The 113,991-nt window shown below is 60.9% G+C and carries 100 protein-coding genes (1 of these 100 only partly in view); 48 read left to right on the forward strand and 52 right to left on the reverse strand.

Annotation, left to right across the window (positions count from 1 at the left end; all coding sequences use genetic code 11):
* Window positions 1-109: 109 nt before the first annotated feature.
* The 12 genes from ACP7CZ_RS04005 to yaaA all read right to left on the reverse strand — a co-directional run bounded on the left by ACP7CZ_RS04005 (window position 110) and on the right by yaaA (window position 16,624).
* Window positions 110-766 carry an alginate O-acetyltransferase AlgF gene (locus ACP7CZ_RS04005; protein WP_032893493.1) on the reverse strand — a complete coding sequence of 219 codons (657 nt, stop codon included), beginning with the start codon at window positions 764-766 and terminating at the stop codon, window positions 110-112.
* A 17-nt stretch (window positions 767-783) separates the two neighbouring features.
* Complete coding sequence (locus tag ACP7CZ_RS04010) at window positions 784-1,956, reverse strand: alginate O-acetyltransferase (protein WP_054921024.1); 1,173 nt, start codon at window positions 1,954-1,956, stop codon at window positions 784-786.
* Between the two features lie 11 nt (window positions 1,957-1,967).
* Entirely contained in the window at window positions 1,968-3,500 is a 1,533-nt protein-coding gene (locus ACP7CZ_RS04015) for an MBOAT family O-acyltransferase (RefSeq protein WP_003188730.1), read from the reverse strand.
* A gap of 189 nt (window positions 3,501-3,689) precedes the next feature.
* The gene (locus tag ACP7CZ_RS04020; RefSeq protein WP_054898941.1) at window positions 3,690-4,799 is read right to left on the reverse strand and encodes a mannuronate-specific alginate lyase; all 1,110 of its coding nucleotides are present in this window, start codon (window positions 4,797-4,799) and stop codon (window positions 3,690-3,692) included.
* A gap of 8 nt (window positions 4,800-4,807) precedes the next feature.
* The gene (locus tag ACP7CZ_RS04025) at window positions 4,808-6,256 is read right to left on the reverse strand and encodes an alginate O-acetyltransferase (RefSeq protein WP_198791258.1); all 1,449 of its coding nucleotides are present in this window, start codon (window positions 6,254-6,256) and stop codon (window positions 4,808-4,810) included.
* Window positions 6,257-6,267: 11 nt separating this feature from the next.
* Window positions 6,268-7,836, reverse strand: coding sequence for a mannuronan 5-epimerase AlgG (gene algG / locus ACP7CZ_RS04030; protein WP_072434204.1), 1,569 nt, complete (start codon window positions 7,834-7,836; stop codon window positions 6,268-6,270).
* A complete protein-coding gene (locus ACP7CZ_RS04035; protein ID WP_054921029.1) occupies window positions 7,836-9,326 on the reverse strand; it encodes an alginate export family protein in 1,491 nt (496 codons plus the stop codon). Before ACP7CZ_RS04035 ends, algG begins: the two co-directional genes overlap by 1 nt.
* Entirely contained in the window at window positions 9,323-10,702 is a 1,380-nt protein-coding gene (gene algK / locus ACP7CZ_RS04040; RefSeq protein WP_198861703.1) for an alginate biosynthesis TPR repeat lipoprotein AlgK, read from the reverse strand. The genes ACP7CZ_RS04035 and algK overlap by 4 nt, the downstream gene beginning before the upstream one ends.
* A gap of 170 nt (window positions 10,703-10,872) precedes the next feature.
* Window positions 10,873-12,039, reverse strand: coding sequence for an alginate biosynthesis protein Alg44 (locus ACP7CZ_RS04045; protein ID WP_034128707.1), 1,167 nt, complete (start codon window positions 12,037-12,039; stop codon window positions 10,873-10,875).
* Window positions 12,040-12,076: 37 nt separating this feature from the next.
* Complete coding sequence (gene alg8, locus ACP7CZ_RS04050) at window positions 12,077-13,546, reverse strand: mannuronan synthase (RefSeq protein WP_034128706.1); 1,470 nt, start codon at window positions 13,544-13,546, stop codon at window positions 12,077-12,079.
* A gap of 103 nt (window positions 13,547-13,649) precedes the next feature.
* A complete protein-coding gene (locus tag ACP7CZ_RS04055) occupies window positions 13,650-14,966 on the reverse strand; it encodes a nucleotide sugar dehydrogenase (RefSeq protein ID WP_034128705.1) in 1,317 nt (438 codons plus the stop codon).
* An 878-nt stretch (window positions 14,967-15,844) separates the two neighbouring features.
* A complete protein-coding gene (yaaA, locus tag ACP7CZ_RS04060; RefSeq protein WP_294163836.1) occupies window positions 15,845-16,624 on the reverse strand; it encodes a peroxide stress protein YaaA in 780 nt (259 codons plus the stop codon).
* Between the two features lie 241 nt (window positions 16,625-16,865).
* Between yaaA and ACP7CZ_RS04065 the strand changes: the two genes are divergently transcribed.
* The 6 genes from ACP7CZ_RS04065 to moaE all read left to right on the forward strand — a co-directional run bounded on the left by ACP7CZ_RS04065 (window position 16,866) and on the right by moaE (window position 25,093).
* Window positions 16,866-17,990 carry a polysaccharide deacetylase family protein gene (locus ACP7CZ_RS04065; RefSeq protein WP_181123771.1) on the forward strand — a complete coding sequence of 375 codons (1,125 nt, stop codon included), beginning with the start codon at window positions 16,866-16,868 and terminating at the stop codon, window positions 17,988-17,990.
* Window positions 17,991-18,329: 339 nt separating this feature from the next.
* Window positions 18,330-19,724, forward strand: coding sequence for a PhoH family protein (locus tag ACP7CZ_RS04070; RefSeq protein ID WP_005785025.1), 1,395 nt, complete (start codon window positions 18,330-18,332; stop codon window positions 19,722-19,724).
* Window positions 19,725-20,018: 294 nt separating this feature from the next.
* Complete coding sequence (locus tag ACP7CZ_RS04075; RefSeq protein ID WP_294163850.1) at window positions 20,019-23,747, forward strand: autotransporter domain-containing protein; 3,729 nt, start codon at window positions 20,019-20,021, stop codon at window positions 23,745-23,747.
* Window positions 23,748-23,928: 181 nt separating this feature from the next.
* On the forward strand, window positions 23,929-24,402 hold the full coding sequence (gene moaC, locus ACP7CZ_RS04080; RefSeq protein WP_034128701.1) for a cyclic pyranopterin monophosphate synthase MoaC: 474 nt from the start codon (window positions 23,929-23,931) through the stop codon (window positions 24,400-24,402).
* Window positions 24,399-24,641 carry a molybdopterin converting factor subunit 1 gene (gene moaD / locus ACP7CZ_RS04085; protein WP_073524183.1) on the forward strand — a complete coding sequence of 81 codons (243 nt, stop codon included), beginning with the start codon at window positions 24,399-24,401 and terminating at the stop codon, window positions 24,639-24,641. The genes moaC and moaD overlap by 4 nt, the downstream gene beginning before the upstream one ends.
* A 2-nt stretch (window positions 24,642-24,643) precedes the next feature.
* Window positions 24,644-25,093 carry a molybdopterin synthase catalytic subunit MoaE gene (gene moaE / locus ACP7CZ_RS04090; protein ID WP_294163864.1) on the forward strand — a complete coding sequence of 150 codons (450 nt, stop codon included), beginning with the start codon at window positions 24,644-24,646 and terminating at the stop codon, window positions 25,091-25,093.
* Window positions 25,094-25,236: 143 nt separating this feature from the next.
* Here moaE and rhlB read toward each other — a convergent pair whose 3' ends face one another.
* On the reverse strand, window positions 25,237-26,703 hold the full coding sequence (gene rhlB / locus ACP7CZ_RS04095; RefSeq protein WP_034128699.1) for an ATP-dependent RNA helicase RhlB: 1,467 nt from the start codon (window positions 26,701-26,703) through the stop codon (window positions 25,237-25,239).
* A 95-nt stretch (window positions 26,704-26,798) separates the two neighbouring features.
* On the reverse strand, window positions 26,799-27,455 hold the full coding sequence (locus tag ACP7CZ_RS04100) for an alpha/beta hydrolase (RefSeq protein WP_034128698.1): 657 nt from the start codon (window positions 27,453-27,455) through the stop codon (window positions 26,799-26,801).
* 346 nt (window positions 27,456-27,801) lie between these two features.
* Between ACP7CZ_RS04100 and ACP7CZ_RS04105 the strand changes: the two genes are divergently transcribed.
* From ACP7CZ_RS04105 to ACP7CZ_RS04120, 4 genes are all read left to right on the forward strand, one after another.
* On the forward strand, window positions 27,802-28,833 hold the full coding sequence (locus tag ACP7CZ_RS04105; RefSeq protein ID WP_034128697.1) for an amino acid ABC transporter substrate-binding protein: 1,032 nt from the start codon (window positions 27,802-27,804) through the stop codon (window positions 28,831-28,833).
* Between the two features lie 72 nt (window positions 28,834-28,905).
* Window positions 28,906-30,087 carry an amino acid ABC transporter permease gene (locus ACP7CZ_RS04110; RefSeq protein WP_054898976.1) on the forward strand — a complete coding sequence of 394 codons (1,182 nt, stop codon included), beginning with the start codon at window positions 28,906-28,908 and terminating at the stop codon, window positions 30,085-30,087.
* Between the two features lie 10 nt (window positions 30,088-30,097).
* The gene (locus ACP7CZ_RS04115) at window positions 30,098-31,195 is read left to right on the forward strand and encodes an amino acid ABC transporter permease (protein WP_014717022.1); all 1,098 of its coding nucleotides are present in this window, start codon (window positions 30,098-30,100) and stop codon (window positions 31,193-31,195) included.
* A gap of 10 nt (window positions 31,196-31,205) precedes the next feature.
* Window positions 31,206-31,970 carry an amino acid ABC transporter ATP-binding protein gene (locus ACP7CZ_RS04120; RefSeq protein WP_010444394.1) on the forward strand — a complete coding sequence of 255 codons (765 nt, stop codon included), beginning with the start codon at window positions 31,206-31,208 and terminating at the stop codon, window positions 31,968-31,970.
* A gap of 236 nt (window positions 31,971-32,206) precedes the next feature.
* On the opposite strand, the gene ACP7CZ_RS04125 is transcribed toward ACP7CZ_RS04120, so the two are convergent.
* The gene (locus ACP7CZ_RS04125) at window positions 32,207-32,695 is read right to left on the reverse strand and encodes a type II toxin-antitoxin system MqsA family antitoxin (protein ID WP_034128695.1); all 489 of its coding nucleotides are present in this window, start codon (window positions 32,693-32,695) and stop codon (window positions 32,207-32,209) included.
* Window positions 32,696-32,952: 257 nt separating this feature from the next.
* Here ACP7CZ_RS04125 and ACP7CZ_RS04130 point away from each other — a divergent pair, with 257 nt between their 5' ends.
* Window positions 32,953-33,612, forward strand: coding sequence for a FadR/GntR family transcriptional regulator (locus ACP7CZ_RS04130; protein WP_034128694.1), 660 nt, complete (start codon window positions 32,953-32,955; stop codon window positions 33,610-33,612).
* Window positions 33,602-34,867 carry a CynX/NimT family MFS transporter gene (locus tag ACP7CZ_RS04135; protein WP_057976154.1) on the forward strand — a complete coding sequence of 422 codons (1,266 nt, stop codon included), beginning with the start codon at window positions 33,602-33,604 and terminating at the stop codon, window positions 34,865-34,867. The genes ACP7CZ_RS04130 and ACP7CZ_RS04135 overlap by 11 nt, the downstream gene beginning before the upstream one ends.
* Here the strand turns inward: ACP7CZ_RS04135 and ACP7CZ_RS04140 are convergent.
* The 8 genes from ACP7CZ_RS04140 to ACP7CZ_RS04175 all read right to left on the reverse strand — a co-directional run bounded on the left by ACP7CZ_RS04140 (window position 34,864) and on the right by ACP7CZ_RS04175 (window position 42,710).
* Window positions 34,864-35,508 carry a DUF1120 domain-containing protein gene (locus tag ACP7CZ_RS04140; RefSeq protein ID WP_034128692.1) on the reverse strand — a complete coding sequence of 215 codons (645 nt, stop codon included), beginning with the start codon at window positions 35,506-35,508 and terminating at the stop codon, window positions 34,864-34,866. The genes ACP7CZ_RS04135 and ACP7CZ_RS04140 overlap by 4 nt on opposite strands.
* 11 nt (window positions 35,509-35,519) lie before the next feature.
* A complete protein-coding gene (locus tag ACP7CZ_RS04145) occupies window positions 35,520-36,659 on the reverse strand; it encodes a DUF1120 domain-containing protein (RefSeq protein WP_054897723.1) in 1,140 nt (379 codons plus the stop codon).
* Window positions 36,660-36,670: 11 nt separating this feature from the next.
* Window positions 36,671-39,085, reverse strand: a complete 2,415-nt coding sequence (locus ACP7CZ_RS04150; RefSeq protein WP_426173996.1) for a fimbria/pilus outer membrane usher protein — start codon at window positions 39,083-39,085, stop codon at window positions 36,671-36,673.
* A gap of 138 nt (window positions 39,086-39,223) precedes the next feature.
* Window positions 39,224-39,928: a fimbria/pilus chaperone family protein gene (locus ACP7CZ_RS04155; protein ID WP_197901194.1), complete on the reverse strand. Its 705-nt coding sequence runs from the start codon at window positions 39,926-39,928 to the stop codon at window positions 39,224-39,226.
* A gap of 31 nt (window positions 39,929-39,959) precedes the next feature.
* Window positions 39,960-40,589: a DUF1120 domain-containing protein gene (locus ACP7CZ_RS04160; protein WP_365692009.1), complete on the reverse strand. Its 630-nt coding sequence runs from the start codon at window positions 40,587-40,589 to the stop codon at window positions 39,960-39,962.
* Window positions 40,590-40,669: 80 nt separating this feature from the next.
* Window positions 40,670-41,293 (reverse strand): DUF1120 domain-containing protein, encoded by a 624-nt coding sequence (locus ACP7CZ_RS04165; protein WP_054897725.1) that lies wholly within the window; start codon window positions 41,291-41,293, stop codon window positions 40,670-40,672.
* A 12-nt stretch (window positions 41,294-41,305) separates the two neighbouring features.
* Window positions 41,306-41,920, reverse strand: a complete 615-nt coding sequence (locus tag ACP7CZ_RS04170) for a DUF1120 domain-containing protein (RefSeq protein ID WP_197901195.1) — start codon at window positions 41,918-41,920, stop codon at window positions 41,306-41,308.
* Window positions 41,921-41,954: 34 nt separating this feature from the next.
* On the reverse strand, window positions 41,955-42,710 hold the full coding sequence (locus ACP7CZ_RS04175) for a DUF1120 domain-containing protein (protein WP_314547868.1): 756 nt from the start codon (window positions 42,708-42,710) through the stop codon (window positions 41,955-41,957).
* Window positions 42,711-42,980: 270 nt separating this feature from the next.
* Between ACP7CZ_RS04175 and ACP7CZ_RS04180 the strand changes: the two genes are divergently transcribed.
* The 6 genes from ACP7CZ_RS04180 to dacB all read left to right on the forward strand — a co-directional run bounded on the left by ACP7CZ_RS04180 (window position 42,981) and on the right by dacB (window position 49,992).
* A complete protein-coding gene (locus tag ACP7CZ_RS04180; protein ID WP_034128687.1) occupies window positions 42,981-43,799 on the forward strand; it encodes a response regulator in 819 nt (272 codons plus the stop codon).
* A gap of 196 nt (window positions 43,800-43,995) precedes the next feature.
* Window positions 43,996-44,631, forward strand: a complete 636-nt coding sequence (locus ACP7CZ_RS04185; protein ID WP_034128686.1) for a response regulator transcription factor — start codon at window positions 43,996-43,998, stop codon at window positions 44,629-44,631.
* Between the two features lie 422 nt (window positions 44,632-45,053).
* Entirely contained in the window at window positions 45,054-45,524 is a 471-nt protein-coding gene (locus ACP7CZ_RS04190) for a nuclear transport factor 2 family protein (protein ID WP_054897730.1), read from the forward strand.
* 37 nt (window positions 45,525-45,561) lie between these two features.
* On the forward strand, window positions 45,562-45,867 hold the full coding sequence (locus ACP7CZ_RS04195; RefSeq protein WP_060763558.1) for a GIY-YIG nuclease family protein: 306 nt from the start codon (window positions 45,562-45,564) through the stop codon (window positions 45,865-45,867).
* A gap of 83 nt (window positions 45,868-45,950) precedes the next feature.
* Window positions 45,951-48,365, forward strand: a complete 2,415-nt coding sequence (locus ACP7CZ_RS04200; protein WP_197901197.1) for a TonB-dependent siderophore receptor — start codon at window positions 45,951-45,953, stop codon at window positions 48,363-48,365.
* 169 nt (window positions 48,366-48,534) lie between these two features.
* Window positions 48,535-49,992: a D-alanyl-D-alanine carboxypeptidase/D-alanyl-D-alanine endopeptidase gene (gene dacB, locus ACP7CZ_RS04205; protein ID WP_294163906.1), complete on the forward strand. Its 1,458-nt coding sequence runs from the start codon at window positions 48,535-48,537 to the stop codon at window positions 49,990-49,992.
* Window position 49,993: 1 nt separating this feature from the next.
* Here the strand turns inward: dacB and ACP7CZ_RS04210 are convergent, their stop codons facing one another.
* Window positions 49,994-50,773: an IclR family transcriptional regulator gene (locus ACP7CZ_RS04210; RefSeq protein WP_054897733.1), complete on the reverse strand. Its 780-nt coding sequence runs from the start codon at window positions 50,771-50,773 to the stop codon at window positions 49,994-49,996.
* A 120-nt stretch (window positions 50,774-50,893) separates the two neighbouring features.
* Here ACP7CZ_RS04210 and hmgA point away from each other — a divergent pair, with 120 nt between their 5' ends.
* From hmgA to ACP7CZ_RS04230, 4 genes are all read left to right on the forward strand, one after another.
* Complete coding sequence (gene hmgA, locus ACP7CZ_RS04215) at window positions 50,894-52,177, forward strand: homogentisate 1,2-dioxygenase (RefSeq protein WP_294163910.1); 1,284 nt, start codon at window positions 50,894-50,896, stop codon at window positions 52,175-52,177.
* A gap of 3 nt (window positions 52,178-52,180) precedes the next feature.
* Window positions 52,181-53,467 (forward strand): fumarylacetoacetase, encoded by a 1,287-nt coding sequence (fahA, locus tag ACP7CZ_RS04220; protein ID WP_294163912.1) that lies wholly within the window; start codon window positions 52,181-52,183, stop codon window positions 53,465-53,467.
* A 12-nt stretch (window positions 53,468-53,479) separates the two neighbouring features.
* Complete coding sequence (gene maiA, locus ACP7CZ_RS04225) at window positions 53,480-54,115, forward strand: maleylacetoacetate isomerase (protein ID WP_032903326.1); 636 nt, start codon at window positions 53,480-53,482, stop codon at window positions 54,113-54,115.
* A gap of 147 nt (window positions 54,116-54,262) precedes the next feature.
* Complete coding sequence (locus ACP7CZ_RS04230) at window positions 54,263-55,579, forward strand: MFS transporter (RefSeq protein WP_072447555.1); 1,317 nt, start codon at window positions 54,263-54,265, stop codon at window positions 55,577-55,579.
* A gap of 99 nt (window positions 55,580-55,678) precedes the next feature.
* On the opposite strand, the gene ACP7CZ_RS04235 is transcribed toward ACP7CZ_RS04230, so the two are convergent.
* On the reverse strand, window positions 55,679-56,482 hold the full coding sequence (locus ACP7CZ_RS04235) for a SirB1 family protein (RefSeq protein WP_294163922.1): 804 nt from the start codon (window positions 56,480-56,482) through the stop codon (window positions 55,679-55,681).
* Window positions 56,483-56,669: 187 nt separating this feature from the next.
* Between ACP7CZ_RS04235 and ACP7CZ_RS04240 the strand changes: the two genes are divergently transcribed.
* Window positions 56,670-57,689 carry a Glu/Leu/Phe/Val dehydrogenase family protein gene (locus ACP7CZ_RS04240; RefSeq protein ID WP_294163924.1) on the forward strand — a complete coding sequence of 340 codons (1,020 nt, stop codon included), beginning with the start codon at window positions 56,670-56,672 and terminating at the stop codon, window positions 57,687-57,689.
* A gap of 55 nt (window positions 57,690-57,744) precedes the next feature.
* Here ACP7CZ_RS04240 and ACP7CZ_RS04245 read toward each other — a convergent pair whose 3' ends face one another.
* Window positions 57,745-58,005 carry a YebG family protein gene (locus ACP7CZ_RS04245; protein WP_003188807.1) on the reverse strand — a complete coding sequence of 87 codons (261 nt, stop codon included), beginning with the start codon at window positions 58,003-58,005 and terminating at the stop codon, window positions 57,745-57,747.
* A 417-nt stretch (window positions 58,006-58,422) separates the two neighbouring features.
* On the opposite strand from ACP7CZ_RS04245, the gene ACP7CZ_RS04250 reads away from it, so the two are divergent.
* Window positions 58,423-58,911 carry a phosphate-starvation-inducible protein PsiE gene (locus ACP7CZ_RS04250; protein ID WP_003188808.1) on the forward strand — a complete coding sequence of 163 codons (489 nt, stop codon included), beginning with the start codon at window positions 58,423-58,425 and terminating at the stop codon, window positions 58,909-58,911.
* Here the strand turns inward: ACP7CZ_RS04250 and ACP7CZ_RS04255 are convergent.
* The 3 genes from ACP7CZ_RS04255 to ACP7CZ_RS04265 all read right to left on the reverse strand — a co-directional run bounded on the left by ACP7CZ_RS04255 (window position 58,908) and on the right by ACP7CZ_RS04265 (window position 62,230).
* On the reverse strand, window positions 58,908-59,225 hold the full coding sequence (locus ACP7CZ_RS04255) for a DUF3509 domain-containing protein (RefSeq protein WP_034128674.1): 318 nt from the start codon (window positions 59,223-59,225) through the stop codon (window positions 58,908-58,910). The genes ACP7CZ_RS04250 and ACP7CZ_RS04255 overlap by 4 nt on opposite strands.
* Window positions 59,226-59,502: 277 nt before the next feature.
* Window positions 59,503-60,792, reverse strand: coding sequence for a serine/threonine transporter (locus ACP7CZ_RS04260; RefSeq protein ID WP_098949493.1), 1,290 nt, complete (start codon window positions 60,790-60,792; stop codon window positions 59,503-59,505).
* A gap of 61 nt (window positions 60,793-60,853) precedes the next feature.
* Entirely contained in the window at window positions 60,854-62,230 is a 1,377-nt protein-coding gene (locus ACP7CZ_RS04265) for an L-serine ammonia-lyase (protein ID WP_054897739.1), read from the reverse strand.
* Window positions 62,231-62,367: 137 nt separating this feature from the next.
* On the opposite strand from ACP7CZ_RS04265, the gene ACP7CZ_RS04270 reads away from it, so the two are divergent.
* Complete coding sequence (locus ACP7CZ_RS04270; RefSeq protein WP_034128671.1) at window positions 62,368-63,315, forward strand: LysR substrate-binding domain-containing protein; 948 nt, start codon at window positions 62,368-62,370, stop codon at window positions 63,313-63,315.
* Window positions 63,316-63,528: 213 nt separating this feature from the next.
* Window positions 63,529-63,939, forward strand: coding sequence for an HPF/RaiA family ribosome-associated protein (locus ACP7CZ_RS04275; RefSeq protein WP_003188815.1), 411 nt, complete (start codon window positions 63,529-63,531; stop codon window positions 63,937-63,939).
* A gap of 56 nt (window positions 63,940-63,995) precedes the next feature.
* Here the strand turns inward: ACP7CZ_RS04275 and ACP7CZ_RS04280 are convergent, their stop codons facing one another.
* Complete coding sequence (locus tag ACP7CZ_RS04280) at window positions 63,996-65,507, reverse strand: MFS transporter (protein WP_294163945.1); 1,512 nt, start codon at window positions 65,505-65,507, stop codon at window positions 63,996-63,998.
* Between the two features lie 104 nt (window positions 65,508-65,611).
* On the opposite strand from ACP7CZ_RS04280, the gene ACP7CZ_RS04285 reads away from it, so the two are divergent.
* Window positions 65,612-66,484, forward strand: a complete 873-nt coding sequence (locus ACP7CZ_RS04285) for a LysR family transcriptional regulator (RefSeq protein ID WP_294163947.1) — start codon at window positions 65,612-65,614, stop codon at window positions 66,482-66,484.
* Between the two features lie 132 nt (window positions 66,485-66,616).
* On the opposite strand, the gene fecA is transcribed toward ACP7CZ_RS04285, so the two are convergent.
* The 3 genes from fecA to ACP7CZ_RS04300 form a co-directional block, all read right to left on the reverse strand.
* A complete protein-coding gene (gene fecA, locus ACP7CZ_RS04290) occupies window positions 66,617-68,953 on the reverse strand; it encodes a TonB-dependent Fe(3+) dicitrate receptor FecA (protein ID WP_426173775.1) in 2,337 nt (778 codons plus the stop codon).
* A gap of 221 nt (window positions 68,954-69,174) precedes the next feature.
* Window positions 69,175-70,113: a FecR domain-containing protein gene (locus tag ACP7CZ_RS04295; protein ID WP_294163951.1), complete on the reverse strand. Its 939-nt coding sequence runs from the start codon at window positions 70,111-70,113 to the stop codon at window positions 69,175-69,177.
* Window positions 70,110-70,598, reverse strand: coding sequence for a sigma-70 family RNA polymerase sigma factor (locus ACP7CZ_RS04300; protein WP_014717061.1), 489 nt, complete (start codon window positions 70,596-70,598; stop codon window positions 70,110-70,112). Before ACP7CZ_RS04300 ends, ACP7CZ_RS04295 begins: the two co-directional genes overlap by 4 nt.
* Before the next feature lie 171 nt (window positions 70,599-70,769).
* On the opposite strand from ACP7CZ_RS04300, the gene ACP7CZ_RS04305 reads away from it, so the two are divergent.
* The 5 genes from ACP7CZ_RS04305 to ACP7CZ_RS04325 are packed head-to-tail and all read left to right on the forward strand — an operon-like array spanning window position 70,770 to window position 74,529.
* Window positions 70,770-71,072, forward strand: coding sequence for a DUF3649 domain-containing protein (locus tag ACP7CZ_RS04305; RefSeq protein WP_014717062.1), 303 nt, complete (start codon window positions 70,770-70,772; stop codon window positions 71,070-71,072).
* Window positions 71,069-72,643, forward strand: coding sequence for a PepSY-associated TM helix domain-containing protein (locus tag ACP7CZ_RS04310; RefSeq protein WP_054897745.1), 1,575 nt, complete (start codon window positions 71,069-71,071; stop codon window positions 72,641-72,643). Before ACP7CZ_RS04305 ends, ACP7CZ_RS04310 begins: the two co-directional genes overlap by 4 nt.
* Window positions 72,643-72,969, forward strand: coding sequence for a DUF3325 domain-containing protein (locus ACP7CZ_RS04315; protein ID WP_034128665.1), 327 nt, complete (start codon window positions 72,643-72,645; stop codon window positions 72,967-72,969). Before ACP7CZ_RS04310 ends, ACP7CZ_RS04315 begins: the two co-directional genes overlap by 1 nt.
* Before the next feature lie 7 nt (window positions 72,970-72,976).
* Complete coding sequence (locus ACP7CZ_RS04320) at window positions 72,977-73,555, forward strand: RNA polymerase sigma factor (protein ID WP_054897746.1); 579 nt, start codon at window positions 72,977-72,979, stop codon at window positions 73,553-73,555.
* Window positions 73,552-74,529: a FecR family protein gene (locus ACP7CZ_RS04325; RefSeq protein ID WP_294163954.1), complete on the forward strand. Its 978-nt coding sequence runs from the start codon at window positions 73,552-73,554 to the stop codon at window positions 74,527-74,529. Before ACP7CZ_RS04320 ends, ACP7CZ_RS04325 begins: the two co-directional genes overlap by 4 nt.
* A gap of 230 nt (window positions 74,530-74,759) precedes the next feature.
* On the opposite strand, the gene ACP7CZ_RS04330 is transcribed toward ACP7CZ_RS04325, so the two are convergent.
* A complete protein-coding gene (locus tag ACP7CZ_RS04330) occupies window positions 74,760-75,110 on the reverse strand; it encodes a glutaredoxin family protein (protein ID WP_054897748.1) in 351 nt (116 codons plus the stop codon).
* Complete coding sequence (gene yejK, locus ACP7CZ_RS04335) at window positions 75,110-76,114, reverse strand: nucleoid-associated protein YejK (RefSeq protein WP_294163957.1); 1,005 nt, start codon at window positions 76,112-76,114, stop codon at window positions 75,110-75,112. The genes ACP7CZ_RS04330 and yejK overlap by 1 nt, the downstream gene beginning before the upstream one ends.
* Window positions 76,115-76,510: 396 nt before the next feature.
* Between yejK and ACP7CZ_RS04340 the strand changes: the two genes are divergently transcribed.
* Entirely contained in the window at window positions 76,511-76,792 is a 282-nt protein-coding gene (locus ACP7CZ_RS04340; RefSeq protein ID WP_003188840.1) for an HU family DNA-binding protein, read from the forward strand.
* Window positions 76,793-76,974: 182 nt separating this feature from the next.
* Here the strand turns inward: ACP7CZ_RS04340 and rlmF are convergent, their stop codons facing one another.
* The 5 genes from rlmF to ACP7CZ_RS04365 all read right to left on the reverse strand — a co-directional run bounded on the left by rlmF (window position 76,975) and on the right by ACP7CZ_RS04365 (window position 83,765).
* Entirely contained in the window at window positions 76,975-77,991 is a 1,017-nt protein-coding gene (gene rlmF, locus ACP7CZ_RS04345) for a 23S rRNA (adenine(1618)-N(6))-methyltransferase RlmF (RefSeq protein WP_034128662.1), read from the reverse strand.
* A gap of 239 nt (window positions 77,992-78,230) precedes the next feature.
* On the reverse strand, window positions 78,231-81,077 hold the full coding sequence (locus ACP7CZ_RS04350) for a valine--tRNA ligase (RefSeq protein ID WP_294164069.1): 2,847 nt from the start codon (window positions 81,075-81,077) through the stop codon (window positions 78,231-78,233).
* Between the two features lie 210 nt (window positions 81,078-81,287).
* Window positions 81,288-81,662 carry a hypothetical protein gene (locus ACP7CZ_RS04355; RefSeq protein ID WP_057976113.1) on the reverse strand — a complete coding sequence of 125 codons (375 nt, stop codon included), beginning with the start codon at window positions 81,660-81,662 and terminating at the stop codon, window positions 81,288-81,290.
* A gap of 7 nt (window positions 81,663-81,669) precedes the next feature.
* A complete protein-coding gene (locus ACP7CZ_RS04360; protein ID WP_034128659.1) occupies window positions 81,670-82,098 on the reverse strand; it encodes a DNA polymerase III subunit chi in 429 nt (142 codons plus the stop codon).
* A 176-nt stretch (window positions 82,099-82,274) separates the two neighbouring features.
* The gene (locus ACP7CZ_RS04365; protein ID WP_034128658.1) at window positions 82,275-83,765 is read right to left on the reverse strand and encodes a leucyl aminopeptidase; all 1,491 of its coding nucleotides are present in this window, start codon (window positions 83,763-83,765) and stop codon (window positions 82,275-82,277) included.
* Window positions 83,766-84,049: 284 nt separating this feature from the next.
* Between ACP7CZ_RS04365 and lptF the strand changes: the two genes are divergently transcribed.
* From lptF to tadA, 10 genes are all read left to right on the forward strand, one after another.
* The gene (gene lptF / locus ACP7CZ_RS04370) at window positions 84,050-85,168 is read left to right on the forward strand and encodes an LPS export ABC transporter permease LptF (RefSeq protein ID WP_034128657.1); all 1,119 of its coding nucleotides are present in this window, start codon (window positions 84,050-84,052) and stop codon (window positions 85,166-85,168) included.
* A complete protein-coding gene (gene lptG, locus ACP7CZ_RS04375) occupies window positions 85,161-86,240 on the forward strand; it encodes an LPS export ABC transporter permease LptG (RefSeq protein ID WP_003188851.1) in 1,080 nt (359 codons plus the stop codon). Before lptF ends, lptG begins: the two co-directional genes overlap by 8 nt.
* 257 nt (window positions 86,241-86,497) lie before the next feature.
* Window positions 86,498-88,297, forward strand: a complete 1,800-nt coding sequence (gene lepA / locus ACP7CZ_RS04380; protein ID WP_032877619.1) for a translation elongation factor 4 — start codon at window positions 86,498-86,500, stop codon at window positions 88,295-88,297.
* Window positions 88,298-88,302: 5 nt separating this feature from the next.
* Window positions 88,303-89,157, forward strand: a complete 855-nt coding sequence (gene lepB / locus ACP7CZ_RS04385) for a signal peptidase I (protein WP_003188855.1) — start codon at window positions 88,303-88,305, stop codon at window positions 89,155-89,157.
* 144 nt (window positions 89,158-89,301) lie between these two features.
* On the forward strand, window positions 89,302-89,991 hold the full coding sequence (rnc, locus tag ACP7CZ_RS04390; protein WP_003188856.1) for a ribonuclease III: 690 nt from the start codon (window positions 89,302-89,304) through the stop codon (window positions 89,989-89,991).
* Window positions 89,984-90,886: a GTPase Era gene (gene era / locus ACP7CZ_RS04395; protein ID WP_005785147.1), complete on the forward strand. Its 903-nt coding sequence runs from the start codon at window positions 89,984-89,986 to the stop codon at window positions 90,884-90,886. Before rnc ends, era begins: the two co-directional genes overlap by 8 nt.
* Before the next feature lie 195 nt (window positions 90,887-91,081).
* Complete coding sequence (recO, locus tag ACP7CZ_RS04400; protein WP_034128656.1) at window positions 91,082-91,771, forward strand: DNA repair protein RecO; 690 nt, start codon at window positions 91,082-91,084, stop codon at window positions 91,769-91,771.
* A gap of 51 nt (window positions 91,772-91,822) precedes the next feature.
* Window positions 91,823-92,566 carry a pyridoxine 5'-phosphate synthase gene (pdxJ, locus tag ACP7CZ_RS04405; RefSeq protein ID WP_003188860.1) on the forward strand — a complete coding sequence of 248 codons (744 nt, stop codon included), beginning with the start codon at window positions 91,823-91,825 and terminating at the stop codon, window positions 92,564-92,566.
* Window positions 92,567-92,791: 225 nt separating this feature from the next.
* On the forward strand, window positions 92,792-94,174 hold the full coding sequence (locus tag ACP7CZ_RS04410) for a multicopper oxidase family protein (RefSeq protein ID WP_034128713.1): 1,383 nt from the start codon (window positions 92,792-92,794) through the stop codon (window positions 94,172-94,174).
* Window positions 94,174-94,665 carry a tRNA adenosine(34) deaminase TadA gene (tadA, locus tag ACP7CZ_RS04415; protein ID WP_054897751.1) on the forward strand — a complete coding sequence of 164 codons (492 nt, stop codon included), beginning with the start codon at window positions 94,174-94,176 and terminating at the stop codon, window positions 94,663-94,665. Before ACP7CZ_RS04410 ends, tadA begins: the two co-directional genes overlap by 1 nt.
* A 117-nt stretch (window positions 94,666-94,782) precedes the next feature.
* Here the strand turns inward: tadA and cmoB are convergent, their stop codons facing one another.
* From cmoB to lon, 5 genes are all read right to left on the reverse strand, one after another.
* Window positions 94,783-95,739, reverse strand: a complete 957-nt coding sequence (gene cmoB, locus ACP7CZ_RS04420; protein ID WP_294164100.1) for a tRNA 5-methoxyuridine(34)/uridine 5-oxyacetic acid(34) synthase CmoB — start codon at window positions 95,737-95,739, stop codon at window positions 94,783-94,785.
* Window positions 95,736-96,479: a carboxy-S-adenosyl-L-methionine synthase CmoA gene (gene cmoA / locus ACP7CZ_RS04425; protein ID WP_014717080.1), complete on the reverse strand. Its 744-nt coding sequence runs from the start codon at window positions 96,477-96,479 to the stop codon at window positions 95,736-95,738. The genes cmoB and cmoA overlap by 4 nt, the downstream gene beginning before the upstream one ends.
* A gap of 36 nt (window positions 96,480-96,515) precedes the next feature.
* Window positions 96,516-97,172, reverse strand: a complete 657-nt coding sequence (locus tag ACP7CZ_RS04430; protein ID WP_034128651.1) for a lysoplasmalogenase — start codon at window positions 97,170-97,172, stop codon at window positions 96,516-96,518.
* A gap of 1 nt (window position 97,173) precedes the next feature.
* Window positions 97,174-97,563, reverse strand: coding sequence for a protease inhibitor I42 family protein (locus tag ACP7CZ_RS04435; RefSeq protein ID WP_057976107.1), 390 nt, complete (start codon window positions 97,561-97,563; stop codon window positions 97,174-97,176).
* A gap of 203 nt (window positions 97,564-97,766) precedes the next feature.
* Window positions 97,767-100,187, reverse strand: coding sequence for an endopeptidase La (gene lon, locus ACP7CZ_RS04440; protein ID WP_106117910.1), 2,421 nt, complete (start codon window positions 100,185-100,187; stop codon window positions 97,767-97,769).
* 332 nt (window positions 100,188-100,519) lie between these two features.
* Here lon and ACP7CZ_RS04445 point away from each other — a divergent pair, with 332 nt between their 5' ends.
* Window positions 100,520-102,856 carry a putative bifunctional diguanylate cyclase/phosphodiesterase gene (locus ACP7CZ_RS04445; protein WP_127880872.1) on the forward strand — a complete coding sequence of 779 codons (2,337 nt, stop codon included), beginning with the start codon at window positions 100,520-100,522 and terminating at the stop codon, window positions 102,854-102,856.
* Between the two features lie 125 nt (window positions 102,857-102,981).
* Here the strand turns inward: ACP7CZ_RS04445 and ACP7CZ_RS04450 are convergent, their stop codons facing one another.
* The 5 genes from ACP7CZ_RS04450 to ACP7CZ_RS04470 form a co-directional block, all read right to left on the reverse strand.
* Window positions 102,982-104,391: a pyridoxal phosphate-dependent decarboxylase family protein gene (locus tag ACP7CZ_RS04450; RefSeq protein WP_127880873.1), complete on the reverse strand. Its 1,410-nt coding sequence runs from the start codon at window positions 104,389-104,391 to the stop codon at window positions 102,982-102,984.
* A gap of 34 nt (window positions 104,392-104,425) precedes the next feature.
* Window positions 104,426-105,271, reverse strand: coding sequence for a 2OG-Fe(II) oxygenase (locus ACP7CZ_RS04455; RefSeq protein WP_294164116.1), 846 nt, complete (start codon window positions 105,269-105,271; stop codon window positions 104,426-104,428).
* Between the two features lie 168 nt (window positions 105,272-105,439).
* Window positions 105,440-107,857, reverse strand: a complete 2,418-nt coding sequence (locus ACP7CZ_RS04460; RefSeq protein WP_034127999.1) for a glucose/quinate/shikimate family membrane-bound PQQ-dependent dehydrogenase — start codon at window positions 107,855-107,857, stop codon at window positions 105,440-105,442.
* Between the two features lie 224 nt (window positions 107,858-108,081).
* Window positions 108,082-108,297 carry a hypothetical protein gene (locus tag ACP7CZ_RS04465; RefSeq protein WP_034127998.1) on the reverse strand — a complete coding sequence of 72 codons (216 nt, stop codon included), beginning with the start codon at window positions 108,295-108,297 and terminating at the stop codon, window positions 108,082-108,084.
* Window positions 108,298-108,330: 33 nt separating this feature from the next.
* Window positions 108,331-110,349: a TonB-dependent receptor gene (locus ACP7CZ_RS04470; RefSeq protein WP_096143392.1), complete on the reverse strand. Its 2,019-nt coding sequence runs from the start codon at window positions 110,347-110,349 to the stop codon at window positions 108,331-108,333.
* Window positions 110,350-110,519: 170 nt separating this feature from the next.
* Here ACP7CZ_RS04470 and ACP7CZ_RS04475 point away from each other — a divergent pair, with 170 nt between their 5' ends.
* Window positions 110,520-110,753, forward strand: a complete 234-nt coding sequence (locus ACP7CZ_RS04475; protein WP_054897681.1) for a VF530 family DNA-binding protein — start codon at window positions 110,520-110,522, stop codon at window positions 110,751-110,753.
* 4 nt (window positions 110,754-110,757) lie between these two features.
* A complete protein-coding gene (locus ACP7CZ_RS04480; protein ID WP_054897682.1) occupies window positions 110,758-111,384 on the forward strand; it encodes a Pr6Pr family membrane protein in 627 nt (208 codons plus the stop codon).
* 47 nt (window positions 111,385-111,431) lie between these two features.
* Here the strand turns inward: ACP7CZ_RS04480 and ACP7CZ_RS04485 are convergent, their stop codons facing one another.
* Window positions 111,432-112,199 (reverse strand): siderophore-interacting protein, encoded by a 768-nt coding sequence (locus ACP7CZ_RS04485; protein WP_072447586.1) that lies wholly within the window; start codon window positions 112,197-112,199, stop codon window positions 111,432-111,434.
* On the reverse strand, window positions 112,196-112,705 hold the full coding sequence (locus ACP7CZ_RS04490; RefSeq protein WP_294164124.1) for a PadR family transcriptional regulator: 510 nt from the start codon (window positions 112,703-112,705) through the stop codon (window positions 112,196-112,198). The genes ACP7CZ_RS04485 and ACP7CZ_RS04490 overlap by 4 nt, the downstream gene beginning before the upstream one ends.
* A gap of 462 nt (window positions 112,706-113,167) precedes the next feature.
* On the opposite strand from ACP7CZ_RS04490, the gene ACP7CZ_RS04495 reads away from it, so the two are divergent.
* Together ACP7CZ_RS04495 and ACP7CZ_RS04500 are read left to right on the forward strand one after the other, a co-directional pair.
* Window positions 113,168-113,668, forward strand: a complete 501-nt coding sequence (locus tag ACP7CZ_RS04495) for a CS1 type fimbrial major subunit (RefSeq protein WP_054897684.1) — start codon at window positions 113,168-113,170, stop codon at window positions 113,666-113,668.
* Window positions 113,669-113,780: 112 nt separating this feature from the next.
* A protein-coding gene (locus ACP7CZ_RS04500) for a CS1-pili formation C-terminal domain-containing protein (RefSeq protein ID WP_186526468.1) crosses the window boundary here: on the forward strand, window positions 113,781-113,991 show its 5' portion. The gene runs 2,312 nt beyond the window's last position; 211 of the gene's 2,523 nt are visible here — the first part of the coding sequence; the start codon lies at window positions 113,781-113,783; its stop codon lies off the right edge, out of view.

A 113,991-nucleotide genomic window follows, 5' to 3' on the forward strand; every position in this document is an offset into this window, starting at 1 on the left:
GGCCCGCGGTTGTGTTGGGGGGGGGGGTGGTGGGCGCTGCGCCCACCCCCCCCCCCCCCCCCCCCACCCCCCCGCTCCCACAAGGGGGCGTGTCAACTCAGGGAAATAGTCAGCGGGTCGACACTGGGCGTTTCACCCACACTGGCGACAGGCTCGAACCAGAACCGGTGACATACAGCACCGCCGCTTCACCGCGTTCCAACGCAACCGGCTTCACATCGCCGACTTTCTTGTCACCGTCATACAACGCCAGGCTCACTTTCACCGGGTTGATCTCACGCTCGCCACGGCCCTTGGCAGCCACCGACTTGACCACATCGGTCTTGCCGTCGGCGGTTTTCAGGGTCAGGGCCTTGTCGCTGAGGTTCTGCACGCGCACCAGGGATTTCTGCTTGTTCTTGAACGGGGGCTCTTCAATCAACTGCGGCTGGCCGCTGCCACTGTTGACCAGGGTGTAGTAGTGGTCGGCAGCCAGTTTGACCGGCAAGGTCTGGCTGCCGACCTTGGCGCTGTAGTCGCCGCCCGGCATGAAGCTGAAGTCGCTGCTGGCCAGTGGCGCAACGTCGCTGAGGTTGGTGCTGCCGACGGTGGCGCTGACTTCCTGGTTGCTGGCGTTGTAGATACGTACAAAGCTGGAGCCTTTTGGTGCGGTCGGGCCGTACAGGGCGGCATCACCGGCAGCGAAGGCCGACAGGGATACGAAGCTCAAGCCCGCTGCGATAGCCAGGGTTTTAGCGAGACGACGAGGAGTAGTAGTGAAAGTCATTGTGAGTTACCTCTCTTTCAGTTTTGCGCCCGGTCGGGCGTCTCGGATTTAGATGTGTTGATTGCCATGTTCTGTTGGCGCGAACCGGCTTGTTTAAGCTGCGCAACCCAGGCTGGGTCGGCATCACCGATTTCGTTGTTAACGGGCAGATAGCGTTCAGGAAACTCCCAGATCAGCACCTGGGGCGGGCTGTTCTTGAAGTCATCACTTTTGAGATAGCTGAGCATCGGCAGGATCGGGCCATGGCCGTCTTCGGCGTAGCTGACCACGTCGCTGTGCAAGGCTTGCTTGAGTGCGCCGACGAAGTTCCAGTTGGGGTTGGCGCTGTAGCTGGTGCCGACCAGTGCCACCGGGGTTTCGCTGTCGCTGAACAGCGCGTCATCACCTTTCTCTTCGGCCAGGTGGGTGACGCGTTTTTCCAGCGGCTCTTTGGGCGGCATCAGGTTTTCGAACAGCGGGTCCAGGGGCAGGAACAAACGCAGGTCGCCTTTATGCGGTTCGGTTTTCTCGGCCTCGGTGACAAAACGCTGCGGCTCGCCGCTCAGTGGGGTCTTGTCGGCAATCGCCTTGGCCAATTGCTTGGCGGCGACTTCGGCACCGTCCGGGGTCCAGTGGGTATCGGTACGCAGGAACACCTGCTTGCCGGCGAGCTTGGCCTGTTGCAGCGGGCCGAGCAGGTCTGGCGCCGGGATGTTGTCTGCCGCCACGCGGGCGTGGAAGTCCTGGTACAGGTTGGCGTGGATGCTCGCCGGTTTCACCTCACCCAAGTGCTCCGGGTACAGGCGTACCTTGGCCGGCACGATCGCCATCACCAGTTGGATGCCCTGGGCCTTGAGCTTCTGGCGTACGCCTTCGACCAGCGCGTAGTTGCCTTGCAGGTTCTGGTCTTCGTTGACGGCGGGGTTGAATTCCTCGTCGCTGTATAACCAGTGGTCACGGCCCAGCACCACGCCAGGGCGGCCTTCATTGAACAGCTTGTAGTCCAGCGCTGCCCACAGGTTGGTGCCCAGGCGCTTGATCGGGAACTCGTCGTCGTAGTGAGTCTCGACGGCTTTGGTCCAGCGACCGTTAAGCACCGTGGCATCGGCGTTGGTGCTGAAGCCAAAGAAGCTGCGCAGTGACCAGGCGCCCAGTGCCAGCAGCAGCACCAGGAACAGGCTTATGTAGAGGACGCGTAATGAACGGGTCATGGTCGGCTCCCTCAGAATTGGAAGTAAAGGAACGGCGAGAAACTCTGCGCCGACAGTTTGAGAATCGACGCCACGAACAGCAGCAGCACCGCAGCGCGCATGGCGTAGCGTGGCCAGTCAGCGGTCCAGTAGGCCGGTTGCACGGCAGCGTCACGGCCCACGCTGAAACCGGGCTCGTGGATGCTGCCAGGATTGTCGCCGGGTACGGCCTTGATCAGGCTCGGGTCGGCTGGCTTGGCCTTGTCGGCCGGGCGGTTGGTGTAGAAGTCGCGCAGGCCGAAAAACGCCAGCGTTGCGTAGGCCACCACCAGGGTTGCCACTTGCAGGCCGGTAAGGTTGGCGCGGTTGAGTTCCGACAACGACCATTCGCTGAAGCTGAACATCGCACCGTACATGCGCCCGGCAACGTGCAGGTTTTCGGCGCGGAAGATCACCCAGCCCATCACCACCAGCAGGAAGGTGAAGGCCCAGCGCAGCACATTGAAACTGCGCGGCGCGGTGTTCAGGCCAATGGCTTTTTCAATCGCCAGCCACATGCCGTGCCAGGCGCCCCACACGATGTAGGTGATGTTGGCACCGTGCCACAGGCCACCGAGCAGCATGGTCAGGAACAGGTTGCGGTAAGTGGTCAGGGTGCCTTTGCGGTTGCCGCCCAGGGTGATGTACAGGTAGTCACGCAGCCAGGTGGACAGGCTGATGTGCCAGCGCCGCCAGAACTCGGTGATCGACTGGCTGATGTACGGCTGCTTGAAGTTTTCCATGAAGCGGAAACCCATCATCAAGCCCAAGCCAATGGCCATGTCGCTGTAGCCGGAGAAGTCGAAGTACAACTGCGCGGTGTAGGCCAGCGCGCCGAGCCAGGCATCGCCTGTTGTGGGGTTTTGCAGGGCGAAGCAATGGTCGGCCACCACCGCCAGGGTGTCGGCAATAAAGACCTTCTTGATGAAACCCTGCATGAACCGCGTGCAGCCCTCGGAGAATTTATCCAGGGTGTGGGTGCGGTTGTTGAACTGGTCGGCCAGGTCACGAAAGCGCAGCACGGGACCGGCGATCAGGTGCGGGAAGATCGCCACAAACGCCGCAAAGTCGATGAGGTTGCGAGTCGCCGGAGTGTCGCCACGGTACACGTCGATGATGTAGCTGATGGACTCGAAGATGTAGAACGAGATCCCGATCGGCAACAGCACGTGGGTGAGGATGAACGGCTCCAGTCCCGCGGACTTCATCATCACATTGATGCTGTCGACGCCGAAGTTGGCGTACTTGAAGTAGCCGAGGATGCACAGGTCGACCGCCACGCCGAGCAACAGCCAGCGCTGCGCCGGCTTGGTGCGCACACCGGCGGCACCGACCTTGAGGCCGATCCAGTAGTTCCACAGCGTGACGGCCGCGAACAGCGCCAGGAAGTCCACTCGCCACCAGGCGTAGAACACGTAGCTGGCAATCAGCAGCAGCAGGTTGCGATAGCGTTGCCCGCTTAAGTAGTACAAGCCGAGAAAGATCGGCAAGAACAGAAACAGGAACACATTGGACGAGAAAACCATCCCGATCTCTCCATGTTTAACCAACAGTCAAGGGCCGGAGCCCCCCCAAACCCCCCCACGATTTCGGGGGAGGTTGTGATCGTTCCCACGCTCTACGTGGGAATGCCTCTTGTGACGCTGTGCGTCACGCTTTGGGACGCAGAGCGTCCCGTGCTGCATTCCCACGCAGAGCGTGGGAACGATCAGCGACTAGCTGCCTTTGTTGCCTTTTTCGTGCGCCGGGTCGTAGACCTTGGTCAGGTCGCCGCCCAGGCGGAAGGTCTTGAACGGTTGCATGCCATGCTTGCGTTCGATCACGTCCGGGGCGCAGGTGTAGAGGGTGCAGAAGGGCTCAAGCCAGGCAAATTTCATGTCTTCCTTGAGGTCCTTCATGTCCTGCTCTTTGCCGTTCTTCTGCTCGAAGATGTCCGGGTCTTTCACCCCGGCCAGCACCTTGTCGCCCAGGCGCTTGAGCGCGCTGTTGTTTTCCTGGCGCAGGTCCACGCCGTTGACCAGGGCAAAGCTGGCGATCATCGACAGCGGCGGCAGGGCGTAGTTGTGGTACGACAGGGCGCGTTGCTGGCGCTTCAATTCGTTCGGCAGGAAGCCCTGGTCATCGACCTGGTTCACGCCGACCTTGTATTCCTTCACCGCCCAATCAAACAGGTCGCGGCGGTTGGTAGCGATGGACGTTGCCATCACCGACCAGGCGGCCCAGTAGGAGTGGTTGTTGGTTTTTTCCAGGGGCAGGTTGTCCCAGTCGCTCACCACCTGGTCGGCCAGCTTGTTGAACCAGGCTTCGATTTGCTGGGCTTCCTGCGGGTGCTTGGCCAGCGGCTGCGACTCGGAGAACTTCAAGCGCACATAGGCCGAGGCCATGCTGCCCAATGCCCATTTGCGCATGGACTTGCCGGTGTGGTTGAAGTCCTTGGACATCAACGCATCGGCCTTGGCCCATGACACCAGCCAGTTGAGCGTGCATTCGAGCTGCTGTGGACGGCCGTCGCGCATGAACTGCATCACGCGCTTGCTGGTGTCTTTTTCCAGCTTGGTGATGTCGGCGGTGCTGTCGCGAAAGGCTTTTTCCGACTGCACATTCAGGGTCGAACGGGCCTTGTCGGAGCCTTCGTACTTGCTGCGAAACTGCAATGGCCCGGTGTAGGGCGTTGGCATGCTGTCGCAATCATTCTTGAAGTCGCCGGTCTTGAACGCTTCGATCGGTGCGAAATAGCCCTGGGGCGGGCGCAACGGCGCGGCCGCATTCACGGAGCCGGCAAACACGGCCAGGCCCAGCAGGGTAGGGAGCAATAACTTTTGCATAAGTAACCTCACTTCCCGAGTTGGGCGGTCTGCTGACCACCGCTTGGGAATACGTTGCGTGTGCAAATTTTCGCTTCAACCTTCTGCGCCGCAGTGCCCGCTTCGGGGCCCTGCACTTCCACGGCCAGCAAGTTCTGCGAGGCCCAGTCTTCATCGGTGCGCAGTTCAAAGGCGAAACGCCCGTCTGTATCGGATGTTTCGGGTTTCTCGATCTTGATGTCCTCGTGGCGCCCGTTCATGTACCAGAGGGTGGCTTGCAAGGTTTTCACCGACGGATCGGCGAAGCGGATATCGACCTGATGGTTGGCGTTGCGCAGGTCTTTGTTCGCGCTGTTGACCATCAGTTCGTTTTTGCCCGGTTTGAGCGTGGTGCTGGCCGACATCTGCGCGGTCTTGCCTTCGCAGCCGTTGTCCAGCAGCGCCATCATCTGGCGGTAGATGGTTTCCTGGTCGAGGCGGTACAGCGGCGAGAATTCCCAGATCAGGATCTTCGGTGGGCTCTTCTGGAATTCATCGCTGCCCAGGTACTGCAGCATCGAGCCTTCCAGGCCGCCGCCGGGGAAGGCGACGTTGAGGATGTCAGCGCCGATTTCTTCTTCCAGGAAGCCGGCGAAGTTGTAGTTCTTGCCGCTGTGGCTGGTGCCCACCAGGGTGATCTGCGGGTTGCCCGAATCGCCGAACAGGTCGCCGTCACCGGCTTCGCCCTTGGGTTCGGTGGTGAACTGGTCCATGTACTGGATCGCATAGCTGGTGCCGCACAGTTGCCCGGCCATGTTGTGCAGGGTGCCGGTCTTGCCCATGCGGCCCGAGCGCTTGGTCTCGAACTCACGCTTGGGAATCTCGGCATATTCCGGCATCTGCTTGACCTTGGCCGCGACGATTTTCGCGGTGCGCTGGGCGCCGTACGGGGTCCAGTGCTGGTCGCCACGGAAGTAGAAATCGTGGGCCGGCAACTCATCCGGCAGTTGCTCGTTGGTCAGCGGCGACAAGTCTGGCACCACGTAGCCCATCTTGGCGAAACGACCGAGCATGGTCTTGTAGTTGGTCAGGGCCTTGTCGAAATCGTACTTGGCCTTTTCCTCAGGGTTGAGCTTGTTGCGGTTCACCAGGCCACGGGTCGGCTGGTAGACCACCACCAGTTCCACGCCCTTGCTCTTGAACGCATCGTGCAACTGCTGCATGCGCTTGTAGCCGGCCGGGGTGGTGTCGAACTCGGTGCGCAGGTCTTCCTGGGTACGGAACAGCCAGTCGCCCTGGGCTTGCACTAAGGTGGTGAAGTTCTGCTGGTAGCGCGTGGTGTAGTTCTTGGCGTCATGGGCGGCCGGGCACAGGCTGCAGCACGGTTCGGCGGTGAAGGTAGGGGCTTGCACTTCATCGGCGCGTACGCCCTGGCTGGCCGCCAGCAGGCCGAGGGTCAGACCCGAGAGGCTCAGCAGTTTGATCATGTGTGGGTGCATAAGGGTCATCCTCAGTCCTGCAATTCGGTCTGGCGTTCGACGGGGTCGATCAGCACGGCTTTCTGCTGGCGCACCAGCAGGTCGAGAATTTCTTCCTGGCGGTCACCCAGGATGCCGGAGAAGCTGATACCGCTGGATTTGGTCGGCGCCAGCATCGACACGCGATACAGCTCGATACTCAACGGCGAGTCGATAGACAGCGGCCCGCTGCCGTTACCCGCCAGTTCACCGCCAACCACGATCAGCGAGACCTTGGCATCGAACGGGTCGAGGGCGATGTCGCGGTCGGTGTCGGTCAAGTCCTTGATGTGGCCGTACACGCCGGTCAGGCCGTTGGCCATCGAGGTGTTTTCGTAGAGCTTGATGTTCACGCTGTTACGCACGCGGATCCCGTGGCGACGGTTGCTGATCACCTTGTTGCCCCACAGCAGGTTGTCGCCGCTCTCATAGAGGGTGATGCCGTCGGTGTGGTTGCGGTAGATCTCGTTGTCGGCGATCAGGTTGTTCACGCTGTTACGGTCGATCACCAGGCCCGAAAGCTTGTTGTCGTAGCTGCGGTTGTTGAAGATGAAGCTGTCGTTCACTTCCCGGGAAATGATGATGCCGTGTTTCTTTTTGGTGCCGTACACGGTGTTGTCCGCGATGATCAGGCCGTGGGAACGGTCATGGGGGTCGATGCCGTAGACGATGTTGTCTTTGTAGGTATTGCCCTTGATCACAAAGCCTGTGGTCTCGTAGCAGTAGAAGCCGTACCACATGTCCGAGAACTCGGAGTCGATGATCCAACCGGTCGGCTCGGGGCGCTTGAGCACCTTGGCCATGTTCGGCGTGTACTGGGAAATACTCACCCCGTAGGACTTACTGTTGGCGTAGCCGAAGCTGGCCATCTTGGTCTTGGAGATATAGGTCTCGGTGCCGCCCCAGGCCAGCAGGAACGGGCGGAACTCCTTGGCCGACTTGAACAGCGCCGGGCCGTTGGCTTTTTCATCCCAGCCGGTGACCTTGGTGTCACGCACGAACAGCTGGCCGTCGTTGATCAAAAACGAGCCGGCTTGCTGGGACAGGCGCAGTTCCTGGGTATTTTTGTCGATATCGAGGATGCCCTTGCGACCGACCACGATCGGCAGCTTGGCCAAAAAGACACCCGGCGACGTTTCGCTGAAGTACTGCTTAGGCACCTTGCCCAGCAGGTCCTTGAGGTTCATGTAGCCGTCGTCGACGAAGATCGCCTGGGGAATGCCATGCTGGCGCACCACCCATTCGGCCATCTTGTTATCGCCGCCGATAAAGTCCTTGAGCGCGTCTTCTTGCATCATGCGGCGGATGCTGATTTTGCCCGCCTTGGTCTTGACGATTTTCTTTTCCATCGCCTGCGCGGTGTAGCCCGACAGGTCGGGCAGCGCCGGCTTGGCCATTTCCAGCGGCGCGGTGGGCGGGCTGGAGATGGTGTAAGTTTTGGCCTGTTGCAGTTCCTTGGCGATGATCGGCGCCTTGGCCGCCGTATCGGCAAACGCTGTGGCGCTGGCCATCAGCATTGCCGCGACGAGTAGGCTTTGAGCATTCATGGCGCAGGCTCCCATCAGAATTTCCAGACCACGTCGACAAACGCGCGGTGCATGTAGGAGTCGACCTGGCTGCCATAGGCATCGCCGGGCTTGAACACGCCGGCACGCAAACGCACCAGGGCTGAAGGCTCGTCGATCGACTGGCTCAGCGCCGCTGGCAGCAAGCCTTTCTTGAAGTACTTGGTGACCACCAGGTCCATTTCTTGGCCGAGGTCTTTCTTGCCGTCTTCCAACGGCAGGGAGGTGCTGGAGAGGATCGCGCCGGTGACGTCATCGGTGTTGTTCTGCACCGCGTCGATGCCGTTGCTGCCCACCGGCTTGTTGCCGTCCACGCGCCAGAACTTGTGGTACACCAGGCTGGCGTCGTAGTCCTCGCGCAGTTGCCAGGAACCGAACAGGCTCATGGACTGCATGTTGTTCATTTCGCCGCGAAACGCTTCACCGAAGCGATGCACGCGGGACTGGGTGCCGGTCCAGTTCGAACGGTTGCTTTGCAGGCCGTTCTGTTCGTACTCGGCACTGGCGCGCGAGTACGCGGCACCCACTTGCCACTGCGGATCCAGGCGCAGGCGCACGCCGATATCGGTGGCCCAGCCGCTCAGGTCATCGCTGCGCTTGGCGCTGGTGGGGCGTGTGCCGTCAGCGTTCAAGGCGTTGACCTTGTCGCGGTCGCCGCGCATGCCGGTGATGCTTGCCCAGTAGTTGACGGTGTTGGTGTTGCGCCAGTTGTAGGCGTCGCTGTTGGCTTCGATGCCCAGCCAGGTCAGGTCGCCGTTTTCGCGCTTGTCCAACGGGTCGCTGGCGACACCCGGTTCGGCGTAGTCGAGCTTGCCGTCGTCATGGGTGTGGTGGCCGCGCACGCCGATCCACTGGCCCGGCGTCCACTGGTAGGCAGCGTCGGCGTAGAAGTGCTGGCGGTCTTTGTCGACCGGCGACAGTTCCTTGAGGTCGGTGCGGTATTCGCTGAAACGTTCGGCAGCGCCGACGTTGGCCTTGAGCAGGGTGGTGTCGAAGGTCCAGTTCAACGCTTCGATGTTGGTGTCGCGCCACTGGCCGTCGTCATTGCGCAGGCGCTGGCGGCCGAACTTGAGGATCTCGCCGGGGTAGGGCGTGAAGCCGCTGTAGCCGACCCAGAACTCACGCAGGGCCAGGTAGTTTTTCTTGGCCTTGCGGTCGTCGTTGCTCGACTGCTGCTCGGTGGTGTCATCGGCCGACTGTTGCAGGGTGTCGGTCTCGATGATATCGCTGGAAACCACTGCCTGGCCCATGGCGTAGGCGCTCCATGCGCCGCTTTCGCCGTAGATCCAGGGGCGCAGGTCGAGGCCGATACCGTTGACGTCACCGCCTTTCTGGGTGCCGAGGTCGCGGTCATCTTCAGACTGCGCGGTGGCTTTGACTTCCAGGCCGAAGTTCTTGGCTTCGGTGAGCGCGGCCAGGGTCGGGCACGACCACAGCAGGGCGAAGGTCAGGCCGATACCGGCCTTGACGAATGGGTTGAGCTTCATAGGGATTCCTCGCCGTCTTCTTCTTGCAGGGCGTGCAGTTGCAGCGTGCTTTGGGCCAGGGTGCCGCGGGCGGCCAGTTCCTGTTGCACCAGGCGTTGGCCTTCGGCGCGTTGCTCAGGCGTCAGCGGCGCTTCGAGCTGGGTGGCCAGGTCATTGGCCTCTGGCGTGTCCTGGGCCTTGGCCAGTTGGCTGAAGACATAGGCGTTCAACGGGTCGGGCTTGGTGCCCTTGCCTTGAGAAAACAGCTGGGCAATGGCGAAGTCGGCGCTGTTCTGGCCGTTGCGCGCTGCGGTCAGCAGGTGGTCGAGGGCTTTTTGCGGGTAGACCTTGCCCAGGTAGCCACGGCGGTAAATCTGGCCGAGGTAGTAATCGGCGGCCACTTCACGGCCCACGGCTTTCTCGAAATGCGCCTCGGCAGCCTTGGCATCGGCCGGCACCCACTTGCCTTCGTAGTAGAGCTTGCCCAGCAGCAATTCGGCGCGTGGCTGGTCGGCGGCACGGCCGTTGTCGAGGTACTTCATCATCTGGTCGACATCGCCCAGTTCGGGGAAGTCGTAGAGCAGTTGCGCCAGGCTGACCCAGGACGCCGGGTAGCCAGGGGCGATTTTTTCCAGCAATGCCTGGGCAGTTTTTTCGTCCGGGGTACCGAGGGTGGCATCGCCGAGTACGCGGGCCACGCTGTCGACGCGCTGCGCAGTCACGGTGCCACGGCTGACGCCTGCTTCCATTTGCTTGAGCAGTTCGGCCTGTTGTTCCGGCTGCTGTTTTTTCTGATAGACCGTGGCCAGTTCGACATAGCAGATATCGGTGGTGTTCAGCGCGGCTTTGCAGATGCGCTCCACATCATCCAGATGCTGGTCGTAGGTACCCTGGGTGCGATACAGCAGTACCTGAGCCAGGCCTGCCTCCGGGTAACCCGCCGCCTGCCATTGGCTGATCTGCTGCTGGGCATTCACGTTGGGAAAACTGTGGGGGTATTGCAGGTACAGCATTGCCAGCGGGATCAAGGTATTGCCTTCACCATTGGCAAAGGCTTTTTTCAGCAGGCTTTCGGCTTCATGGTGTTCGGCCTCAGTGGCGCCGGGCTTGGCCGCCAACAGGCGACCCAGGCGTGCCTGGGCACGCGGCGACGTATCTGCCGCCGCACGGTAGGTGGCTTCGGCCTGTTTGATTTGCGCCGGGTCACGGGTGCCGACCTGGATATCGGCCAGGCCCACCTGGGCCTCGCTGTAGCCCAGGTCTGCCAGTTGCTGGTAATTCTGCTGCGCGGTGACGGTGTCGCCGCGCTTGAGGGCTTCGTTGGCCAGGCGCTGGTCGGGCAGGCCGGCGCAACCGGCCAGGCTGATTGCTAGGGCGATCAACGCTACCGAACCAATGTGGGCACTGCCTTTGTGGCGAGGGAGCTTGCTCCCGCTGGGGGGCGCAGCGCCCCCAAAAGCCGGCTCCAGCTGCGCTGTCGAGCGGGAGCAAGCTCCCTCGCCACAGCAAGCCCGCTCCCACAGGGATTGTGGTGTTTTTGAGAGAGTCATCACAGGCATGTCCTCGCTTACAGACCGTGAGCCATGGCTTTGTCGATCAGCCAGTTCAGCGATGGGCCACGGTCGCTGGTGACTTCCACCGGGCGGCCGGCGTAGGTGCTGTCCAGCGGTGCATCAGGCTTGATCTGCACGCGGATGTCGGAGGACAGGTCGGCGCTGTTCAGGCTGGTGCTGCTGACGATGGTGCCGGTGCGCACTTGTTCTTCGTCGGCGACCTGAAAGCTCACCGGCGTACCTGGGCGTACATCGCCAAACTGGCGGTAGGTGAAGCGTGCTTCCACATTAGCCTGGCTGCCACGCGGCACCAGTTGGAAGATCACATCGCCCTTGCTGGCGTACTGGCCGTCGGCGACCAGTTGCTGGGCCACCACGCAATCGCACGGCGAAGTCAGGGTGCCGGTCATTTGCTTGCCGAACAGTTCTTCGACCTTGGCCGGTTGCAACTGGTCTTCGTCCAGGTGGCCCTTGAGTACATCGAGCATGCTGGTGCTGAAAGTCGCCAGCGGCGCGCCCTTGGCTGCTACCGAATCACCCTTGAGCAGGCTTTGCACGGTGCCGTCACGGGGCATGGTCACGTTCATGCCCGGTACGCTGACGAGGCCGGCCTGGGCGTGGCTGACGAAGTACATGCCGTAGAGCGACTTGACCACAAAACCGAAGGCCGCCAGGCCCACCAGGAAGATCGCCAGGCTGAAGGTCACGGCGCGCAGGCGACCGAACGCGGTCATGCCGCTGCCGCCGTCCTTGACCTTGCGTGCCTTGGTGAAGTTGTCGCGTTGCAGGGTCGCGAGTACGTCGCCCATGGTCACGATGTCACCGGACAGGTGCGAGGTGATCAGGTGGCGCAGGGTAGAAATATCCTGGGCATCGAGGTTCTGGAACTGGCAACCGGTGCGGCCGGTCTGGCGGTCGTAGGAGCGAATCTGCAGCTCCACGTCCATGGCCAGGCCGAGGTTATCGATCACGAACTGCAGGCGGCCCTTGTGCACTTGGCCGATGGTGAGCGGCTGGGTGGCGGTGAAAGCCAGGCCGCCGGCGGACAGGTCGATAACCTTTGCTTCGGTCGGCGTGCGGTCGCTGTTGAAGAAGCGCAGCTTGGCCGGGATTTTCACCCGGGCGTGTTGGCGCTGGGCTTCGGATTCGTGGACAACGTTGGCGTTTACTTGGCTATTCATCGGGTGTAATTCCTAGGTTAATTCAGGCTTGGCAGGGTCAGACCATCATCAGCAACACGGCAACGAAGATGCTGCCGGCGGAGAAGGTCATGGTCCGAGACGACCAGGTGTTGAACCAACGTTGAAAGCTGGCCAAATCGCGGGTCAGTTTGGTGTCCTGGCGGGTCCAGGACTGTTGATCAAGGCGGAAGAACACGTAGATCTTCACCAACGCGCCCATGATCTGGTTGTAATAGAGAATCAGCGGGTAGGCCGGGCCGATCTTGTGGCCGGAGCACGACAACAGCAGGGTGAGGATCAGGCGGGTAATGCCGATCCATAGCAGGTAGGCGAGGATGAACGCGCCGCCGTACTTGAAGGTGGCGATCATGGCCACGGTCAGGCCGAGCAGGGAGGTCCACATCGATACGCGCTGGTCGAACAGCACCACGCTGGTGAACAGGCCGAGGCGACGCACGCCCAGGCCCAAGGCACGGGAGTTCTGGCGCAGGTTGTTGCCGTACCAGCGGAACATCAGCTTGCGGCTGGCCTTGATAAAGCTCTTTTCCGGCGGGTGTTCCACGGTGTTGATGGCGGCGTCCGGCACGTAGAAAGTGTCGTAGCCCAGGCGCATCAGGCTGAACCAGCTGGACTTGTCATCCCCGGTGAGGAACTTGAAGCGGCCCAGGCGCCAGTGTTGCAGCGAGTCGCTTTCCACGTCGGCGATAAAGCCCGGGTCAGTCACTACGCTGGCGCGGAACACCGACATGCGCCCGGTCATGGTCAGCACGCGCTTGGACAGGGCCATGGAGCACATGTTGATGTGGCGTTGGGCGAAGCGCAGTTTGTGCCATTCGCTCATGATGTAGCCGCCGCGCACTTCGCAGAATTCGTTGGTGGTCAGGCCACCGACATTGCCGAACAGCTGGAACCACGGCACGGTCTTGCGCACTACGCCTTCGGCCAGCACGGTGTCGCCATCGATCACGGCGACCACGGCGCGGTCGTCCGGCAGGTGGCGCGAGATGGCGCGAAAACCGAAGGCCAGGCCGTCACGCTTGCCGGTACCAGCGATGCGCACGAAGTCGAGCTTGACGTGAGCCGGCGGGTTCATCTTTTCCCAGAGGCTTTTCACCAGCAGCTCATCGGACATTTCCACCAGCGAGCACACCACGGTGGTGGGGAAGCCGCAGTCGATGGCTTCGCGAATCACCGAGCTGTAGACCTGGGCGGTGGTCAGCGCGTCGATACGAAAACTGGTGACCATCAGGAACACATGGGACGGGTCGGCGGCCTTGCCCAGCTTGCGCACTTTGCGGCGCAGGTGCGGGTACACCACATACAGGAACAGCATGCCGCGAAAGAAATGCGTCGCGCCCATCGAGTAGCGCCAGATACCCACGGCACCAATCAGGAAAATAAAATTCTTCGATTGCGAATCGAAGGTGCTGGCTGGCAGAGCCAGAGCTAGAAGCGCTAAAAGCCCCAGAAATAGTAGCCAGCCAGTCGCTTGGTTTAACCGTTGCATATTCGCGTCCGTCACAGAGAAGTCGGGCGGCAAGCCACAAGCTACAAGCCGAAAACCAGCGCTTCTAACTTGCAGCTTGCCGCTTGAAACTAGCCGCTGCTCCTTACCAACAAATACCTTCGGTACGGCCGCTCACGCTGGTGGCCTTGGACATGAAGCCCACCAGGTCGACCACTTGCTTGCCGTGCGGGGCTTCGTGCGCCAGGGCGCGGAACTTCTCGTCACGGTTACCGAGGATGATCACGTCGGAGTTGTTGATCACTTCGTCGAAGTCCGAGTTGAGCAGGGACGACACGTGCGGGATCTTGCCTTCGATGTAGTCCTTGTTCGCGCCGTGCATACGGGCGTACTCGACGTTGCTGTCATAGATGCTCAGGTCGTAGCCCTTGCCGATCAGCATTTCCGCCAGTTCTACCAATGGGCTTTCACGCAGGTCATCGGTACCGGCCTTGAAGCTCAGGCCCAGCAGGGCGACTTTGCGCTTGTCGTGGCTGGAGACGATGTCGAAGGCGTTCTGCACCTGGGATTCGTTGCTGCGCATCAGCGAGTTGAGCAACGGTGCTTCCACGTCCAGGGAGCCGGCGCGGTAGGTCAGGGCACGCACGTCTTTTGGCAGGCACGAACCGCCGAAAGCGAAGCCTGGGCGCATGTAGTACTGGGACAGGTTGAGGGTCTTGTCCTGGCAGACCACTTCCATCACTTCACGACCGTCAACGCCGACGGCCTTGGCGATGTTGCCGATCTCGTTGGCGAAGGTGACTTTGGTGGCGTGCCATACGTTGCAGGTGTACTTGATCATCTCGGCAACGGCGATGTCCTTGCGGATGATCGGCGCGTCGAGTTCTTCGTACAGCGACTGCAGGACGTCGCCGGAGGCTTTGTCGAACTCGCCGATAACGGTCATCGGTGGCAGGTCGTAGTCGGCGATGGCGGTGGATTCACGCAGGAATTCCGGGTTGACCGCGACGCCGAAATCAACACCGGCTTTCTTGCCGGAGCAGTCTTCGAGGATCGGGATTACCACGTTGGCCACGGTGCCCGGCAGTACGGTGCTGCGCACCACGACGGTGTGGCGGGTGGTCTTGTCACGCAGTACAAAACCGATCTCGCGGCATACCGACTCGATGTAGTTCAGTTCCAGGTCGCCGTTCTTCTTGCTCGGCGTACCGACGCAGATCATCGACAGGTCGGTGTCGCGGATGGCTTCGGCGAAGTTGGTGGTACCGCGCAGTCGACCGGTTGCGATGCCTTGGCTCAACAGTTCGCCCAGACCCGGTTCAACGATGGGGGATTTACCCGCATTGATCAGGTCGATCTTGTCCTTGGAGATGTCTACGCCGACCACTTCATGGCCACGGGCAGACAGGCAACCGGCACACACGGCGCCAACGTAACCCAAACCAAATATGCTGATGCGCATCGCAATTACCTCTATGTTTAAATCATGCCATTAGATGGCCGGAGTTCATGTTTGCAAGCGTCACTGATGCCGCGAAAGTTAGGCGAATAGACGCCGACTTACCGCGTGCAGGCATGTTAAATAGCGAGTGACTAACTATTGCACTCAAGTTGTGCGCAACGTGGCCTTGTTATTGGGGCTTGCCCTGAAATGCAGCCGGTTTTCCATGGCGGAAGGGGCCGGCGCCAGTGCCGCAGGGCTTTGATACAGGCAAGAAGCCTTTTGATATCAACGCCTTGGGTGTTAACACTGGCTCATTTAGGTCAGCGCTGCCTTGGCCTTTAGGGGTTGGCAATGAGTCCTTATCGCCGCCCTCAACTCAATCAGTTGATGATATGACCCTCGAGCCAAAGTGCTTTATGACAACTTGGCTACTTCCATTGGTCGGTATGTAAGTCATCTCTTACGTAAACAGAGAATTTCGTTACCGGTGGTATGAGCGGTGCTTCAAGACGAAGTTCCGGGCCGCTCATCCCCTTTGCGGAAATTTTTTGAAATATTAGAAAAGATGGCACTAGTACTATATTGATAGCACTTGCTATTTAGGCCAGTAGTTATGGGGAGTTGGTGCGAGAGGATAGTTTTGTGCCACTACCGTTAAAAAAAAGTGGTGCCACTACGAAAAAAACCGACGAGTGTCGAGTGAAGAAATTGTTAGAGATGTGTCTTGATATTTTTTGACGTCAAATAAATGACGATTGGTGGGGTGAAATGCAGGCAAAAAATGTGGGAGCTGGCTTGCCTGCGATAGCGGTGTATCAGCGACATGTGAGTCGGCTGACCCTCCGCTATCGCAGGCAAGCCAGCTCCCACAGTTGATGTTGGTGGCTGTACAGGCCTTATTCCGGTGCGTGATCGCGCAAAAACACCAGGTTATCCGGCTTGGACTGCTCCGCATTGAAGCGATAGCCCTGTACATCGAACTGCTTGAGCTGGGCCGGATCGTTGATGCGTTCTTCAATCACAAACCGGCTCATCATGCCCCGAGCTTTTTTCGCGTAGAAGCTGATGATCTTGTACTGGCCGTTCTTCAGGTCCTTGAACTCGGTATTGATGATCCGCGCGTTCAAGGCCGTGCGCTTGACCGCCGAAAAATACTCATTGGACGCCAGGTTGAGCAGCACATCGTCGCCTTGCTCGGCCAGGGCTTCATTCAACCATTCGCTGATGCGTGTGCCCCAGAACGCGTAAAGGTCCTTGCCGCGGGAGTTGGCCAGCTTGGTGCCCATCTCCAGGCGATACGGCATCATCAGGTCCAGCGGACGCAGCAGGCCGTACAGGCCCGAGAGCATACGCAGATGGTCCTGGGCATAGCTGAAATCGGCCTCGCTGAAAGTCTCGGCATTCAGGCCGGTATACACATCGCCCTTGAACGCCAGCAGCGCCTGCTTGGCGTTGGCCGGAGTGAAGGCCGGCGTCCAACTGCCGAAACGCGCGGCGTTGAGGCCACCGATCTTGTCGGAGACGTGCATCAACTCACTGATTTGCGCCGGGCTCAGTTCGCGCAGTTGCTTGATCAGTTCCTGGGAGTGGTCCAGGTACTGCGGCTGGGTGAAGCGCGCAGTGACCGGCTTGGACTCGAAGTCGAGGGTTTTGGCGGGGGAAATCACCATCAGCATGAAGTTGGCTCCTGGAATCGTGGGGGGATTCTAGGGGGTTGGAGCGTTCGACTCCACCTATCAAGCCGATAGGCCCCGGTTTTTGTAGGAGCGAGCTTGCTCGCGAAAGTCGTCAACGAGAATGCTGGCAGACTGAATAGACGCGGTGCCCGGACGTTTTTCGCGAGCGAGCTCGCTCCTACACAAAAAGGGCGGACCAGTCCGCTATGATGGGCGGTAACTCTGTAGAGGGAGACCTCGTGTGCGATTAGCGCTTTTATTGTCCGCTTGCCTGCTGTGCCTGAATGCCCAGGCCGCGCCGGTGGATGTCGCCAGCCTGGACCGTAGTACCTGGCCGGAAAAACTCGCCAGCCCGGCGCTGTTCGATGTGGCTTCGCGTGCGGAGATCCTGATGTTCGCCCACGGCCTGCTCGCCAGCGAAGCCCTGGACGACGCGGCGCTCAAGCAACGCCTGGGGCTGAAGATCATCAACCTGGCCGCCATCGGCGACCTGCGTCGCCAGCTCTGGAAACGGCTGTTGGAGAACTACACATTCGCCCAGCAGAGCTGCGAAGAAGACGCCTCGTTCTGCTACTTGGTGGAAAACATGGACGACCTGCGTGAGCAGGCCGGCAAGTTCGAGGTCAGTGACAACTCTTTCTATATAGGCTGGGCCGCCCCCAGCCGGCACTTTCACGAACGCTATCTGGACGAGTTGTTGCGCAAGGCCGCGCTGTTTCCGCAGATCAGCAGTGAAGTGGCGCGCTTTGGCGATCATGAGCGCAACGGTGATGAACTCAATGACCGGATGTTTTTACTGACCTTCGACGGTGGCCCTGCACCTGTCAGCGGCAATACCGACTGGCTCACCGATTACCTGCGCAAGCAAAAGATGAACGCGACGTTCTTTGTCCTTGGCAGCAGCTTGCAAACCCGCGTGGAGCGCAGTTCCGCCGCCGATGTGCAGGCGCTGTACCAAGGGCAGTGCGTTGGGCTTCAGGGCTGGCAGTACCGCTCCCACAGCCATTGGGTCGACTGGCAAAGCTCCATCACCCGCAGTGCCGGGCTGGTACAGAACCTGATGCCGGAAAACTATGTGCCCTTGTTCCGCCCACCGTATGGGCAGCGCCGCGCGGACAGCCAGGGCTTCTTCCAGCAACAGGGTTTGCAGGTGGCGTTATGGGACATCGACTCCCAGGACGAGCCGGGCAAGCTCAAGGCTGATGAGTCGGCGCAACGGGTGCTGACATTGATGCTGCTATGGCGCAAAGGCGTGATCGTGTTTCACGACACCCAGGACAAGGCGCGGGTGGCATTGCCGATGGTGTTGCAGGCTACGGCGCAGAGTGGCTTGGGTTGGCAGGAGTGTCGCGAGGCATTTCGATGAAGTGCCCGGCTTTGCTGGGGATGGGGTGTTTTCGGGGCGATTTGCTGCAACATTTCGATGCAGGCGGACTTCCGACTTTAACGGGGTACATGGCACTCGGCTAGTGCTATTCGTCATCCTGAAAAATAAACTTCAAAAAAGCGTCAAAGTGCTTTTTCCTGTCATGGGTTTTGCGGTATTACGAAGTCAGACCGCCGAAACCTGCAACACAGGTGGCGTCTTCCAAGACTCCGCATGTGGGCACTGCACTTGACGTCCCTCAGGTGCACTCGGTGGTCGAATCGAGGCGCAGCACCGCCCAGGTATTGCGTCGAATGGCTCCCACAAAGGTGACCGAGTATGGATGATCATGGACGTAACCCTTCTTCCGACCAGCCAATCCTTTATGTGCTTGATACCAACGTATTGATCCACGATCCAAACGCACTGCTGAACTTCGAAGAACACCACGTCGCCATCCCGATGATCGTGCTTGAGGAGCTCGACAAACTCAAAAGCGGCCACCACAGCGTTGCCGCCGAATGCCGCCAGGCCATCCGCCTGATCGACAAGACCCTGGGTGAAGCTTCGCCCGAGGACGTCGAGGTCGGCGTGCCCATCCAGCGTGGCAAGAGCGGGCCCAAGGGCTTGCTGTCGATCCTGATGAGCAAGCGCAGCGAGCCCAACAGCCTGCTGCCGGAAAACCTGAACGACAACAAAATCATCAACCAATTGATCGACCTGCACGCCCGCGACAAGGACCTGCGCGTGGTGCTGGTGACCAAAGACATCAATATGCGCCTCAAGGCACGAGCGTGTGGGATCGCTGCCGAGGACTACAGCACCGACCAACTGGTCGACGACGTGTCGATGTTGTCCCGTGGTTATCACATGATGACCGGCTCGTTCTGGGACCGTGTCAGCAAGGTCGAAACCCGTCAGGACCACGGCCGCACCTGGCACCAGGTACAGCTGATCGACAACCTGCCGGCCGTGCATATCAATGAGTTCATCGTCGACGAACAGGGCTTCGTGGGCTGGATCAAAGAGATCCAGGTCGACAAGCTGCTGATCCTCGACCTGCATCAGGAACCCCTGTTGCACCAGGAAGCCTGGGGCCTGAAACCGCGTGATATCTACCAGAGCCTGGCGCTGTATGCGCTACTCGATCCGGACATTCACCTGGTCAACCTGACGGGCGCCGCAGGTTCGGGGAAAACCATCCTCGCCCTGGCCGCCGCCATCGAACAGACCATGGTGACCAAACGCTATCGCCGCATCATCGCCACCCGCAGCGTGCAGGGCCTGGACCAGGAAATCGGTTTCCTGCCCGGTACCGAGGCGGAAAAAATGGAGCCGTGGCTGGGGGCGATTACCGACAACCTCGAAGCCTTGCACATGGATGACGAAAACACCCATGGCAGCGTCGACTACATCCTCAGCAAAGTGCCGTTGCAGTTCAAATCCCTCAACTACATCCGAGGTCGCAGCTTCCAGCAAAGCCTGATTCTGATTGATGAATGCCAGAACCTTACGCCGCACCAGATGAAAACCATCATCACCCGTGCCGGCGCCGGTTCCAAAGTGGTGTGCCTGGGCAACCTGGCGCAGATCGACACCCCTTACCTGTCCGCGACCAGCTCCGGGCTGACTTACCTGACGGAACGCTTCAAGGACTTCCCGAACGGCGTGCACATTGCGCTGCAAGGGGTACCGCGTTCGATTCTGGCTGAATACGCCGAGTCCCATCTGTAACTACGCTGAATCTTCTGCGAAAAACCTCGGATTTTTCACGAAATCCGGGGTTTTTGTTCTGTGCGAGATTTGCCTGCGTTAACGCGTCCTGGGTGCTTGTGGTCTCTGTAATCATTTTGTTACATTTTTTCTGCGGTAAAAACAATAACAACACTGCTTGACCCCGTCGGAATACCACCTCCTTGAGTCGACGAACGTTTAGAAAACCTGTCCAGGGTTTTCACCGTGACCCTGCGTATTACAAAGCCCGAAACACCGCTCATTGATGACGCACATATCCAAAGGGAAAGGAAAATGGACTTAGCAGGTAATCGCTTCACTGTGGCGCAACGCAATCGCACCCCTCGTTTCAAGACCATACCCCTTACATCCATAGCACTCGGCCTGGCCTTATGGCTGGGCCACGGCTCCATGGCCAATGCAGACGACAATCCTTACACCTCGCAGGTATTGGAATCGGCGTTCAGGAAAGCCGTCGCCTCATTCGGCCCTGATACCGCCGTGTACAAAAACCTCAGGTTTGCCTACGCGGATATCGTCGATCTCGCGGCCAAGGATTTCGCTGCCCAGTCCGGCAAGTTCGATTCGGCCCTCAAGCAAAACTACGAGCTGCAACCCGAAAACCTGACCATCGGCGCCATGCTCGGCGACACCCGACGGCCACTGGACTACGCTTCGCGCCTGGATTACTACCGCAGCCAGCTGTTCAACAACAGCGGCCGTTACACCACCAATATCCTCGACTTCTCCAAGGCTATTATCGCCAACTTGCCGGCCGCCAAGCCTTACACCTACGTCGAGCCGGGCGTGAGCAGCAACCTGAGCGGGCAATTGAACGCAGGCCAGTCCTGGGCTGGCGCAACCCGTGACTGGAGTGCCAACGCGCAAACCTGGAAGACGCCGGAGGCCCAGGTCAACTCCGGCCTGGACCGCACCAACGCGTATTACGCCTATGCCTTGGGCATCACCGGCAAGGGGGTCAATGTTGGCGTGCTGGACTCAGGCATCCTCACCGAACACTCCGAGTTCCAGGGCAAAAATGCCCAGGGCCAGGACCGGGTGCAGGCGGTGGCCTCCACGGGCGAGTACTACGCCACCCATCCTCGCTACCGCCTTGAAGTGCCCAGCGGCGAGTTCAAGCAGGGTGAGCCTTTCAGTATTCCAGGGGAATACGACCCGGCGTTCAACGACGGGCATGGCACGGAAATGTCCGGGGTGCTGGCCGCCAGCCGCAACGGCACCGGTATGCACGGCATTGCCTTCGACGCCAATCTGTTTGTCGCCAACACCGGCGGCAGCGACAACGACCGCTACCTAGGCTCCAACGACCTCGACTACAACGCGTTCATGGCCAGCTACAACGCCCTGGCGGCGAAGAACGTGGCGATTGTCAATCAGAGCTGGGGGCAGAGCTCGCGCGATGATGTGGAGAACCACTTCGGTAACGTCGGCGACAGCGCCGCGCAAAACCTGCGTGACATGACCGCCGCCTATCGCCCGTTCTGGGACAAGGCTCATGCAGGACAAAAAACCTGGATGGACGCCATGGCCGACGCGGCCCGTCAGAACACCTTTATCCAGATCATCTCGGCGGGCAACGACAGCCACGGTGCCAACCCGTACACCAACGCGAACCTGCCGTTTTTCAAACCGGATATCGAAGGCAAGTTCCTTTCGATCACGGGCTATGACGAGACCAGCGCCCAGGTCTATAACCGCTGCGGTACGTCCAAGTGGTGGTGCGTGATGGGCGTGTCGGGCATTCCGTCTGCCGGCCCCGAGGGCGAAATCATCCCGAATGCCAACGGCACCTCGGCCGCCGCGCCGAGCGTCTCCGGGGCCTTGGCGCTAGTGATGCAACGCTTCCCCTATATGACGCCCAGCCAGGCGCGGGACGTGTTGCTGACCACCTCCAGCCTGCAAGCGCCGGATGGCCCGGACACGCCGGTTGGCGAACTGACCGGAGGCCGCACCTACGACAACCTGCAACCGGTGCACGATGCCGCGCCGGGTGTCCCACAAGTACCAGGTGTGGTCAGTGGCTGGGGCTTGCCCAACCTGCAAAAAGCCATGCAAGGGCCGGGGCAGTTCCTCGGTGCGGTGGCAGTGGCGTTGCCCAGCGGTACCCGCGATATCTGGGCCAACCCGATTTCCGATGAAGCCATTCGCGCCCGCCGCGTAGAAGACGCTGCCGAGCAGGCGACCTGGGCCGCCACCAAGCAGCAAAAAGGCTGGCTCAATGGCCTGCCCGCCAATGCCTCGGCCGACGATCAGTTTGAATACGACATCGGTCATGCCCGGGAGCAGGCAACACTCACCCGCGGCCAGGACGTGCTCACCGGCAGCACCTACGTCGGTAGCCTGGTCAAGTCCGGGGATGGCGAGTTGGTGCTGGAAGGCCAGAACAGCTATTCGGGCAGCACTTGGGTACGCGGTGGCAAATTGTCGGTGGACGGCGCGTTGACCTCTGCCGTGACGGTAGACGGCAGCGCCGTTGGCATGCGCAATGCCGATAACGGCGTGATGACCACACTGGGCGGCACCCTGGCCGGCAACGGCACGGTGGGTGCCTTGACCGTCAACAACGGCGGGCGAGTGGCCCCGGGGCATTCGATAGGCACGCTGCGCACCGGCGATGTTACGTTCAATCCGGGTTCGGTGTATGCCGTCGAAGTCGGCGCCAATGGTCAGAGCGACCAGCTCCAGAGCAATGGCGCGGCGACCCTCAATGGCGGTGTGGTGAGCGTGTCCCTGGAGAACAGCCCCAATCTGTTGACCGCCACCGAGGCGCGCAGCTTGCTGGGCCAGCAGTTCACTATCCTCAGCGCCAGCCAAGGCATCCAGGGGCAGTTTGCGGCGTTCGCCCCCAACTACCTGTTCATTGGCATTGCGCCCAACTATCAACCGAACCAGTTGACCCTGGCGATAGCCCGCAACCAGACCACCTTCGCCAGTGTCGCGCAAACCCGCAACGAGCGTGCGGTGGCGACGGTGGCCGAGACATTGGGCGCTGGCAGCCCGGTCTACGAAAGCCTGCTGTCATCGGATTCCGCCGCCCAGGCGCGGGAGGGCTTCAAGCAACTTTCAGGGCAATTGCATTCGGACGTGGCCGCAGCGCAAATGGCCGACAGCCGCTACCTGCGTGAAGCGGTCAACGCTCGTTTGCAACAGGCCCAGGCGTTGGATTCCAGCGCGCAGATCCAGGCCAGCGATAACGGCGGCTGGGTACAGCTACTTGGTGGGCGCAACAACGTCAGTGGTGACAACAACGCCAGCGGCTACTCCTCGTCCACCAGTGGCGTACTGCTGGGCCTGGACAGTGAGGTGAACGACGGCTGGCGAGTGGGCGCAGCCACCGGTTATACCCAAAGCCACCTCAACGGCCAGTCGGCGTCGGCGGACAGCGACAACTATCACCTGTCGGTCTATGGTGGCAAACGCTTTGAGGCGATTGCCCTGCGCCTGGGCGGTGCCAGCACCTGGCACCGCCTGGACACTTCGCGACGGGTGGCCTATGCCAATCAGTCGGACCATGCCAAGGCCGACTACAACGCGCGTACCGACCAAGTGTTTGCCGAGATCGGTTACACCCAATGGACCCTGCTTGAACCCTTCGCCAACCTCACGTACCTGAACTATCAAAGCGACTCGTTCAAGGAAAAAGGCGGTGCCGCAGCCCTGCATGCCAGCAAGCAAGGCCAGGACGCGACGCTCTCCACCCTGGGCGTGCGTGGCCACACTCAGTTGCCGCTCACGTCCACCTCGGCGGTGACCCTGCGCGGTGAGTTGGGTTGGGAGCATCAGTTTGGTGATACCGATCGTGAAGCTTCTCTGAAGTTTGCCGGCAGTGACACGGCCTTCGCCGTCAACAGCGTGCCTGTGGCCAGGGATGGCGCGGTGATCAAGGCCAGTGCGCAAATGGCGTTGACCAAGGACACCCTGGTGTCGTTGAACTACAGCGGCTTGCTCTCCAACCGGGGCAACAACAACGGGATCAATGCCGGGTTTAGCTTCCGGTTCTAACCTTGAATGTAGGAGCGAGCTTGCTCGCGAAAAACGTCAACGATAACGCGTGCACCCTGGGTAAACGCGGCGCCTGAGAGTTTTTCGCGAGCAAGCTCGCTCCTACAGGATGGGATAAACAGCCCTGCGCAAATTTTGACCCACAGGTTTACAATCGCTGCTCCTGATCAGGAGTATCCCTGTGCTGACTCATCTCGATTCCCAAGGTCGCGCCCATATGGTCGACGTCACCGAAAAAGCCGTGACGTTCCGTGAGGCGGTGGCCGAAGCGCGGGTGCGCATGTTGCCCGCCACTCTGCAAATGATTGTTGACGGCGCCCACCCCAAGGGCGACGTGTTTGCCGTGGCCCGCATTGCCGGGATTCAGGCGGCGAAAAAAACCAGCGACTTGATCCCCTTATGCCATCCGTTGATGCTGACCGGCGTCAAGGTGGAGCTGCGCGCCGACGGCGTAGACGCTGTGCATATCCTCGCGCGCTGCAAGCTCTCCGGCCAGACCGGCGTTGAGATGGAAGCCCTGACCGCCGCCAGCGTCGCGGCACTGACGATCTACGACATGTGCAAGGCGGTGGATCGCGGCATGACCATTGAGAGTATTCGCCTGCTGGAAAAACTGGGCGGTAAGAGCGGGCATTTCAAGGCGGATGAACAATGAGTATCAACGTACTGTTTTTTGCGCGCTACGCCGAAGCGGTGGGTTTCGACTCGCTGGAGATGGAAGGTGAGTTTGCCAGCGTTGATGCCGTGCGCCTCGCGCTGGCTTCTGACCCGGAATTCGCCGTGCTCAACGAAGCGAGCCTGATGTGTGCGCGCAACGAGGAGTTGTGCAGCCTGGACGAGCCGGTGCAAGCCGGCGATGAAGTCGCCTTCTTCCCACCCGTGACCGGAGGCTGAGCATGGCCATTCGTGTGCAGGTCGAAGCCTTTGATCCCGGTGCCGAAGTCAACGCCATGCACGCGGCCAACGTGGGCGTGGGCGCGGTGGTGAGCTTTGTCGGCTATGTACGCGACTTCAATGAGGGGCGCGAGGTGTCGGGGATGTTTTTGGAACACTACCCCGGCATGACCGAGAAGGCCCTGGCCAAGATCGCCGTGGAAGCCGAACAGCGTTGGCCGTTGCTCAAGCTGGAGGTGCTGCACCGTATCGGCGCGCTGGAGCCGGGCGAGCCGATTGTGTTTGTCGGCGCGGCCAGTGCGCATCGGCAGGCAGCGTTTGATGCCTGCGCATTTGTGATGGATTACTTGAAGACGCGGGCGCCGTTCTGGAAGAAGGAAAACACCAGTGAGGGGCCGCGTTGGGTAGAAGGGCGCAGCAGTGACCACGCCGCAGCGGATCGTTGGAAGTAGCCAGCCAGACGCTGAAACCCATGTGGGAGCTGGCTTGCCTGCGGTAGCATCACCTCGGCGTGACTGAAAAACCGAGGTGTCTGCATCGCAGGCAAGCCAGCTCCCACACAAGCCCGCTCCCACATTTTTAACCGCATTTCAGCTCAAGGGCGTTTGCGTTCTACAGCGCGCAACAAATGCGTCGGCGGCGTCTCACAGCTGATCTTGCGCCCCAGCAACGCCTCGATGGACGGCAACTGGTACGAGTCATCCTCGCCCGCAAAGCTGATCGACACACCCGCAGCCCCAGCACGCCCGGTACGGCCGATGCGGTGCACGTAGTCGTCCGGTACTTCCGGCAGGGTGAAGTTGATCACGTGGCTGATGCCGTCGATATGAATACCGCGACCGGCTACATCGGTAGCCACCAGCACGCGGATCTTGCCTTCACGGAAGCCTTCCAGGGTCTTGATGCGCTTGTGCTGCGGCACATCACCCGACAGTTGCGCGGCGTTGACGCCGTCGCGCACCAGGCGCTCTTCAATGCGGCGCACTTCGTCCTTGCGGTTGGCGAAGACCATCACGCGCTCCCAACCGTTGTCGTTGACCAGGTTGTAGAGCAGCTTGTACTTGTCGGCACCGGCGACGGCGTAGATATGCTGCTCGACGTTTTCGCTGGCAACGTTGAGTGCTTCGATCTCGACGATGGATGGGTCGGTGGTCCACTGCTTGGCGAGGTTCATCACGTCTTCGGTGAAAGTCGCGGAGAACAGCAGGGTCTGGCGCTCGGTTTTCGGCGGCGTCTGACGAATGATCTGGCGAACTTGCGGGATAAAGCCCATGTCGAGCATGCGGTCGGCTTCGTCCAGCACCATCACTTCGACCATGTCCAGGTGCACGTCGCCACGCTGATTGAAGTCGAGCAGGCGGCCCGGGGTGGCGACGAGGATGTCGCAATGACGGGCTTCGAGGTGCTTGAGTTGCTTGTCGAAGTCCATGCCGCCCACAAACGTCATGACGTTGAGACCGGTGTATTTGGTCAGGTCGGCGGCGTCCTTGGCGATCTGCACCACCAGCTCCCGGGTCGGGGCGATGATCAGCGCGCGCGGTTCACCCATGTAGCGTTCCTTGGGCGGCGGCGTTTGCAACAGCTGGGTGATGATCGAGATCAGGAACGCGGCGGTCTTGCCGGTGCCGGTCTGGGCACGGCCGATGGCGTCTTTGCCCGCGAGGGTGAAGCCCAGCACTTGTGCCTGGATGGGCGTGCAGTACGGGAAACCCAGGTCCTGGATGGCGTGCATCAGTTCCGGGGCCAGTTTGAAATCGTGGAAGCGGGTTTTGCCTTCCTGGGGTTCGACGACGAAGTCTTCGAGTTTCCAGGGGGTCACGGGCGGTTTGGGCGCACGTTCGCGACGGGGCTTGGCCACAGGCGCCGGGGCGGGTGCGGCAGGCTTTACCTGTTCAGGCGGCGTCACCGTGGTTTTGTTCGGTGAGGCGGCGGGCGCGTTCCGGCCGGGCTGTTGACCGTCATTGCGGTTGCCGGGCTTGGGGGCAGGAGCACTGGGAACAGGCGCGAGCGGCTCAGCCTCGCTTTTGCCGAACATCTTCTTGAGTGCTTTGAGCACGGTCATCTCATTAATTGATTAAGGAATGTACGCCGGCCAGTGTAATGCAAGAATCGGGCGCGGCGTAGTGCGTCTGTCATACGGCTACATAAACACGGGATTCAGCGCAGGCGTTCAGTCAGCCAGGTGCCTATATCGTGTATCTCTTGGGGTAACACTTCGTGGCCCATTGGGTATTCCTGCCATGTCACGGTGACACCACGGCCCTTCAAATGCTCGTAGGCGCTGCGGCCCATGGCGTTCTGCACCACATCGTCGTACTGGCCATGCAGGCAGAGCGTGGGAATGCGTTGCTGGCTGGCGGATAATTCCAGGTCATTATCGAAGGTTGGCGCATAGGTGGAGAGGGCGATCACACCGCCCAAGGGCCCCTCCCATTTCTTGAACGCGGTGTGGAAAACCACCGCGCCACCTTGAGAAAAACCGGCGAGGAAAATTCGCGAGGTGTCTATTCCGGTTCTCTGTTGCGCCTCAATCAGGTCTGTGACCATTTTTGCCGACGCTTCCAGTTCTTCCAGGCTGATCGAACGGGCCGGGCTCATGGCCTTGATGTCGTACCAGCTCGGCATCTCGTAGCCACCGTTAATCGTCACCGGACGCGTGGGCGCCTGGGGCAAAACGAAGCGGGTGGTCAGCAGGGTTTCCTGCAGGGCTTCGGCCACCGGCAGGAAGTCGTAGCGATCGGCGCCCAGGCCATGCAACCAGATAACGCAGGCGTCTGCGGGCTTGGCGGGCTGAAGAATCAAGGGTTCGGTCATGTCTGCTCCATAGATGTGCGGGCGCTCCGATGAGGTGCGTCGGAACGGTGCGCGACAGGTTGATCTGTTAAGAGAATGTCGCAAGGTTGAATCTTTTGCCATCGAAGCGCAGTTACAGCCACTCGGCCAAGACTCTGGTACGCGCCTTGCTATGTGTAGCTCGATGTCAGAACTCTCCCAGGGCGGTAACACTATCAGTGACTGCCGCTCGTGGGAAAGCAACTGGAATTACCGCAAAAACCTCATGCTGCTTGGCCCCAAAAAAAACCAACACGGGTCGATATCGCCTCATAAGGGTGCGCTGAGGTTGGAGCTCCGACACAACAAGAGCAATTGGAGGTTTGTAATGAAGGTATTGAAATCCACCCTGGCCATCGTCTCTGCGGCGGCTGTACTGGGTGTCAGTGGTTTTGCCCAGGCGGGCGCCACCCTGGACGCCGTGCAGAAGAAAGGCTTTGTGCAGTGCGGTGTGAGTGACGGCCTGCCGGGTTTCTCGGTGCCGGATGCCAGCGGCAAGATCCTCGGGATCGACGCTGACTATTGCCGCGCTGTGGCGGCTGCCGTATTTGGCGATGCCACCAAGGTCAAGTTCAGCCAGTTGAACGCCAAGGAGCGTTTCACCGCGCTTCAGTCAGGCGAAGTCGACATCTTGTCGCGCAACACCACCATGACCAGCTCCCGCGATGCGGGCATGGGCCTGAAATTCCCGGGCTTCATTACCTACTACGACGGCATCGGCTTTCTGGTGAACAACAAGCTGGGCGTCAAGAGCGCCAAGGAACTGGACGGTGCAACCATCTGCATCCAGGCCGGTACCACCACCGAGCTGAACGTTTCCGACTATTTCCGCGCGAACAACCTCAAATACACCCCGATCACCTTCGACACCTCCGATGAAAGCGCCAAGTCGCTGGAGTCCGGGCGTTGCGACGTGCTGACGTCCGACAAATCCCAGCTGTTCGCCCAGCGCAGCAAGCTGGCTTCGCCGAAAGACTACGTGGTGCTGCCGGAAACCATTTCCAAGGAGCCCCTGGGCCCGGTCGTGCGTAACGGTGATGACGAGTGGCTGGCCATCGTGCGCTGGGTGGGCTACGCCATGCTCAACGCTGAAGAGGCCGGTGTGACCTCCAAGAACGTCGAAGCTGAAGCCAAGGCCACCAAGAACCCGGACGTTGCGCGTCTGCTCGGTGCCGACGGCGAATACGGTAAAGACCTGAAAGTGAAGAAGGACTGGGTGGTACAGATCGTCAAGCAAGTGGGTAACTACGGCGAGATGTTCGAGCGCAACCTGGGCAAGAGCACGCCGCTGGAAATCGACCGTGGCCTGAACGCCCTGTGGAACAACGGCGGCATTCAATACGCACCCCCTGTGCGCTGATCGCTGATGGTTCTGTCACCCGGTAGGCCAACTGCCGGGTGATGTTCTGTTCCATTATTTTCGGGGCACTTCATGCAAAATCAAATCGGCGCACCCAAGCAGAAGCTCAGCTTCAGCGACCCCAAAGTGCGTGCGTGGCTGTTCCAGATCATCACGATCGTGGCGGTGGTCTCGCTGGGCTGGTACCTGTTCCATAACACCCAGACCAACCTGCAACACCGGGGCATCACCTCGGGTTTCGACTTTCTTGAGCGCAGTGCCGGTTTCGGCATCGCGCAGCACTTGATCGACTACACCGAATCGGACAGCTATGCCCGGGTGTTTGTCATCGGCCTGCTCAACACTTTGCTGGTGACCGTCATCGGTGTGGTGCTGGCAACCCTGCTCGGCTTCATCATCGGCGTGGCACGCTTGTCGCCCAACTGGATGATCAACAAGCTGGCGACCGTGTACGTGGAGGTATTCCGCAACATTCCGCCGCTGTTGCAAATCCTGTTCTGGTACTTCGCGGTGTTCCTGACCATGCCAGGGCCGCGCAACAGCCATAACTTCGGTGACACCTTCTTTGTCAGCAGCCGTGGCTTGAACATGCCGGCAGCGCTGGCGTCCGACGGGTTCTGGCCGTTTGTCACCAGCCTGGTGGTCGCTATCGTTGCCATCGTGCTGATGACCCGCTGGGCCAACAAGCGCTTTGAAGCGACGGGGGTTCCTTTCCATAAATTCTGGGCGGGCCTGGCGCTGCTGGTGGTGATCCCGGCGTTATGCGTGTTGATCTTCGGTACGCCATTGCATTGGGAAATGCCCAAGCTTGCGGGCTTCAACTTTGTCGGTGGCTGGGTACTGATCCCAGAGCTGTTGGCGTTGACCTTGGCGCTGACGGTGTACACGGCGGCATTTATTGCCGAGATCGTGCGCTCGGGCATCAAGTCCGTCAGCCATGGCCAGACCGAAGCGGCACGTTCACTGGGCCTGCGCCCGGGGCCGACGCTGCGCAAGGTCATCATCCCGCAAGCGTTGCGCGTGATCATTCCGCCGCTGACCAGCCAATACCTGAACCTGGCGAAAAACTCGTCGTTGGCCGCCGGTATCGGTTATCCGGAAATGGTTTCGCTGTTTGCCGGCACGGTGCTCAACCAGACCGGCCAAGCCATTGAAGTCATTGCCATCACCATGAGCGTGTACCTGGCGATCAGCATCAGCATTTCTCTGCTGATGAACTGGTACAACAAGCGCATTGCGCTGATCGAGCGGTGAGGACACACCCATGACTACGCATACGTTCAAACCTGATATGCCGCCGCCGAGCAAAGTCTTCGGGCCGGTGGCCTGGATGCGCGCCAACTTGTTCTCGAGCTGGCTCAATACACTGCTGACCCTGCTGGCGATCTACCTGGTGTACCTGGTGGTGCCACCGATCCTGCACTGGGCCATCCTCGATGCCAACTGGGTGGGCACCACCCGCGCCGACTGCACCAAGGAGGGCGCCTGTTGGGTGTTTATCCAACAGCGCTTCGGGCAGTTCATGTATGGCTATTACCCCGTCGACCTGCGCTGGCGCGTGGACATGACGGTATGGCTGGCCATCGTGGGCGTGGCGCCGTTGTTCATCTCGCGTTTCCCACGCAAGGCGATCTATGGCCTGGGCTTTTTGGTGCTGTATCCGATCATTGCCTACTGCTTGCTGCATGGCGGCGTGTTCGGGCTGAGCAACGTGGCGACCAGCCAATGGGGCGGCTTGATGCTGACCCTGGTGATCGCCACGGTGGGCATCGCCGGCGCCTTGCCGCTGGGCATTGTGCTGGCGCTGGGGCGGCGTTCGAACATGCCGGCCATTCGGGTGGTCTGCGTGACCTTCATCGAGTTCTGGCGCGGCGTGCCGTTGATCACCGTGCTGTTCATGTCTTCGGTGATGCTGCCGCTGTTCCTGCCTGAAGGCATGAACTTCGACAAGCTGCTGCGGGCGCTGATCGGTGTGATCCTGTTCCAGTCGGCCTATGTGGCCGAAGTGGTGCGCGGTGGTTTGCAGGCGATTCCCAAGGGCCAATATGAAGCCGCTGCGGCGATGGGTCTGGGCTACTGGCGCAGCATGGGCCTGGTGATCCTGCCGCAAGCTTTGAAGATGGTGATCCCTGGGATCGTCAACACCTTCATTGCCCTGTTCAAGGACACCAGCCTTGTGATCATCATCGGCCTGTTCGACCTGCTCAACAGCGTCAAGCAAGCCGCCGCCGACCCCAAATGGCTGGGCATGGCTACCGAAGGCTATGTGTTCGCCGCCCTGGTGTTCTGGATTTTCTGTTTTGGTATGTCGCGCTATTCCATGCATCTGGAACGCAAGCTCGACACTGGCCACAAGCGTTAGGAGTTTTTTGATGAGCGAAGCAATCAAACAGCCTGTGAGCCCTGAAGGCATTATCCAGATGCAGGGCGTCAACAAGTGGTACGGCCAGTTCCACGTGTTGAAAGACATCAACCTCAACGTCAAGCAGGGCGAGCGTATCGTGCTGTGCGGCCCGTCGGGCTCGGGCAAGTCCACCACCATCCGCTGCCTCAACCGCCTGGAAGAGCACCAGCAAGGCCGCATTGTGGTCGATGGTGTGGAACTGACCAATGACCTCAAGCAGATCGAAGCGATCCGCCGCGAAGTCGGTATGGTGTTCCAGCACTTCAATCTGTTCCCGCATTTGACCATCCTGCAAAACTGCACGCTGGCGCCGATGTGGGTGCGCAAGATGCCCAAGCGCAAGGCCGAGGAAATTGCCATGCACTACCTGGAGCGTGTGCGCATTCCGGAGCAGGCCCACAAGTTTCCCGGGCAGCTTTCAGGTGGTCAGCAACAGCGTGTGGCGATTGCCCGCGCGCTGTGCATGAAGCCCAAAATCATGTTGTTCGATGAGCCGACATCGGCGCTGGACCCGGAGATGGTCAAAGAGGTACTGGACACCATGATCGGCCTGGCCGAAGACGGCATGACCATGTTGTGCGTGACCCACGAAATGGGCTTTGCCCGCACAGTGGCCAATCGCGTGATCTTCATGGACAAGGGCGAGATCGTCGAGCAGGCGGCGCCGAATGACTTCTTTGATAACCCGCAGAATGAGCGGACCAAGTTGTTCTTGAGCCAGATATTGCATTGATCGACGTTTGAAAAAATAAACCCGGCCTGGTGCCTAATGCCAGTCAGTTAAGAGCTAGAGCAGACAACCAGTGACTTGTGGCGAGGGAGCTTGCTCCCGCTGGACTGCGTAGCAGTCCCATTTTGGGGGCCGCTTCGCGCCCCAGCGGGAGCAAGCTCCCTCGCCACAGTTACCGATTCTGTCTTAACTGACTGGCATTAGCCTGGTGCCGGGTTTATTTTTGCCTGTTGGTCTGTTCAGGATGCTTGTGCCGCACGTTGTTGCTCATCTTTTGCTATGAGCAGGCGATTTAGGTCTTCTCCGACATTGAGCGCCTCGATCTCGGCCAGCAGATGCGGATGCTTATCCAGTAGGCGCATGAGTGTAAACAATGGTTCAGGAGGGAAAACCTCAGCCCTTTCGTAGCGAGAAAATGAGTTTTGCCCGCGCACAGTCAACAGCTTCACTGCCTCCTTCTGAGTGAGGTGCAGTTTGCGACGGATTCGCTTCATTTCAGCCGCGATGACTTTTCTGCCATCAATCAATAATTGGTCACTGGCATCGGAATAACGCTCTGCGCTGTCATCGTCATGATCGAATTCGATTTCCTTACAAACCTGGCATTCCCAGCCCGCGATGTTTGGAATGTCGCGCATCATGCCGCGTGTGTTGATGGTGAAGGTGCGACCTGCGAAATACTGCATTCCATCATGGGTTCCGCAATTTACGCATTGTTGGGTTTTCATAAGGTTTTCTCCTTGAAGGAGATTACGGGAGCTTCGCCGCCTGGGCGGTGAGTCACCTTGATGTAGGCCAGATCGTAATGAGGTGTGTACTTTTCCATAAGACACCTGAGTCCAATAATTACCCTCTGAGGGTAATTTTACCAATCGAAAATACTGCTCCTTTCCCTGCCTAAAAACCCTAGTGCGTTGCCTTTGTAGGCGACTCCTAATAGGCTGTAGGAAAATTCATCCTATGATTGGACGAAAGCGTAAAGCCCATGACAGACATTGCCCCGCTGATCAAACGCTCCCTGGTTGACCAGGCGCTGGAACAACTACGTCTGCGCATTGCCCAGGGTGTGTGGGCCGTTGGCGAACGCCTGCCCACCGAGCCCGAACTGTGCGCCGAGCTGGGGATCAGCCGTAACACCGTGCGCGAAGCCATGCGCGTGTTGGCATTCTCCGGGTTAATCGAAATTCGTCAGGGCGACGGCAGTTATTTGCGCTCGATGACCGACCCGTTGGGCACGATGCGTGCGTTGTCTCATTGCACCCTGGGGCAGGCGCAGGAGACGCGGCAGATTCTGGAAGTGGAGGCCATCGGCCTTGCTGCTCAACGCCGTACTGCAAGTGACCTGCGAGCGTTGCGCACAGCGCTGGATACCAGCGCCGCGCTGTATCAGGGCGACCTCGAGGCCTATATCAGCGCCGACCTGGCGTTTCACCAACGTTTGGTGGACGCCGCACACAACCCGGCCTTGAGCGAGCTGTATCAGTATTTCTCCGCTATCGTCGGCGCGCAGTTGCGCCAGACCCTGAACCTTTCACCGCGTCGCCAGGCCGTGTTCGACTTGCACGTTGCCCTGCTTGACGCCGTGGAACAGCAAGACCCCGAACGTGCCAAATCCCTCTGCCGGCAGTTGATCAATGAACCCTGAAACCCAACACACACCCGAACTTGAAGAGTTGTTGATTGACGCCGAGGCCGATGACGACGTGGTGCAACACAACCACCCGCTGGTGAGCCGGCCCTGGTTGCTGTTGCTGGGCCTGATCCTGGTGGCGCTCAACTTGCGCCCGGCCTTGTCGAGCCTGTCGCCGCTGTTGGCCGACGTCTCCAGCAGCCTGGGCCTGTCGGCGGCCCAAGCCGGTTTACTGACCACCCTGCCGGTGTTGTGCCTGGGCCTGTTCGCGCCCATGGCACCGATCCTGGCCCGACGCTTTGGGGCTGAGCGGGTGGTGTTCGGCATCTTGCTGACCCTGGCTGGCGGGATCATCCTGCGCAGTTCATTCGGGGAAGTGGGCCTGTTTGCCGGCAGCCTGATCGCCGGCGCCAGCATTGGCATCATCGGCGTATTGCTGCCGGGTATCGTCAAGCGCGACTTCGCCGCACGCGCGGGCGCCATGACCGGCGTCTACACCATGGCCCTGTGCCTGGGCGCCGCACTGGCGGCAGGGGCAACGGTACCCCTGAGTCATTACTTCGGCGACAGTTGGCCCCTTGGCCTGGGGTTCTGGATTCTGCCAGCGCTATTGGCGGCGTTGTTCTGGTTGCCGCAAGTCGGGCAGAAGCACGGCGCCCATCGCGTCGCCTACCGCGTGAAGGGGCTACTGCGTGACCCGTTGGCCTGGCAAGTGACCTTGTACATGGGCCTGCAATCGTCCCTGGCCTACATCGTGTTCGGCTGGTTGCCGTCGATCCTGATCGGCCGTGGCCTGAGTGCCACAGAGGCGGGATTGGCGTTGTCCGGCTCGATCATTGTGCAGTTGTTCAGTTCCCTGGCCGCGCCATGGCTGGCTACCCGTGGCAAGGACCAGCGCCTGGCGATCGTGGTGGTGATGCTGCTGACCCTCGGCGGCCTGTTCGGCTGCCTGTATGCGCCGCTGGACGGTTTGTGGGGTTGGGCGATTCTGCTCGGTCTGGGGCAGGGCGGTACCTTCAGCCTGGCGCTGACCTTGATTGTGCTGCGCTCGCGTGACGCTCACGTAGCCGCCAACCTGTCGAGCATGGCCCAGGGGATCGGTTATACCCTGGCGTCCCTTGGCCCTTTCGCTGTGGGCGTGGTGCATGACTGGACCGGCGGCTGGACGGCCATCGGCTGGATCTTCGCAGTGATCGGCCTCGGCGCCATCGTGGCGGGCCTGGGCGCCGGACGTGCGCGCTACGTGCACGTCACCTGTGAGAAGGTCTAGAGATAAACCACTTCCAGCGTGGCCGAACCGTCAATCGGGGTTTGCGTGCTCAAGTCCAGATTCTTGCGAGCATTGATCACGGTCTGCACCGTGACGTGGCTGCCTATTATGCCAATGGCGGTGGGGCCGCTGACGCTGCCCTCGATCGACGTAAAGCCCAGGTAGCTGCGGGAACCGATGTCGATGGGGTTGAGGTTGGACGTGCGCCATGCCAGGCCCCCGGTGGTGGATTCGGTGCCGTAGAGTTGCCCGTTGTTGCTGGCCTGGGTCTGCCGAGGATCGAAGGTCATGGAGTAGACGCCCAGGGGCGTGCCGTTGCTGTCGAACCCCAGCCCGTAGTAAATCTCGCTTTCGACCAGGGTCGAGTCGCTGCGGTTGTCTTGCATGCGCAGGGCATAACGTACCGGGCCGGTACACGCCATGCCGAAGAACAGGGTCTTGGCGGGTAGACGGGTGCGAGTTTCCAGGTTCAAGTCTTGTTGAGATATTTTGCCGTAGTCAATCAGGCCGCCGTTTGACAGTTGCGGCAGGCACGCGGCGGGCGTGACCAGCCCCTGGACGCTGAGGTCCACCGTCGAGGCCGCCAGCGCCGCCTGAGTGCTGGTCAATAATAGAAGGCTGCAAAGGGCAGGAATTTTCATGGTACGCACTCCTACAAGTAAATGATTTCGAGGGTGCCGGACCCATTGATACGCACGACATCGCGCAGATCCAGCGATTGGATGGGGGCCAGGTACGTCTTGATGCGCATCGTGCCGGTCAGGACCTGTATGGCGAGCGGGCCCGTAGTCACGCCGGTCTTGTCGGTAAAGCCCATGAGGCTGTTGGCAGCCATGGGGATCTGCCGCGCAGTGGAACTGCTCCAGGCTGCGCCATTGCTGGTGGAGTCGGTGCGGTACAGCGTGGATAAGCTGTCGGCGCTGAATTCCGCTGGGTCGACCGTCAGGTAGAAACGTCCGATTTTGTTGTTGCTGGCGTCCAGGTCCAGGCCATAGGCCGTTTCATCGGTGCCGCCGGTGGCTGAGCCATCGCGATTGTCTTTCATACGCAGGCCGAAGCGGGCCGGAGCATCGCAGGTCACGCTCAGGCGCACGGTGCGCGTCGGTAGCGGTGTTTCGTGGGTGGCACTCAGATCCTTGGCGTACAGCGTGCCGTAGTCCACGACGCCCTGGTCCGACAGTGTCGGTTGGCAGGCGGTCGGCGCGAAGTGGGCGCGCAACGTGAGGTCGCGGTAACGCCCGCTTGCGCTGTGGTACATCATCCCACTGACTTCCCAGGTGGTGGCGTCGCGTACCTGGGTGGCGGCCGGGTCGGCCCAGGCGCGCAGAGTCAACTGCAACGCCAGGGTTTTCCCCTGCAATACCGTGCCCTGGTGCAGCGGAGCGATGCCATGGTCGGGTCGCCATTCCAGCACGCTGGCGCTGCTCACCGGCGCCTGGCCTGCGCCGGGCAACAAGCCCAGTTCCACCGCCCGGCCGTCGAGTACGGCGTTGCCGACTTCGATGGCGTAGCTGCCGTTGGGAGTGAATTGCAGGCGTTGCGCGGAGGCGGCGGTGCCGCGATAAAACAGGCTCAGGTCCTGGGCCTGGGGGCAGGTGAACGTCAGGCTCAAACGGCGCTCGCCGAGCAGGCGTTGCGGCGCACTGTCGCTTTGCGCCAGGCGACTCATCAAGCCCAAATCCACCAGCGGCTCGCTGAGGTTGAATTGGCATTCCTCAAAGGCTTGAGCGGTGCCGGCAAATGCGAGCAATAACCCCAGGCTCACGTAGCGCAAACAGATTGCAGGGTGCATGGCAGTAGTCCTCATGGTGTGTGGCAACGAGCAGGTGCGGTTTCGAAATACACCGTGGGGTCGGCTTTTGCCGGCAGTTGGTAGCGCAATTCACAGCGTTTGCCTTGCGAGGTGGTGATCCACAGCGCTCCTTGGTCCAGCACATTGGGCAGGAACACCTGGCTGGCGTCCTGCACCAAGGTGATGAACTCACCTGTGTTCGTCGTAACGGACGCTCCCACGGGCATGGGGTTTCCCTGATCGTCGCTGACGGTGAGCAGCATGCGGCGGGTCAGGCCCACGCCGAATTCGACCCGATCGACAGCGCCACGCCCGGCCGAGATCATGGCCAGGCCATTGTTGATATCGGCGTTGCGCGGTAGAGAGCGGGTCTGCACTTCCACTGGGCTGCGCCCGTAGGCGGCCACCTGCGACACCACGGCCTGGCCTTGCCAGTCGGTCCAGACCGGGCCACTGGGGGTGCTGAGTTTGATGCCGCTCATGTCGCCGACGGAAACCAGAGCGAAGGTGTCGCGCACCGGGTAGGGGGTAAATGTCATACCGTCGCCATGCACGACTACACCGCCGCGGGCGCCGCCCTGGTAGCTCGAACGCTCGGCATCGGAGCGGCTGTAGCTCAAGTCGAGTTGGGTATAGCGTGGCAATGCCGAAATGCCCACGCTGGTTTCCACCTCATGGTCACTGCTGTCGTGTTCGGCGCTGACGCGGTAGCTCAATTGGTCGTCAAGCTGTTCGGTCAGGCCCAGACCGGTACGGTTTTGGCCGCCGGAGTTGCGCACCCAACTGCGCACCCGGCGGCTTTCGCCCAACGGCACGCTGACAGTGAGGTAGACCGCGTTGTCCTGTTGCTGGCGTCCGCCCATCTGCCACTCGGCGCTGGCCGATAACGAGACTGCGCCAATGCTCGTGCCCCACGCTGCGAGCGCGCGGCTGCTGCTGTTGCCCTCGAAGGTACTCGAACGTGAAACGCCGGCGCTGAATGCGCCCAGCTGCGGATGTGACCACCCCAGGTTGATACTTTGTTGATCGCGATAGCGTGAGTTGCGCTGACTGCCGTCGCGCTCGTAGGTGCTTTCCTCCAGTTCGCGGTAGCCGCTGCTGCGCCAGGAGTTGGCGGCGCTGAACGACCATCGCTCGCTCAGGCGCTGTGACCAGGAAAGATCAGTTTGCACGCCCGAGACTTTTTCCCACGACTGGGTGTTGGACAATTGGGTAGACACTTGGATCTGACTGTCCAGCCACGGCAGCCAGCCCAGGCTGGCGCCCGCCGAGCGATACTCGCCGGTCGCCAGCACGCCACTGCCCAGGGTCAGTTGCGGATGCAAGTTCCCGGTCCAACCGGCGCTGACCACCCACGGCGCCTCTGCCTCGGCCCCGCCGACGTTACGTACGCGCCCCGCTGCGACCGAATAGCCGGGTGCAGGCAGGCCGAGACCGAGCATGGCGGCGGGTACGGTGAAACGTCGTTCCCCGCCGACACTTTCCTTGACCGTGACTTCGACGTCCGAGCGCGTATTCAGGCGACGTACATCGTTCAGCACAAACGGCCCGGCAGGCACCACGGTGGAGTGAATCAGCGCCCCGTTCTGGCGCACTTCTACCTGTGCCGGGCTGTTGGCGATCCCCTGGATTTGCGCGCTCTGGCCTTGCTCCTGAAGGGCGTGCTCGGTCAGCACCTGCACGCCGGTGATCTGTGCGCCAGACAACACCGGGTTATAGAGGTTGATCTGCCCGGCCTGCAGCACTGCCTGATGGCTGGCGAAGGTCCGTTGCGCATAGGCCTCCAAGTGGACGCTGCGCGATAAGCCATCCTGCCAGGTCTGCACTTGGCGGCTGCGCACGATCCAGTCGCCGGCGTTGAAGCCGATTTCGGTATTGGCTGAGCCAAACCGGCTGGCGTCTTCGCCAAAGCGGTTGTAGAACCCGCTCAGGTCGTAGTTGAGCATCCCGGCAAACCCGCCGGTCTGGTAGCCCGAGATGTCCTGTTGCACGGGGCGCAGTGCTTCGGTGGGCACGACCAGTGCCAACGTCAGTGTCGACGGGTCCGGTTCCACCAGGCTTTGCGGATACCGCACGAGAAAATCCTCACAACCCACGGGTTCAGCGGGTATCACCAGGTTGGCGGCGTCCAGCAACGCACGGTCCAGGCAGGGGTTGCCCTGTTGATCGAAACTGACCTCCAGGCGTCCCCGGCGCAGGCCATTGACCCGCAGGTTGACGCTATGACGGCCGGCGGCAAAGCGCGGTGTTGCCAGCAGCAGGCTGGCCAACTGTGGATCGATGCCGCGCTGATGCAAGGTCTGGGCGTCGAAGCCTGCGGGGCTGGTGTCGTCGGCCCACGCCTTGTCCGGCATAAGCGCATACAGCAGCAACACCAGCGGCAAGGCTGGGCGAATGGGCACGGCTTCGCCGTCACGGTAACTCAATACTGTTTTCACGCAAGGTACTCGCTTAGTGAACGCACAGCCCTCATTGGGTTCGGGGCTTTGGGCGTTCTGGTGACGGTCGATAAGCCGTCACTTCGTTATCCAGGCGGCGGTCTTGGCGACGCCTGTGGTTTTCTGTCAGAGGGTGATGGGGGCGTCGTAGGCCTTGACCGCAAACCCGTACACAGTGGCCGGTTGCAGCCTCACCGTCTTGGCTTGGCCACCGCTGGCAGGCACGCTCAAGGCTTCACCTGGCAGCACGTAGGTGCGCGGCAGCATCGCCTTGCCGTCGCCGGGCAACAGCCGCAGCTCCTGGGCCAGGCGCACCACATAGGGCGTGTCATTACGCACCTGCAATTGGCCGTCGCGCAGGGTCCATGTCAGGCCGGTCCAGGGGCTGCGATTGGGTGCCAGGCCCTTGGGATGCACAATCACCGGCAGGTTCTGGCGCACGGTCACGCCCACGCGGGCATGACCGGCGGCAGTGGCTGCACGGCCCTGGGGCATGCCTTCGAACACGGCGCGTTTGAGCCGCTGGGTGAGCAACGGTTTTTGGTTTTGCAGAATAAAGCGCACCAACTGGGATTTGGACGCTTCGACTCGAGACAGCGGCGGCGTCACCACCAGCAGGGGTTCGGTGTCTTCCGGAATGTCCTGCAAGGTCACATGCAACAACGAGAGCTGATTGTCGGAGTTGGTCACCGAAACGGAAGCTTCACCATCGGCCTCGTGGACGATCACCACGGATGTGTCCGGGACCATGCCGTCAGCCTTTGCTTGGTTGCCGAATATCAGCAGCAGGGCAATAAGGCCGAACGCGGTGTTTGAGCATGTCATCGTCATGATGGGTTTTCCATTAGGCGAAATGAGTGGGTCAGAGGTAACGCAAATCCAGAACAATGGAGCCGTCGAGGGGCACTTCCTGATTCAGGGTCAGGTACTGCGAAAAGTTGATGGCGGTGTCCACTTGAAGCTGGACCCTCAACTGGCTGATGAAGTCGGGCTGACGGTCGCCCGTCGGGGCAAAGGCCATATAGGATCGCGGGTAGCCATTGGGCTCGGGCGTCCAGCTTTCGCCGCTGTTGGTGGAGGCCAGGACCTGCATAGTCTGTGAGTCCCCCACTGGGTTGCGGTACGACAACGCCACGGAGCCGAGGCGTTCGTCCGGTGCATGGATGTTTCTGCCCAGCCCATAGAAAAAATCCGGTGCCAGGGAAGACTCCGCACGATTGTCGATACCCACCAGCGCAAACAGCATGGGCCTGGCGCATTGCACCTGCAGTTCGAGTTGTCGGCTGGGCAGCACGGTGAATTCGTCGACAAGGAGGGTGTGTGCGGGGATCTTTCCGTGGTCGACGAAACCTTCATCCGACAGCTCGATATAGCAGGCATCCGGTGTCACACGACCGGTTACCGTAAGGTCGACAGCGGTGCCCGCACTGGCCTTGGCCGCAGCGCACAGGGATAACCACAACACGGCAAGGCAACGGGTGAACTTAGTCATCGATTCATCACTGGCACAGGTGAACACAGCCCACGGCGAAGCCCATGCCCATCAAGGATGAGGGCATGGGGCGCCATGGGTCAGAGGTACTTCACTTCAAGGGTGGCGGAGCCGTCGATGGTCACTTCGTTGCTCAGGTCCAGGCCGTCGGCGCGGTGAATTGCAGTGCTTACACCCACATCAACGCTCAAGTCCTTGACCGCCAGGGGCAGGGTAAGGTCCTCCATTGAGGCAACTGACATGTACAGGCCTGGGTCCAGGAACTTCTCTTTGAACCAGGTCTGGCCCTGGTCAGTGGAACCGATCGTCTGCACTACAACGCCATCATCGGCGACCGGGTTGCTCAAGGTGAGGTAGTAGTAACCCAGTTTCTGGGTATCGTTGATAAAACCCAGGCCAAAGTACGAGCTGTCCATGCTGGAACTTGCACGGTTATCGATCGGGTGCAGGGCAAACTGAATCGGAGCGTCACAGTTGACCGTCATCGTCAGGGTGCGTTTATCCAGATATGTTGCGTCGTCCAGATTCAGATCCTTGGCGGAAATCTTGCCGTGGTCGACCACGCCACCACCGGACAAGCTGGGTGTGCAAGCGCTGGGCACGATCAGCCCCTTGACGGTCAGGTCAACGGACGATGCAGCGAAGGTTGTCGCCGAGCCGAGCAGCAATACGCCGGCGGCCAGGGTGGTCAATCGGGTTTTCATCGTAGGGACTCCTTAAAGGTAATTGACTTGTACGGTGGCGTGACCGTCGATAGGGACTTCGTCGGTCAACGTCAGGTTGTTGGCAGGTGCGATGTGGGTGATCAGGCGGATCTCGGCGTCCAGTTCCTGAACTGCAATCGGTATCACGTCGTCGCTGTGGGCGATCGCCGTCAGCAAGGTATGGCTGAGCATCACCGAAGGCATCCAGGTCACGCCGCCATCCCTTGAGGTGATGGTGCGCACGGAGACGCCGTCGGCCACGGGCATATAGAGACCCAGCCCGGCATCGCCGACTTTTTCATCACTGGGTGTGGTGCCCAGCCCATGCCAGCTGAAGTGGCTGGCGGCGGTGCCTGAACGGTTGTCGATGGTGTTGAGGGTGAAGTACGTCGGCCCGTCGCAGCGCACACTCAACAGCATGGTTTCTCTGGGCAGATCGGTGTAGGTGTCGGTGTTGAGGTCCTTGACCGACACCTTGCCGAAGTCCACAGTCCCGCCGCCGGAGATGACTGGTGAGCAAGCGCTGGGGGTGATGCTGCCGCGCACGAGCAAGTCTGTGTTGCTGGCGGCGAATGCTGTCGGGCTGAGGAGCAAGGCGCCTATCAGGCCGGATGCAAAAACATTCATGTCAGTGAATCTCCTTGGGCATGGGGCAGAGGCGTTATAGGTATTTGACTTCAAGCGTGGCGGACCCGTTGATTGGAACCTCTGTGGTCAGATCCATTCCTGCTGTCGGCGCGATGATGGTTGCCACCATGAGGTCTGCCAACACCTGCTGGACCGGGGTGGGTGCCCACCTGCCGGTGGTGTTGTCGCCAAACGAAGCGAGGTAGGAGGCTGGCCACATGTCACCCGGGAAACTTGCCCGCCAGGTGAGGCCGTTATCCGAGGACTCAATCATGGAGATCGCTGCGCCATCGGCGATCGGATTGCTTAAGGTCAGGGAGAAACTGCCTAATTTTTTTCCGCTGACCAAGCCCAGGCCATAGCTGTTCCTCGGATCGTGGGCGTCACCAACGTTATCAATGCCCTTCAGGGCTAGCAGGGTTGGCGCATCGCACGTGATGCCCAGTTGCAGGTTGTGACTTTTAAGCACGGTCCATCCATCCGGCCTCAAATCCTTGGCCGAAATTTTCCCGTGATCGACAATCCCGCCGCTTGAAAGGCTAGGCGCACAGGCGCTGGGCGTGATCAACCCTTTGACGGCCAGGTCCACGCTGCTGGCAGCGAATACCGATGAACTCATGGCGAGCAGCAGGGCACTGCTCAATAGGGCTACATGGCTCTTCATTTTTCTGTTTTTTCCATTGCAGGCTGGCAGATAGAGGTGCGTGCAACGCAACGCCCGCTTCGGTGTCGGCGGGTGGTTGTCGGTGCGACGGTCTCGATATTTTTTGCGGCTGCCGGGGAGTGGCAAGCCGTCCCTCTTTTGGGGTGGGGCACAATTTAGCGAGGAGCGTGCGCGGGGGAAATACAACTAATACGACATTGGCAGGGTGGATCGAATAGGGTGAGTTCGCGTTTTTTCGTAGTTGTTGTATCGGCTTTAAGCCATTCAAAAGGTTATTGGTTTTTTGTCGATAGCATTCAAAGGAATGTGGCGATCGTTGCTGCCTAAGTAGGCCTCTATGGCTATTGCGCCAGTGCCGAAGGTTGCTGCCGGATCAATAGCTACGAAGAGGTACTGATGGGTTCGCTGTCAGGTTCAACCGCAGGCGCGAGCCGCAAATCGAGATCGCCTGTTACTCCCCCGCCTCACTGGCGGCAGTTGCATGTCCTGGTGGCGGAGGATCATTCAGCCCACCGTCTATTGCTGGGTTGCTTGCTGCGAAAACTCGGGTTGGACCATGAGCTGGTCGCCGACGGGTATCTCGGGCGAGTGGCTTATGCTCGTCGGCCCTTTGACCTGGTGATCACTGATTGCCAGATGCCCGTCATGGACGGTTACAGCATGGCCCGCGCCATTCGCCAATATGAGCACCACGTCGGCTTGAGGCGAGTGCCGATCATCGCGTTGACCGCCGACCTGCAAAACGACAGCCCCCAGCGCTGCCGCGACGCGGGCATGGATGCCTGGCTGCTCAAGCCTCTGACCCTGGAACAATTAAGTGCCGTTTTGGCGCGATGGCTCCCGGGTGCCGATCACATGCCTATCGGTGCGGAGCCTGTTGCGAAGGTTATGGGGTGGCCCGCCCGCGCGAGCCTGGTCGCGACGTTTGGCAGTGAACAGGTGGTCAATCAACTGTTGGAAAATCTGCTGGTCGAGGCTTGGCAAGATCACGACCTGTTGGGCCGTGCCTGTGCCGCATTGAACGCATCATTGACCGCCGAACGCCTGCATCGATTGACGGGTAGCCTGGTATTTATAGGAGGAACAGGGCTTGAGTCCTGTGCCGTGAGGTTGATCGAGCAGGTTCAGCGCGATGGCGTGTCTGCGCACCAGGCGGAGTTGACATCGTTCCAGGCACGCTTGCGCACCTATCTGGATTATCTGTCCACTCTGTGAAAGGTGTTTACAGAGGGTTTAAGTTATTTGGAAGTCTAGTTTTTGCTGTAGGTGGTTTCCTATTATGTTGTAGTCCAAAAAATAGCCGCTACTAAACATTGGCTTCGGCTGCAAGTGGGTCTTTGTTAGTAGTTGTTGATGAGCGCTGACAGAGGTATTTTGCGCGGATTCAAGTTGCCACCATTCGTAGGTATCTATGCTTCGAGTAATTATTGCTGACGATCACCCTATTGTTCGAGTCGGGCAGAGAGTCGTGATTGAGGCGAATGGCAAGTGCAAGGTGGTCGGCGAAGCCGACGGTCCCGATCAATTGCTCGGGGTATTGAGTACTACGGCATGTGATGTGCTGGTCACCGATTTTGCCATGCCGGGCGGTCAGCAAGCTGATGGCTACAGCCTGTTGAGCCTGTTGCGTCGTCAGTACCCGAACGTGCCAGTGATCCTGGTGACGATGTTCGCCAACGTTGCCACCCTGCGTGCCTCCTTCGCCCATGGTGCCAAGGCAGTGGTCGCCAAAAGTGCCTCTGCCAAGGAGTTGCCCCTGGCGATCAAAGCCGTGTGCGCCGGCCAGACCTTCGCCAGTGAATGCCTGCGGGTGCAACTGGTGGAGGCGGGGACAGGCAATCAGTCCCATGAGCCGCAGTTGTCCGGCAAGGAGAGCGAGGTGGTGCGTATGTTGGCCAGCGGCATGACGGTCAGCCAGATCGCGGCCAAGGTCCACCGGAGTATTTCCACTATCAGCAAACAGAAAAGTACAGCGATGCAGCGGCTGAGTATCTCTACCGATGTTGAACTGTTCGCCTATGCGCGTGCATCGGGAATGGTGCCTTAGAAAGTTGCAGTTTTATGACAGTGGTTTAACTAAAGGCCAAGTGCAGGATTCGTATTAGTTGTATGGGTCTGGTGCGCTAAGTGCTCTAACTTGTTGTTAGAGCCTGCTGGCATTAGTTGAGGGTTGTTTAAAATCCCGGTCAAATTAGTTGAGGCGAAATACCCATTGTGCGATGTACTTGCTTGTGCCCGCGTAACCGCTGGTTGATCGACCGTAAGTGATGCAACCCTGACGGAGGTCAGTTGCAACGCGCCTGCATTGATAGCCGTCAAGGCCGCGCGGCTAGTGTTCAAGTCCGCACTGCCGACCGCTGAAGAGATCCAGATCGACGGCAGCGCTATTTTTGTCATGAATGCCCATGGTCTTCGCGGCCTGTGCGGATTATCGTGCAGGCCTGACAATAATTGCTGCGGAACCTGCCCATGAGTGCTGCCCACGATGCTCTGATCCACCGCTTCTATGAGGCCTTTCAGCGCCTTGACGCCGAGGCCATGGCCGCTTGCTACACCGACGATGTGGTCTTCAGCGACCCGGCGTTCGGCGAACTGCGCGGGCGGGATGCCGGTGATATGTGGCGCATGCTTACCACGCGGGCCAAGGATTTTTCCCTGACGTTCGACCATGTGCGCAGCGATGACAGCACCGGCAGTGCCCATTGGGTGGCGACGTATTTGTTCAGCGCCACCGGCAATACCGTGGTCAACGATATCGGTGCGCGGTTCGTGTTCCGTGACGGCAAGATCTGTGAACACCACGACCACTTCGACCTGTGGCGTTGGTCGCGCCAGGCGTTGGGCCTCAAGGGCCTGTTACTGGGTTGGTCGCCCGCGCTGAAAAACGCGGTACGTGCCCAGGCGCTCAAAGGCTTGAAGGCATTTCAGGCCGGGCGTTGATAAGCTTGGCGCTCTTCTGGTTTGCCGACATCGACTTGTGACTGATCCCTCTGAACCCAAACCCTGGTTCGTCTATCTGGTGCGGGCCGCCAATGGCTCGCTGTACTGCGGTATCAGCAATGACCCCGTGCGCCGGTTTGCCTCGCACCAAAGCGGCAAGGGCGCACGGTTTTTTCTGTCCAGCCCTGCCGTGGCCTTGGTCTATACCGAGCAATGTGCGAGCAAGGGCGAGGCGCTGCGTCAGGAGCGCTTGATCAAGAAATTGAAGAAGAGTGCCAAGGAGTGCCTGGCCGCGAGTGGCCTCGAGGGCGGCATACACAAAAATAGTTGCGAACCCATGTGAGGTAAACCTGCGCCCCATCCGTGTAGTGCTTGAAACTGCGATCTATTCGCATTAACAGCGTTTTCAACACGGGTTCTCAGAGCATGAAGTCGACGGCGGGCGGTTGGGTAAAACAGTGGCTGGGAGCTTCGGTCTTGGCAGTGTCGGGGCTGGCGTTGCTGCCCTTGAGCGTTGCGCGTGCGCAGGAGCAGCACAGCGCCCAGTTCAATTTTGCCCTGGCAGCCAAACCACTGCCCCAGGCCCTGAGCGAGTTCAGCCGGGTCACCGGCATCAGCGTGATCTATACCGATGAAGCGCCCTACGGCCTCAATGCCCCGGCAGTCAGCGGGCCGATGACGGCGAGCCAGGCGCTGCAACGCCTGCTGAGCCGATCCGGCTTCACGTTCCGCCAGATCGATGCCCGCACCCTGGCGCTGGAGCCGGTGCCAACCGACGGCGCGGTCAACCTCGGCGCTACCACCATCAGCGGCGCCGACCTCACCCAGGACAGCACCAGCTACCAACCGCCGCCGACCAGCTCGGTAATGCGCTCCCATGGGTTGCTGTTGGAAACCCCACAAACCGTCAACGTAGTGCCTGCTCAAGTGCTGCGCGACCAGCAACCGCGCAACCTGGATGACGCGCTGGGCAATATCAGCGGTATCACCCAGACAAACACCCTCGGCAGCACCCAGGACGCGGTGATGTTGCGCGGCTTTGGCGACAACCGTAACGGCTCGATCATGAAGGACGGTATGCCGATGGTGCAGGGCCGTGCCTTGAACGCGACAGCCGAGCGCGTCGAAGTGCTCAAGGGCCCGTCGTCGCTGTTGTATGGCATCCAGGACCCAGGCGGTGTAGTCAATATCGTCAGCAAAAAGCCTGAGCTGGTGCAGTCCACCTCCCTGACCGCACGCGGTTCGACCTTCGGCAGCGGCAAGAACGGCAGCGGCGGTAACCTCGACACCACCGGGCCCCTGGGTGACAGCGGCCTGGCTTATCGCCTGATCCTCGACCATGAAGACGAAGATTACTGGCGCAACTACGGCACCCACCGCGAAACCCTGGTGGCGCCGTCCCTGGCCTGGTATGGCGACACCACCCAAGTGCTGCTGGCCTATGAGCACCGCGAATTTCTCGCCCCGTTCGACCGTGGCACCGCCATCGATCCCAAGACCAACCATCCGTTGAACATCCCCGCCACTCGCCGTCTGGATGAACCGTTCAACAATATGGAAGGGCGCTCCGATCTGTACCGCCTGACTGTCGATCATGATCTCAACGACGACTGGAAAGCCCACTTCGGTTACAGCTGGAACCGCGAGACCTACGACGCCAGCCAGGTGCGCGTGGTCAAGGTCAACACCAACGGCACCCTGACCCGCAGCATGGACGGCACCCAGGGCGCGCTGACCACCGACCGCTTCGCCACCGCCAGCCTCGAAGGCAAGGTAGATGTCGCGGGTATGCAGCACGACCTGGTGTTCGGCCTGGACGATGAGTACCGCAAGATCTACCGCGCCGACCTGATCCGCCAGGCACCGCGGGGCAGCTTTGATTACACCAATCCGGTATACGGCAACGAAGTCGCCGGTTCCAAAGTCAGCGCGCCGGACAGCAACCAGACCGATCTTTTGCGCAGCGATTCGCTGTTCTTCCAGGATGCCATCCACCTCAACGATCAATGGATTCTGGTCGGCGGTGCGCGCTACCAGATGTACGACCAATACGCCGGCAAAGGCGTGCCGTTCACCGCCAACACCGACGGCAATGGCCAGAAGTGGGTGCCTCGGGCCGGGTTGGTGTATCGCTACAGTGACGAATTGTCGTTCTACGGCAGCTACACCGAGTCGTTCAAACCCAACTCCACCATCGCGCCACTGGCCAATAAAACCGTGTTGAATGGCAGTTTGCAGCCGGAGGAATCCAAAGCCTGGGAGCTGGGTACCAAGTTCGACCTGCCGGGGCGTATCACCGCCAGCGCAGCGTTGTTCACCATCGATAAACGCAACGTGTTGGTGCAGGTAGGCGAGGGCCTGACCTCGGAGTACAGCGTGGCCGGCAAAGTGCGCTCCCGTGGTCTGGAGTTGGATGCCAGCGGCCAGCTGACGGATAAGTGGAGCCTGATCGGCAGCTATGCCTACACCGATGCCGAGGTCACCGAAGACCCCAAGCTCAAAGGCAACCGCCTGCAGAACGTGGCAAAAAGCACCGGCTCGCTGTCAGCGGTGTATGACTTCGGCAGCATCCTGGGCGGTGATCAACTGCGCATCGGCGCCGGGGCGCGTTATGTCGGCGAGCGGGCAGGGGACGCGGCCAACAGTTTCGAGCTGCCCAGCTACACCGTGGCTGATGTGTTCGCCAGCTACGACACCAAGCTTGAGGGGCAAAAGGTCAAGTTCCAGCTCAACGTGAAAAACCTGTTCGACCGTACCTACTACACGTCCTCGGTGAATACGCAGTTTGTGTCCATGGGCGATGCGCGGCAGGTGTCGGTGTCCAGTACCTTGACCTTCTGATTCATTTATCTGTGGGAGCTGGCTTGCCTGCGATGGCATCGACTGGGTTTACCTGATACACCGAGTTGTCTGCATCGCAGGCAAGCCAGATCCTACAGGAAAGCGGTCGCCACATTGATAGCGAGCTGTTAGCGTTGCCGCCATTGCATGCTTATGGAAAACGCTACTGATGTACTTTGGAAAATGGCTACGCACCGGCACCCTGCTGGTCGGTTTGAGTTTTTTACTGGGCGGCTGCGCCAGCGTCTCCCAAACTTCCACTCCGGCAACCCTGGATAAACTGCTGAGCGATCCGGCGCTGCAAGGTGCTACGGTCTCGCTGATGGTACGTGACGCCCGCACGGGCTCCACGCTGTATCAGCACAACCCACGCACCCGGCTGGTGCCCGCGTCCAACCTCAAGCTGTTGACCACGGCGGCGGCCATGGATGTGCTAGGGCCGCAATACCGCTTCGCCACCCAACTGCTGAGCAACGGCATACGCCAGGGCGACCGCCTGACCGGCAACCTGTACCTGCGTGGCCTGGGCGACCCGAGCATTCAGTTTGCCGACTACCAGGCGCTGGCCGCGCAATTGGCCAGCCAGGGCGTGCGCCAGGTGCAGGGCGATCTGGTGTTCGACGACACCTGGTTCGATGCCGAGCGATTGGGGGTGGATTGGTCCCATGACGATGAAACCACCTACTACGGCGCGCAGATTTCGGCGCTGACCGTGGCGCCCAATGCGGATTTTGATGCGGGCAGCGTACTGGTTACGGCCAAGGCGCCATTGCGGAACGGCTCGCCGGTGAGTGTCGATATTTTCCCGCCTACTGATTACCTGCAACTGAGCAACCATGCCATGAGCGGACCGGGCAACAGCTATGGAATCAATCGCCGTCACGGCACCAACCTGTTGCAACTCAGCGGCGCAGTAGCGCCGGGAAAGCAGAGCCAGCAATTGGTCAGCGTCTGGGAGCCAACGCAACTGGTCGCGAATCTGTTTGAACAAGCCCTGGCGCAACAGGGCATCACCGTACTGGGGCGTCGGGTGATGGGCGGGGCAAGCCCGACGGCGGTAACGGTGCTGGCCGAGCACCAATCGGCGCCGTTACAGGCGTTGATCACACCGCTGCTCAAGCTTTCGAACAACAATATGTCTGAAGCCTTGCTCAAGGCCATGGGGCGCAAGACGGCCAATAGCGGCACGGCAGCGGCGGGTGCTCTGGCGGTGGCCGGGTTCCTCAAGCGCCAGGGGCTGGAAACCGCCACATTCAGTCAGGTCGACGGCTCAGGCCTGTCGCGGCGCAACCTGGTGTCGTCGCAAACCCTCACCGACCTGCTGCTGGCCGCCAGCAAACAGCCGTGGTTCGACGCCTGGTACAACGCGCTGCCGATTGCCGGCAACACCGACCGCATGACCGGCGGCAGCCTGCGCTATCGCTTGCGCGACACGCAGGCGCAAAACAACCTGCACGCCAAGACCGGCTCCATGGGCGGCGTGTCGTCATTGAGTGGATACATCACCACTGCCGGCGGGCGCAAGCTGGTGTTCTCGATGCTGACCAACAACTACGTGGTGGCCGGCGCGCAGGTCAAGGCGTTGGAGGATCGCGTGGCCGTGGCGCTGGCGCGCAGCGACGAGTGATTCAGGGCTGATAGCCCATCCGCCAACTCACGGCCCGGGTCGCCGCCAGCAAGTGCTGCGCCGCCGGGCCATCTTCATCGGCATGGAACAGCGAGGTTGGGCCGACCACGGTCATCACCGCCGCGACTTGCCCGACCGCATTGAACACCGGCGCCGACAACGCATCCACGCCGGGCATCAGCAGGCCATGTACAAAGTGCAGGCCGCGGCTGCGGATTTGCTCGCACACGCTGGCATAGGCCTGATCGTCCGCCAAGGTGTGAGCGGTGCCGGCTTGAACCTCGCGTTCGCGCAGCTCCACGGTTTCCCGCGACGGCAAGTAGGCGCTGAACACCAGCCCGGTGGACGAACTGAGCAGCGGCAACACCGAGCCCAACTGCGTCACCACGGTGACGGCGCGCACGGCCGGCTCAATCTGCACCACGGTCGCGCCCTGGTTGCCCCACACCGCCAGAAAGCAGGTTTCATTCAACTCATCGCGCAGTTCGGCCAAGGGCATGGCGCCGACTTTCAACACATCCATGCTGCCCAGCGCCGCCAGCCCCACGCGCAACGCTTCGCGGCCCAGGCCGTAATGGTTGGTGGCGCTGTTCTGTTCGGCAAAACCCGAGGCGATCAGCGCCTGCAAATAGCGGTGGACCTTGCTCGCTGGCATCTGCACATGCTCGGCCAGGCGTGACAGCGAGGTGGCCGGGGACAGTTCGGCCAGGGCCTTGAGAATATCGGTGCCGACTTCCGCCGAGCGGACTTTCTGTTTACCGGTGTCGCGGGGCTTTTCCATGGAAGGGCGAGAATCCGAGAGATGAATGGGCGTCTTTATAGCTTGACGGTCGACAGTGATCAAATTACGTTATGCGTAACTGGATTACGATAAAAACAACTTCTGTACAGAGGAAGATCCATGGACCTCGAATACCTTTCGGGTTTCGGCAACGAATTCGCCAGCGAAGCCTTGCCTGGCGCGCTGCCGGTCGGCCAGAACTCGCCGCAAAAAGCCCCCTGCGGGCTCTACACCGAACTGTTTTCCGGCACTGCCTTCACCATGGCGCGTAGCGAAGCCCGGCGCACTTGGCTGTACCGCATCCAGCCGTCCGCCAATCACCCGGCGTTCGTCAAACTTGCGCGGCAATTGGCCGGTGGCCCGCTGGGGGCGGTGACGCCCAACCGCCTGCGCTGGAACCCGCTGGATATTCCGGGTGAACCCACGGACTTTATCGATGGACTGGTCGGCATGGTTGCCAACTCGGGGTCGGAAAAACCTTCGGGCATCAGCATTTATAACTACCGCGCCAATCGTTCCATGGAGCGCGTGTTCTTCAACGCCGACGGCGAGTTGCTGATCGTGCCGGAGCAGGGCCGCTTGCGCATCGCCACCGAACTGGGCGTGCTGGATGTCGAGCCGCTGGAAATCGTCGTGCTGCCCCGTGGCCTCAAGTTCCGTATCGAACTGCTGGACGCGCAAGCCCGCGGCTACGTCGCTGAAAACCATGGCGCCCCGCTGCGCCTGCCTGACCTGGGGCCGATTGGCAGCAACGGCCTGGCTAACCCGCGCGATTTCCTCACGCCCGTCGCCCGTTACGAAGACCTCAAGCAACCGACCACGCTGGTACAGAAATTCCTCGGCGAACTGTGGGCCTGCGAGCTGGATCACTCACCACTCAACGTGGTCGCCTGGCACGGTAATAACGTGCCGTACAAATACGACCTGCGTCGCTTCAACACCATTGGCACGGTGAGTTTTGACCATCCGGATCCGTCGATCTTCACCGTGCTGACCTCGCCCACCAGCGTGCACGGCCTGGCCAACCTCGACTTCGTGATCTTCCCGCCGCGCTGGATGGTGGCCGAGAACACCTTCCGGCCGCCGTGGTTCCATCGCAACCTCATGAACGAATACATGGGCCTGATCCAGGGCGCCTACGACGCCAAGGCCGAAGGCTTCGTACCCGGCGGCGCGTCGCTGCACAGCTGCATGAGCGCCCACGGCCCGGATGGCGAGACCTGCACCAAGGCCATCAACGTGGACCTGGCGCCGCACAAGATCGATAACACCATGGCCTTCATGTTCGAGACCAGCCAAGTGCTGCGTCCGACCCAGTTCGCCCTGGAGTGCCCCCAACTGCAACCTGCTTACGACGCGTGCTGGGCCTCGCTGCCCGCCACCTTCAACCCGAACCGGAGATAACCCATGACTCAACCAACGCAGACCCGCAGCTGGGTGGCCTCGGCCAATGGTCACGCGGATTTCCCCCTGCAAAACCTGCCCCTGGGCGTGTTCAGTATCAACGGCTCGGCCCCGCGCAGTGGCGTGGCGATTGGCGACATGATCCTCGACCTGCACGCCGCGCTGGATGAGTTTGACGGTGACGCCCGGCGCGCCGTCGAAGCCACTGCGGGCGGGCAGTTGAACGCGTTTTTCGAACTGGGCCGTGGGCCTCGCGTTGCCCTGCGCCAGCGCCTGCTGGAACTGCTGGCCGAAGGCAGCAAGCTGCAAACCCGCGAGGCGCAAGTGCTGCACCGTGCCGCCGATTGCCAGATGCACCTGCCGGCCAAGATCAATGACTACACCGACTTCTACGTCGGCATCGAGCACGCGCAAAACGTCGGCAAATTGTTCCGCCCCGATAACCCGCTGTTGCCGAACTACAAGTACGTGCCGATTGGTTACCACGGCCGTGCCTCGACCATTCGTCCCTCGGGTACAGAGGTGCGACGCCCTAAGGGCCAGACCTTGCCAGCCGGGCAGTCCGCGCCGACCTTTGGCCCATGCGCGCGCCTGGACTATGAGTTGGAGCTGGGCATCTGGATCGGCCAGGGCAATGCCATGGGCGATGCGATTGCCATTGGTGATGCCGCCGAGCATATCGCCGGTTTCTGCCTGCTCAACGACTGGTCGGCGCGGGATATCCAGGCCTGGGAGTACCAGCCGCTGGGGCCGTTCTTGTCGAAAAGCTTTATCACCAGCATCTCGCCGTGGGTGGTGACTGCCGAAGCCTTGGAGCCTTTCCGCAAAGCCCAGCCGCCGCGCCCTGAAGGTGATCCGCAACCGCTGCCTTACCTGTTGGATAAGCGTGATCAGAACGCGGGCGCCTTTGATATCGAACTGCAAGTGCTGCTCACCACGGCCTCGATGCGTGAGCAAAACCTGCCCGCCCATCGCCTGACCCTGAGCAACACCGAGCATATGTACTGGACCGTGGCGCAAATGGTGGCGCACCACAGCGTCAATGGCTGCCAGTTGCAGGCGGGTGACCTGTTTGGTTCGGGCACGTTGTCTGGCCCGCAGCCGGGGCAGTTCGGCAGCCTGTTGGAAATTACCGAAGGCGGCAAGAAGCCGATTGAATTGGCCTCCGGCGAGGTACGTAAATTCCTTGAAGACGGCGACGAAATCATTCTGCGTGCCCGTTGCAGCCGAGAGGGCTTTGCCTCCATCGGCTTCGGCGAATGCCGCGGTACCGTGGTTGCGGCGCGCTGAGAGGGCAGGGCCATGGAACTCTATACTTACTACCGTTCTACCGCGTCGTATCGAGTACGTATTGCCTTGGCTCTCAAAGGCCTGGATTTCACCGCGCTGCCGGTCAACCTGCTGGTGCCGGCAGGCGGCGCCAACCGCCAGCCTGAATACCTGGCGATCAACCCCCAAGGGCGGGTGCCGGCATTGCGTACTGATGAAGGGGCGTTGCTGATCCAGTCACAGGCGATCATTGAGTACCTGGAGGAGCGTTATCCCCAGGTGCCGTTGCTCTCCAAAGACCTGGTAGCGCGCGCTCATGAGCGGGCGGTGGCGTCGATCATCGCCTGTGATATCCACCCGTTGCATAACTCCAGTACCCAGAACTTGCTGCGCAAGTGGGGGCACGATGAGGCGCAATTGCTGGAGTGGATCGGACACTGGATCAGCCAGGGCCTGGGCGCGGTGGAGCAGTTGATTGGCGACACCGGGTTTTGCTTTGGCGAGCAGCCGGGCTTGGCCGATGCGTTTCTGATCCCGCAGCTGTACGCGGCCGAGCGTTTCAAGGTGCCCTTGGCGGCGTACCCACGCATTGGGCGGGTGGCGGCGTTGGCGGCCCAACATCCGGCCTTCGTGCAGGCCCACCCCGCCAGTCAGCCTGACACCCCCTGAACCCCCTGTAATGATCGTTCCTACGCTCAGCGTGGGAACGCCTCATGTGGCGCTCTGCGTCACGGCTCTAAAAACGGACGCGGAGCGTCCAGGGCTGTATTCCCACGCAGAGCGTGGGAACAATCATAAAAAAACAGGTACCTTGCGATGCACAATCAGATTGCCAGCTTTCGTGCGGCACTCGACGCCCGCCCGGTGTCGCGCTACCAATGGTTGATTCTCCTGCTGCTGGCACTGTTACTGGTCACCGATGGCTATGACGCCCAGGTGCTGGGCTATGTAGTGCCGGCGCTGGCCCAGGATTGGGGCCTGGAAAAGTCCGCGTTTGGCCCCGTGTTCAGCGCCAACCTGCTGGGCCTCACCCTGGGCTCGCTGCTGGTGACACCGCTGGCGGATCGGTTCGGCGTGCGACGTATCCTGCTGGCATGCGTGCTGATCTACGCCAGCCTCACGGTACTGATGGTGTTCGCCAATTCCCTGACCACGTTGATGGCAGCGCGGTTTATCTGCGGCATTGGCATGGGCGGCGCGATGCCCAGTGCCATGGCATTGATGTCTGAATACTCGCCGCCGCGGATGCGCACCTTGATGGTGACCCTGGCGGCCTGCGGCTTCTCGTTCGGCGGCGCAGCAGGCGGCTTTGTGGCGGCCGGGTTTATCGATGGTTTTGGTTGGCAGGCGGTGTTCCTGGCGGGTGGTGTGACGCCGCTGCTGCTGTTCCCGTTCCTGGTGTGGCTGTTGCCCGAATCCTTGCCGCGCCTGTTGCGCGATGCGCCGCCGTATCTGCGTTTGCGCAAAGTCACGGTGCGGATGCTGCCCGATTGGCAACCGCCACCGGCGACCGAAGCTGAAAACTTGCAGGAGCAGGGCAGCAAACTGACGGTGGTGGAGCTGTTTCGCAACGGCTACGCGCGCCCGACGCTGCTGATCTGGGCGACTTTCTTTGTCAGCCTGATCCTGCTGTATTTCATGATCAGTTGGTTGCCGTCGCTATTGCTCGAAAGCGGCCTGGCGTTGAACGAAGCCAACCTGGTCACCTCCATGTTCCTGTTCGCTGGCACCTTGGGCGCCATCCTCATGGCCTGGTTTGCCGACCGTCTGAAAAGCAAAGTGCGGTTGCTGTCCGGCGTGCTGGCGGCGGCAGCGCTGTGCACCATCCTGCTGGGCTTGAACCACGACAACCCACGCTACCTGGTGGCCTGCGTGTTTGCAGCAGGGTTCTGCATCATCGGCGGGCAACTGACCCTCAATGCCTTCGCGAGCAACTTCTACCCGGCGCACGTGCGCGCCACCGGCACGGGTTGGGCGTTGGGTGTGGGGCGATTCGGATCGATTCTGGGACCGCTGTTTGGCAGCCTGCTGCTGGCGATGCATATACCGGTCGAGCAGATTTTCTTCTTCTGCGCGATTCCGGCGGTGATTGCAGCGTTGTTGATTATTCAGGTGCGGGCGCCTTCACTGTAGGAGCGAGCTTGCTCGCGAAGGCCGCAAGGACAGCGCGTTAAACCAGGATGCCTGCGTTATCGTTCACGTTCTTCGCGAGCAAGCTCGCTCCTACAGGGGTCAGTGCACCACTGAGTTGGGCGGCAGGTGCCCCAGCCGCTCGGTCAGGCGCAGGCGCTGAATCGGGTCGTCGCTGAGCAGCAGGGCGTGTTCCAGGTCGAAGCGTTCGGCGCTGGGGCAGTCCAGGCGTTGATACAGGCTGGCCCGCGCCAGGTAGTCGGAGGCGCTGGCGTTGCCCAGTTCCAGTACGCGCTCGGCGTCCACCAGGGCGGCCAGTGGCTCGTCGTTGGCAAGGTAGAGTTGGCGCAGGTTGCGCGACAGCCGTTGCAGGATGGCCCGTGGCTCGGCGGTCAGTAGGTGGTCGGCCTGCAATTTCAGTTTCGCCCCGTACTGGCGCGCCAGCAACTCGCGACAGTCGTTGGGGTACAGGCGCCGGCCGCCGCAAGGGTCCAACAGGTGGTCGGCTCCCGGTACCCGCAGCAGGAAGTGCCCAGGGAAGTTCACGCCGACTAGGGGGATATCCAGGCGCCGTGCCATCTCCAGTGCGATCAGGCCCATGGCCAAGGGTTGCCCGCGTTTGCGTTGCAGCACTTTGTCCAACAGCGCGGCGGCGGGGCGCAACGGCGTGTGGTCATCCTGGGCAAACCCCATGTCATTCATGCGCCGCAGCAGCGGCTGGCCGAGTTCATCCGCCGGTAACAGGGGCATGCCCAGGCTGACCTGTTGTTGTAGCGCGCCAAGGTCGTGCAGGATCAACGCCGGCTGCACGCTGGTGTCATGCTCGGCAGCAATCCACAGCGCGGCCTCAAACAGCGCGGGGGGTGAACGGTCCAGGCAGGCGAAAAAGGCGGTGCGGGGATTCATTGAGTTCTCCGGCATATGCCCCCGTTTTAGCCTTGCTGCGAATTTTCGTCCAGCATCTTGAGAGATATCCCACGCTCTTATGTCGTAGATCCCACGAAAACGCGCGGCTTATTCCAGCGCAATCCAGCAGTTTTCTGCCGCAAGCCTATACTTGGCCCACTACCAGAAGTGATTCGGGAGCCCATTGATGTTTGCGCTCATGCACAGCACCCGCCTTGAATCGCTGCACCTGAGCGTTGATCCGGTGACCGGCTTGAAGGCGATCATCGCCATCCACAACAGTCGCCTGGGCCCAGCGTTGGGTGGCTGTCGCTACCTGGCTTACCCTAATGATGAAACCGCCGTGGCCGATGCCGCGCGCCTGGCGCAAGGCATGAGCTACAAAGCCGCGCTGGCCGGACTGCCGGTGGGCGGCGGCACGGCGGTGATCATCCGCCCCGTGCACGTGGAAAGCCGTGCGGCGCTGTTCGAGGCGTTTGGCCGTTGTGTGGAAAAACTCGACGGCCGCTTCATCACCTCGATCGACAGCGGTACCTCGGTCGCCGACATGGACTGCATTGCCCAGAACACTCGCTTTGTCACCAGCACCACCGCCGCCGGAGACCCTGCACCTCATGCTGCCATGGGGGTGTTTGCCGGTATCCGCACTACCGCCATGGCGCGCCTGGGCAGCGACAACCTCGAGGGCCTGCGCGTCGCGGTGCAAGGCCTGGGGAATGTCGGTTATGCCCTGGCCGAACAATTGCACGCCGCCGGTGCCGAGCTGCTGGTCAGCGACATCGACCACGGCAAGGTGCAACTGGCCATGGAGCAACTGGGTGCCCACCCGATTGCCAACGACGCCTTGCTCAGCACGCCCTGCGACATCCTCGCACCGTGCGGCGTGGGCGCCGTATTCAACCGTAACAGCGTCGGCCAGTTGCGTTGCGCCGCCGTGGCGGGTTCGGCCAGCGCTCAACTGACCAACCTGGACATCGCCGACCAATTGGAAGGCCGCGGCATCCTCTACGCACCGGACTATGTGATCAACTCTGGCGGGCTGATCTACGTCGCCCTCAAACACGCCGGTACCGACCTGCCAAGCATCACCGCGCACCTGTCGAACATCGGCAGCCGCCTGACCGAAATCTTTGCCCACGCCCAAGCCGAAAAACGCTCCCCCGCGCGGGTGGCCGATGAACTGGCCGAACGCTTGCTGTACAAATAGGCCAGGCATTAAAAAGGCCCTGAATCCATGATTCAGGGCCTGTTCAATTCGGGCTTTACTCCGCCGCCGGGTTCAGCAACTCGGACAATGCGTCCGGTTGGCTCTTGAACGCCTTGGCAAATACATCACGGTTCTTCGCCATGTAGATCCCGGCTTCTTCCACCTGCTGCTCGCTCAACGACGGCACGGCTTTTTGCAACACCTCTGCCAGCAACTCAGCGAGTTCAAGCATCTTGTCATGACGGTCAGCTTCGGCTTTATCCATGAACAAACGCTCCAGATCTCGGCTGCTGCGGTATACCACTTCGACGGCCATTCACCACCTCACATGCCTTCACGATAGTTGTCTTTTGCGACTACTGTATTTATATACAGCGAAAAGGATAAGCCAAACGCCGGGGTTTGGGTAGTAGGTTTTTAATGTAGTTGGGAAATGGGGGGCTGAACCGGAAATTTCGCACGGCACGCTGAGGTCGATGGTCGATCGTTCCTACGCTCCGCGTGGGAATGCATCCCATGACGCTCCGCGTCACCCACGAGCAGGTCTGAGGGACGCGGAGCGTCCCAGGCGGGGTTCCCATCCGGAGCGTGGGAACGATCGGGGGGTAATTTAAGTGCCTCGTGTCACACGGCCACCATCTTATTCCCCAGCCCTGGCCTTTTTTCTGCATGCAGAACAACCGTCACGTCCACCCCGCATTATCCGGTCGAGCCGACCTAAGGAAGCATCATCGTGAAAATCAATTGGGCCGAAAGGCTGCGTCAGCAAGTACACGGGCTGGCCGAGTCGCTGGGTAATCTGTTTGTCGAGTCGTTCCATTACCTGGCGCTGTTCGCCATTGGTGCGGTGACCGCCTGGGCGGCGGTGATGGAATTTCTGGGGATGCTGGAGAACGGCCATATCAAGATCGATGACATCTTGCTGCTGTTCATCTACCTGGAATTGGGTGCCATGGTCGGGATTTACTTCAAGACCAACCACATGCCGGTGCGCTTCCTGATCTACGTGGCGATCACTGCGCTCACGCGTTTGCTGATCTCCAACGTGTCGCACCACAACCCGCCGGACGTGGGCATCATCTACCTGTGCGGCGGCATTTTGCTGTTGGCGTTTGCGATCCTGGTGGTGCGCTACGCATCGTCGGCCTTCCCTTCGGTGAAGGTCGAAAGCCCGCGTCGCAAGGGCGAGGCGAGCCTGGAGACCGAGAAGGGCGAGCTTTAAAGCCCGACGCTGAAGGGCAGGGTACGGGCGGGCGGTCGCTGCAGGAGTTTGTGGCTGTCGCCGTCCGTCATCAGCTCCAGAATTTCCACGGCGCTGTGGCCCTGTTCGATGGCGATGCCGAACTGGATGCTTTGCACCAGGCGCCTGAGGCGCTGCGGGTCGTTGCGTTGTTCGGCGCTGATCATGCGCTTGGCCACCACGCCAGTCTCGTCAGACAGGGTGAGCATGATGCTGCCGTCCAGCCTTTGGATGCTCAGGTTGACGCGGTATTGGGGGCTGAACGTGTCGGTGATGATCTGAAAAGGATTGTCCATGGTGCGTTACCGCCTGATAAGAACATGCAGTCATTGACGGCCGGTGTCGGGATTAGTTCGCATTGCCTGACCACTGGCCAAATTCCGTTTTCCTCAAAAGTTCTACAGCAAAGGGCGTGCCGTACAGCGATTTACCCGACATAGATATTCAAATGTGGGAGCGGGCTTGCCCGCGATTGCGGTGTATCAGCCAACAAGTACTTGGCTGAAGGACCGCAATCGCGAGCAAGCCCGCTCCCACATTTTTTGTGCTGTTTTTGGAGATCAGTGAGCTAATTCAGGGCATCACGGAAAAAACGATCGCAGACAGCGCAATCAGCCCGATCACCACCACAAATACATTCGATGCCTGGCCTGAATACTGGCGCAAAGATGGCACGCGGCGAATCGCGTACATCGGCATCAGGAACAGCAGGCACGCGATGATCGGCCCGCCCATGGTTTCGATCATGCCCAGGATGCTCGGGTTGAAGGTGGCCACGGCCCAGCAGGTCAGCACCATGAACAACGCGGTGCAGCGTTCCAGCCATTTCGCCGACATCGAACGGTTGCGCCCACGCAGGGATTTGACGATTAGCCCCTGGAAGCCTTCGCTGGCACCAATGTAGTGACCCAGGAAGGACTTGGTAATTGCCACCAGCGCGATCAACGGTGCGGCGTAGGCAATCACCGGCGTCTGGAAGTGGTTGGCCAGGTACGACAGGATCGAGATGTTCTGCGCCTTGGCCGCGGCCAGGTCAGCCGGTGACAGCGCCAGCACGCAGCTGAAGCAGAAGAACATCACGGTCAGCACCATCATGCCGTGGGCGGTGGCCAGGATGCCGCTGCTTTTGCGCTCGGCCTGGGCGCCGTAGACGCGCTTCTGGTCCACGGCAAAGGCGGAGATGATCGGCGAATGGTTGAACGAGAACACCATCACCGGGATCGCCAGCCACAGCGTTTTGAAGAACAGCGGCAGCGGCATGCCTTCGCTGGCCGAGGCGAAGAACGCGCCGTTCCAGTTGGGAATCAGGCTGAATGCCAGCAGCAGCAAGGCGGCAACGAAGGGGTACACCAGCACGCTCATGGCCTTGACGATCACGCCCTGGCCACAGCGCACAATGGCCATCAGGCCGAGGATCAGCACCAGCGACAGAATCGCCCGTGGCGGCGGCGCCATGTGCAATTGGTGCTCCATGAAACTGCCCAGGGTGTTGGTCAGCGCCACGCTGTACACCAGCAGGATCGGGAAGATCGCAAAGAAATACAGCAGGGTGATCAGCTTGCCGGCGCCGACACCAAAGTGTTCCTCGACCACTTCGGTGATGTCGCCGGATTTGCCCGACAGCACAAAGCGCGTCAGCCCACGGTGGGCGAAGAAGGTCATCGGAAAGGCCAGCAGCGCCAGCACGATCAGCGGCCAGAAACCACCGACGCCGGCATTGATCGGCAGGAACAGGGTGCCCGCGCCGATGGCGGTGCCGTAGAGGCCGAGCATCCAGGTGGTGTCGTGTTTGGTCCAACCGGTGGTTACTGTGTTTTCTCTGACATCGGGATTTTCGGCAGCAGGTGTACGTACATCAGTCATCGGTATTGCCTCGTTATTATTTTTGCGCGGGCTCACGTTGGGGCGGGTAGCAGTGCTCCGATCAGCACTCCACCCAGCTGACCGCCAGGCCGCCCCGTGAAGTTTCTTTGTATTTGTCATGCATATCGGCGCCGGTATCGCGCATGGTGCGGATGACCCGGTCGAGGGAGATGAAGTGTTTGCCGTCGCCGCGCAGGGCCATCTGCGTGGCGTTGATCGCCTTGACCGCCGCAATGGCATTGCGCTCGATGCACGGCACCTGCACCAGGCCACCGACCGGGTCGCAGGTCAGGCCGAGGTTGTGTTCCAGGCCGATTTCGGCAGCGTTTTCCAGTTGCTCCGGGGTGGCACCGAGGATATCGGCCAGGCCTGCGGCGGCCATGGCACAGGCCGAGCCCACTTCGCCCTGGCAGCCAACTTCGGCGCCGGAGATGGAGGCGTTTTTCTTGCAGAGGATGCCGACGGCAGCGGCGGCCAGGAAGAAATTGACCACGTCGTCGTCAGACGCGTCGGCGTTGAATTTCATGTAGTAATGCAGCACTGCCGGGATAATCCCGGCCGCGCCATTGGTCGGGGCGGTGACCATGCGCCCGCCAGCGGCGTTTTCTTCGTTGACGGCGAGGGCGAACAGGTTGACCCATTCCATCGCCGACAAGGTCGAGGTGATCACGTTGGGCTTACCGATTTCCAACAGGTTGCGATGCAACTTCGCGGCGCGACGGGGCACATCCAGGCCACCGGGCAGGATGCCTTCATCGCGCAGGCCCTGTTCCACGCACTCGCGCATCACCGACCAGATATGCAGCAGGCCGCTGCGGATATCTTCATCGCTGCGCCACGCCCGTTCGTTGGCCATCATCAGCTCGGATACCCGCAGGCCGTGCTTGTTGCACAAGGCCAGCAGTTCTACGGCGCTGGAAAAGTCGTAGGGCAATTGCACGTCGCTGGTCGGCGCAATGCCTGATGCAGCTTCGGCGGCTTCGATGATGAAACCACCGCCCACCGAGTAATAGGTTTGTTCGCTCAGCAGGCCGCTGTCGCCATAGGCGTGCAAGGACATGGCGTTGGGGTGGTACGGCAGGCTTTCGTCCAGCAGCAGCAAGTCGGTGTGCCAGTTGAAAGCAATTGCCTGAGAGCCCGCCAGCAGCAATTGGCCGGACTCGCGCAGTTGCTGGATACGCGCATTGATCGAGGTGGGGTCGACGCGATCTGGCCATTCACCCATCAAGCCCATGACACAGGCGCGGTCGGTGGCATGGCCGACACCGGTAGCGGACAGCGAGCCATACAGGCGCACTTCGACGCGACGGGTTTGGCTGAGCAAATGCAGGTCGGTCAGGGCTTGGGCGAATGTCGCGGCAGCGCGCATCGGGCCAACGGTGTGGGAGCTGGAAGGGCCGATGCCCACCTTGAATAGATCGAAAACACTGATAGCCATGCTAAAGCCTTACAAGCAATGGAGTAGAAATCGCTGCCATGTTTTGTAGAGCAGGCGGAATTGGCGCGATACTGAGCCTCTGGATCGGTACTGACCAACGAATTATCCTAAGACACCCTTTAGCAGGACTAAACGCTATGACTCGCCCCCTCCATGGCCAGACCTATGTCTGGCTGCATGTGTTTTCCTGCGCTGCGCGGCATCTATCGTTCACCCGCTGCGCCGAGGAACTGCACATCACGCCGGGAGCGGTGAGCCAACAAATTCGCCAGTTAGAAGAGCGCCTGGGCTTTCGACTGTTTCATCGGCGTGCGCGAGGCGTTGAACTCAGCGCCGAGGGGCAGCGCCTGGCGGCCGTGGTGGGTGAGGCTTATGGCAGCATTGATGCCGAACTGCAGCGCCTGGACGCCGGGATGATCAGCGGCACCTTGCGCCTGCGTTCTATCCCCTCGTTTCTGGGCAAGTGGCTGACCCCGCGTCTGCCGCGTTTTCAGCAGCGTTTTCCGGACATTCAACTGCGCATGGTCGCCGAAGACAGCAGCATCGCCCTGCATGAAGGCGACTTCGACCTGGCCATCGACCTCAACGACGGCAGCTACCCTGGCTTGTTATCCACAGCCCTGTTGGACGAACAGATATTCCCGGTGTGCGCCCCCAGCCTGTTGCGTGGCCGCCCACCCTTGCATGGCCCGGCGGACCTGGCCCATTTCCCGCTGCTGCACGACATCACGGCCTGGCGTGGGAGTTATGAATATGCCGAATGGGAGTTTTACCTCAATGCCATCGGCTACCACGGTGCCGACGTACGGCGCGGGCACACCTTCAACCGCAATCACCTGACTATCGAAGCCGCCATCGCCGGCATGGGCGTGGCGATTGCGCGGCGCACCTTGCTGAACGATGAGCTGGAGCGCGGCACCTTGATCGTGCCGTTCGGCCTGGCCGTGCCCAACCATAAACGCTACGTGCTGCTGTATGCGCCGGGCGCGTTGAACCATCCGGGCGTGCGTGCGGTGCATGACTGGCTGGTGGAGGAAGCGGGGGTTTTTCGCAGCTTGCACCCGTTGGGAGAGGGGCAATTGTGAGGAAAACAGAACGTAAGAAGTTGTAACTAACTCCCCACCCTACCAGCGTTTTTGCTCGTCGTCAGGGTTAATTTGTAATGTAGGATTTATCTTTGCAAAGGGGTTGAAATGTTTCAGCAGGTGCTCAATTGTGTAATCAAGAGGTCATGGTTTCACCACCCCGGTGTTGCAGTTTGTGACCTCTGGCGAGCTAGCTGAAATAAGGGAAGAACTATGCAAATCCAAGTCAATAGCGATAACCATATTGAAAGCAGCATCCGACTGGAGGAGTGGGTACGTACTACCATTGAGAGCACGCTCGAACGCTACGAAGAAGACCTGACCCGTGTAGAGGTCTACCTGCGAGACGAGAACGGCGACAAGCCCGGCCCTCACGATTTGAGTTGCCGCCTGGAAGCACGGCCAAAGGGCCATCAACCAGTTTCCGTGTGCCATAAAGCCGATACGCTGGAGCAAGCGATCGATGGCGCCGCAGTCAAGCTCGACCACGCGCTGGAACATCTGTTTGGCAAACTGCAAGGCAAGCCGCGCGCTGCCGGTAAAAACCAGCCAATCAACAAAGTGAACGAAGACGCTTTGGAAGAGGAATTCCTGGAAAACGAAAACGCTGCCATTAACGGCTGATTGTTTTTTCATTCCCCCAATGAAAACGGGCCTGCACATGCAGGCCCGTTTTTCGTTCAGCGCTCGCGCCGGAAGAAATGCCGGCTCAGCAGCGCCAGCCCGCAGGCGCCCAACCCCGCAAACAGCATGGCCCAGCCGGCGCCGCTGCGCAGTGCTATTTGCGCATCCAGAATGGTCAGCCCCGGCGCATCCAACTTGCCGGCGGCAATATGCTGGCTGAGGCTTGCCCACTCCATTGCCGTGCTGTCAGGCAGCACATGGGCCAGGTTGTGGCTGATCCCTAACAACAACACAAGGCCCATCAGCGCGATATTGAGCGCCAGGGTGATCAGCCGTGCGCTGAAGTCGATGCCCGAGGCCATGCCTGCGCGGTCATTCGAGACGGAGCCGGTGGTGGTGTTGGTGGTCGGCGAATTGGTCAACGCCAGTCCGATACCGGCGATCACGCAACTGAGCAGCACCAGCGCCGTGCTGGGTTGTTCGGCGTAATTAACGGCGGCCATTCCCATGAACCCTGCGCCCATTACCCCCAGGCCCAGGGGAATGATGCGTTCGGCGCCAAAGCGTAGGGCCAGGCGTTCGGCCAGCGGCGGTACCAGCAAAGTCGGCAAGGTGTAGGCGAGCAAGGCGGCGCCTGTGGTCAGCGTGTCGTAACCCAGGCCCGCCTGGAAGTACAACGGCAGGTAAATCATGAACGGCCAGAAGCTGAAGTTCATGCCGATCGAGCCCATCAACGCGCCATTGAAACGTTGGATGCGGAACACCGAGAAGTCGAACATCGGATGGGCGCTGCGCCGCTCAATCAAGATAAACAGCAGCAGCCCGAAGACCGACAGGCCAGCCCAGCCGAGCATCGCCGGGGCGCAAAAGCCGATTTCGCTGCCCTGGGTGATGAAATAAACCAGTGCAAACACCGTGAGTGTCATGGTCAGCATGCCGGCGATGTCGAGGCGATGGTTGGCCGGATCGCGGGACTCCTGCACGCTGATATGCAACAACGCCAAGGTGAACAGGGTCAGCGGTACATGCACCAGGAACACCCAGCGCCAGTCCGCCACGGCCAGGATCATGGCTCCCACCATCGGTCCGAAACCCAGGCCCACGCCAGCGATCACGCCCCATATCGCAAAGGCCCGCGCACGCGCCGCCGGTTCGCGGAACTGATGGGACAAGATCGCAAATTGGCAAATCATCATGGCCCCGGCGCCAATGCCCTGGACGAAACGCGCCGCGATCACTGTCGGCGCATCGTTGGCCAAGCCACAGGCCAGCGAGGCCACGGCGAATACCCACAGACACATCACCAGCACACGCCGACGACCGAAGCGATCCGCCAAGGTCCCCGCCGCCATCAGCACGCTGGTGCAGGCCAGGGTGTAGGCATTCATGATCCATTGGGCGTCTTGAAAGCCCGTGCCCAGTTCCTGTTCCAGCGTCGGCAGGATGACCGGCACGCTGGAGATTTCCAGGCCGAACATCAGGGCCACCAGGCAGACGGCGGTGAGGGCCAGGCCGTTCCTGGCGGTGCGCGGGGGAGTGAGGGCCGAGAGTGCGGCGGCGCGGGGCATACGACATTCCTTTCGAAAGCGGGAGGGGCTATTCTCTCGGGAATCAGGTTCTTTATTGGCGATAATTTTTCCTTGAACAAGGGAATAGAGGGCGACAATTAAGCATGGCTACCCCACGTTTTGATGGTGTGGAACTCTTTCTGCAGATTGTTGAAAGCGGCAACCTCACCGAAGCCGCCGAACGCCTGAGCCTCACGCGTTCTGCGGTGGGCAAGGGCCTGGCGCGTCTGGAGGCGCGCCTGGGCACGTGCCTGTTACAGCGTTCCACCCGGCGCCAGCGGTTGACCGAGGACGGGCAGGCGTACTACGAGCATTGCCTGCGCGCATTGGCAGAGCTGGAGGCCGCCGAGTCCGTGTTGGCAAGCGGCCGCCAGCAACCTCGCGGGCGTTTGCGAGTGAGTGTGCCCCTGGCGTTTGGGCATCACTATGCCGCGCCAGCGTTGTGGGCCTTGCTGGATCGTTATCCGGAACTGGAAATCGACCTTTGTTTTTCCGACCGCATGATCGACTTGGTGCAGGAAGGCTTCGATATGGCCGTGCGCATCGGCCCGTTGCCCGACACCGACCGCCTGAGTGCGCGCCTCTTGGGTCAGCAGGTCATGGGGCTGGCAGCGTCGCCGGCGTATTTGCAGCGCAAGGGTGCTATTGGCAGTATCGAAGACCTGGCCGCTCATCGTGGCATTGCCTACCGCAGCAACACCGCGCAGCGCTCGCGCCTGGCTTCGCCCTTGATCGTGGACGACCTCCAGGCGGTAGCCGATGCCGCCATCGCGGGCGTAGGCCTGGCCTGGTTGCCGAGTTGGTTGATTGCCCACTATGCGCTGCGCGGGCAGTTGCAAGCCGTGCTGCCCAGCTACCGTGAGCAACCTGCGCCGATCCATGTGATCTGGCCGACGGCGGCGCATATGCCGGCCAAGACGCGGTGTGCCATTGACGCGTTGGTGGCGGCCACCCCGAGTTGCCTGGCGGGCAGTTAGATCCTGAACATACTGAAAACCATCTGTAGGAGCGAGCTTGCTCGCGAAAAACGTCAACGATAACGCGTGTTTGCTGAATGAACGCGGCGCCTGTGAGTTTTTCGCGAGCAAGCTCGCTCCTACAAAATACAGTTAGAACGCGATAGAGGTTTGCACATACACCGTACGCGGCTCACCCACATACTTGCCCTTGTTGTTGTCGTCGAACGAGCGGGTGTAGTACTGCTTGTTGAAGATGTTCTTCACCCCCACCGCCACATTCAAGTCCGACAACTGCGGGCCGAAATCGTAGGCTGCGCGGCTGCTGAACAGCATGTAGCCGGGGATGCGCCCATTGGCACCGTCGGCGCTTTCGGCCTGGGTGTTGGCATTATCGGCAAACTGGCTGCTCTGGTAGCTGCTGTCCACATTCAGCTTCCATGGGCCTTCGGTGTAACCCACGCCGAGGGTGCCTTTGTGCTTGGAGGAGAAGGGCACACGGTTGCCTTTGTTGGGGCCGTCTTCGCGGATGGTCGCGTCCACATAGGCGTAGGTGGCGTACACATCAAAGCCGGCCAGTGCGGGGCTCAGGCCGTCGAGGGCGTAGTTGATGCTCGACTCGATGCCCTGGTGACGCGTTTCACCGCGTGCGATCACGGTGTCGTTGGTCTGGTTGCTGTCGTACTGGTTGTCGAAGTTGATCAGGAATGCGCCGATTTCTGCGCGCAAGCTGCCGTTGTCGTAGCGCGTGCCGAGTTCCCAGGTGCGGGCTTTTTCCGGTTTCACTTCGCCGCTGTTCACACGGTTGGGCATCTGGCTGTACTGCACGCTGCCGAACGAGCCTTCGGTGTTGGCGTAGAGGTTCCAATCATCGGTGAGGTGATAGAGCACGTTCAGCGCTGGCAGTGCGGTGTTGTAGTCGCCCTTGTATTTGACGTTGCTCAGGTTGTTAGTCTGCTGGGACTCGATCATCTCGTAGCGAATGCCTGGGGTGATGGTCCACTTGCCGATGTCGATGCGGTCGTCGATGAAGAACGCATTGGCTTCGGTGCCGCCGCGCGTGTCGCGGTCGTTGCGGCTGTTGGTGGTGGGGATTTGCTGGTTGACGGCAATCGGCGTGCGGTAGCGCAGCTCGTGGCCGGCTTCATTGATGTAGCGGTAGCCAACACCCACTTCGTGGCTGGTGGGGCCGAGGTCGAAGCCCTGGGCGAAGCGCGTTTCCAGGCCACGTACCCAATATTCCCGTGGCGACAGCGACAGGAAGCTGCCTTGGTCCAGGTAGCCGCTGCGCAGGGTCTTGGTGAAGAAACTGTTGACCGTGAATTCGCGGCGGTCCTGCTCGTAGCGATAGCCCACATTGAACATCGTGCGGCGGCCCCAGAACTTGTCATACGGGCGGGTGGACTGGTACGGATCAGCCTTGTAGTCCTTGACGTTCAAACCGCCCGGCATGTCGGCCTGGCCTTCGTAGTACTGCGCCATGGCGTTGAAGCTATTGGCGTCGTCCAACTGGTATTTGCCCTTGAGGATCAGGTCGTCGATGCGCGTGTTGCTGTTTTCGCGCCAGTCGCCGCCGCGGGTGCCGGAGTACAGCAGCGCGCCACCCAACCCATTGTCGGCGGTGCCGCCAGCCAGCAAGTTGCCGGTGGTCTTGAAGCCGTCGTGGCTGGAGGAGGGGCTGGTCTCGGTCTGCAAACCACCCTTGACCGTCGGCGCATCCGGGATGGCACGGGTGACGAAGTTGACGATGCCACCGACGTTTTGCGGGCCATAGCGCACCGCACCGCCGCCACGTACTACATCCACCGCGTCCATATTGCCCATGCTGATCGGCGCGAAGGAGAGTTGCGGCTGGCCGTAAGGCGCGAAGGGCACCGGGATGCCATCCATCAGCACGGTGGAGCGCGACGCCAGGCGCGGGTTGAGCCCGCGAATGCCGAAGTTCAGTGCCATGTCGTGGCTACCGGTGCCGTTGTTGTCCGGGGCGTTGACGCCAGGGATGCGGTTGAGCACATCGCGGGCCTGGGTGGCGCCCTGGCGTTCGAATTCTTCACGGCGGATCACATCTCGGGCGCCGGGGTGTTCGAACACGTTGGTTTGCGCCGCGTCACCGAGCCAGTCGCCGACCACGTTGGAGGTCTGCAACTCCTGTGTGGAGGGGGCGCCGGCCGGTTGCAGGCTGTAGGCGTTATCCCCCTCGGCGCGGGCTTGCAGGCCGGTGCCCTCCAGTAGTTTTTGCAGGCCCTCGGCAGTGCTGTAGCTGCCCGATAACCCAGGGCTTTGCATCCCTGCCGTCACGGCGGAGCCGAAGGACACCAGTACGCCGGCTTCGCGACCGAATTGATTCAGGGCCGCTTCCAGGGTGGTCGGGGCGATATGGTACGCCTTGGCGTCGGCTGCCATCACCGCCGGCAGTGTGGTCAGGCTGAGGCTGGCACCGAGCAGGAGTTGGCGCAGTGTACGGGCGAGAAGCGTCGGGTGCTGGGGCATGAAGGGCGGTCCTGAGAAGGAAGGATCAAGGTGGCTTTCCTTCTCTGTCACGCCAGGTGCGGAAAACGGCTCACAGCTGCAAAAAATATTTCGAGCTCACCGCCCACTGTAGGAGCGAGCTTGCTCGCGAAGGTCGTCAACGATCACGCGGGTTGTCTGGTTTAACGCGGTGGGTTGAGGTTTTTCGCGAGCAAGCTCGCTCCTACAAAAAGCGCTATGCATCACGCACGTGCCTGCACGGTCACCCAATAACGGGTAAAGCGCCGCACTTTCACCGGCAGGCTGATCTCCAGCAGGTCGAGGATGCGTTCGCTGTCATCCAGTGGGTAACTGCCGGACAGCAGCAGGTTGGCGACTTGTGGATCGCAATGGAGCTGGCCGCGACGGTAGCGTCCCAATTCATTGAGGAAGTCTTCCAGGCGCATGTGTGCGGCCACCAGCATGCCGTCGGCCCAGGCGCCGCTGTTGGCGTCGGTGGGGCGCGGGGTGTCCCAGCCTTTGCGGGTGAAATTGACTTGGTGCGCGGCGTCGACACTAAGCGGCAGGCCGTTGTAGCGGTTGGGCATCACCTCGACCTGACCGGCCAGTACCGCCAGTTGGGTGTGGTCGTTGAACTGGCGCACAGTCAAGCGCGCCGCCGGGCTGCTGAGCAGGCCCTGGCCGGTCAGCACGTGCAACGGCGCCTGGCCTGCACGGGCGGTGAGCAGGATTTCACCTTCAAGCAGGCGCACCAGGCGCTGTTGGCCGTCGAAATGCACATCCACCGCGCTGCCGGTGTTGAGCTGCAACTGGCTGCCGTCGGCCAGTTGTACTGTGCGGCGCTGGCCCACCGGGCTGCGATAGTCAGCCGTCAACGGCGGCAAGATATGTTGCTGGCGCAGGCTCCAGGCGGCCGAACCGGCACCCAGAATCAACAGCAATTTAAGCGCCTGACGCCGGCTGGTGGAGGTGGGCGCGTTCAACGCCGCGTGGGCCAGGGGCGAGGGCACGCCGCGCAGGCGTTGGTTGACGCGCTGGATCTGCTCCCACGCGCGTTGGTGTTCGCTGTGGGCATTCAACCATTGCTGCCAGGCCGCCTGCTGGCGTGGGTTGAGCGCGCCTTGCTGCATTTCCAGCAACCAGTGCACGGCTTGTTCGGCGACTTGGCTGGAGACATTCATAGGGCGAAGTAGCAGCGCATGGCCGCTTTGGTCAGGTGGCGTTTGACCGTGGCGATGGAGATGCCCAGTTGCGCGCCGATTTGCGCGTAGGTCAGGCCGTCGAGTTGGGCCAGCAGGAAGGCGCGTTTGACCTGCTTGGGCAAGCCGTCGAGCAGTTGGTCCAGTTCCAGCAGGGTCTGCAGGATGATTGCGCGGTCTTCTTCCGACGGCGCCACGTGTTCGGGCATCTGCGCCAAGGCCTCGAGGTAGGCGCGCTCCAGGTCCTGGCGGCGGTAGAAGTTGAACAGCACACGCTTGGCCACGGTGGTGAGGAAGGCGCGTGGCTCGATCAGCGTTGGCGCTTCCCGGGCACTGAGCACGCGGATAAAGGTGTCCTGAGCCAGGTCGGCGGCGTTTTCCGGGCAGCCGAGCTTGCGTCGCAACCAGCCGGTGAGCCAGTGGTGATGGTCGTTGTACAACACTTCGACGGGGTTGGACGGCTGCAACGCGATCACTCCACAAGCATTCGACATGCTTTAGAGAACAAGAATTGTTCGCATTGTAGGGTGCATGACAGGGTTCGGCAATCGGCCAGGGCAGGTGATTCATCCGTTCTCTTTTGCTTATGAGAATATTTATCATTAATATTGCGCGCTGATGAACCAGGCGCCTGCCGCATGAAAAGCAAAACCTCATTGCCCGTGTCCTACCGCCTCGCCGTCACCTCGCGCGTGCTGGCGGCGGTGATTGGCGGTTACCTGATGGCTTCCCTGGCCGCCATTTGCCTGGCGCTCTGGCTGCCCACCTCCCGTGCCGATGCGGTGGTCACCGGCATGATGAGTTCCTTTGTGTTCTACCTGCTGGCGGTGCTCTGGTGTTTTGCCTGCCGCACGGCATGGCGCGCCTGGGCAGGGGTGATGGTGCCGAGCGCACTCTTGGCCACCCTGGCCGGCATCGGTTTTTGGATGGCTCGCACATGAAAGAGGGCTTTCGCCAGGCCATGGCCTGGCTGCACACCTGGGCAGGCTTGATCTTCGGCTGGCTGCTGTTCGCGATTTTCCTGACCGGCACCCTGGCCTATTTCAAAGATGAAATAACCCACTGGATGCAGCCCGAAGTGCAGGCCCATCCCCTGGACGATGAGCGCAGCCTCGCCGTCGCGCAAAACTATCTGCAACAGCAGGCGCCTACCGCCGCACGCTGGTTCATTACCTTGCCGAACCGCCGCGACCCCGGCTTGTCGGTGATGTGGCAAGACAAGGTCGAGCCCGGCAAGCGCGGCACTTTCATCCAGAAAGTCCTCGACCCCGTCACCGGCCAACCGGTGCAGGCCCGGGAAAGCAAGGGCGGTGAGTTCTTCTATCGCTTCCACTTCCAACTGCAAATGCCTTACCCGTGGGGCCGCTGGCTGTCGACCATCGCTGCCATGGTGATGTTCGTCGCGCTGATCACGGGCATCATCACCCACAAGAAAATCTTCAAGGACTTCTTCACCTTCCGCCCGCGCAAAGGCCAGCGCTCCTGGCTGGACGGGCATAACGCGGTGGGTGTGCTGGTGCTGCCGTTTCACCTGATGATCACCTACAGCAGCCTGGTGATTTTCATGAGCATGGTCATGCCCGCGCCCATCGTGGCGTCCTACGGTGACGACAGCCGGGCGTTTTTCAGTGAGCTGTTCCCCGCTACTGACAATGCGCCGGCCCTCGGCCAGCCGGGCAAACTGCTGCCGTTGATGCCGATGTACCAGCAGGCGCGGGAGCAGTGGGCAGGTGGTCATGTAGGGCGTGTGGCGGTCAACAACCCTGGCGATGTCAACGCCTCGGTCAATGTGTTCCGCGCCGGCTCCGACAGCGTAGTGCATGCGTCGGGCAGTACGTTGTCGTTTAGCGGCACCACTGGCGAGCTGTTGCGGGCCAGTGCCGAGCCATCGTTGCCAGCGGTCGTTGGTGGCAGTTTCTACGGTTTGCACATGGGCCATTTCGCCGGCCCGGTGCTGCGCTGGCTGTACTTTATCTGCGGCCTGGCGGGCACGGCGATGATCGGCACAGGCTTGGTGATCTGGCTGGGCAAACGTCAGCTCAAACACGCCAAGGCCTCGGTGATGCCCTTTGAACTGCGTTTGGTGGAGGTGCTGAATATCGCCAGCATGTCCGGATTGATGATCGCCATTGCAGCGTTTTTCTGGGCCAACCGCCTGCTGCCGGTGAGCTTCACTGAGCGTTCGGACTGGGAAGTGCAGGCGTTCTTTATCGCCTGGGGCCTGAGCCTGTTGCACGCCTTGCTGCGGCCCGGTCGCCAGGGCTGGGTCGAGCAACTGAGCCTCGGCGCGCTATTGTTTGCCGCCATTCCATTGCTTAACGCCATCACCACCTCGCACCACTTGGGCGTCTCCGTGCCAAGTGGCGACTGGGCCATGGCCGGCTTCGACCTCACCTGCCTGGCGAGTGGCGTGTTCCTCGCCTGGGCAGCCTGGACGATGCACCACCGCAGCGCGCCGCTACCCAAGGCCGAGCGTGCCCGCGGGTTAACACTCAAGCAGCAGGCCAACTGATGCTTCTGGCGCTTTTGATGTGCTACGCCGGGTTCATGGCACTGTGCTTGTCCACCGACCGTCACCACGGCGAACTGCTGCACAGCAAACCCACGCCCATTCGGCGCTTGGGGTTGCGGGTGGGCGGTTGGTTGCTGCTGGGCGTGTCGATCTGGCCGTCGGTGCTGGGCGCCGGTTGGAGTCAGGGCCTGGTGGAGTGGTGCGCGGTGTTGATGCTCAGCGCCTTGCTACTGGTGTTGCTGTTGCCGTATCGGCCGAGGCTGGCCTTGATCCTCGCGGGGCTCGCTCTTCTGGCCAGCCCTGTTGCGGCGTTCGCCCTCTCTTGAGCCGGCCATGAGGACCCAACCACCGCAATCTTCTCAGGACACTCCGCACCCGGATGCAGCGGGTGGACGCGCGCATTTCCTGCAGGTGTTTTTGTCCCAGCGCTCGCAAATGGAGGCGTTGGTCAGCCGCCGTGTGGGTTGCCGCGCCACGGCAGCCGACCTGGTGCAGGATCTGTTCCTGCGCTTCTGGCGTCGCCCGCTGGTGCAGGTCGAAGAGCTGAGCACCTACCTGCTGCGCTGCGCCGGCAACATCGCCATCGACCACCTGCGCAGCGAAAGCGCACGGGCGCGCAGCAGCGAAGGCTGGCTACCGGAACAATCCGACCACCAAGGCTGCGAACCCCAGGCAGCGCTGGAGGCGGGCAATGATCTGCGTCATGTGGAAGCCGCCTTGCGCAGCTTGCCCGAGCGCACCCGCCAGATTTTCCTGCTTAACCGCATCCACGGGCGCAAGTACACCGAAATTGCCAAGGCCATGGGCCTGTCCCAAAGCGCCGTGGAAAAACATATGATGCGCGCCCTCGAAGCCTGCAAGGCCAGCCTTCGCGAACCATCGCCTCCACGCACGCCAGGGAACGCCCCGTGAACGTCACGCCCACGCCCGCCCAGGAACAGGCCGCGCTCGATTGGTTGTGCCTGCTGCATGACCAGCCCAGCAGCGGCGACCAGGCCACGTTCAGCCGCTGGTTACGCGCAGATCCCGCACACGTCGAGGCATACTCCCAAGCCCAGGTGCTCTGGGAATTAAGCGAAGTACCGGCGCGCCAGCTGGCCGACGAGGACGCGCTCGCGTTGCAGGGCTACCTCAACACGATCAACGCCTCCAAACGCTCCCGGGTAGCGCGTTGGTCTGGTGCCTTGGCCGTCGCCGCCTGCTTGCTGCTGATGGTGTCGATGGGCGTCGGTTGGCAGCCGTCACGCTGGGTCGATGAGTGGGGCGCCGATTATGTGACGGCGCCGGGGGAGGTGAAGACCTTCACCCTGGCCGATCAATCCAAGGTCACCCTCGACGCCGACAGCGCCATCGCCGTGGATTTCAGCCAGGGCGAACGGCACATCCAATTGCGCCGTGGTGCAGGTTTTTTCAGCGTGACCCACACCGGCCAACCCTTCGTGGTGGAGGCGAGCGGCGGTGAAACGCGGGTAATGGGCACGCAGTTTGAAGTGCGCCTGCAACCTGACGGCGCCGAGGTCACTGTGCTGTCCGGCCGTGTGGGCGTGACGCCCTCCAAACAGGGCCAGCAACAGGTGCTGACAGCGGGCCAGCAAGTGGCCTACGCCGACGGTATTGCCGACCCTTTGCATGGGGTCGACAGCGCCTCACGCCTGGCCTGGCGCGAGGGTTGGCTCAACTACTACAAGGCCCCCCTGGCCGATGTGGTCGAGGACCTGAGGCGTTATTACCCCGGTCGAATTCTTCTGCTTAACGAGGACATGGCCGCCAAACGCGTCAGCGGCAGCTTTCCGAGCCAGGACCCTGTAGCGGTCTTGAACGCCTTGCAAGCGGTGCTGGGTTTTGAACAGCACAGCCTGTTGGGCCGCATGATTGTGCTGCGCTAGGGCTGCGTTGGGGTTTTCGCTGCTGAATCTGTCAGGCAAGAAATACCTCAGCTCGACACGCTCGGCGATGGTGTCGCTGGAGGCCAATTTTAAATCACACCCCAGAGCTCGATGCGCAGAGCAGACTTGTGTGGGAGCTGGCTTGCCTGCGATAGCGGTGTGTCAGTCACAGGTATTGAACCTGTTACACCGCCATCGCAGGCAAGCCAGCTCCTACATTTGATTGGGTGTTACTTCAGGGCGGCCATGATTGCTTCGGGGTTGTAGTCGCGAATCAAGGTGCCGTTCACGTCCACAAACGGAATCCCGCCACCGCCCAGCGCCTCATACGCCTTGCGCGCCTTGGCATCCTTTTCGATATCGACGGCTTGGTACGGGATACCCTTCTGGTCCAGAAAACGCCGGATCTGCTTGCAGTACCCACACCACTCGGTGGCATAGAGCACCACCCGCGCAGAGGCACGTACGCGCTCGGGCGCCACCTGGGACGGGTTGAACAGCCGCTCCACCTTGCCCCAGTTCTGGATCGCAACCACCACCAGCAATACCAGCAGGACTTTCTTGAGCACCCCGCCCAGCATCAGTTACGGCGCTTGAGCTGGTCGGTCAGTTGGGTCGGCAGGCCCTTGATGATCAAGGTGCCGGCGGCTTCGTCGTACTCGATCTTGTCGCCCAGCAGGTGCGCTTCAAAGCTGATGGACAGGCCCTCGGCGCGCCCGGTGAAGCGGCGGAACTGGTTGAGGGTGCGTTTGTCGGCCGGAATCTCCGGCGACAGGCCGTAATCCTTGTTGCGGATATGGTCGTAGAAGGCTTTTGGCCGGTCTTCATCGATCAGGCCCGAGAGCTCTTCCAGGCCCATGGGTTCGCCGAGCTTGGCTTGGCTGCTGGCGTAGTCCACCAGGGTCTTGGTTTTCTCGCGGGCGGACTCGTCGGGCAGGTCTTCGCTCTCGACGAAGTCACTGAACGCCTTGAGCAGGGTGCGGGTTTCGCCCGGGCCGTCGACGCCTTCCTGGCAGCCGATAAAGTCGCGGAAGTACTCCGAGACCTTCTTGCCGTTCTTACCCTTGATAAAGGAGATGTACTGCTTGGACTGCTTGTTGTTCTGCCACTCGGAGACGTTGATACGCGCCGCCAGGTGCAACTGGCCCAGGTCCAGGTGGCGCGAGGACGTCACGTCCAGCTCGTCGGTCACCGCCACGCCTTCGCTGTGGTGCAGCAGGGCGATGGCCAGGTAGTCGGTCATGCCTTGCTGGTAATGGGCAAACAGCACATGGCCGCCGGTGGAGAGGTTGGATTCCTCCATCAGCTTTTGCAGGTGCTCTACCGCTGTGCGGCTGAAGGTGGTGAAGTCCTGGCCACCGTCAAAGTATTCCTTCAACCAACCGCTGAACGGGTGCGCGCCGGACTCGGCATGGAAGAAACCCCAGGCCTTGCCTTGTTTGGCGTTGTAGCTCTCGTTGAGGTCGGCAAGCATGTTCTCGATGGCGGCGGACTCGGACAGCTCCGAGTCGCGGGCGTGAAGAACTGCGGGTGTGCCGTCGGGTTTTTTGTCGATCAGGTGGACGATGCAATGACGGATCGGCATAGGCTTCTCGGCTGGTTGAAGGGGAGCGGTTGGCCTCCCCGAAAAGTCGCCCAGTGTACCGCACCCATTGGTCAAGACGTGCCCCGAACGGCATTTTGCACGCCCTCCCACTGGCCATATGCCTTTTTTTCACGGTTTAGAGCGATAAAGCTGACCAAATGGGTATGTTGAGGCGGATATTTCCCCGTCTCTGTGCTAGTTTTGCCCCGTCTTACGCCAAGTCTCGGCGTTAAGCGTGCATTCAGCATTTGTCAGGTCGAACCAATCCCCGTTTCAAGCATCTATAACCCCGATCTCCGTGGTTATGGCCGGGGATGCCAGGCCATGACGGTCGGGCTCGACGGCTGACACTGCACTCTGCAATCCATATGAATTTGATAGGGAAGGAACACCACAATGGCTATTACTAAAGACCAACTGATCGCTGACCTGGCTGAAGCAGTAGACGCACCGAAAACTACCGTGCGCGCTCTGCTGGACCAACTGAGCCAAGTTGTTGCTGATCAGCTGGAAAATGGCGGCGAAATCACTCTGCCAGGCGTTGGCAAACTGAAAGTGACCGAGCGTCCTGCCCGTACTGGCCGTAACCCTTCGACTGGCGCTGCCATCGAAATCGCTGCCAAGAAAGTTATCAAGCTGGTTGTGGCTAAAGGCCTGACCGACGCTGTTAACAAGTAAGACGCAGCAAAAAAACCGTGCTTCGGAGTGATCCGGGCACGGTTTTTTATTGCCTGCGATTTTATTGTAGAGCGCGGTTATTGTGGCGAGGGAGCTTGCTCCCGCTGGGCAGCGCAGCGGCCCCAAAATCCTGGGAGCGCTGCGCACTCCAGCGGGAGCAAGCTCCCTCGCCACAATGATTCTTATCGAACCCAGCGCTGGCGCCAGATCTGCTGCTCGTTCTTGGTCTGGAATGTCCAGGCCACAAAGCGGCTCTGCTTCTGCCCTTGGGACATCTCCACCACCTGGCTTTCCAGCACGCCGGCTTTTTTCAGCGCGGTTTCGATCGCCGGCAGGTTGGACGCTTTGGACACCAGGGTGCTGAACCACAGCACTTTATGCGCAAAATGCGCGCTCTCGGCGATCAGTTGCGTCACAAATCGCGCTTCGCCACCTTCACACCACAGTTCGGCCGATTGACCACCGAAGTTGAGCACCGGCAACTTGCGTTTCGGGTCGGCCTTGCCCAAGGCGCGCCATTTACGCTCGCTGCCTTTGGTGGCTTCGTCCATGGATGCATGGAACGGCGGGTTGCACATCGTAAGGTCAAAGCGCTCACCCGGCTCCAGCAGGCCCAACAGGATCTGCTTGGGGTTGGGTTGCTGGCGCAGCTGGATGACCTTGCTCAGGTCGTTGGACTGCACGATGGCCTTGGCGGCGGACACGGCGATCGGGTCGACCTCCGAGCCCAGGAAGTTCCAGCGGTACTCCATATAGCCAATCAGCGGGTACACGCAGTTGGCGCCCATACCGATGTCCAGCACCTTGACGATCGAGCCCCGCGGGATCTTGCCGTCGTTGACGCTGGCCAGCAGGTCGGCGAGGAAGTGCACGTAGTCGGCACGCCCCGGCACCGGCGGGCACAGGTAGTCGGCAGGGATGTCCCAATGCTGGATGCCATAGAACGACTTGAGCAGTGCCCGGTTGAACACCCGCACCGCATCCGGGCTGGCGAAGTCGATGCTCTCTTTGCCGTAGGGGTTGATGATCACGAACTGCGCCAGTTCCGGCGTGGTTTTGATCAGCGCCGGGAAGTCGTAACGGCCCGTGTGGCGGTTGCGCGGGTGCAGGGTGGCCTCTTTGCGCGGCGCGACGGGTTTGGCCGTGGCGGCGGTTTTAGGCTTCTTGCGCGGTGGTTTGGGCGTAGTGGGGGCGGTCATGATGATTCTGGTGTTGGCTCAATGTGGTGGGCATTGTCACACATTCCTGAACACAACTCGGTCAAATGTGGGAGCTGGCTTGCCTGCGATAGCATCACCTCGGTCTGCCTGATACACCGAGTCGTCAGTATCGCAGGCAAGCCAGCTCCCACAGGGATAGGGTTTTGATTGGGAAATGGTGTCGTTTTCCTGGACAAAAAAAAGAGGCCCGAAGGCCTCTTTCTCTACACGGTTTCCCCTTACAGGCTGGAAATCCGCGCATGTTGCTCCGCCAGCTTGCCCAAGGCCTGTTCAGCCTCGGCCAACTTGGCGCGTTCTTTCTCGATCACTTCAGCCGGCGCCTTGTCAACGAACGCCGCGTTGGACAGCTTGCCGCCCACTCGCTGCACTTCGCCTTGCAGACGCGCAATTTCCTTGTCGAGGCGGGCCAGTTCCGCGCCCTTGTCGATCAGGCCGGCCATCGGCACCAGCACTTCCATATCACCCACCAACGCGGTGGCAGACAACGGTGCTTCGGCATCGGCAGCCAATACGGTGATCGACTCCAGCTTGGCCAGCTTCTTGAGCAGCGCATCGTTCTCGCTGAGGCGACGCTGGTCTTCGGCACTGGCGTTCTTGACGAACACGGCCAGCGGCTTGCCCGGACCGATGTTCATCTCGGCGCGGATGTTACGTGTGCCGAGCATCAGAGTCTTGAGCCATTCGATATCGCTTTCGGCGGCCTCATCGATGCGCGCTTCGTTGGCCACCGGCCAAGGTTGCAGCATGATGGTCTTGCCTTCGATACCGGCCAGCGGCGCCAGGCGCTGCCAGATTTCTTCGGTGATGAACGGCATGAACGGGTGCGCCAGGCGCAACGCCACTTCCAGCACGCGCACCAGGGTGCGACGGGTGCCGCGCTGGCGTTCGACCGGCGCGTTTTCGTCCCACAGTACCGGCTTGGACAGTTCCAGGTACCAGTCGCAATACTGGTTCCAGATGAACTCGTACAGGGCCTGTGCGGCCAGGTCGAAACGGAACTGGTCGAGCTGGCGGGTCACTTCGGCTTCGGTGCGCTGCAACTGCGAGATGATCCAGCGATCCGCCAGGCTCAGCTCATAGGCTTCGCCGTTCTGGCCGCAGTCTTCGCCTTTGTCCAGCACGTAGCGCGCCGCGTTCCAGATCTTGTTGCAGAAGTTGCGATAGCCTTCGACGCGGCCCATGTCGAACTTGATGTCGCGACCGGTGGAGGCCAGCGAGCAGAAGGTGAAGCGCAGGGCGTCGGTGCCGTAGCTGGCGATGCCGTCGGCGAATTCGTCGCGGGTCTGCTTCTCGATCTTTTTCGCCAGTTTCGGCTGCATCAGGCCCGAGGTGCGTTTCTGCACCAGGGTTTCCAGGTCGATGCCGTCGATGATGTCCAGCGGGTCCAGGACGTTGCCCTTGGACTTGGACATCTTCTGGCCCTGGCCGTCGCGTACCAGGCCGTGTACGTACACGGTCTTGAACGGTACCTGCGGGGTGCCGTCTTCGTTCTTCACCAGGTGCATGGTGAGCATGATCATCCGGGCAACCCAGAAGAAAATGATGTCGAAGCCGGTGACCAGCACGTCGGTGGAGTGGAATTTCTTCAGGAACTCGGTCTGCTGCGGCCAGCCCAGGGTGGAGAAGGTCCACAGGCCCGAACTGAACCAGGTGTCCAGTACGTCGTTGTCCTGTTGCAGCGCGATGTCCGCGCCGAGGTTGTGCTTGGCACGTACTTCGGCTTCGTCGCGGCCTACATAGACCTTGCCCGATTCGTCGTACCAGGCCGGAATACGGTGGCCCCACCACAGCTGACGGCTGATGCACCAGTCCTGGATGTCGCGCATCCACGAGAAGTACATGTTTTCGTACTGTTTAGGCACGAACTGGATACGGCCATCTTCCACGGCGGCAATCGCAGGTTCTGCCAGCGGCTTGGTGGACACGTACCACTGGTCGGTCAGCCACGGTTCGATCACGGTGCCGGAGCGGTCGCCCTTCGGCACTTTCAGGCCGTGGTCGTCAACGCTGACCAGCAAACCGGCGGCGTCGAAGGCAGCTACGATCTGCTTGCGCGCTTCAAAACGGTCGAGGCCTGCGTATTCGGCCGGGATCTTGCCGTCAATGCTGTCGTTGAGCGTGCCGTCCAGGTTGAACACCTGGCAGGTCGGCAATACGGCGGCATTCTTGTCGAAGATGTTCAGCAACGGCAGGTTGTGGCGCTTGCCGACTTCGTAGTCGTTGAAATCGTGGGCCGGGGTGATTTTCACGCAGCCGGTGCCGAATTCAGGGTCGCAATAGTCATCCGCGATGATCGGGATACGGCGGCCAACCAGTGGCAGTTCTACAAACTTGCCGATCAGCGCCTGGTAGCGCTCGTCGTTCGGGTTAACGGCGACGGCGGCATCGCCGAGCATGGTTTCCGGACGGGTGGTGGCGACGATCAGGTAATCATTACCTTCAGCGGTCTTGGCGCCGTCGGCCAGCGGGTACTTGAGGTTCCACAGGAAGCCTTTCTCGTCGTGGTTTTCCACTTCAAGGTCGGAAATGGCCGTGTGCAACTTGGTGTCCCAGTTGACCAGGCGCTTGCCGCGGTAGATCAGGCCGTCTTCATGCAAGCGCACGAAGGCTTCCTTAACGGCTTCGGACAGGCCGTCGTCCATGGTGAAGCGCTCGCGGCTCCAGTCTACGGACGAACCCAGGCGACGGATCTGACGGCTGATATTGCCGCCGGACTGGTCTTTCCATTCCCAGACTTTCTCCAGGAATTTCTCGCGACCCAGGTCGTGACGGTTCTGGCCGGTGGCTTCCAGTTGGCGTTCCACCAGCATCTGGGTGGCGATACCGGCGTGGTCGGTGCCCGGTTGCCACAGGGTGTCGCGACCCTGCATGCGGCGGAAGCGGATCAACGCATCCATGATCGCATTGTTGAAGCCATGGCCCATGTGCAGGCTGCCAGTGACGTTCGGTGGCGGAATCATGATGGTGTACGAGTCGCCCGCACCTTGTGGGGCGAAATAGTTCTCGGACTCCCAGGTGTTGTACCAGGAAGTTTCGATAGCGTGGGGCTGGTAGGTCTTATCCATGCGCGGCGGGACCCTAGTTGGCATTTATTCAGGAAAGCCGGCAAGTATAACGGGGGATAGGGGCGAGGGCGAGGCGAAGACGGTTAAGACCGATGCAGAATTAATGTGGGAGCTGGCTTGCCTGCGATGGCGGTGTTTCAGTCAGCATCTTCGGCGACTGATGCGCCGCCATCGCAGGCAAGCCAGCTCCCATAGGGGTCTATGCAAGGTTTAAGACTGGTATTGGCTGAGCAACCGCTCCATCCGCGCATCCATCCGACGCTTGATCTCGGCCTCGATATGCGGCGCAAAGTCATCGATCACATCCTGCATGATCAATTGCGCAGCGGCGCGCAGTTCGTTGTCCAGGTGCAGCAGCAGGGCGTCGGGGGCTTTTTCGGCGGCTGGAGCGGGTTCTGCAATCGCAGGTGCCGGCGCGGCAGGCTTGCCGCCGACCATGTCGAACAACAGCGGAATCTGTACCTCACCCTCGACCGTCTCGGTCAGCAGCGGCGGTTGCAGGTTGTCATCACCCAGCAACTGACGGATCGACTCCAGGTCGTCCAGCAGGTGTTCGTCTTTTTTCAGCGGGTTGGGAGTGTCCATCATGTACTCAAAGTCGTTGTAGCCGGTGATCTTGCAGAGGATAGCCCTGTTCACGGTAGAAACGGAAACTCTCCCGCGCAGCCTGACGAATAGCCGGGTCTTCCACTACCACTTCCGCCACACGGGCGAACGCTTGGGCAAAGGCCGGTACTTTCAGGTCGAGGTTGACCAGCAAGTCATGGTGATCGCCGCAATTGTCCCCCAAGCCCAGGACTACCAGGCTTTCAGGTTCGGATTCGGCGGGGCCGTGGGGCACGAAGCTTTCGCCCTTGAATCGCCACAGACGGGCATCAAGTTCTTCACGTTGGGCGGCATCGCTGCAGTGCAGGTAGATGCGATGGCCCATGCGCCAGGCTTTTTCAGTGAGTTTGCAGGCAAAGTCCAGGCGCGCGAGAGGATCGGCGCTGGGCAATATATAGAAGTCGACTTGGGGCATTGGAAATCCTGGGGCTGGCCTGGTTGCCCCTCTGTAGGAGCGAGCTTGCTGTGGCGAGCAAGCTTGCTTGCGCTGTGGTGCGCAGTGCCCCTAAAAAGCCGGGGACTGCTACGCAGTCAACGGGAGCAAGCTCCCTCGCCACAGCAAGCTCGCTCCTACAGAAGGGCCGGGGCCGCTTAAGCTTTGGCGCGATCCAGCAGGTATTGGGTCAGCAGGGGTACCGGACGGCCAGTGGCGCCCTTGTCCTTGCCGCCGCTGGTCCAGGCCGTGCCGGCGATGTCCAGGTGAGCCCAGTTGAAGTTCTTGGCAAAGCGCGACAGGAAGCAGGCCGCGGTGATGGTGCCGGCTTTCGGGCCACCGATGTTGGCGATGTCGGCGAACGGGCTATCGAGCTGTTCCTGGTACTCATCGAACAGCGGCAGTTGCCAGGCGCGGTCGTCGGCGGCCTTGCCGGCGCTGAGCAGTTGCTCGATCAGTTCGTCGTTATTGCCCAGCAGGCCCGAGGTGTGGGAACCCAAGGCAACGATGCACGCGCCGGTCAGGGTAGCGATGTCGATCACGGCCTGGGGCTTGAAGCGCTCGGCGTAGGTCAGGGCATCGCACAGCACCAGGCGGCCTTCGGCGTCGGTGTTGAGGATCTCCACAGTCTGGCCGCTCATGGTGGTGACGATATCGCCTGGGCGAGCCGCGCCGCCGCTCGGCATGTTCTCGGCACAGGCCAAAATGCACACCAGGTTGATCGGCAGCTTGAGTTCCAGCACGGCACGCAGGGTGCCGAACACGCTGGCGGCGCCGCCCATGTCGTACTTCATCTCGTCCATGCCGGCACCGGGCTTGAGGCTGATGCCGCCGGTATCGAAGGTGATGCCTTTACCTACCAGGGCGTAAGGCTTCTCGGACTTCTTGCCGCCGTTGTATTGCATCACGATCAGGCGTGGCGGCTGGTCGCTGCCCTGGCCCACGGCATAGAACGAGCCCATGCCCAGGTCCTTGATCTTCTTCTCGTCCAGCACTTCAACCTTCAGGCCCTTGAACTCTTTGCCCAATGCCTTGGCCTGTTCGCCCAGGAATGTCGGGTGGCAGATGTTCGGCGGCAGGTTGCCCAGGTCGCGAGTGAACGACATGCCGTTGGCGATGGCCTGGGCGTGGGTGACGGCGCGCTGGACTTCAGCCTGGGCGGCCTTGATGGTCAGCAGGGTGATTTTCTTCAGGGCGCGGGGTTCGGCTTTCTGGCTCTTGAACTGGTCGAAAATATAGCCGCCGTCCACCAGCGACTCGGCCAGCAGGCGGGTCTTACCGTAGCTGTCGCGGCCCTTGACCACGATTTCATCGAGCGCCAGCACCGCATCGCTGCCGCCCAGGCCCTTGAGGGTGGTGAGGATGCCACTGACGATCTTGCGAAACGGACGGTCGCCCAGTTCAGCATCCTTGCCCACGCCCACCAGCAAAACGCGCTCGGCTTTAAGGTTGGGCAGGCTCTGCAGCAACAGGCTCTGACCGACCTTGCCGGCCAGGTCGCCGCGCTTGAGCACTGCGCTGATAGCGCCGCCGCTCAGTTCATCCAGTTGCTTGGCGGCGACGCCGAGTGTGCGGCCTTCGCCGACAGCGACCACGAGGGTGGCGGTTTTCAACGTTTCGGGGCTAACGCTTTTTACAACCAATTCCATTTTCGGGTCCCTTATCAAGGTCTGTGAGCCGGGAGCTTGTACTCCGGCTTTAAAGCTCGGCAGCGTTGTAAACCGCCAGCGACAAAGGCCGCAGTTTGAACCTCGCCAACGGAGCCTGACAACCCTTGGCGCATGCTTTGTGCGTGCGCATGAGTAAGCTCCGTGACAGGCGCGGTCAATCACAGGATAATGCGCCATCTTTTTAGCCGGCCCGTGGTAAACGGGTCGACTCGGTATGCTTGCTTGTTTGGCCGCCTTAGCCTGACAACCCTGGAGTGTCTGGTTTGATTGTCTTCCGTTATCTGTCCCGCGAAGTCCTGTTGACCCTGAGTGCCGTGAGTGCGGTGTTGCTGGTCATCATCATGAGTGGTCGTTTCGTCAAGTTCCTGGCCCAAGCCGCCGCTGGCGCCCTGGATCCGGGCTCACTGTTCCTGATCATGGGCTACCGGATGCCCGGCATGCTCCAGTTGATCCTGCCGCTTGGCCTGTTTCTCGGCATATTGCTGGCCTATGGCCGGCTGTACCTGGAAAGCGAGATGACCGTGCTGTCGGCCACCGGCATGAGCCAGCAGCGCCTGCTGGCCATGACCATGGTGCCTGCCGCCGGTGTTGCCCTGGTGGTGGCCTGGTTGAGCATGAGCCTGGCGCCCCAGGGGGCCATGCAGTTCCAGCTGCTGCTGAACAAGCAGGATGCGATGACTGAGTTCGACACCCTCGAGCCCGGTCGCTTCCAGTCGCTCAGCGACGGTTCGCGGGTGACCTACACCGAAACCATGACCGACGACCGCTCCAACCTTGGCGGCGTGTTCATCTCCCAGAAGAACCTCGGTCAGAACCAGAAGGATCGGGGTATTTCGATCCTGGTGGCCGACAGCGGTCGCCAGGAAATCCGCCCCGATGGCAATCGCTACCTGATCCTGGAAAACGGCTACCGCTACGACGGCAGCCCTGGCCTGGCGGATTATCGGGCGATCAAGTACGACACCTATGGCGTCATGCTGCCCAAGGCCGAGATCAGTGACGAGGTCACCGACCGCGACGCACTGCCCACCTCATCGCTGTTCGGCAGCCCGGAGTTGCGCTCCATCGCCGAGTTGCAATGGCGCCTGTCCCTGCCGCTGCTGGTGTTTATCGTGACCCTGATGGCCGTGCCGCTGTCGCGCGTCAACCCGCGCCAAGGGCGTTTCCTCAAGTTGCTGCCGGCGATCCTGTTGTACATGGCCTACCTCACCATCCTGATTTCTGCCCGTGGTTCCCTGGAGAAGGGCAAGTTGCCGCCGGCCCTGGGCCTGTGGTGGGTGCACGGGGTTTTCCTGATGATCGGCCTGGGGCTGCTCTACTGGGAACCTATCCGTTTGAAAATGAAGAGCCGTCGTGGCCTGAAGGAGTTGGCCCGTGGCTAAGCTTGATCGCTACATCGGCATTAGCGTACTGATCGCCATCCTGGCGGTACTGGGCATCATCCTTGGCCTGGCCTTGCTGTTCGCCTTCATTGATGAAGTGGGCAACGTTACTGACACTTACACAGTCACGGACGTGCTGAGCTACGTCGCACTGACCGCGCCGCGCCGCCTCTACGACATGATGCCAATGGCCGCGCTGATTGGCTGTCTTATCGGCCTGGGCACCCTGGCCAGCAACAGCGAGCTGACCATCATGCGCGCCGCCGGGGTTTCCATCGGCCGTATCGTCTGGGCGGTGATGAAGCCGATGCTGCTGCTGATGGCCTGCAGTGTGCTGATCGGTGAATACGTCGCGCCACCGGCCGAAGCCACCGCCCAGGCCAATCGCGCCCTGGCCCAGGGTTCGGGCGATGCGCAAAGCGCCAAGCACGGCCTGTGGCACCGCCAGGGTGACGAGTTCATCCACATCAACGCCGTGCAACCGGGTGGCCTGTTGATCGGGGTGACCCGCTACACCTTCGACAAAGAACGGCACATGTTGTCGTCCAGCTTCGCCAAGCGCGCGCAGTACAGTGGCGAGCAATGGCAACTGAGCGACGTCACCACCACGCACTTCCGTAACGTGGGCCAGGGCACCCAGTCCAGCACCGAAGTGGTCAACGTGCCGACCGAACAGTGGGATATCGCCCTCAAGCCGGAGTTGCTCAACACCGTGGTCATGGTGCCGGAAGCCCTGCCGATCTCCGGTTTGTGGAGCTATATCCACTACCTCAAGGAGCAGGGTTTGAACAATGGCCGCTACTGGCTGGCGTTCTGGGTGAAAGTCTTGCAGCCGGTGGTTACCGCGGCCTTGGTGTTGATGGCGATCTCCTTCATTTTCGGGCCATTGCGTTCCGTGACCCTGGGCCAACGGGTATTTACCGGCGTGCTGGTGGGCTTCACCTTCCGCATCGCCCAGGACTTGCTTGGGCCGTCGAGCCTGGTATTCGGCTTCTCGCCGCTGTTTGCGGTGCTGGTGCCAACAGCTATTTGTGCCGTGGCCGGGTTCTGGCTGCTGCGCCGGGCGGGTTGAAGCCGCGCTCGCTAAATGCCACTCACTGTAGGAGCGAGCTTGCTCGCGAAAGTCTGCGAAACGCAGCGTTTATCCAGAATAAGCGCGTTATCGTTGGCGATTTTCGCGAGCGAGCTCGCTCCTACAGTTTTAAGCCCCATTAAAGTGGGGCTTTTTTGTATTGGTCAGCAAAGATGACGTCTGGCCTGAGCATCAGGTACAATTCCCGGCTATTTTTCAGCGGGCAATCTGCCTGCAGCCTTTTTGAGTGTTGATCCGTGAGTGATTTGAGTCATATCCGCAATTTCTCCATCATCGCCCACATTGACCATGGCAAGTCGACGCTGGCCGATCGATTTATCCAAATGTGCGGCGGCCTTGCCGAGCGTGAAATGGAAGCCCAGGTACTGGATTCCATGGACCTCGAACGCGAGCGCGGGATCACCATCAAGGCCCACAGCGTCACGCTGTACTACAAGGCCAAAGACGGCATTACTTACCAACTGAACTTCATTGACACCCCAGGCCACGTTGACTTCACCTACGAAGTCAGCCGTTCGCTGGCGGCCTGTGAAGGTGCGTTGCTGGTGGTCGATGCCGGCCAGGGCGTCGAGGCGCAGTCGGTTGCCAACTGCTACACCGCGATCGAGCAGGGCCTGGAAGTCATGCCCGTGCTCAATAAGATCGACCTGCCCCAGGCCGAGCCTGAGCGCGTCAAGGAAGAGATCGAGAAGATCATCGGCATCGACGCCACCGACGCCGTCACCTGCAGCGCCAAGACCGGCCTGGGTGTCGACGAAGTGCTCGAACGCCTGGTGCACACCATTCCCGCGCCGACCGGCAACTACGAAGATCCGCTGCAAGCGTTGATCATCGACTCCTGGTTCGACAACTACCTGGGCGTTGTTTCCCTGGTACGCGTGCGCCATGGCCGTGTGAAGAAGGGCGACAAGATCCTGGTCAAGTCCACTGGCAAGATCCACCTGGTGGACAGCGTCGGTGTATTCAACCCGAAACACACCGCGACCACTGATCTGAAAGCCGGTGAAGTAGGCTTCATCATCGCTGGCATCAAGGATATTCACGGTGCACCAGTGGGTGACACCCTGACCCTGAGCTCCACGCCAGACGTCGACGTGCTGCCTGGCTTCAAGCGCATCCAGCCACAGGTCTACGCCGGCCTGTTCCCGGTCAGCTCCGATGACTTCGAAGATTTCCGCGAAGCCCTGCAAAAACTGACCCTCAACGACTCGTCGTTGCAGTACACCCCGGAAAGCTCCGACGCCCTGGGCTTCGGCTTCCGTTGCGGGTTCCTGGGCATGCTGCACATGGAGATCATCCAGGAGCGCCTCGAGCGCGAATACGACCTGGACCTGATCACCACCGCGCCAACCGTTATTTTCGAGTTGCTGCTCAAAACCGGTGAAACGATTTACGTCGACAACCCCTCCAAGCTTCCGGACCTGTCGGCCATCGAAGACATGCGCGAGCCGATCGTGCGGGCCAATATCCTGGTACCGCAGGAACACTTGGGCAACGTCATTACCCTGTGCATCGAAAAACGTGGCGTGCAGCGCGACATGCTGTTCCTCGGTACCCAGGTACAAGTGACCTACGATATGCCGATGAACGAAGTGGTCCTGGACTTCTTCGACCGTCTCAAGTCCACCAGTCGCGGCTATGCTTCGCTGGACTACCATTTCGATCGTTACCAATCGGCTAATCTGGTGAAACTGGATGTGCTGATCAACGGCGACAAGGTAGATGCCTTGGCACTGATCGTGCACAAGGACAACGCGCACTACAAAGGTCGCCAACTGACCGAGAAGATGAAAGAACTGATTCCGCGCCAGATGTTCGACGTCGCGATCCAGGCCGCCATCGGCGGGCAGATCATTGCACGGACTTCCGTCAAGGCTCTCAGAAAGAACGTACTGGCCAAATGCTACGGCGGTGACGTAAGCCGTAAGCGCAAGCTGCTTGAGAAGCAAAAGGCCGGTAAAAAACGCATGAAGCAAGTAGGCAACGTGGAAGTTCCACAAGAAGCCTTCCTTGCGGTGCTCAGGTTGGATAGTTAGGTCCTATGTCACTAAATTTCCCGCTGTTGCTGGTCATTGCCGTTGCCGTCTGTGGTCTCCTGGCGTTGCTCGATCTGGTGTTCTTCGCCCCGCGTCGTCGGGCGGCCATCGCTTCCTATCAGGGCAGCGTCAGCCAGCCCGATGCGGTGGTGGTCGAGAAGCTGAACAAAGAGCCCTTGCTGGTTGAGTACGGCAAGTCGTTCTTCCCGGTGTTGTTCATCGTGCTGGTGCTGCGCTCGTTTCTGGTAGAGCCGTTCCAGATCCCTTCGGGGTCGATGAAACCCACCCTGGACGTGGGCGACTTCATCCTGGTGAACAAGTTTTCCTACGGCATTCGCCTGCCGGTGATCGACAAGAAAGTCATCCCGGTGGGTGACCCGCAGCGCGGCGATGTGATGGTGTTCCGCTACCCAAGCGACCCGAACGTCAACTACATCAAGCGAGTCGTCGGCCTGCCGGGCGACGTGGTGCGCTACACCAGCGACAAGCGCCTGTTCATCAATGGTGAGTCGGTGGCCGAGAAGCTGTTGGGCGCCGAGCCGAATACCTTGGGCAGCGCCGAGCTGTACCAGGAAAAACTCGGTGCGGTGGAGCACCAAATCCGCAAGGAAATGAGCCGCTACCGTGCGATGCCGGATGGCCAGTGGAAAGTGCCTGCCGGGCACTACTTCATGATGGGCGACAACCGGGACAACTCCAACGACAGCCGCTACTGGGATGACCCCAACATTCCCAAGGATCTGCTGGGCATGGTGCCGGACGAGAACATTGTCGGCAAAGCCTTCGCGGTCTGGATGAGTTGGCCGGAACCCAAGCTCAGCCACCTGCCGAACTTCTCGCGGGTCGGGCTGATCAAGTAATACAAGCGGCGCTGTGAACACAGCGCCGAATGCTTTTCTGGGGCTTGGACATTTTCCGATGCCCGGTACCCATCAGGATTTGAATTTGAACACTGCGTCAATCGTCGATGGCCGCCGGTGCCATCAACTAGATATGGATAAACCGTGACCGTTTCTCTAAGTCGTCTCGAGCGTCAGCTCGGCTACACCTTCAAGGACCAGGAATTGATGGTCCTTGCCCTCACACATCGCAGCTTTGCAGGGCGCAATAACGAGCGCCTGGAATTCCTCGGTGACGCTATCCTCAATTTCGCCGCCGGCGAGGCGCTGTTCGAGCGCTTCCCCCAAGCGCGAGAAGGCCAGCTTTCGCGTTTGCGCGCACGCCTTGTGAAAGGCGAGACCCTGGCCGTGCTGGCTCGAGGCTTTGGCCTGGGCGAGTACCTGCGGCTGGGTTCCGGTGAGTTGAAAAGCGGCGGTTTCCGTCGCGAGTCAATCCTGGCTGATGCGCTGGAAGCCTTGATCGGTGCGATCTACCTCGATGCAGGCATGGAGACGGCCAAGGAGCGCGTTGTCGCCTGGCTGGCCTCGGAAATCGAAAGCCTGACGCTGGTAGACACCAACAAGGATCCCAAGACCCGCCTGCAAGAGTACCTGCAGTCCCGCGGTTGCGAACTGCCACGCTACGAAGTGGTGGATATCCAGGGCGAGCCCCATTGCCGGGTGTTCTTCGTGGAATGTGAAATCACCTTATTGAACGAAAAAAGCCGAGGTCAGGGTGTGAGCCGTCGTATTGCCGAACAGGTAGCGGCCGCTGCAGCACTGATTGCCCTGGGCGTGGAGAATGGCCATGACTGATTCAACCGCAACACGCTGTGGCTATGTTGCCATCGTCGGCCGCCCGAACGTGGGCAAGTCCACGTTGCTCAACCACATCCTCGGCCAGAAGCTCGCGATCACCTCGCGCAAGCCCCAGACCACCCGCCACAACATGCTGGGCATCAAGACCGAAGGCAACGTGCAAGCGGTGTATGTCGATACTCCTGGCATGCACAAAGGCGGCGAGAAAGCCCTGAACCGCTACATGAACAAGACCGCCTCGGCCGCGTTGAAAGACGTCGACGTGGTGATCTTCGTGGTCGACCGCACCAAGTGGACCGACGAAGACCAGATGGTCCTCGAGCGTGTGCAATACGTGACCGGCCCGTTGATCGTCGCGCTGAACAAGACCGACCGTATCGAAGACAAAGCCGAGCTGATGCCGCACCTGACCTGGTTGCAGGAACAACTGCCGAACGCCCAGATCATGCCGATCTCGGCCCAGCACGGCCACAACCTCGAAGCCCTGGAGCGCGTGATCGCCGGTTACCTGCCGGAAAACGAGCACTTCTTCCCGGAAGACCAGATCACCGACCGCAGCAGCCGCTTCCTTGCCGCCGAACTGGTCCGCGAGAAAATCATGCGCCAGATGGGCGCCGAGCTGCCGTACCAGATCACCGTCGAAATCGAAGAGTTCAAGCAGCAGGGCAAGACCTTGCACATTCATGCGCTGATCCTCGTCGAACGCGACGGCCAGAAGAAAATCATCATTGGCGACAAGGGCGAGCGTATCAAGCGCATCGGCACCGAAGCGCGCAAGGACATGGAGCTGCTGTTCGACTCCAAGATCATGCTCAACCTGTGGGTGAAGGTTAAGGGTGGCTGGTCCGATGATGAGCGTGCGTTGCGCTCTCTGGGCTATGGCGACCTGTAACGGGTTGCACAGTGACTGGCGGGCTTGCTGTGGCGAGGGAGCTTGCTCCCGCTGGGCCGCGGAGCGGCCCCAACAAGGTCGACGAGGTTTTTCAGGTATAACTCGGTGGCTGCTAGAGGGGCTGCTTCGCAGCCCAGCGGGAGCAAGCTCCCCTCGCCACACAAGCGCTCTCCTTCTTTAGAGATTCCCCGTCTCATGTCGCAATCCCCACCCCCCAGCCAACCCGCCTACGTCCTGCACAGCCGCGCCTACCGCGAAACCAGTGCGTTGGTGGACTTCCTCACGCCCCAAGGCCGACTGCGCGCAGTCTTGCGCAGCGCACGGGGCAAGGCGGGTACCTTGGCGCGGCCGTTCGTGGCGCTGGACGTGGAGTTTCGCGGCAAGGGCGAGCTGAAAAACGTCGGCCGCCTGGAAAGCGTTGGCACCTCGGCCTGGCTGAATGGCGATGCGCTGTTCAGCGGCCTTTACCTCAATGAACTGCTGATTCGCCTGTTGCCCGCCGAAGACCCGCACCCGGCGGTCTTCGATCACTACGCTGCCACCTTGCTGGCCCTCGCTGAAGGCCGTCCGCTGGAACCGCTGCTGCGCGCTTTCGAATGGCGCTTGCTCGACGACCTTGGCTACGGCTTCGAACTGGCCAACGACCTGCACGGGGAGCCCATCGCCGCCGATGGCATGTATCGCCTGCAAGTCGATGCGGGGCTTGAGCGTGTGTACCTGCTGCAGCCCGGCCTGTTTCAGGGCACCGAACTGCTGGCCATGAGCGAAGCCGACTGGCACGCTCCCGGTGCGCTGTCCGCCGCCAAGCGCCTGATGCGCCAGGCCCTGGCCGTGCACCTGGGCGGACGGCCGCTGGTCAGTCGCGAGTTGTTTCGAAAGCCCTGACGTCCCCGTGTATGCTGTGCACCGATTCTTTCCCTTTTCAGGAGCGCTTCCGTGACCACCAGCAATCGCATTCTTCTTGGCGTCAACATCGACCACGTCGCCACCCTGCGCCAGGCCCGGGGCACCCGTTACCCTGACCCGGTCAAGGCCGCGCTGGACGCCGAAGAAGCGGGCGCCGACGGCATCACCGTGCACCTGCGCGAAGACCGCCGCCACATCCAGGAGCGCGATGTACTGCTGCTCAAGGACGTGCTGCAAACCCGCATGAACTTCGAAATGGGCGTGACCGAAGAAATGATGGCGTTCGCCGAGCGCATCCGCCCGGCGCATATCTGCCTGGTACCGGAAACCCGCCAGGAGTTGACCACCGAAGGCGGTCTCGACGTCGCGGGCCAGGAAGCGCGGATCAAGGCCGCGGTGGAGCGCCTGTCGCGGATCGGCAGCGAAGTCTCGCTATTTATCGATGCCGACGAGCGCCAGATCGAAGCCTCACGCCGTGTCGGCGCCCCGGCGATCGAGTTGCACACTGGTCGTTATGCCGATGCCACCACCCCGACCGAAGTGGCCGATGAGTTGCAACGCATCATTGACGGCGTGAACTGCGGGCTCAACGAAGGCTTGATCGTCAATGCCGGCCATGGCTTGCATTACCACAACGTCGAAGCCGTGGCTGCGATCAAGGGCATCAACGAACTGAATATCGGCCACGCCCTGGTGGCGCACGCGTTGTTTGTCGGTTTCAAAGGCGCAGTGGCCGAGATGAAAGCCCTGATTTTGGCTGCTGCCAAGCACTGATAAACAATGAAGATCAATGTGGGAGCTGGCTTGCCTGCGATAGCGGAGCGTCAGTTTACGTATTCGTAGCTGGCCCACTGCAATCGCAGGCAAGCCAGCTCCCACACGATGAGTCTTCGGTGTTTTCAATGTGCGGCAATGCGAAGCCTTACTGTTTAGCCGACGCAGGTGTATCGTATCAGCCCTTTGCGGGCCCTTGGCCTGCGGCAGATACGCGAGGTTGTTGTGTCCCGATCCTTTTCCCGTCGACAAATCCTGGGTGGTCTTGCTGGCCTGGCCGTAGTAGGCGTCGGTGCCGGCGGTGGCTACCGCTACTGGCTGGGGAAAGTCGCTGAGTCCGAGGCGGGGCACGATTACGAGCTGATCGCCGCGCCCCTGGACGTAGAGTTGGTACCGGGGCACAAGACCCAGGCCTGGGCGTTCGGCCCATCGGCGCCGGGCACCGAGTTGCGGGTGCGCCAAGGCGAATGGCTGCGGGTGCGCTTTATCAACCATCTGCCGGTCGCCACCACCATCCACTGGCACGGCATCCGCCTGCCGCTGGAAATGGACGGCGTGCCCTACGTCTCGCAATTGCCGGTGCTGCCTGGCGAATACTTCGACTACAAATTCCGCGTGCCCGATGCCGGCAGCTACTGGTATCACCCTCACGTGAGCAGCAGCGAAGAACTCGGCCGTGGCCTCGTCGGCCCGTTGATCGTGGAAGAGCGCGAACCCACCGGTTTCCAGTACGAGCGCACCTTGAGCCTGAAGAACTGGCACATCGACGAAGAGGGCGCATTTGTCGAGTTCAGCATCCCCCGTGAAGCGGCGCGTGGCGGCACGGCCGGGCGCCTCTCGACTATCAACGGCGTGCCCCAGGCGGTGATCGACCTGCCGGCTGGGCAAATCACCCGCGTGCGCCTACTCAACCTCGACAACACCCTGACTTATCGCCTCAATATTCCTGGCGTCGAAGCGCAGATCTATGCCCTGGACGGTAACCCCATCGAGCCGCGCCCGTTGGGCAAGGAATATTGGCTGGGCCCGGGCATGCGCATTTGCCTGGCGATCAAGGCGCCACCGGCGGGCGAAGAACTGTCGCTGCGCAACGGCCCGGTGCGCCTTGGCACCTTCCGCTCTGTCGCCAATACCGACGCGCCTACCGCATGGCCACCGGCATTGCCGGCCAACCCGGTTGCCGAGCCAGACCTGGCCAATGCCGAGAAACTCAACTTCAATTTCGAATGGGTCGGTTCAGTGTCGGTCAATGTCGAAAACGGCAAGCCGCCGAGCCTGTGGCAGATCAACGGCCAGGCCTGGGACATCACCGACAAGACCTGCGCCGACCGCCCCATTGCCAAGCTGGAGAAGGGCAAGAGCTACATTTTCGAATTGAAGAACATGACCCAGTACCAGCACCCGATCCACCTGCACGGCATGAGCTTCAAGGTGCTTGCGTCAAACCGCCACAAGGTGATCCCGTATTTCACCGACACCTACCTGCTGGGCAAGAACGAACGCGCCCGCGTGGCCTTGGTGGCGGATAACCCAGGGGTGTGGATGTTCCATTGCCATGTGATCGACCACATGGAAACCGGCCTGATGGCCGCCATCGAGGTGGCGTGATGCGCCAGATTCGTCCCGCCGCGATTATCGACCGCAGCCGCGACCAGGACTTTATGCGCGAAGCCCTGGCGCTCGCCGCCCAAGGCGCTGCATTGGGCGAAGTGCCGGTGGGTGCGGTGCTGGTGCAGGGCGGTGAAATCATCGGCCGCGGCTTCAACTGCCCCATCAGTGGCAACGACCCCAGCGCCCATGCCGAAATGGTCGCGATCCGCGCCGCTGCTCAGGCGATCAGCAACTATCGGCTGGTGGGCAGCACGCTGTACGTGACGCTGGAACCGTGCAGCATGTGTGCCGGGCTGATCGTGCATTCGCGGGTGGCGCGGGTGGTGTATGGCGCGTTGGAGCCGAAGGCGGGCATCGTGCAAAGCCAGGGGCAGTTTTTTACCCAGGGTTTTCTTAACCATCGGGTGTTGTTTGAAGGCGGGGTATTGGCCGAGGAGTGTGGGGCTGTCCTGAGCGAGTTCTTCAAAGCCCGACGAGCTAAACCGTGATGATCGTTCCCACGCTCTGCGTGGGAACGCAGCACAGGACGCTCTGCGTCCCAAAGCGTGACGTAGAGCGTCTCAAGAGGCATTCCCACGCAGAGCGTGGGAACGATCATAGTGGTGTCATTTACGAGCGATGATCACCGCCCGCATCGGCGCCGGCAGCCCTTCAATGGTCTTGCTGTGATCCTCAGGGTCCAGGAAATCACTCAGCGACTGATACTTCATCCAGTGCGTCCCACGCTGCTCCTCAACCGTGGTCACGCTCACATCCACGCACCGCACATCACTGAACCCGGCCCGGCGCAGCCACAGCATCAACGCCGGTACCGACGGCAGGAACCACACGTTGCGCATCTGGGCGTAACGGTCTTCTGGCACCAGCACTTGTTGTTGGTCGCCTTCCACCACCAATGTTTCCAACACCAACTCGCCGCCCTTGACCAGGGTGTCCTTCAACGCCAGCAAATGCTCGATGGGCGAGCGGCGGTGGTAGAACACGCCCATGGAAAATACCGTGTCAAAGCCTTCCAGGTTCGCCGGCAAGTCTTCGAACGGTAACGGCAAGTGCCAGGCCTTGGGCTCGGACAAGTAGCGCTGCACCGCCTGGAACTGGCAGAAGAACAGCCAGTTGGGGTCCACGCCAATCACGCTGTCGGCCCCGGCGCCGAGCATGCGCCACATGTAGTAGCCGTTGCCGCAGCCCACATCGAGGATGCGCTTGCCTTTGAGGTCCAGGTGCGGCGCGACCCGCGACCACTTCCAGTCCGAACGCCACTCGGTGTCCACATGCACGCCGAACAGATGGAACGGGCCTTTGCGCCAGGGGCTCAGGCCCATCAGCGCCGTGTGCATCTGTTCGCGGGTGGCGTCGTCGCAATCGGTGTCCAGCACCAGGCCGTTGAGCAAATCTACGCTGTTGGGCTGGATCTTCGGCAGTGCATCCAAGGCGCTCTGCCAGCGCTCCAGGTCGCCATGGCCTTTTTCCATCTTGCTATCGAGCTGCGCTTGCAGGCCCTGGGCCCACACGGCCAGGGGAGTGCCGACCAGATGGCGGGCGAGGGGGGACAAATCAATCATGGCAAGGCAATCAACGAGGCAAAGTTAAGACACTGGAACCACGGCACGACTTTCGAGAACCCGGCCGCCAGCAGGCGTTCGCGGTGTTCTTCGAGGCTGTCGGGCTTCATGACGTTTTCGATGGCGCTGCGCTTCTGGGCGATTTCCAGCTCGCTGTAGCCGTTGGCGCGCTTGAAGGCGATATGCAGGTCGGTCAGCAGCGCGTGCTCTTCAACATCGTTAAAGCGCAGCTTTTCCGAGAGGATCAAGGCCCCGCCCGGCAGCAGCGCCTGGCGAATGCGCCCAAGCAACGCCAGGCGCTCCTGGGGGGCGATAAATTGCAGGGTGAAGTTCAGGGCCACCACCGAGGCGGGCTTGAATTGCAGGGCGAGAATATCGCCCTCGATCACCTCCACGGGCAGCAACTCCTGGAACATCGAGTCCTGGCCATTGAGGTATTCGCGACAGCGCTCGACCATCGCGGCGGAGTTATCCACGGCGATCACCCGGCAACCCTCGGTGCGTACATGGCGGCGCAGGGCTTGGGTCACGGCACCCAGGGAAGAGCCCAGGTCATACAGCACGCTACCCGGTTGGGCAAATTGCGCGGCCAGCACGCCGAGGTTCTCGACGATGGTGGGGTAACCCGGCACCGAGCGCTTGATCATGTCCGGGAACACCCGCACCACATCCTCGTTAAAGGCGAAGTCCGGCACCTGGGGCAGGGGCTGGGCGAATAGGCGATCGGGTTCTTTGCTCACGGTTGTTCCGGCGACGGTGGGGGAAAGGCCGGCATTTTAGCCAAGTTGGCCCTCGGATGCGCGGGTTGTCTGATGGAAAGCCGAGGCGGTGATGCCCCATTGCCCGAGCCAGTAGGTGGCGATCAGCAAATACGGCGCTGCCTCGAACGCCAGCACAAACCGATTGATGCCGATCAGCGCGTCGGAAACCACAAACGACACCGCACCCGCCGCCGCCAGCCACGCTGAACGCTTGGGCACCTCGCTGCCCAGTCGCGCCAACGCACGCCAGAGCATGGCGCTGATCACCAGCGCGTAAACCACCACCGGTATCAAAAGCTCACCGAGGCCGTGGGAGATCAGGATGCTCAGCAAGATTGCGCCTACGCCGAGGGCCAGCACCAGCGGCAGCAGCGCCAAGCGCCGACAGTCACTGAAATAGGCTTTGAGATAGGCCAGGTGCGCGAACAGAAACGCGCCCAGGCCAAAGATAAACAGGTCGCCTGGCCAGGCGAGCAACACGTCGCCCACCAGGGAAAAAATTAACCCCAGGCTGATCCAGCGTCGATACTCGGTGGGCGGCGCGTCATGCAGCCAACCCAGCAGCGCCAGCACCGGCAGTGGCTTGACCAGCAGGCACAGCAGCGTCGCATGGGTCGCCAAGCCATAGACAAAGGTGCCGGCGCCCATCAAGGCAAGGATCAGCCATGGCATATCAGTTCACCGTAATGGCGCAGTCAAAGGTTTCGGCAGGTTCGGCCTCCGGCTCCCAAGGTTGCTGGGATGTCAGGCGCAAACGCCCTTGCCCTGCGGCAAACGCCTGGAAGCGCCAGGTGGACTGGCCGCCACCGCCGATCACGCCGGACTCGGTGCTGCTGTAGACCTCGGGGCTCAAGGCGCGCAACACGCCGCCGGCGGAGTCCTGGATGGCCCAGCGGTAACCGGTGGTGGGGTTGCTGGGCAGGGTGAGGATCAGGTTTTGCCCGTTTTTAAGCTGGAGCGGGCAGGCGCTCTGGTTGTCCACGCTGACGTTTTGCTTGGGGGCACTGGCGCATGCGGCCAGCAAGACAAGGCTCAAGGGGAGAAGCAGGCGGGCAGCGGTCATGAAGGCTCCGTTAATACACGACGAAGGGGGAGCATAACCGAAGATGAGACAAGGTGTGACAAGGTGGGGTTTTGCGTTGGCCGATCGTTCCCACGCTCTGCGTGGGAACGTTGCCTTGGACGCTCCGCGTCCGCTTTGTGACGCGGAGCGTCACGGGATGTATTCCCACGCAGAGCGTGGGAATGATCAGGTCTGGATATTTCTCAGAAGAGCACCTTCGCCACATCCGCAAACCGCTTGGCAAAGTGCACCGTCATCCCTTCCTTCAAATAGTCCGGCAACTCTTCAAAGCTGCCACGGTTGGGCTCCGGCAAGATCAACTCGTGAATCTTCTGGCGCCGCGCCGCAATCACCTTCTCGCGCACCCCGCCAATCGGCAGTACATGCCCGGTCAAGGTCAGTTCGCCGGTCATCGCCACGCCTTTTTTCGGCGGTTGGTTGCGGGCCAGGGACAGCAACGCACTGGCCATGGTCACGCCGGCACTCGGGCCGTCTTTCGGCGTGGCGCCTTCCGGCACGTGCAAGTGCACGAAGGCTTCGTCGAAGAACTTCGCATCGCCGCCAAACGACTTCAGGTTGGAACTGATGTAGCTGTAGGCGATTTCGGCGGACTCTTTCATCACTTCACCCAACTGCCCGGTGAGCTTGAAGCCGCGGTTGAGCGTGTGGATGCGCGTCGCTTCGATCGGCAAGGTGGCGCCGCCCATGCTGGTCCACGCCAGGCCGGTAATCACGCCGGTGCCGGACAGCACTTGCTCATTACGGAATACCGGCATGCCCAGGGAGCTTTCCAGGTCCTTGTTGCCGATCTTGATCACCGAGTCCGGCTCATCCAGCAGTTTTACCACCGCCTTGCGCACCAGCTTGCCCAGTTGTTTCTCCAACTGACGCACGCCGGCCTCTCGCGCATAACCGTCGATCAAGGCGCGCAAGGCACCGTCGCTGATGGTCAGGCTGTTTTTGGCCACGCCGGCTTTTTCCAACTGCTTGGGCCACAAGTGGCGCTTGGCGATGGCGACTTTTTCTTCGGTGATATAGCCCGACAGGCGAATCACTTCCATGCGGTCCAGCAACGGACCGGGGATTGAGTCCAGGGTGTTGGCGGTGCACACGAACAGCACTTTGGACAGGTCCAGGCGCAGGTCCAGGTAGTGGTCGAGGAATTCGACGTTCTGCTCCGGGTCCAGGGTTTCCAGCAGCGCCGACGCCGGGTCGCCCTGGAAGCTCTGGCCCATCTTGTCGATCTCGTCGAGCATGATCACCGGGTTCATCACTTCCACGTCTTTCAGCGCCTGCACCAGCTTGCCGGGCAGGGCGCCGATGTAGGTGCGGCGGTGGCCCTTGATCTCGGCCTCGTCGCGCATGCCGCCAACACTGAAGCGATAGAACGGCCGCCCCAGGGATTCGGCGATGGACTTGCCCACACTCGTCTTGCCCACGCCCGGCGGGCCTACCAGCAATACGATGGAACCGGCGACTTCGCCCTTGTAGGCGCCCACCGCTAGGAATTCGAGGATGCGGCTCTTGATGTCATCCAGGCCCGCATGGTGCTTGTCGAGCACTTTGCGCGCGTGCTTGAGGTCGAGTTTGTCTTCTCCGTACACGCCCCACGGCACCGAGGTGGCCCAGTCCAGGTAGTTGCGCGTGACGGCGTATTCCGGCGAACCGGTTTCCAGGATCGACAGTTTGTTCAGTTCTTCATCAATGCGTTTTTTCGCTTGCGCCGGCAGCACTTTGCCTTGCAGGCGCTGTTCGAACTGTTCGACATCGGCGCTGCGATCGTCCTTGGTCAGGCCCAGCTCCTGCTGGATGACCTTGAGTTGTTCCTTGAGGAAGAACTCACGCTGGTGCTCGCCAATCTTGCGGTTTACCTCGGCGGAGAGTTCTTTTTGCAGGCGCGCGACTTCCACCTCTTTGCGCAGCATCGGCAGCACTTTTTCCATGCGCTTGAGCATGGGCACGCAGTCCAGCACTTCCTGCAGTTCATTACCTGTCGCCGAGGTGAGTGCCGCGGCAAAGTCGGTGAGCGGCGACGGATCGTTGGGGCTGAAGCGGTTGAGGTAGTTCTTCAACTCTTCGCTGTACAGCGGGTTGAGGGGCAGCAGTTCCTTGATCGCATTGATCAGCGCCATGCCGTAGGCCTTGACCTCATCGGTCGGCTCGCTGGGCTGATGCGGGTATTCGACTTCCACCAGGTAAGGTGGGCGGTGGTGCTTGAGCCAGGTCTTGATGCGCACGCGGGTCAGGCCCTGGGCGACGAACTGCAGCTTGCCGTTCTCGCGGCTGGCGTGGTGCACCTTCACCAGGGTGCCGTACAGCGGCAGGGCGGAGGTGTCGAAGTGCCGTGGGTCTTCGGGCGGCGTGTCCATGAAAAACAGCGCAAGGGAATGGTGGTCGGATTTGCTCACCAGCTCCAGGGTTTCGGCCCAGGGTTCTTCATTGACGATCACCGGCAACACTTGTGCCGGAAAAAACGGCCGGTTGTGGATCGGGATGATGTAGACCTTGTCCGGCAGATTTTGCCCAGGCAGGGCCAGGCCAGTATTGGACGAGGGGGCTTCAGCGTTTTCGGGGTCGGCGTAATCGTTGAGGTCGTAATCTGGAAATTCTTGCTGGTCGCTCATGGGGCACCTGCATCAGTAAGTATGCAGGTTAGATGGGGCGGGGTTGCGGTGGTTTCAATGGGGGGGCGTCGTTAGCAACAATTTGCATGAAATAACGGGAGGGTTGCGGTCAACGTAATTTACCCCTCCGCTTTTCGAACTGATCGTCAATAATGTGACGGCTAGACCCAGCCTTTATTGGGTTTACTTATCCCCAGTCCCAGCTAACCTGCTTTAATAAAATTCCCCATAAAAAAGGATGTTTTTTTGACGCCGGTTAGCAGTCGGCAGGGACGCGTATGACACAAGGAAAGCACGGCCAAGAGCGACGAGCGCGGCCCGAGGGCGCGGCCATGCACTGGCGCCACACGTTTCAGACCCGCATAGCCGGGGTGCTGGCGCTGTTGTTGCTGGTGGTCGTGGCCGCCACCTATTTTGCCGTGCACGCTGCCACCACCCGTGCGGTGGAGAACCAGGCCGACGTACAGTTGAACACCGGGCGGCAGGTGTTCGAGCGCCTGCTGGACCTGCGCGGGCGGCGCTTGCAGTACGGGTTGGACTGGCTGACCGCCGATGGGCCGTTCAAGCAGGCGGTGGCCGGCGGCCGGACGGTGCCGATCCTGGAGGCCCTGGGCACCCATGGCACCGGGGTCAGTTCCAGCGAAGTGGTGGTGCTGGGCCTGGATGACAGGGTCATGGTCAGTACCCTGCTGGTGCAGACGCGGGGCCAGTTGTTCCCGTATGCCGATGCCTTGCGCAAGGCGCGGCGCAGCGGCCAGCAAATGTTGATCGTCGCCATGGCCGGGCGCCCCTATTTGCTGGTGCAAAAAGATGTGCTCGGGCCTGTGCCGATCGCACGCGTGGTCATGGGCTTTCCCATGGACACGCAATTCGCCCATGAACTGCGCTCCATGAGCAATCTGGAGGTGTCGTTCCTCAGTGTGCAGGACGGCCATCTCGGTCAGCTGTTCACCACCCACCCTGGCAATTGGCGCCCAAGCATTATCAACCTCTTGCATGGCACGCAGGTCGATCCTGAGGCGAAGATCCAGCTGTTCCATGGCCAGCGTGTGCTCAGCCAGGTGTTGCCCTTGGCCAATAGCGGCGAAGGCGATGAAGTGCGTGTGTTGCTGCAAAGCCCGCTGGACCATGCGCTGGAATCCTTCGCGCCGCTGGACCGGCAGTTCATGGGGATTGCCCTGGCGGTGCTGCTGGTCTCGCTGGCGGTGGCATTATTCCTGGCGCGGCGAGTGTCACGCCCGCTCAATGCGCTGGTGCAAGCCGCTGAACGGATCGGGGCCGGTGACTACCGCACCCCGGTGCGGGTGCGCAGCCACGACGAGTTCGGCCTGCTGGCGCGGGCGTTCAATGCCATGCAAAGCGGCATCGCCCTGCGCGAACGGCAACTGGCCCACAATGCCTTGCATGACCCGCTCACCGGATTGCCCAACCGTGCCTTGGCCATGGAGCGCCTGGGCAGTGCGATCAGCGCACGGCGGTCGGTGGTGTTGCTGTACGTGGGGATTGAAAACTACCGAGTCATCAACGAAGGGTTTGGCCCCGAAGGTGTCGAGCACATGTTGTGCGAGGCCAGCCGCTGCTTGTCCAGCAGCCTGTTGGCCAGCGACACCGCAGCACGCATCGCCGGCAGTGAGTTTCTGTTGTTGCTGGAAAACACCGAGATCGACTCTGCCGTGGCCCGCGCCGACCAGTTGCATGGGGCGTTGACCGAACCCCTGCGCATCGGCAATGACGAAGTGCGCCATGAGGTGAGTATCGGCATCGCCGCGTACCCTGCTGATGGGCAGCAGGTGGAAGAGTTGATCAACCGCGCGGCCATCGCCCGGCACGACGCGGCCAACCTGCCGGGGCATTTGCAGATCTACCAACCGGACCGCGACCTCGCCCACCAACGCCAGATCACCCTGATTCGCGACTTGCGCCGCGCCGTGATCGAAGGCGAGTTGTTCCTGTGCTACCAACCCAAGCTCGACCTGCGGCACGGGCACGTGGGCCAGGCCGAAGCCTTGCTGCGCTGGCAACACGCGACGCTGGGGCAAGTGTCTCCGGGGGAGTTCATTCCGTTGGCCGAACGCACTGGCAGCATGGGTGCCCTGACCCTGTGGGTGATCGAGGAAGCCATCCGCCAGATTGCCGAATGGGCGCAGCGTGGGCTGGTTATCCAGCTGTCGGTGAATATCTCCGTGAACGACTTGGCGGATGATGACTTGGCCATTCGCGTCACCGCGCTATTGGCCCAATACCATGTGGGCGCCGAGCATTTGATTTTCGAGATTACCGAGAGCGCCATTATGCACAACCCGCAGCAGGCCCTCAGCGTGCTGGAGCAGTTGCGCAATTGCGGGATCAGCCTGTCGGTGGATGATTTCGGCACCGGTTACTCGTCCCTCGCCCAATTGCAGCGCCTACCGGTGCAAGAGCTGAAGATCGACCAGTCCTTTGTGCGCAACCTCGACAGCACCAGCGGCGACGGCGTGATCGTGCGCTCCACCATCGAGATGAGCCATAGCCTGGGGCTCAAGGTGGTCGCCGAGGGCGTGGAGTTCGAACACAGCCTCACCTTGCTCAAACGCTGGAACTGCGACACGGCCCAGGGCTACCTGATCAGCCGGCCGCTCAATGCCATGGCGTTCGAGCGGTGGATGCGGCGTGAGCAGGTGCCAACCTAGACAGTTTGACTGTGGCGAGGGAGCTTGCTCCCGCTGGAGTGCGAAGCGCTCCCAGGATTTTGGGGCCGCTGCGCAGCCCAGCGGGAGCAAGCTCCCTCGCCACAGGGGGGCTACTTTGGCAGCGTTCAAGCGACCAGGGCTTGCAATCGCACCCACAACCTTTGGACATGCTGATGCTCGGTGCCCAGCGCGCCGATGGACACCCTCACCATCCAGCGCTCATCGAGGATGGCGGGGGTGACGTAGGCATCGCCTGACTGGTTGAGTTTTTCTGCCCAGGCTCGCGTGTGATGGTCCAGTGCCTGGCCTTCCAAACCCGGCGGTTCATGGCGAATGCACAGGGTTTGCAAGGCGGGCGGGGCCACCAGTGTCCAGTGCTCAGTGGCTTCGATCTGCTCTGCCAGCCAGCGCGCATTGGCCAGGTCTCGCCGCAACCGCGCTTGCAGGCCGCTGACGCCTTGCTCGCGTATCAGGAACCACAACTTCAAGGCGCGGAAACGGCTGCCCAGGGAGATCCGCCAGTCACGGTAGTTTCGCACTTGGCCGTCTGCGCTGGACTGCAGGTAACTCGGGTTGGTGGTCATGATGCGAATCAAATGCTCGGGGTCGCGCACGAAGTACACCGAGCAGTCGAAGGCCGCGCCCAGCCATTTGTGCGGGTTGAGCACTAGGGAGTCAGCCTTTTCGATGCCATCCCACAAGGCCCGGCATTCTGGCAGGATCATTGCGGCGCCGGCCATGGCCGAGTCCACATGCAGCCACAGGCCGTGACGTTGGGTCAGTTCGCCAATTGCATCCAGGGGGTCGATCGCCATGGCGGCCGTGGTGCCGGTGGTGGCAATCACCACGCAGGGCGTGTTACCGGCGGCCAGGTCCTGTTCGATGGCGTGCGCCAGTGCCTGGGGCGACATTGCATGGTGTGCGTCGGTGGCGATGGTGCGGATATGGTTCTGGCCGAACCCGGCCAGGATCGCCGCCTTGTTGACCGAGCTGTGGGCATGGGCTGAGGTGTAGACGATCAGGGGCGCGCTGCTGTTTTGCAGGCCGTTGTGCATCAGCGCGTAATCGGAGCTGCGTTCCCGGGCGCTGATAAGCGCCACCAGCGTGGAGGTGGACGCAGAGTCCTGGATCACACCGCTCCACGTGTTGCCCAGGCCGAGCATGTCGCGCAGCCAGTCAGTGGTGACTTCCTCGATTTCGGTGAGAGCCGGACTGGATTGCCAGGACAACCCAATCACACCCAGGCCGGTGCTCAGGCAATCGCCCAGCACTGAGGACAGTTCCACATTGGAAGGGAAGAACCCGAAGAAACTGGGATGCTGCCAATGCAGCAAGCCGGGCATGATCAGTTTTTCGACGTCGCCCATGATCTGTTCGAACGGTTCGGCGGTGTCAGGCGGGCTGGCCGGCAGGGCAGCTTTGATCTCGCCAGGTCGGGTGGTGGGCTGCACGCCGCGTTGTTCGATGTTCTGTCGGTAGTCTGCAATCAGGTCGATCATGGCATAGCCATGTTGGCGGAATTCTTCGGGGGTCATAGATAAACGTCCATGTGCACGAGCAATAAAAGTATTAGCACCAGAAGTAAAACGGTTCGCCGGGGGTATAGCCGACAAACGACTGCATGCTGACGCGTTTTCCCGAATCGAACCCGCAGATGGCGTGGGGGCGGCGGGTATTGATGAGCACCAGTTCGTTCTTGCGTGGGCGGATGCGCAGCGGTTTTTGTAAACACTGTTCGGGCAGTTGGGCACCTTCGAAGCGCTTGACCTCATCATAGCTAAAGGCTTGGGTATCCCAGATGATCAACTCGCCCCCCGAAGGCGGTGTTTGCAGGTAGATATTGGCGCTGAATTGATGCTGCAGTTCAGCGATTGTGCGGGGCAGGCAATCCACATGGGGCACCGTTTCCGAGAGGTGCGCCGTCTCCGGGAACATGACGCGGATGATCCCGCAAAACATCGGTCGGCCCTGGAACGAAGCGGCTGTTGCACCTTGCGGCCAGAGCGCCTGGAACTGTTCCATCAGCTGTTGAATGGGCGGTTTTTGCGGCGCACAGAGGCTGTCGATAAGGCCGCGCATACGGGCCGCGTCTGCATAATATTTTTCTTGTGCGTCACCGCCGGCGGCCTTGCCGTACGTGGAGTTGAACGGGTTGCCCCAGCGATGCACACCATAGAAGTGCTGAACGACGCGCCCCTCTTCATAGGTTTCATGACCATAGTGTTCCAGGGTGGCGGTATCGTCGATGGCCTGAATCAACCGTGCGCTGGTGGTTGCGTTGGCAAATTCAGGTACCCGAATGGCAAGCACTTCGCCACTGATGAGTTTTTTCAAACTGGCAGTATTGAGGTGTTCAAGCTCCAGGATTTTTGTGGGGGTGGAAAGAATTGGTTTTGTAGCGACATGGTCCGTCATGCAGTGAAGCTCCCTTTAAAGTTTTATCCGTACGCCTTTTGTATTACGCAGGGTGTGCGCACTAAATTAGTTTTAAAGGGTTGAGGGGAAACCACGGGGGCATTTTCAGCAGGCAAAAAAAAGCGGCTGCCCAACCGGGCCGCCGCTTTTTTGTCCCGCCAGCGTTGCTTAATCTGGCAGTTTGAACGCCATCACATAGTCACCCTGCTTGGTCCCCAGGGAACCGTGACCGCCCGCCATGACCAGCACGTATTGCTTGCCGTCCTTGCCGGTGTAGGTCATCGGGGTGGTTTGCGCGCCTGCAGGCAGGCGGCCTTCCCACAGTTGCTTGCCGTTTTTCACGTCATAGGCACGCAGGTACTGGTCCAGGGTGCCGCTGAGGAACGCGACGCCACCGGCGGTGGTGAACGTACCGCCCAGGCTAGGCACGCCCATGGTCAGTGGGATTGGAACCGGCGAGCTGTCACGCACGGTGCCGTTCTTGTGCATCCAGATGGTCTGGTGGGTGGTCAGGTCGACCGCCGCCACGTAGCCCCAGGCCGGTGCCTGGCACGGCAGGCCCATCGGCGACAGCAGTGCTTCAAGGATCACACCATACGGGGCGCCTTTGTTCGGCTGCACGCCTTCGGTTTCGCTGACGCGTGGGCCTTGCTTGGCAATGTCGGCAGCCGGGATCAGCTTCGATTTGAACGCCATGTAGCTTGGGTTCACGAAGGCGATCTGGCGAACCGGGTCAACCGAGATGCCGCCCCAGTCGAACACGCCGAAGTTGCCTGGGTACACGATCGAACCTTGCAGGGACGGCGGGGTGAACGGGCCGTCGTAGCGCATGGATTTGAAATCGATCCGGCACAGCATCTGGTCGAACGGTGTCACGCCCCACATGTCGCGTTCTTTCAACGGCGGCGGCATGAAGTTCAGGTCGGACTTGGGTTGGGTAGGGGAGGTGCGGTCGCCCGCCACTGCGCCCTGTGGCACCGGGATTTCATTGACGGGCACCACTGGCTGGCCAGTGGCGCGGTCCAGCACGTAGATGCTGCCTTGCTTGGTCGACGCCATCACTGCCTGCTTCACGCCCGCAGCGGTCTTGATGTCGATCAGCGAAGGCTGGCCGCCCACGTCCATGTCCCACAGGTCGTGGTGGGTGAACTGGAAGGTCCACTTCACGTGGCCGGTGTCGATGTCCAGGGCGGTCAGGCCCGCGGCGTACTTCTCGGACTCATCGGTACGGTCGCCGCCGTACTGGTCGGGCATCTGGTTGCCCATCGGCAGGTAGAGCATGCCGAGTTTTTCATCCACGGCGAACATGGACCACATGTTCGGCGAGTTGCGGGTGTAGGTCTTGCCCTCGGCCAACGGTGTGGTGTCGTCCGGGTTGCCGCTGTCCCAGTTCCACACCAGCTTGCCGGTGTGCACGTCGAACGCGCGGATCACGCCGCTTGGCTCGTCGATGGAAACGTTGTCGGTCACGTGACCGCCGATCACGACCAGGTTCTTGGTCACGGCCGGTGGCGACGTGGAGTAGTAACCGCCTGGGGCGAAGCTACCGATGTTGGCACGCAGGTCGACCTGGCCTTTGTCACCGAAGTCTTCGCACATCTTGCCGGTGTCGGCGTTCAGGGCGATCAGACGGGTGTCGGCGGTCGGCACGAAGATGCGTTTCGGGCAGGCATTCGGAGCGGCGGCCGGGCTCGCAGTGCCAGTCGGGCTCTGCTCGGAAGCGTAGGCAGCGTCATCGTGGTACGACACGCCACGGCAGGTCATGTGCGCCCAACCTTTGAAGCTCTCAGCACCCTGGGTGGTGATTTTCGGGTCGAAACGCCAGATTTCCTTGCCGGTATCCGGGTCCAGGGCAATCACTTGGCTGTGTGGTGTGCACACGTACAGCATGCCATTGACTTTCAGCGGGGTATTTTCCGCGGTGGTTTCACCGGGATCGCCTGGGCCAGGGATGTCGCCAGTGCGATAAGTCCACGCCGGCACCAGCTTATGGGCGTTCTCCGGGGTGATCTGTGCCAGTGGCGAGTAACGATCACCAAAGGCCGAACGGCCATAGGAGTTCCAGTCGCCATCGGCCTGGGTTGGCGCAGCGCTGGCCATACCCGGCACCGCGTCGCGGTCCAGTTGGCCGGTCTTGACCATTTCACCTGGGTTGGTGAATTGGCTGGCCAGGGCGGTCGCGCCCGCCAGCACCACGGCAACGCTCAGCGCGCCAGTGCCCAGCGGTGCGGCTTGGCCACGCAGCAATGGCCGACGAAACCACGGCAGCAGCATGACGATGCCGAGGGCGAACAGCAGGGCCAGACGCGGCACCAGTTGCCACCAGTCCAGGCCCACTTCCCACAGGGCCCACACGGTGCTGGCAAACAACACCAGTGCATACAGGCCCAGCGCGGCGCGGCGAGTGGCCAGCAGCAATACGCCGGTCACGGCAATGCCGATACCGGCCAGCAGGTAGTACAGCGACCCGCCGAGCATACTCAGCTTGACGCCACCGGCCAGCAAGGCCAGCCCCATGATCAGCAGCAAGACCCCCAGCAGCCTGGGCAACAGGCGGCTTGGGCTTGAGGCACCATCAGTGCTCATAGTGTGTTTCTCCGTTACGTTGGAATTATGTAACCCCGTGCTTCACTCACTGTAGATGACGATTCGGCTCGGGCTTGGTTCATCGTTATTTTTGGTTTTTTCTGTGGATAACCGGGTTATCCACAGGCGGGCAATCAATCCCCTGGCGCAGGTCGATTCAAGACAGCGCTGTCTTTGTGCAGGAAGAAATTCGGCAAAGGGAGTCGACCGGGAGGTGAAGCGTTTCAGATTGTTGCGAAGGATAATGCGGCGGGGCGTTTTGAGAAAGGGTGAATCGCAAGATGCATCATTTCAGTTTTGGTAACAGTGACAGATAGTCGCTGCAAAAATAGCCTGATGGCAGGCTCTATCTCTGTAGGAGCGAGCTTGCTCGCGAAAAACTCACAGGCGCCGCGTTTATTCAGGAAGCGCGCGTTATCGTTGGCGTTTTTCGCGAGCAAGCTCGCTCCTACAGGGGGGGGGTGAGGTGACGGTTAGAAAGTGGTGCGGATGCCGAACTGCACACTGCGCCCCGGCGCCGGTGCGATGTCGCGCAGGATCGAGCTGGCATAGCGCACGGTCTGGTTGGTCAGGTTCTCGCCATTGACGAACGCCAGCCACTGGCTGCCGCCCACATTGAAGCGATACCCCGCGCTGGCACCCAGGGTGGTGTAGCCATCGGTGCCGCTTTCGTTATCCGGCACACGCCCTTGGCCTGCGGCATGTTCCACGTCGATACGCGCTTGCCAGCGATCCAGTTCCCACAGCAAGCCGCTGTTCAAACGCAATGGCGCAATGCGCGGCAAGGCTTCGCCGGTGTCCAGGTTGGTGGCGCGGGTGTAGTCGCCCGACAGTTCCAGCGCAAACTTACCGTAGGCGCCTTCGCCGAGCTTCCAGTGATCCTGGGCTTCGAAGCCGGCGAAACGTGCGCGCACACCAGAATATTCATACTCGGGAATACCTCCCGCGTCCTCTTCGCCTTCATCGTTCAGGGTACGACCCGTGCCCAACAAGCCGATGTAATTGGAAAAGTGGCTATAGAACACGCCGAAGCTGCCCTTGTGGGTGCCGTTGTCAAAGCGCAGGGCCAGGTCGCTGGACACGGCCTTTTCTTTCTTCAGGTTGGCATCGCCCAACTCGTAGGTACCGGTGGCAACGTGGGCGCCGTTGGCGTACAGCTCGTAAAAGGTCGGCGCGCGTTCGGTGTAGCCGAGGGTGGCAGCCAGGGACCAGATCGGCGTGAGGGTGTACACCGCACCTGACGACAGGCTACCGGCGGTGAAGTCACTGCTCTTGTCGGCATTGGCAAAACGCTCGTTGCCTTTGGCGTTCGGGTCGACGCTGGTGTGTTCCAGGCGTGCGCCGAGGCTGAGTTTCAGGCGTTCGGTGGCTTGCATTTCTTCGAGGATAAACAGCGCGCCGGCGTTGGTGTCGGTCTGCGGCACGAAGGCTTCTTCGCCCAGGGCCGAGAACTCGTTGCGGGTCACTTGGGCGCCGACCACGCCATCGAATGGGCCAATCGGCTGGTGACGAGCTTCCACCCGCGCTTCATAGCCTTTGTTCTTGAAGGTGGTGCCGGTTTCACCGCCTTCGATTTCGCGGTGTTCGTAGTCGGTGTACCCGGCGTCGATTTTCACCGAGGTAAACGGCCCTTGCAGGTTGCGGATCTCGGAGGCAAAGGCGTAGTGGTCCTGTTTCATGCGGATGCGCACATCCTGCTCGGCGGGTGAGCCGTAGTTACTGTCGTAATTACTGTAGGACAGCCCGGCATAACCATCGTCCCAGGTGTAGGAACCGCCCACCGCGCCGCCGTCCTGGCGCCCATTGCTGTTACCCAGGCGCCCGTTTTTGCCGGGTCCGTTTTCGCTTTCCGGCGCGTGGCGGCTGCGGGCATAGCCTGGGATTTTAAGGTCGTTGAACTCGCGCGCATTGGCATCCAGGTGCAAGGCGAAGGTGCCGTTGCCGGCTTCCAGCTTGCCGGCGCTGCTGCGGGTGGTGTCGGCGCCGCCGTAGCGCAACTCGCCAGCGCCATGGATGCCTTCGATGGCTTCGGTGGGGATGCGATTGTCGAAGGTGTTGACCACCCCACCGATGGCGCTGCCGCCGTACAGCAGGGCTGCCGGGCCCCGCACGATTTCGATGCGGTCAACGTTGATCGGGTCCAGTGGCACCGCGTGGTCGTAGGACAGCGACGAGGCATCCAGCGCCCCCACGCCGTTACGCAGGATGCGAATGCGGTCGCCATCCTGGCCGCGAATGATTGGGCGGCTGGCCCCCGGGCCAAAGTACGAAGACGACACGCCCGGCTGCTTGTTCAGGGTTTCACCGAGGCTGCCTTTTTGTTGCAGGGTCAGGTCATCGCCTTCCAGCACGGTGGTGGGCGAGGCGAGTTGTGTGCTGCCCAGCGGGTTGCCGGTGACTACTTGGGGTGGCAGTTCCAGGGCATGGGCCTGGGAGCCAATCAACAGGGCGGCGGCGAGGGGCGACAAGCGCCAGAGAGAAGGCAGCGACATCTGATATTCCTGGGCAAAGTGACTGATAATTTAAGTTACAATATAACATCTCTTTTCTGTGAAAAAGGGGGAACTTTTCCTGGCGGGCTATATTCAATGCGATGCTTCCACCTGCTCGCCCCGTCGGCTAAGGTGCGCGGCTGTGTTCCTCTTTTTGCAAAAGGCCCGGCATGACCGCGACAAGCAATGACCCGCTCCACGGTGTGACCCTGCAGCACGTGCTCACCACCCTGGTGGAACATTACGAGTGGAGCGGCTTGGCCGAGCGCATTGATATCCGCTGCTTCAAGAGTGACCCGAGCATCAAGTCGAGCCTGACTTTCCTGCGCAAAACCCCGTGGGCGCGGGAAAAGGTCGAAGCTTTGTACGTCAAGCTGATGCGTACCAAGCGCCCCCTGGATTGAAAGCATGAAGCGCTTTGTCGCGACGGCAGCCTTGGCCGGTTGGGTGGGGTTGGCTATCCAGCAATACCTGATTCTCTATTCGCGCTGGGCCAGTGGCGCGAGCTTGCTGGGCGGCCTGATCAGTTTCTTCAGCTTCTTCACCGTTCTGACCAATACCCTGGTGGTCGTGGTGCTCAGCTACTCACTGGTCAAGCGCGACTCAGCCGCCAAGCGGTTCTTCCTCGCGCCTCGCATCAGTAGCGCGATTGCCGCGAGCATCGTGGTGGTGAGCCTGGCCTACAACCTGCTGCTGCGGCATCTGTGGAGCCCGCAAGGCTTTCAATTTATCGCCGATGAATTGCTGCACGACGTCATGCCGTTGTTGTTTGTGGTGTATTGGTGGCGGTGCGTGCCCAAGGGTACGTTGCGGCTCAAACACATTGCCGGCTGGGTGATCTACCCATTGGTGTACTTCGGTTATGTGCTGCTGCGGGGGCATATGCTCGGGCAGTATCAGTACCCGTTCATGGATGTGGACAGCCTCGGTTATCCACAAGTGTTTGTGAATGCCGGAGGGATTTTGGCAGGGTTTATCGTCATTGGGCTGGTGATCGTTGGCCTGGACAAGCGCCTCAAATCACCCTCGATTTAAAGTGAGCACCATTAAGGTGGGAGCAGGCAAGCCAGCTCCCACCTTATTCATTCTTCTTCGCTGCCCTCAGCACGCCAGTAACCCACGGCCTTGAGGTATTCCTCATTGACCTTGTGCGTATCCAGCAGCACCCGCCGTACCTGGCGTGACAACTTGGTTTCGGTGGCGACAAAGCTGTACAGCGTGCCGCTGGGCAGCGTCAGGTTGCGCACCACGTCGAGCAGGTCATCCTGGCCGCGCATCACCCAAATAATCTCGACGTCCGCCGCGCTTTGCAGCGCTTGTTGCTCCGCCGCATCGGCGATTTCAATCACCGCCAGCACCTTGCGCCCGGCCGGCAGTTCTTCCAGGCGTCGACCGATGGCGGGCAGGGCGGTTTCGTCGCCGATCAGCAGGTAGCTGTCGAAAATGTCCGGCACGATCATCGAGCCTCGTGGCCCGCCGATATACAGGTGCTGACCGACCTGCGCCTGCTCGGCCCAGGTAGACGCAGGGCCATCGCCATGCAGCACGAAGTCGATATCCAGCTCGCCGATTTTCAGGTCGTAGCGTCGTGGCGTGTAGTCGCGCATGGCCGGTTGCGGGCCGTCGCCCTTGATGGCGAACGTCGGGCTTTCCAGCGCCGCTTGCTCGGCGGCGTTCTGCGGGAACAGCAGCTTGATGTGATCGTCGCTGCCCAGGCTGACAAAGCCCGCCAGCTCAGGCCCGCCCAGTGTGATGCGGCGCATGCGCGGGGTGATGTCCACCACCCGCAGCACTTCCAGGCGGCGGCGTTTTATTTCATGGGTTACGCGGTGAATGGCTTGTGTGTTCATTGGTCTGTCCCGTCGGCAATGGCTTGGGCGGTGCGGTTGAGCAGCGCCGCAACACGAACGATTTCCTGTGGGCTCCAGTGCCCGTTGTGCGAATGCAAGGCATGGCGCAGGTTATGCACCGCTTCGTGGATTTCAGGTGGGCGATCGTGGCCGCGCAGCGAGCGTTTGCTCACATCGATGCGCATGCGCACGCCGTCCAGGGCAACGGCCTGCTCACTTAGAAAGAGACGACCGGCGTCGGTGATTGTGTAGTGTTTTTTCCCGCCTTCGGCATTGCCGCTGATCAGCTCGCTCTCTTCGAGGAAGGTCAAGGTCGGGTAGATCACGCCGGGGCTGGGGCTGTAGGCGCCGTCGAACAGGCTTTCGATGCGGCGGATCAGGTCGTAGCCGTGGCATGGCTGTTCGGCGATCAGCGCCAGCAGCAGTAATTTCAGATCACCCGGTGCGAAGATGCGAGGACCGCGACCGCCACGTTTTTCGAATTCACCGCGAGGTTCGTTTCTCATGCAGGCTCTCCAGACAGGTTTAGATATAACTTAAGATATATCTTAACGTGGCGGTAGGGCTTGGCGACCAACGGTCGTCGGCGCCTTTTCCGGCAGAGGACCTTGGAATACGTGGAATACGATTAATTTTAGAGTCATAACTTTAATTAGAGTTTAAACTCAGTTAAGTTTATGTCCGGCAGCTTGTTTGTGGTATTTTTCTGAGCGAAAGTTCTTTTGGTTGGCCCTGTTTTTTGTGTTGTAGTCTTGTTCTTACAGCTAATTTAAAAGTTTTGGCAAAGTGCCATGTTTTTCTCTCAATCCCTGATTAATAGGGCTACGCAGGCGTGAGAGGTTGCCTGCATACCTACTGTTGTTTTGAGTTGATCATTGTTTGGCGTTGCAACTAACGGCGGCGCGTTCGTTGTTAAGGCGGTTACTTGGCGACGAATCACTCAATGTTGATAACTACAGGTATTGACCATGTTCAAGAAGTTCGCGATTGCTGTTCCCCTGGCTGTTATGGCGCTGTCCTCCTCGGTAACAGCTTTTGCTGCCGGTGAAGCCAGCCACACCGTCAACATGAAGGCCACCATCCCGACTACCGTGTTCCACGCTCAGCCGCGTGACCCGAACTGGGGTCGCGATGAAACCATGACCTACAACCTGGTCAGCGGTGAGCTGGCGCCGTTGAGCGCCATCTACGACATCAAGAACACCAATGGTTCGGTTCACGCCTACATCGAAGGCGGCCCGGCCGTGCTGTTCAACGGTGACCCAAGCCAGAACATCCCGCTCACCACCACCCTCAATGGTGTGACCCTGACCGGCACCCCACAGGAAGTGGTCAACGAAGCCGACTCCACCCCAGGCGTAGGTGCGGAGATGCGCATCGTCGCAGCCAAGCCTTCGGCGACTCAGCGCGGTTCGTACACCTCCGTGATGCCAGTGGTCTTCGACGCGGTACTGCCAGTAGCGCCTTGATGCCACTTAATGCCCGCTTGGCGCGGGCATGACTTTTCAGGTCGGCGAATGCCTCCTCCGTTCGCCGGCCTGGTTTTTGATTCTGGTCTCCTGGCATTCAGAGTATCCGTTCATGTTCCCGATGACGCCTATCGCGGCTGCGCTTGCGCTGCTGATATGTACGAGTGCGCTGGCGGCACCTGCTGCTTCCGGTGCAGCCACGCCCGGCAGCCTGATCACTCAGGCCCAAGGCTTGCCCGCAGGCTTTGCCGATCACTTTTTCGATGTACCCCTCGCGGTGCGCGTAGACCTGGACCACCAACTGCTTGGCGAAGCGCTGATCG

The organism is Pseudomonas sp. DWP2-2, from assembly GCF_049897065.1.
Taxonomy (GTDB): domain Bacteria; phylum Pseudomonadota; class Gammaproteobacteria; order Pseudomonadales; family Pseudomonadaceae; genus Aquipseudomonas; species Aquipseudomonas paracarnis.

What these genes read in the sequence shown, in the direction of transcription:
- ACP7CZ_RS04140 (WP_034128692.1), bottom strand. Translation starts at nt 35,508, where the DNA reads ATGAAAATTCCTGCCCTTTGCAGCCTTCTATTATTGACCAGCACTCAG.
- ACP7CZ_RS04155 (WP_197901194.1), bottom strand. Translation starts at nt 39,928, where the DNA reads ATGACGATGACATGCTCAAACACCGCGTTCGGCCTTATTGCCCTGCTG.
- lon (WP_106117910.1), bottom strand. Translation starts at nt 100,187, where the DNA reads ATGAGCGACCAGCAAGAATTTCCAGATTACGACCTCAACGATTACGCC.
- ACP7CZ_RS04355 (WP_057976113.1), bottom strand. Translation starts at nt 81,662, where the DNA reads ATGGACACTCCCAACCCGCTGAAAAAAGACGAACACCTGCTGGACGAC.
- fecA (WP_426173775.1), bottom strand. Translation starts at nt 68,953, where the DNA reads ATGCCCCAGCACCCGACGCTTCTCGCCCGTACACTGCGCCAACTCCTG.
- ACP7CZ_RS04110 (WP_054898976.1), top strand. Translation starts at nt 28,906, where the DNA reads ATGCAAAATCAAATCGGCGCACCCAAGCAGAAGCTCAGCTTCAGCGAC.
- rlmF (WP_034128662.1), bottom strand. Translation starts at nt 77,991, where the DNA reads ATGACCGCCCCCACTACGCCCAAACCACCGCGCAAGAAGCCTAAAACC.
- ACP7CZ_RS04005 (WP_032893493.1), bottom strand. Translation starts at nt 766, where the DNA reads ATGACTTTCACTACTACTCCTCGTCGTCTCGCTAAAACCCTGGCTATC.
- ACP7CZ_RS04455 (WP_294164116.1), bottom strand. Translation starts at nt 105,271, where the DNA reads ATGACGGACCATGTCGCTACAAAACCAATTCTTTCCACCCCCACAAAA.
- ACP7CZ_RS04365 (WP_034128658.1), bottom strand. Translation starts at nt 83,765, where the DNA reads ATGGAATTGGTTGTAAAAAGCGTTAGCCCCGAAACGTTGAAAACCGCC.
- tadA (WP_054897751.1), top strand. Translation starts at nt 94,174, where the DNA reads ATGCGCCAGATTCGTCCCGCCGCGATTATCGACCGCAGCCGCGACCAG.
- ACP7CZ_RS04245 (WP_003188807.1), bottom strand. Translation starts at nt 58,005, where the DNA reads ATGGCCGTCGAAGTGGTATACCGCAGCAGCCGAGATCTGGAGCGTTTG.
- moaD (WP_073524183.1), top strand. Translation starts at nt 24,399, where the DNA reads ATGAGTATCAACGTACTGTTTTTTGCGCGCTACGCCGAAGCGGTGGGT.
- ACP7CZ_RS04430 (WP_034128651.1), bottom strand. Translation starts at nt 97,172, where the DNA reads ATGCCATGGCTGATCCTTGCCTTGATGGGCGCCGGCACCTTTGTCTAT.
- ACP7CZ_RS04350 (WP_294164069.1), bottom strand. Translation starts at nt 81,077, where the DNA reads ATGGATAAGACCTACCAGCCCCACGCTATCGAAACTTCCTGGTACAAC.
- ACP7CZ_RS04295 (WP_294163951.1), bottom strand. Translation starts at nt 70,113, where the DNA reads ATGAATGTCTCCAGCCAAGTCGCCGAACAAGCCGTGCACTGGTTGCTG.
- recO (WP_034128656.1), top strand. Translation starts at nt 91,082, where the DNA reads ATGTCGCAATCCCCACCCCCCAGCCAACCCGCCTACGTCCTGCACAGC.
- ACP7CZ_RS04315 (WP_034128665.1), top strand. Translation starts at nt 72,643, where the DNA reads ATGCTTCTGGCGCTTTTGATGTGCTACGCCGGGTTCATGGCACTGTGC.
- ACP7CZ_RS04135 (WP_057976154.1), top strand. Translation starts at nt 33,602, where the DNA reads ATGAACCCTGAAACCCAACACACACCCGAACTTGAAGAGTTGTTGATT.
- ACP7CZ_RS04055 (WP_034128705.1), bottom strand. Translation starts at nt 14,966, where the DNA reads ATGCGCATCAGCATATTTGGTTTGGGTTACGTTGGCGCCGTGTGTGCC.
- algG (WP_072434204.1), bottom strand. Translation starts at nt 7,836, where the DNA reads ATGGGAGCCTGCGCCATGAATGCTCAAAGCCTACTCGTCGCGGCAATG.
- ACP7CZ_RS04075 (WP_294163850.1), top strand. Translation starts at nt 20,019, where the DNA reads ATGGACTTAGCAGGTAATCGCTTCACTGTGGCGCAACGCAATCGCACC.
- ACP7CZ_RS04320 (WP_054897746.1), top strand. Translation starts at nt 72,977, where the DNA reads ATGAGGACCCAACCACCGCAATCTTCTCAGGACACTCCGCACCCGGAT.
- ACP7CZ_RS04130 (WP_034128694.1), top strand. Translation starts at nt 32,953, where the DNA reads ATGACAGACATTGCCCCGCTGATCAAACGCTCCCTGGTTGACCAGGCG.
- ACP7CZ_RS04180 (WP_034128687.1), top strand. Translation starts at nt 42,981, where the DNA reads ATGGGTTCGCTGTCAGGTTCAACCGCAGGCGCGAGCCGCAAATCGAGA.
- fahA (WP_294163912.1), top strand. Translation starts at nt 52,181, where the DNA reads ATGACTCAACCAACGCAGACCCGCAGCTGGGTGGCCTCGGCCAATGGT.
- ACP7CZ_RS04280 (WP_294163945.1), bottom strand. Translation starts at nt 65,507, where the DNA reads ATGCCCCGCGCCGCCGCACTCTCGGCCCTCACTCCCCCGCGCACCGCC.
- ACP7CZ_RS04460 (WP_034127999.1), bottom strand. Translation starts at nt 107,857, where the DNA reads ATGAGCACTGATGGTGCCTCAAGCCCAAGCCGCCTGTTGCCCAGGCTG.
- ACP7CZ_RS04185 (WP_034128686.1), top strand. Translation starts at nt 43,996, where the DNA reads ATGCTTCGAGTAATTATTGCTGACGATCACCCTATTGTTCGAGTCGGG.
- ACP7CZ_RS04285 (WP_294163947.1), top strand. Translation starts at nt 65,612, where the DNA reads ATGGCTACCCCACGTTTTGATGGTGTGGAACTCTTTCTGCAGATTGTT.
- ACP7CZ_RS04330 (WP_054897748.1), bottom strand. Translation starts at nt 75,110, where the DNA reads ATGCTGGGCGGGGTGCTCAAGAAAGTCCTGCTGGTATTGCTGGTGGTG.
- yaaA (WP_294163836.1), bottom strand. Translation starts at nt 16,624, where the DNA reads ATGCTGATGGTGATTTCCCCCGCCAAAACCCTCGACTTCGAGTCCAAG.
- ACP7CZ_RS04235 (WP_294163922.1), bottom strand. Translation starts at nt 56,482, where the DNA reads ATGAATCCCCGCACCGCCTTTTTCGCCTGCCTGGACCGTTCACCCCCC.
- ACP7CZ_RS04340 (WP_003188840.1), top strand. Translation starts at nt 76,511, where the DNA reads ATGGCTATTACTAAAGACCAACTGATCGCTGACCTGGCTGAAGCAGTA.
- ACP7CZ_RS04125 (WP_034128695.1), bottom strand. Translation starts at nt 32,695, where the DNA reads ATGAAAACCCAACAATGCGTAAATTGCGGAACCCATGATGGAATGCAG.
- yejK (WP_294163957.1), bottom strand. Translation starts at nt 76,114, where the DNA reads ATGCCGATCCGTCATTGCATCGTCCACCTGATCGACAAAAAACCCGAC.
- ACP7CZ_RS04240 (WP_294163924.1), top strand. Translation starts at nt 56,670, where the DNA reads ATGTTTGCGCTCATGCACAGCACCCGCCTTGAATCGCTGCACCTGAGC.
- ACP7CZ_RS04115 (WP_014717022.1), top strand. Translation starts at nt 30,098, where the DNA reads ATGACTACGCATACGTTCAAACCTGATATGCCGCCGCCGAGCAAAGTC.
- rhlB (WP_034128699.1), bottom strand. Translation starts at nt 26,703, where the DNA reads ATGACCGTGCTCAAAGCACTCAAGAAGATGTTCGGCAAAAGCGAGGCT.
- ACP7CZ_RS04020 (WP_054898941.1), bottom strand. Translation starts at nt 4,799, where the DNA reads ATGCAAAAGTTATTGCTCCCTACCCTGCTGGGCCTGGCCGTGTTTGCC.
- ACP7CZ_RS04100 (WP_034128698.1), bottom strand. Translation starts at nt 27,455, where the DNA reads ATGACCGAACCCTTGATTCTTCAGCCCGCCAAGCCCGCAGACGCCTGC.
- ACP7CZ_RS04260 (WP_098949493.1), bottom strand. Translation starts at nt 60,792, where the DNA reads ATGACTGATGTACGTACACCTGCTGCCGAAAATCCCGATGTCAGAGAA.
- ACP7CZ_RS04010 (WP_054921024.1), bottom strand. Translation starts at nt 1,956, where the DNA reads ATGACCCGTTCATTACGCGTCCTCTACATAAGCCTGTTCCTGGTGCTG.
- ACP7CZ_RS04170 (WP_197901195.1), bottom strand. Translation starts at nt 41,920, where the DNA reads ATGAATGTTTTTGCATCCGGCCTGATAGGCGCCTTGCTCCTCAGCCCG.
- cmoB (WP_294164100.1), bottom strand. Translation starts at nt 95,739, where the DNA reads ATGATTGATTTGTCCCCCCTCGCCCGCCATCTGGTCGGCACTCCCCTG.
- ACP7CZ_RS04200 (WP_197901197.1), top strand. Translation starts at nt 45,951, where the DNA reads ATGAAGTCGACGGCGGGCGGTTGGGTAAAACAGTGGCTGGGAGCTTCG.
- ACP7CZ_RS04230 (WP_072447555.1), top strand. Translation starts at nt 54,263, where the DNA reads ATGCACAATCAGATTGCCAGCTTTCGTGCGGCACTCGACGCCCGCCCG.
- ACP7CZ_RS04070 (WP_005785025.1), top strand. Translation starts at nt 18,330, where the DNA reads ATGGATGATCATGGACGTAACCCTTCTTCCGACCAGCCAATCCTTTAT.
- ACP7CZ_RS04025 (WP_198791258.1), bottom strand. Translation starts at nt 6,256, where the DNA reads ATGCACCCACACATGATCAAACTGCTGAGCCTCTCGGGTCTGACCCTC.
- ACP7CZ_RS04275 (WP_003188815.1), top strand. Translation starts at nt 63,529, where the DNA reads ATGCAAATCCAAGTCAATAGCGATAACCATATTGAAAGCAGCATCCGA.
- lepB (WP_003188855.1), top strand. Translation starts at nt 88,303, where the DNA reads ATGTCACTAAATTTCCCGCTGTTGCTGGTCATTGCCGTTGCCGTCTGT.
- ACP7CZ_RS04145 (WP_054897723.1), bottom strand. Translation starts at nt 36,659, where the DNA reads ATGCACCCTGCAATCTGTTTGCGCTACGTGAGCCTGGGGTTATTGCTC.
- ACP7CZ_RS04045 (WP_034128707.1), bottom strand. Translation starts at nt 12,039, where the DNA reads ATGAATAGCCAAGTAAACGCCAACGTTGTCCACGAATCCGAAGCCCAG.
- ACP7CZ_RS04015 (WP_003188730.1), bottom strand. Translation starts at nt 3,500, where the DNA reads ATGGTTTTCTCGTCCAATGTGTTCCTGTTTCTGTTCTTGCCGATCTTT.
- ACP7CZ_RS04310 (WP_054897745.1), top strand. Translation starts at nt 71,069, where the DNA reads ATGAAAGAGGGCTTTCGCCAGGCCATGGCCTGGCTGCACACCTGGGCA.
- ACP7CZ_RS04470 (WP_096143392.1), bottom strand. Translation starts at nt 110,349, where the DNA reads ATGTCGCTGCCTTCTCTCTGGCGCTTGTCGCCCCTCGCCGCCGCCCTG.
- ACP7CZ_RS04265 (WP_054897739.1), bottom strand. Translation starts at nt 62,230, where the DNA reads ATGGCTATCAGTGTTTTCGATCTATTCAAGGTGGGCATCGGCCCTTCC.
- era (WP_005785147.1), top strand. Translation starts at nt 89,984, where the DNA reads ATGACTGATTCAACCGCAACACGCTGTGGCTATGTTGCCATCGTCGGC.
- ACP7CZ_RS04360 (WP_034128659.1), bottom strand. Translation starts at nt 82,098, where the DNA reads ATGCCCCAAGTCGACTTCTATATATTGCCCAGCGCCGATCCTCTCGCG.
- dacB (WP_294163906.1), top strand. Translation starts at nt 48,535, where the DNA reads ATGTACTTTGGAAAATGGCTACGCACCGGCACCCTGCTGGTCGGTTTG.
- ACP7CZ_RS04120 (WP_010444394.1), top strand. Translation starts at nt 31,206, where the DNA reads ATGAGCGAAGCAATCAAACAGCCTGTGAGCCCTGAAGGCATTATCCAG.
- maiA (WP_032903326.1), top strand. Translation starts at nt 53,480, where the DNA reads ATGGAACTCTATACTTACTACCGTTCTACCGCGTCGTATCGAGTACGT.
- alg8 (WP_034128706.1), bottom strand. Translation starts at nt 13,546, where the DNA reads ATGCAACGGTTAAACCAAGCGACTGGCTGGCTACTATTTCTGGGGCTT.
- ACP7CZ_RS04035 (WP_054921029.1), bottom strand. Translation starts at nt 9,326, where the DNA reads ATGAAGCTCAACCCATTCGTCAAGGCCGGTATCGGCCTGACCTTCGCC.
- ACP7CZ_RS04305 (WP_014717062.1), top strand. Translation starts at nt 70,770, where the DNA reads ATGAAAAGCAAAACCTCATTGCCCGTGTCCTACCGCCTCGCCGTCACC.
- ACP7CZ_RS04480 (WP_054897682.1), top strand. Translation starts at nt 110,758, where the DNA reads ATGAAGCGCTTTGTCGCGACGGCAGCCTTGGCCGGTTGGGTGGGGTTG.
- ACP7CZ_RS04485 (WP_072447586.1), bottom strand. Translation starts at nt 112,199, where the DNA reads ATGAACACACAAGCCATTCACCGCGTAACCCATGAAATAAAACGCCGC.
- ACP7CZ_RS04435 (WP_057976107.1), bottom strand. Translation starts at nt 97,563, where the DNA reads ATGACCGCTGCCCGCCTGCTTCTCCCCTTGAGCCTTGTCTTGCTGGCC.
- ACP7CZ_RS04190 (WP_054897730.1), top strand. Translation starts at nt 45,054, where the DNA reads ATGAGTGCTGCCCACGATGCTCTGATCCACCGCTTCTATGAGGCCTTT.
- ACP7CZ_RS04165 (WP_054897725.1), bottom strand. Translation starts at nt 41,293, where the DNA reads ATGAAAACCCGATTGACCACCCTGGCCGCCGGCGTATTGCTGCTCGGC.
- ACP7CZ_RS04270 (WP_034128671.1), top strand. Translation starts at nt 62,368, where the DNA reads ATGACTCGCCCCCTCCATGGCCAGACCTATGTCTGGCTGCATGTGTTT.
- ACP7CZ_RS04160 (WP_365692009.1), bottom strand. Translation starts at nt 40,589, where the DNA reads ATGACTAAGTTCACCCGTTGCCTTGCCGTGTTGTGGTTATCCCTGTGC.
- ACP7CZ_RS04475 (WP_054897681.1), top strand. Translation starts at nt 110,520, where the DNA reads ATGACCGCGACAAGCAATGACCCGCTCCACGGTGTGACCCTGCAGCAC.
- ACP7CZ_RS04450 (WP_127880873.1), bottom strand. Translation starts at nt 104,391, where the DNA reads ATGACCCCCGAAGAATTCCGCCAACATGGCTATGCCATGATCGACCTG.
- ACP7CZ_RS04255 (WP_034128674.1), bottom strand. Translation starts at nt 59,225, where the DNA reads ATGGACAATCCTTTTCAGATCATCACCGACACGTTCAGCCCCCAATAC.
- ACP7CZ_RS04445 (WP_127880872.1), top strand. Translation starts at nt 100,520, where the DNA reads ATGCACTGGCGCCACACGTTTCAGACCCGCATAGCCGGGGTGCTGGCG.
- ACP7CZ_RS04105 (WP_034128697.1), top strand. Translation starts at nt 27,802, where the DNA reads ATGAAGGTATTGAAATCCACCCTGGCCATCGTCTCTGCGGCGGCTGTA.
- ACP7CZ_RS04490 (WP_294164124.1), bottom strand. Translation starts at nt 112,705, where the DNA reads ATGAGAAACGAACCTCGCGGTGAATTCGAAAAACGTGGCGGTCGCGGT.
- ACP7CZ_RS04495 (WP_054897684.1), top strand. Translation starts at nt 113,168, where the DNA reads ATGTTCAAGAAGTTCGCGATTGCTGTTCCCCTGGCTGTTATGGCGCTG.
- hmgA (WP_294163910.1), top strand. Translation starts at nt 50,894, where the DNA reads ATGGACCTCGAATACCTTTCGGGTTTCGGCAACGAATTCGCCAGCGAA.
- ACP7CZ_RS04210 (WP_054897733.1), bottom strand. Translation starts at nt 50,773, where the DNA reads ATGGAAAAGCCCCGCGACACCGGTAAACAGAAAGTCCGCTCGGCGGAA.
- moaE (WP_294163864.1), top strand. Translation starts at nt 24,644, where the DNA reads ATGGCCATTCGTGTGCAGGTCGAAGCCTTTGATCCCGGTGCCGAAGTC.